Source organism: Miniphocaeibacter halophilus, assembly GCF_016458825.1.
GTDB classification, from domain to species: domain Bacteria; phylum Bacillota; class Clostridia; order Tissierellales; family Peptoniphilaceae; genus Miniphocaeibacter; species Miniphocaeibacter halophilus.
Genome location: NZ_CP066744.1, coordinates 812401 through 927743, shown reverse-complemented (window position 1 = coordinate 927743; position 115343 = coordinate 812401). Strand labels below are relative to the sequence as shown.

At 30.0% G+C, this 115343-nt stretch carries 111 protein-coding genes, 3 rRNA genes, 3 pseudogenes and 1 CRISPR repeat array (2 of these 118 only partly in view); of the genes and pseudogenes, 96 read left to right on the top strand and 21 right to left on the bottom strand.

Going from position 1 to position 115343, the window contains the following annotated elements; all coding sequences use genetic code 11:
• From JFY71_RS04530 to pepD, 12 genes are all read left to right on the top strand, one after another.
• A protein-coding gene (locus tag JFY71_RS04530) for a hypothetical protein (RefSeq protein ID WP_243661854.1) crosses the window boundary here: on the top strand, window positions 1–743 show its 3' portion. It extends 79 nt beyond the left edge of the window; only the last 743 of its 822 coding nucleotides appear in the window; its start codon lies off the left edge, out of view; it ends in the stop codon at window positions 741–743.
• Between the two features lie 12 nt (window positions 744–755).
• The gene (locus JFY71_RS04525) at window positions 756–1424 is read left to right on the top strand and encodes a hypothetical protein (RefSeq protein ID WP_243661853.1); all 669 of its coding nucleotides are present in this window, start codon (window positions 756–758) and stop codon (window positions 1422–1424) included.
• Between the two features lie 32 nt (window positions 1425–1456).
• Window positions 1457–2149 (top strand): DUF1129 family protein, encoded by a 693-nt coding sequence (locus tag JFY71_RS04520; RefSeq protein ID WP_243661852.1) that lies wholly within the window; start codon window positions 1457–1459, stop codon window positions 2147–2149.
• A 28-nt stretch (window positions 2150–2177) separates the two neighbouring features.
• A complete protein-coding gene (locus tag JFY71_RS04515; RefSeq protein WP_243661851.1) occupies window positions 2178–2855 on the top strand; it encodes a DUF1048 domain-containing protein in 678 nt (225 codons plus the stop codon).
• 60 nt (window positions 2856–2915) lie between these two features.
• A complete protein-coding gene (locus tag JFY71_RS04510; RefSeq protein ID WP_243661850.1) occupies window positions 2916–3398 on the top strand; it encodes a GNAT family N-acetyltransferase in 483 nt (160 codons plus the stop codon).
• A 334-nt stretch (window positions 3399–3732) separates the two neighbouring features.
• Complete coding sequence (locus tag JFY71_RS04505) at window positions 3733–4344, top strand: cadherin repeat domain-containing protein (RefSeq protein ID WP_243661849.1); 612 nt, start codon at window positions 3733–3735, stop codon at window positions 4342–4344.
• Window positions 4345–4430: 86 nt separating this feature from the next.
• The gene (locus JFY71_RS04500) at window positions 4431–4850 is read left to right on the top strand and encodes a hypothetical protein (RefSeq protein WP_243661848.1); all 420 of its coding nucleotides are present in this window, start codon (window positions 4431–4433) and stop codon (window positions 4848–4850) included.
• Entirely contained in the window at window positions 4837–5304 is a 468-nt protein-coding gene (locus JFY71_RS04495) for a hypothetical protein (RefSeq protein ID WP_243661847.1), read from the top strand. Before JFY71_RS04500 ends, JFY71_RS04495 begins: the two co-directional genes overlap by 14 nt.
• A 242-nt stretch (window positions 5305–5546) precedes the next feature.
• Window positions 5547–5897, top strand: a complete 351-nt coding sequence (locus tag JFY71_RS04490) for a GIY-YIG nuclease family protein (RefSeq protein WP_243661846.1) — start codon at window positions 5547–5549, stop codon at window positions 5895–5897.
• A gap of 108 nt (window positions 5898–6005) precedes the next feature.
• Window positions 6006–6596: a helix-turn-helix domain-containing protein gene (locus JFY71_RS04485; protein WP_243661845.1), complete on the top strand. Its 591-nt coding sequence runs from the start codon at window positions 6006–6008 to the stop codon at window positions 6594–6596.
• A 240-nt stretch (window positions 6597–6836) separates the two neighbouring features.
• On the top strand, window positions 6837–8060 hold the full coding sequence (pepT, locus tag JFY71_RS04480; RefSeq protein ID WP_243661844.1) for a peptidase T: 1224 nt from the start codon (window positions 6837–6839) through the stop codon (window positions 8058–8060).
• Between the two features lie 31 nt (window positions 8061–8091).
• Complete coding sequence (gene pepD / locus JFY71_RS04475; protein WP_243661843.1) at window positions 8092–9540, top strand: beta-Ala-His dipeptidase; 1449 nt, start codon at window positions 8092–8094, stop codon at window positions 9538–9540.
• A 35-nt stretch (window positions 9541–9575) separates the two neighbouring features.
• Here pepD and JFY71_RS04470 read toward each other — a convergent pair whose 3' ends face one another.
• A complete protein-coding gene (locus JFY71_RS04470; RefSeq protein ID WP_243661842.1) occupies window positions 9576–10316 on the bottom strand; it encodes a TraX family protein in 741 nt (246 codons plus the stop codon).
• A 157-nt stretch (window positions 10317–10473) separates the two neighbouring features.
• On the opposite strand from JFY71_RS04470, the gene JFY71_RS04465 reads away from it, so the two are divergent.
• On the top strand, window positions 10474–12489 hold the full coding sequence (locus JFY71_RS04465; RefSeq protein WP_243661841.1) for a M13 family metallopeptidase: 2016 nt from the start codon (window positions 10474–10476) through the stop codon (window positions 12487–12489).
• A gap of 62 nt (window positions 12490–12551) precedes the next feature.
• On the opposite strand, the gene JFY71_RS04460 is transcribed toward JFY71_RS04465, so the two are convergent.
• The gene (locus tag JFY71_RS04460; RefSeq protein ID WP_243661840.1) at window positions 12552–14207 is read right to left on the bottom strand and encodes a MutS-related protein; all 1656 of its coding nucleotides are present in this window, start codon (window positions 14205–14207) and stop codon (window positions 12552–12554) included.
• A gap of 202 nt (window positions 14208–14409) precedes the next feature.
• On the opposite strand from JFY71_RS04460, the gene JFY71_RS04455 reads away from it, so the two are divergent.
• A complete protein-coding gene (locus JFY71_RS04455) occupies window positions 14410–15957 on the top strand; it encodes an ABC-F family ATP-binding cassette domain-containing protein (RefSeq protein WP_243661839.1) in 1548 nt (515 codons plus the stop codon).
• A 117-nt stretch (window positions 15958–16074) separates the two neighbouring features.
• On the opposite strand, the gene JFY71_RS04450 is transcribed toward JFY71_RS04455, so the two are convergent.
• On the bottom strand, window positions 16075–17235 hold the full coding sequence (locus tag JFY71_RS04450) for an IS110 family RNA-guided transposase (RefSeq protein ID WP_243661160.1): 1161 nt from the start codon (window positions 17233–17235) through the stop codon (window positions 16075–16077).
• Window positions 17236–17479: 244 nt separating this feature from the next.
• On the opposite strand from JFY71_RS04450, the gene JFY71_RS04445 reads away from it, so the two are divergent.
• The 17 genes from JFY71_RS04445 to pta all read left to right on the top strand — a co-directional run bounded on the left by JFY71_RS04445 (window position 17480) and on the right by pta (window position 34838).
• Window positions 17480–18118 (top strand): alpha/beta fold hydrolase, encoded by a 639-nt coding sequence (locus JFY71_RS04445; protein ID WP_243661838.1) that lies wholly within the window; start codon window positions 17480–17482, stop codon window positions 18116–18118.
• A gap of 37 nt (window positions 18119–18155) precedes the next feature.
• A complete protein-coding gene (locus tag JFY71_RS04440; RefSeq protein WP_243661837.1) occupies window positions 18156–18605 on the top strand; it encodes an alpha/beta hydrolase family protein in 450 nt (149 codons plus the stop codon).
• The gene (locus JFY71_RS04435; protein WP_243661836.1) at window positions 18583–19035 is read left to right on the top strand and encodes a GNAT family N-acetyltransferase; all 453 of its coding nucleotides are present in this window, start codon (window positions 18583–18585) and stop codon (window positions 19033–19035) included. The genes JFY71_RS04440 and JFY71_RS04435 overlap by 23 nt, the downstream gene beginning before the upstream one ends.
• Window positions 19036–19161: 126 nt before the next feature.
• On the top strand, window positions 19162–19521 hold the full coding sequence (locus JFY71_RS04430; protein WP_243661835.1) for a BlaI/MecI/CopY family transcriptional regulator: 360 nt from the start codon (window positions 19162–19164) through the stop codon (window positions 19519–19521).
• 2 nt (window positions 19522–19523) lie between these two features.
• Window positions 19524–21584: a M56 family metallopeptidase gene (locus JFY71_RS04425; RefSeq protein ID WP_243661834.1), complete on the top strand. Its 2061-nt coding sequence runs from the start codon at window positions 19524–19526 to the stop codon at window positions 21582–21584.
• Window positions 21585–21591: 7 nt separating this feature from the next.
• On the top strand, window positions 21592–22047 hold the full coding sequence (locus JFY71_RS04420; RefSeq protein ID WP_243661833.1) for a GNAT family N-acetyltransferase: 456 nt from the start codon (window positions 21592–21594) through the stop codon (window positions 22045–22047).
• 128 nt (window positions 22048–22175) lie between these two features.
• The gene (locus JFY71_RS04415; protein WP_243661832.1) at window positions 22176–22538 is read left to right on the top strand and encodes a BlaI/MecI/CopY family transcriptional regulator; all 363 of its coding nucleotides are present in this window, start codon (window positions 22176–22178) and stop codon (window positions 22536–22538) included.
• 1 nt (window position 22539) lies between these two features.
• Window positions 22540–24525 carry a M56 family metallopeptidase gene (locus tag JFY71_RS04410; RefSeq protein ID WP_243661831.1) on the top strand — a complete coding sequence of 662 codons (1986 nt, stop codon included), beginning with the start codon at window positions 22540–22542 and terminating at the stop codon, window positions 24523–24525.
• A gap of 168 nt (window positions 24526–24693) precedes the next feature.
• The gene (locus tag JFY71_RS04405; RefSeq protein ID WP_243661830.1) at window positions 24694–25386 is read left to right on the top strand and encodes a response regulator transcription factor; all 693 of its coding nucleotides are present in this window, start codon (window positions 24694–24696) and stop codon (window positions 25384–25386) included.
• Window positions 25387–25396: 10 nt separating this feature from the next.
• On the top strand, window positions 25397–27622 hold the full coding sequence (locus tag JFY71_RS04400; protein WP_243661829.1) for a HAMP domain-containing sensor histidine kinase: 2226 nt from the start codon (window positions 25397–25399) through the stop codon (window positions 27620–27622).
• Between the two features lie 215 nt (window positions 27623–27837).
• Window positions 27838–29730, top strand: coding sequence for a Cna B-type domain-containing protein (locus JFY71_RS04395; protein WP_243661828.1), 1893 nt, complete (start codon window positions 27838–27840; stop codon window positions 29728–29730).
• A 177-nt stretch (window positions 29731–29907) separates the two neighbouring features.
• Window positions 29908–30669, top strand: a complete 762-nt coding sequence (locus tag JFY71_RS04390) for a ParA family protein (protein ID WP_338041871.1) — start codon at window positions 29908–29910, stop codon at window positions 30667–30669.
• A 5-nt stretch (window positions 30670–30674) separates the two neighbouring features.
• The gene (locus JFY71_RS04385; protein ID WP_243661827.1) at window positions 30675–31496 is read left to right on the top strand and encodes a ParB/RepB/Spo0J family partition protein; all 822 of its coding nucleotides are present in this window, start codon (window positions 30675–30677) and stop codon (window positions 31494–31496) included.
• A gap of 5 nt (window positions 31497–31501) precedes the next feature.
• Window positions 31502–32146, top strand: coding sequence for a cyclodeaminase/cyclohydrolase family protein (locus JFY71_RS04380; protein ID WP_243661826.1), 645 nt, complete (start codon window positions 31502–31504; stop codon window positions 32144–32146).
• Window positions 32147–32162: 16 nt separating this feature from the next.
• Entirely contained in the window at window positions 32163–33320 is a 1158-nt protein-coding gene (locus JFY71_RS04375; RefSeq protein WP_243661825.1) for an aminotransferase class V-fold PLP-dependent enzyme, read from the top strand.
• The gene (locus JFY71_RS04370) at window positions 33307–33807 is read left to right on the top strand and encodes a DUF4446 family protein (protein ID WP_243661824.1); all 501 of its coding nucleotides are present in this window, start codon (window positions 33307–33309) and stop codon (window positions 33805–33807) included. The genes JFY71_RS04375 and JFY71_RS04370 overlap by 14 nt, the downstream gene beginning before the upstream one ends.
• A 53-nt stretch (window positions 33808–33860) precedes the next feature.
• A complete protein-coding gene (pta, locus tag JFY71_RS04365; protein WP_243661823.1) occupies window positions 33861–34838 on the top strand; it encodes a phosphate acetyltransferase in 978 nt (325 codons plus the stop codon).
• Window positions 34839–34959: 121 nt separating this feature from the next.
• Here the strand turns inward: pta and JFY71_RS04360 are convergent, their stop codons facing one another.
• Complete coding sequence (locus tag JFY71_RS04360) at window positions 34960–35697, bottom strand: IclR family transcriptional regulator (protein WP_243661822.1); 738 nt, start codon at window positions 35695–35697, stop codon at window positions 34960–34962.
• Window positions 35698–36284: 587 nt separating this feature from the next.
• On the bottom strand, window positions 36285–36491 hold the full coding sequence (locus JFY71_RS12175) for a transposase (protein ID WP_420846429.1): 207 nt from the start codon (window positions 36489–36491) through the stop codon (window positions 36285–36287).
• A 405-nt stretch (window positions 36492–36896) separates the two neighbouring features.
• On the opposite strand from JFY71_RS12175, the gene JFY71_RS12025 reads away from it, so the two are divergent.
• The 14 genes and pseudogenes from JFY71_RS12025 to rrf all read left to right on the top strand — a co-directional run bounded on the left by JFY71_RS12025 (window position 36897) and on the right by rrf (window position 47880).
• Window positions 36897–37031: a hypothetical protein gene (locus JFY71_RS12025; RefSeq protein ID WP_263457752.1), complete on the top strand. Its 135-nt coding sequence runs from the start codon at window positions 36897–36899 to the stop codon at window positions 37029–37031.
• A gap of 512 nt (window positions 37032–37543) precedes the next feature.
• On the top strand, window positions 37544–37969 hold the full coding sequence (locus JFY71_RS12020) for a dihydroxy-acid dehydratase domain-containing protein (protein WP_263457751.1): 426 nt from the start codon (window positions 37544–37546) through the stop codon (window positions 37967–37969).
• Complete coding sequence (locus JFY71_RS12015) at window positions 37899–38168, top strand: hypothetical protein (RefSeq protein ID WP_338041870.1); 270 nt, start codon at window positions 37899–37901, stop codon at window positions 38166–38168. The genes JFY71_RS12020 and JFY71_RS12015 overlap by 71 nt, the downstream gene beginning before the upstream one ends.
• A pseudogene (locus JFY71_RS04355) lies at window positions 38065–39144 on the top strand (dihydroxy-acid dehydratase domain-containing protein). Before JFY71_RS12015 ends, JFY71_RS04355 begins: the two are co-directional and overlap by 104 nt.
• A gap of 13 nt (window positions 39145–39157) precedes the next feature.
• A pseudogene (locus JFY71_RS12170) lies at window positions 39158–39586 on the top strand (3-methyl-2-oxobutanoate hydroxymethyltransferase).
• Between the two features lie 88 nt (window positions 39587–39674).
• Window positions 39675–39980: pseudogene (locus JFY71_RS12165) on the top strand (3-methyl-2-oxobutanoate hydroxymethyltransferase); the annotation flags it as partial.
• A 12-nt stretch (window positions 39981–39992) separates the two neighbouring features.
• Window positions 39993–40844: a 3-methyl-2-oxobutanoate hydroxymethyltransferase gene (panB, locus tag JFY71_RS04345; protein ID WP_243661821.1), complete on the top strand. Its 852-nt coding sequence runs from the start codon at window positions 39993–39995 to the stop codon at window positions 40842–40844.
• 52 nt (window positions 40845–40896) lie between these two features.
• Window positions 40897–41307, top strand: a complete 411-nt coding sequence (locus JFY71_RS04340) for an iron-containing alcohol dehydrogenase (protein ID WP_243661820.1) — start codon at window positions 40897–40899, stop codon at window positions 41305–41307.
• A 165-nt stretch (window positions 41308–41472) separates the two neighbouring features.
• Window positions 41473–41637 (top strand): hypothetical protein, encoded by a 165-nt coding sequence (locus tag JFY71_RS04335; RefSeq protein ID WP_243661819.1) that lies wholly within the window; start codon window positions 41473–41475, stop codon window positions 41635–41637.
• Between the two features lie 108 nt (window positions 41638–41745).
• Complete coding sequence (locus JFY71_RS04330) at window positions 41746–41949, top strand: hypothetical protein (RefSeq protein WP_420846428.1); 204 nt, start codon at window positions 41746–41748, stop codon at window positions 41947–41949.
• Between the two features lie 78 nt (window positions 41950–42027).
• The gene (locus JFY71_RS04325) at window positions 42028–42783 is read left to right on the top strand and encodes a nitroreductase family protein (protein WP_243661818.1); all 756 of its coding nucleotides are present in this window, start codon (window positions 42028–42030) and stop codon (window positions 42781–42783) included.
• A gap of 274 nt (window positions 42784–43057) precedes the next feature.
• A 16S ribosomal RNA gene (locus JFY71_RS04320) occupies window positions 43058–44587 on the top strand.
• A gap of 152 nt (window positions 44588–44739) precedes the next feature.
• Window positions 44740–47640 (top strand): 23S ribosomal RNA (locus JFY71_RS04315).
• A 123-nt stretch (window positions 47641–47763) separates the two neighbouring features.
• Window positions 47764–47880 (top strand): 5S ribosomal RNA (gene rrf, locus JFY71_RS04310).
• The 16S, 23S and 5S rRNA genes sit together here, the layout of an rRNA operon.
• 79 nt (window positions 47881–47959) lie before the next feature.
• On the opposite strand, the gene JFY71_RS04305 is transcribed toward rrf, so the two are convergent.
• The gene (locus JFY71_RS04305) at window positions 47960–48631 is read right to left on the bottom strand and encodes an MgtC/SapB family protein (protein ID WP_243661817.1); all 672 of its coding nucleotides are present in this window, start codon (window positions 48629–48631) and stop codon (window positions 47960–47962) included.
• A gap of 149 nt (window positions 48632–48780) precedes the next feature.
• On the opposite strand from JFY71_RS04305, the gene JFY71_RS04300 reads away from it, so the two are divergent.
• Window positions 48781–48921 (top strand): hypothetical protein, encoded by a 141-nt coding sequence (locus tag JFY71_RS04300; RefSeq protein ID WP_243661816.1) that lies wholly within the window; start codon window positions 48781–48783, stop codon window positions 48919–48921.
• A gap of 65 nt (window positions 48922–48986) precedes the next feature.
• Window positions 48987–49346: an SH3 domain-containing protein gene (locus JFY71_RS04295; protein WP_243661815.1), complete on the top strand. Its 360-nt coding sequence runs from the start codon at window positions 48987–48989 to the stop codon at window positions 49344–49346.
• Window positions 49347–49602: 256 nt separating this feature from the next.
• Here JFY71_RS04295 and JFY71_RS04290 read toward each other — a convergent pair whose 3' ends face one another.
• The gene (locus JFY71_RS04290) at window positions 49603–50292 is read right to left on the bottom strand and encodes a Crp/Fnr family transcriptional regulator (protein ID WP_243661814.1); all 690 of its coding nucleotides are present in this window, start codon (window positions 50290–50292) and stop codon (window positions 49603–49605) included.
• A 128-nt stretch (window positions 50293–50420) separates the two neighbouring features.
• On the opposite strand from JFY71_RS04290, the gene JFY71_RS04285 reads away from it, so the two are divergent.
• The 14 genes from JFY71_RS04285 (at window position 50421) to JFY71_RS04220 (ending at window position 65372) form a co-directional block, all read left to right on the top strand.
• The gene (locus JFY71_RS04285; protein WP_243661813.1) at window positions 50421–51332 is read left to right on the top strand and encodes a dihydrodipicolinate synthase family protein; all 912 of its coding nucleotides are present in this window, start codon (window positions 50421–50423) and stop codon (window positions 51330–51332) included.
• A 121-nt stretch (window positions 51333–51453) separates the two neighbouring features.
• Window positions 51454–51855, top strand: a complete 402-nt coding sequence (locus JFY71_RS04280; RefSeq protein WP_243661812.1) for a PPC domain-containing DNA-binding protein — start codon at window positions 51454–51456, stop codon at window positions 51853–51855.
• A 24-nt stretch (window positions 51856–51879) separates the two neighbouring features.
• Window positions 51880–52872, top strand: coding sequence for a TAXI family TRAP transporter solute-binding subunit (locus tag JFY71_RS04275; RefSeq protein ID WP_243661811.1), 993 nt, complete (start codon window positions 51880–51882; stop codon window positions 52870–52872).
• An 18-nt stretch (window positions 52873–52890) separates the two neighbouring features.
• Window positions 52891–53520 (top strand): hypothetical protein, encoded by a 630-nt coding sequence (locus tag JFY71_RS04270; RefSeq protein ID WP_243661810.1) that lies wholly within the window; start codon window positions 52891–52893, stop codon window positions 53518–53520.
• 3 nt (window positions 53521–53523) lie between these two features.
• Entirely contained in the window at window positions 53524–54810 is a 1287-nt protein-coding gene (locus JFY71_RS04265) for a TRAP transporter permease (protein ID WP_338041882.1), read from the top strand.
• Between the two features lie 194 nt (window positions 54811–55004).
• Window positions 55005–55730 (top strand): CRISPR-associated endoribonuclease Cas6, encoded by a 726-nt coding sequence (gene cas6 / locus JFY71_RS04260; RefSeq protein WP_243661808.1) that lies wholly within the window; start codon window positions 55005–55007, stop codon window positions 55728–55730.
• Window positions 55731–55741: 11 nt separating this feature from the next.
• A complete protein-coding gene (cas8a1, locus tag JFY71_RS04255) occupies window positions 55742–57409 on the top strand; it encodes a type I-B CRISPR-associated protein Cas8b1/Cst1 (RefSeq protein WP_243661807.1) in 1668 nt (555 codons plus the stop codon).
• Window positions 57399–58265 carry a type I-B CRISPR-associated protein Cas7/Cst2/DevR gene (gene cas7i, locus JFY71_RS04250; protein WP_243661806.1) on the top strand — a complete coding sequence of 289 codons (867 nt, stop codon included), beginning with the start codon at window positions 57399–57401 and terminating at the stop codon, window positions 58263–58265. Before cas8a1 ends, cas7i begins: the two co-directional genes overlap by 11 nt.
• Complete coding sequence (cas5b, locus tag JFY71_RS04245) at window positions 58252–59001, top strand: type I-B CRISPR-associated protein Cas5b (RefSeq protein WP_243661805.1); 750 nt, start codon at window positions 58252–58254, stop codon at window positions 58999–59001. The genes cas7i and cas5b overlap by 14 nt, the downstream gene beginning before the upstream one ends.
• Before the next feature lie 8 nt (window positions 59002–59009).
• Complete coding sequence (cas3, locus tag JFY71_RS04240) at window positions 59010–61181, top strand: CRISPR-associated helicase Cas3' (protein ID WP_243661804.1); 2172 nt, start codon at window positions 59010–59012, stop codon at window positions 61179–61181.
• A gap of 9 nt (window positions 61182–61190) precedes the next feature.
• Window positions 61191–61682, top strand: coding sequence for a CRISPR-associated protein Cas4 (cas4, locus tag JFY71_RS04235; RefSeq protein WP_243661803.1), 492 nt, complete (start codon window positions 61191–61193; stop codon window positions 61680–61682).
• Between the two features lie 9 nt (window positions 61683–61691).
• Window positions 61692–62672: a type I-B CRISPR-associated endonuclease Cas1b gene (cas1b, locus tag JFY71_RS04230; protein WP_243661802.1), complete on the top strand. Its 981-nt coding sequence runs from the start codon at window positions 61692–61694 to the stop codon at window positions 62670–62672.
• A 16-nt stretch (window positions 62673–62688) separates the two neighbouring features.
• Window positions 62689–62967 carry a CRISPR-associated endonuclease Cas2 gene (cas2, locus tag JFY71_RS04225; RefSeq protein WP_243661801.1) on the top strand — a complete coding sequence of 93 codons (279 nt, stop codon included), beginning with the start codon at window positions 62689–62691 and terminating at the stop codon, window positions 62965–62967.
• A 171-nt stretch (window positions 62968–63138) separates the two neighbouring features.
• A CRISPR array of direct repeats spans window positions 63139–64752; the repeat unit is 30 nt; unit sequence CTTTTAATAGAACTACAGTAGAATGTAAAT.
• Window positions 64753–64892: 140 nt separating this feature from the next.
• Window positions 64893–65372: a DUF3139 domain-containing protein gene (locus JFY71_RS04220; RefSeq protein WP_243661800.1), complete on the top strand. Its 480-nt coding sequence runs from the start codon at window positions 64893–64895 to the stop codon at window positions 65370–65372.
• 123 nt (window positions 65373–65495) lie between these two features.
• Here the strand turns inward: JFY71_RS04220 and JFY71_RS04215 are convergent, their stop codons facing one another.
• Entirely contained in the window at window positions 65496–66035 is a 540-nt protein-coding gene (locus JFY71_RS04215; protein ID WP_243661799.1) for a hypothetical protein, read from the bottom strand.
• Window positions 66036–66280: 245 nt separating this feature from the next.
• On the opposite strand from JFY71_RS04215, the gene JFY71_RS04210 reads away from it, so the two are divergent.
• Window positions 66281–66565, top strand: coding sequence for a hypothetical protein (locus JFY71_RS04210; RefSeq protein ID WP_243661798.1), 285 nt, complete (start codon window positions 66281–66283; stop codon window positions 66563–66565).
• A gap of 76 nt (window positions 66566–66641) precedes the next feature.
• On the opposite strand, the gene JFY71_RS04205 is transcribed toward JFY71_RS04210, so the two are convergent.
• Entirely contained in the window at window positions 66642–67925 is a 1284-nt protein-coding gene (locus JFY71_RS04205) for an L-cysteine desulfidase family protein (protein ID WP_243661797.1), read from the bottom strand.
• A gap of 121 nt (window positions 67926–68046) precedes the next feature.
• On the opposite strand from JFY71_RS04205, the gene JFY71_RS04200 reads away from it, so the two are divergent.
• The 10 genes from JFY71_RS04200 (at window position 68047) to JFY71_RS04155 (ending at window position 77595) form a co-directional block, all read left to right on the top strand.
• Window positions 68047–68679, top strand: coding sequence for a GntR family transcriptional regulator (locus JFY71_RS04200; protein WP_243661796.1), 633 nt, complete (start codon window positions 68047–68049; stop codon window positions 68677–68679).
• A 55-nt stretch (window positions 68680–68734) separates the two neighbouring features.
• On the top strand, window positions 68735–70183 hold the full coding sequence (locus JFY71_RS04195; RefSeq protein WP_338041881.1) for a cell wall-binding repeat-containing protein: 1449 nt from the start codon (window positions 68735–68737) through the stop codon (window positions 70181–70183).
• 318 nt (window positions 70184–70501) lie between these two features.
• Complete coding sequence (locus JFY71_RS04190; protein ID WP_243661795.1) at window positions 70502–73180, top strand: PRD domain-containing protein; 2679 nt, start codon at window positions 70502–70504, stop codon at window positions 73178–73180.
• Window positions 73177–74034 carry a sugar phosphate isomerase/epimerase family protein gene (locus JFY71_RS04185; RefSeq protein ID WP_243661794.1) on the top strand — a complete coding sequence of 286 codons (858 nt, stop codon included), beginning with the start codon at window positions 73177–73179 and terminating at the stop codon, window positions 74032–74034. Before JFY71_RS04190 ends, JFY71_RS04185 begins: the two co-directional genes overlap by 4 nt.
• Complete coding sequence (locus JFY71_RS04180) at window positions 74031–74438, top strand: PTS sugar transporter subunit IIA (protein ID WP_243661793.1); 408 nt, start codon at window positions 74031–74033, stop codon at window positions 74436–74438. Before JFY71_RS04185 ends, JFY71_RS04180 begins: the two co-directional genes overlap by 4 nt.
• Window positions 74439–74447: 9 nt before the next feature.
• A complete protein-coding gene (locus JFY71_RS04175) occupies window positions 74448–74918 on the top strand; it encodes a PTS sugar transporter subunit IIB (RefSeq protein WP_243661792.1) in 471 nt (156 codons plus the stop codon).
• A gap of 16 nt (window positions 74919–74934) precedes the next feature.
• The gene (locus JFY71_RS04170; RefSeq protein WP_243661791.1) at window positions 74935–75720 is read left to right on the top strand and encodes a PTS mannose/fructose/sorbose/N-acetylgalactosamine transporter subunit IIC; all 786 of its coding nucleotides are present in this window, start codon (window positions 74935–74937) and stop codon (window positions 75718–75720) included.
• Complete coding sequence (locus JFY71_RS04165; RefSeq protein WP_243661790.1) at window positions 75707–76558, top strand: PTS system mannose/fructose/sorbose family transporter subunit IID; 852 nt, start codon at window positions 75707–75709, stop codon at window positions 76556–76558. The genes JFY71_RS04170 and JFY71_RS04165 overlap by 14 nt, the downstream gene beginning before the upstream one ends.
• A gap of 16 nt (window positions 76559–76574) precedes the next feature.
• Window positions 76575–76970, top strand: coding sequence for an SIS domain-containing protein (locus tag JFY71_RS04160; protein ID WP_243661789.1), 396 nt, complete (start codon window positions 76575–76577; stop codon window positions 76968–76970).
• A gap of 13 nt (window positions 76971–76983) precedes the next feature.
• Complete coding sequence (locus tag JFY71_RS04155; protein WP_243661788.1) at window positions 76984–77595, top strand: SIS domain-containing protein; 612 nt, start codon at window positions 76984–76986, stop codon at window positions 77593–77595.
• Between the two features lie 123 nt (window positions 77596–77718).
• Here the strand turns inward: JFY71_RS04155 and JFY71_RS04150 are convergent, their stop codons facing one another.
• The 4 genes from JFY71_RS04150 to JFY71_RS04135 form a co-directional block, all read right to left on the bottom strand.
• The gene (locus JFY71_RS04150; RefSeq protein WP_243661787.1) at window positions 77719–79149 is read right to left on the bottom strand and encodes a glycoside hydrolase family 1 protein; all 1431 of its coding nucleotides are present in this window, start codon (window positions 79147–79149) and stop codon (window positions 77719–77721) included.
• An 11-nt stretch (window positions 79150–79160) separates the two neighbouring features.
• On the bottom strand, window positions 79161–81077 hold the full coding sequence (locus JFY71_RS04145; protein WP_243661786.1) for a beta-glucoside-specific PTS transporter subunit IIABC: 1917 nt from the start codon (window positions 81075–81077) through the stop codon (window positions 79161–79163).
• A gap of 9 nt (window positions 81078–81086) precedes the next feature.
• Window positions 81087–81920 (bottom strand): BglG family transcription antiterminator LicT, encoded by an 834-nt coding sequence (licT, locus tag JFY71_RS04140; RefSeq protein ID WP_243661785.1) that lies wholly within the window; start codon window positions 81918–81920, stop codon window positions 81087–81089.
• Window positions 81921–82142: 222 nt separating this feature from the next.
• The gene (locus JFY71_RS04135; protein WP_243661784.1) at window positions 82143–83528 is read right to left on the bottom strand and encodes a CCA tRNA nucleotidyltransferase; all 1386 of its coding nucleotides are present in this window, start codon (window positions 83526–83528) and stop codon (window positions 82143–82145) included.
• 355 nt (window positions 83529–83883) lie between these two features.
• Here JFY71_RS04135 and JFY71_RS04130 point away from each other — a divergent pair, with 355 nt between their 5' ends.
• The 6 genes from JFY71_RS04130 to argF all read left to right on the top strand — a co-directional run bounded on the left by JFY71_RS04130 (window position 83884) and on the right by argF (window position 89545).
• The gene (locus tag JFY71_RS04130; protein WP_275955194.1) at window positions 83884–85008 is read left to right on the top strand and encodes a betaine/proline/choline family ABC transporter ATP-binding protein; all 1125 of its coding nucleotides are present in this window, start codon (window positions 83884–83886) and stop codon (window positions 85006–85008) included.
• Window positions 85001–85654 carry an ABC transporter permease gene (locus tag JFY71_RS04125; protein ID WP_243661783.1) on the top strand — a complete coding sequence of 218 codons (654 nt, stop codon included), beginning with the start codon at window positions 85001–85003 and terminating at the stop codon, window positions 85652–85654. Before JFY71_RS04130 ends, JFY71_RS04125 begins: the two co-directional genes overlap by 8 nt.
• The gene (locus JFY71_RS04120) at window positions 85651–86256 is read left to right on the top strand and encodes an ABC transporter permease (protein WP_243661782.1); all 606 of its coding nucleotides are present in this window, start codon (window positions 85651–85653) and stop codon (window positions 86254–86256) included. The genes JFY71_RS04125 and JFY71_RS04120 overlap by 4 nt, the downstream gene beginning before the upstream one ends.
• 40 nt (window positions 86257–86296) lie before the next feature.
• Window positions 86297–87202: an ABC transporter substrate-binding protein gene (locus JFY71_RS04115; protein ID WP_243661781.1), complete on the top strand. Its 906-nt coding sequence runs from the start codon at window positions 86297–86299 to the stop codon at window positions 87200–87202.
• Window positions 87203–87325: 123 nt separating this feature from the next.
• Window positions 87326–88540 carry an arginine deiminase gene (arcA, locus tag JFY71_RS04110; protein ID WP_243661780.1) on the top strand — a complete coding sequence of 405 codons (1215 nt, stop codon included), beginning with the start codon at window positions 87326–87328 and terminating at the stop codon, window positions 88538–88540.
• A gap of 9 nt (window positions 88541–88549) precedes the next feature.
• Complete coding sequence (gene argF / locus JFY71_RS04105) at window positions 88550–89545, top strand: ornithine carbamoyltransferase (protein ID WP_243661779.1); 996 nt, start codon at window positions 88550–88552, stop codon at window positions 89543–89545.
• 35 nt (window positions 89546–89580) lie between these two features.
• On the opposite strand, the gene JFY71_RS04100 is transcribed toward argF, so the two are convergent.
• Genes JFY71_RS04100 through JFY71_RS04085 form a run of 4 tightly spaced genes read right to left on the bottom strand, consistent with a single transcriptional unit; the run spans window position 89581 to window position 91315 of the window.
• The gene (locus JFY71_RS04100; protein ID WP_243661778.1) at window positions 89581–90228 is read right to left on the bottom strand and encodes an HAD family hydrolase; all 648 of its coding nucleotides are present in this window, start codon (window positions 90226–90228) and stop codon (window positions 89581–89583) included.
• Window positions 90229–90286: 58 nt separating this feature from the next.
• Window positions 90287–90832 (bottom strand): hypothetical protein, encoded by a 546-nt coding sequence (locus JFY71_RS04095; RefSeq protein WP_243661777.1) that lies wholly within the window; start codon window positions 90830–90832, stop codon window positions 90287–90289.
• Window positions 90816–90980 carry a hypothetical protein gene (locus JFY71_RS04090; protein WP_243661776.1) on the bottom strand — a complete coding sequence of 55 codons (165 nt, stop codon included), beginning with the start codon at window positions 90978–90980 and terminating at the stop codon, window positions 90816–90818. Before JFY71_RS04090 ends, JFY71_RS04095 begins: the two co-directional genes overlap by 17 nt.
• Window positions 90980–91315: a PadR family transcriptional regulator gene (locus JFY71_RS04085; RefSeq protein WP_243661775.1), complete on the bottom strand. Its 336-nt coding sequence runs from the start codon at window positions 91313–91315 to the stop codon at window positions 90980–90982. Before JFY71_RS04085 ends, JFY71_RS04090 begins: the two co-directional genes overlap by 1 nt.
• Window positions 91316–91474: 159 nt before the next feature.
• Here JFY71_RS04085 and JFY71_RS04080 point away from each other — a divergent pair, with 159 nt between their 5' ends.
• Both JFY71_RS04080 and JFY71_RS04075 read left to right on the top strand, forming a co-directional pair.
• Complete coding sequence (locus JFY71_RS04080; RefSeq protein ID WP_243661774.1) at window positions 91475–92179, top strand: YhfC family glutamic-type intramembrane protease; 705 nt, start codon at window positions 91475–91477, stop codon at window positions 92177–92179.
• Window positions 92160–92582, top strand: coding sequence for a DUF3887 domain-containing protein (locus tag JFY71_RS04075; protein ID WP_243661773.1), 423 nt, complete (start codon window positions 92160–92162; stop codon window positions 92580–92582). Before JFY71_RS04080 ends, JFY71_RS04075 begins: the two co-directional genes overlap by 20 nt.
• Window positions 92583–92924: 342 nt before the next feature.
• Here JFY71_RS04075 and JFY71_RS04070 read toward each other — a convergent pair whose 3' ends face one another.
• The gene (locus tag JFY71_RS04070; protein WP_243661772.1) at window positions 92925–94160 is read right to left on the bottom strand and encodes an aminopeptidase; all 1236 of its coding nucleotides are present in this window, start codon (window positions 94158–94160) and stop codon (window positions 92925–92927) included.
• A gap of 139 nt (window positions 94161–94299) precedes the next feature.
• Here JFY71_RS04070 and pepF point away from each other — a divergent pair, with 139 nt between their 5' ends.
• The 4 genes from pepF (at window position 94300) to proC (ending at window position 98795) form a co-directional block, all read left to right on the top strand.
• Window positions 94300–96081 (top strand): oligoendopeptidase F, encoded by a 1782-nt coding sequence (gene pepF / locus JFY71_RS04065; protein WP_243661771.1) that lies wholly within the window; start codon window positions 94300–94302, stop codon window positions 96079–96081.
• A 114-nt stretch (window positions 96082–96195) separates the two neighbouring features.
• Window positions 96196–96480: an NAD(P)H-dependent oxidoreductase subunit E gene (locus JFY71_RS04060; RefSeq protein WP_243661770.1), complete on the top strand. Its 285-nt coding sequence runs from the start codon at window positions 96196–96198 to the stop codon at window positions 96478–96480.
• 4 nt (window positions 96481–96484) lie between these two features.
• Entirely contained in the window at window positions 96485–97978 is a 1494-nt protein-coding gene (locus tag JFY71_RS04055; protein WP_243661769.1) for a 4Fe-4S dicluster domain-containing protein, read from the top strand.
• Between the two features lie 13 nt (window positions 97979–97991).
• Complete coding sequence (proC, locus tag JFY71_RS04050; protein ID WP_243661768.1) at window positions 97992–98795, top strand: pyrroline-5-carboxylate reductase; 804 nt, start codon at window positions 97992–97994, stop codon at window positions 98793–98795.
• 22 nt (window positions 98796–98817) lie between these two features.
• On the opposite strand, the gene JFY71_RS04045 is transcribed toward proC, so the two are convergent.
• Entirely contained in the window at window positions 98818–99828 is a 1011-nt protein-coding gene (locus JFY71_RS04045) for an aldose epimerase family protein (protein ID WP_243661767.1), read from the bottom strand.
• Between the two features lie 180 nt (window positions 99829–100008).
• Here JFY71_RS04045 and JFY71_RS04040 point away from each other — a divergent pair, with 180 nt between their 5' ends.
• The 5 genes from JFY71_RS04040 to JFY71_RS04020 are packed head-to-tail and all read left to right on the top strand — an operon-like array spanning window position 100009 to window position 104569.
• On the top strand, window positions 100009–100668 hold the full coding sequence (locus tag JFY71_RS04040) for a response regulator transcription factor (protein WP_243661766.1): 660 nt from the start codon (window positions 100009–100011) through the stop codon (window positions 100666–100668).
• A complete protein-coding gene (locus tag JFY71_RS04035) occupies window positions 100656–101765 on the top strand; it encodes a sensor histidine kinase (protein WP_243661765.1) in 1110 nt (369 codons plus the stop codon). The genes JFY71_RS04040 and JFY71_RS04035 overlap by 13 nt, the downstream gene beginning before the upstream one ends.
• A 47-nt stretch (window positions 101766–101812) precedes the next feature.
• The gene (locus tag JFY71_RS04030) at window positions 101813–102691 is read left to right on the top strand and encodes an ABC transporter ATP-binding protein (protein WP_243661764.1); all 879 of its coding nucleotides are present in this window, start codon (window positions 101813–101815) and stop codon (window positions 102689–102691) included.
• The gene (locus JFY71_RS04025) at window positions 102691–103983 is read left to right on the top strand and encodes an ABC transporter permease (RefSeq protein ID WP_243661763.1); all 1293 of its coding nucleotides are present in this window, start codon (window positions 102691–102693) and stop codon (window positions 103981–103983) included. Before JFY71_RS04030 ends, JFY71_RS04025 begins: the two co-directional genes overlap by 1 nt.
• The gene (locus JFY71_RS04020) at window positions 103946–104569 is read left to right on the top strand and encodes a hypothetical protein (protein WP_243661762.1); all 624 of its coding nucleotides are present in this window, start codon (window positions 103946–103948) and stop codon (window positions 104567–104569) included. Before JFY71_RS04025 ends, JFY71_RS04020 begins: the two co-directional genes overlap by 38 nt.
• Before the next feature lie 81 nt (window positions 104570–104650).
• On the opposite strand, the gene JFY71_RS04015 is transcribed toward JFY71_RS04020, so the two are convergent.
• Complete coding sequence (locus JFY71_RS04015) at window positions 104651–105223, bottom strand: ECF transporter S component (RefSeq protein WP_243661761.1); 573 nt, start codon at window positions 105221–105223, stop codon at window positions 104651–104653.
• A 124-nt stretch (window positions 105224–105347) separates the two neighbouring features.
• On the opposite strand from JFY71_RS04015, the gene murA reads away from it, so the two are divergent.
• From murA to JFY71_RS03995, 4 genes are all read left to right on the top strand, one after another.
• Complete coding sequence (gene murA / locus JFY71_RS04010; RefSeq protein ID WP_420846427.1) at window positions 105348–106619, top strand: UDP-N-acetylglucosamine 1-carboxyvinyltransferase; 1272 nt, start codon at window positions 105348–105350, stop codon at window positions 106617–106619.
• A gap of 158 nt (window positions 106620–106777) precedes the next feature.
• Window positions 106778–109006, top strand: coding sequence for an SF1B family DNA helicase RecD2 (gene recD2 / locus JFY71_RS04005; protein ID WP_243661759.1), 2229 nt, complete (start codon window positions 106778–106780; stop codon window positions 109004–109006).
• Window positions 108996–109664: a ComF family protein gene (locus JFY71_RS04000; protein ID WP_243661758.1), complete on the top strand. Its 669-nt coding sequence runs from the start codon at window positions 108996–108998 to the stop codon at window positions 109662–109664. The genes recD2 and JFY71_RS04000 overlap by 11 nt, the downstream gene beginning before the upstream one ends.
• A 59-nt stretch (window positions 109665–109723) precedes the next feature.
• Entirely contained in the window at window positions 109724–111094 is a 1371-nt protein-coding gene (locus tag JFY71_RS03995) for a S1C family serine protease (RefSeq protein ID WP_243661757.1), read from the top strand.
• Window positions 111095–111212: 118 nt separating this feature from the next.
• Here the strand turns inward: JFY71_RS03995 and JFY71_RS03990 are convergent, their stop codons facing one another.
• Entirely contained in the window at window positions 111213–111911 is a 699-nt protein-coding gene (locus tag JFY71_RS03990) for a helix-turn-helix transcriptional regulator (protein ID WP_243661756.1), read from the bottom strand.
• 230 nt (window positions 111912–112141) lie between these two features.
• Here JFY71_RS03990 and JFY71_RS03985 point away from each other — a divergent pair, with 230 nt between their 5' ends.
• The 3 genes from JFY71_RS03985 to JFY71_RS03975 all read left to right on the top strand — a co-directional run.
• Window positions 112142–113524 carry a tryptophanase gene (locus JFY71_RS03985; protein ID WP_243661755.1) on the top strand — a complete coding sequence of 461 codons (1383 nt, stop codon included), beginning with the start codon at window positions 112142–112144 and terminating at the stop codon, window positions 113522–113524.
• Window positions 113525–113613: 89 nt separating this feature from the next.
• Window positions 113614–114957, top strand: coding sequence for a sodium-dependent transporter (locus JFY71_RS03980; RefSeq protein WP_243661754.1), 1344 nt, complete (start codon window positions 113614–113616; stop codon window positions 114955–114957).
• Window positions 114958–115087: 130 nt separating this feature from the next.
• On the top strand, window positions 115088–115343 hold the beginning of the coding sequence (locus JFY71_RS03975) for an FAD:protein FMN transferase (protein WP_243661753.1). The gene runs 830 nt beyond the window's last position; the window shows 256 of its 1086 coding nt (coding positions 1–256); its start codon is at window positions 115088–115090; the stop codon falls past the right edge of the window.

Genomic DNA, 115343 nt, shown 5'->3' with positions numbered 1-115343 from the left:
AGATAGACTATTATATTGGACTTAATGACGGTATAGATAAGAGTAAATTATTAATAAAAAACGACATTGTTAACATGCTTTACGATGGGCAAAATAGGGGAGACAGATGGGAAGAGGTAATTGGAGAGGACTACAAGGCCTTTGCCGATGCAATATATGAATCTAAAAAGAAGATGAGTTTTAAATTGATTTCCTTGTATTATAGCACATATTTAGCAAGTGGTTTTCTAATAGCTATGTTATTAAACATATTTTTCAACTTTATGACCATATCCTATGTAAAACAAAGGCCAGGTGAGATTAGAGTTTTTGACCTTAGTATTTTTACAATATTCGTAGTAATTTTAACAGATATATTTTTTATAAAAATTCAAAATATTAGAAAGGTATTTAGTGGTAAGGTATTTGGAATTGTCTTATCTTTAGGAATTATTTCACCTATATTTTATCCACTAATAGAAAACAAAATAGGATATAGATTTACTATCATATCCTTTATAGTTTTAGCTGTTCTATCTGTAATCTTGTTTTTTATAAAACCAAAGGAGGAAAATGTACAAAAATATTATATTACTATATTTTCAATATTCATAGCAATGATGGTACTTGCACAGTTTTTAAGACTGCCGGAGTTTTGGCTTAGTGAAAAATTATATATGTTTGTACTTGTTCTTACTATAATATTTGTAATTTTACTAAGCAAAAAATACAAAAGGGAAGTAAATAAGTGGATTAATTCCTAAGGGAGAAAGTATATGAAATTAAGAAAGCGTCGGAAATTAAATAAAGGGCTGGAAAAAGAATTGCCCTTAGAATATAGAGAAAAAATAGATGATATTATAAACTATATTAATTTTAATAATATTTCAATATACGAAGCCGAAGCTATAAAAACAGATCTTTTAGAAATGGCTATTAACGGTGCAGAAAGAAATGAGAACTTGGACTTTGTATTTGGAATTAATAAGGAGGAATTTGCTAAAGAAATTTATTCTAATGCTAAACAAATGACTTTTTTAGAAAAAATAATAAATAAAGCCTATTCTATTGGAGATTATGGATTTCCTATAGTTACTTTTATTTTTGCAGATTTTTTCCTTGCATTTGATAGATATTTTAAAGGGATAGATAGGAGTGTAAAAATCAGCACTATAACTCTTATATTCTATGGAACTTTAATGATATATTCAATTGTTTTTCAGGGGAAAATTAAAAAATATTCACTTAATATTAATAAAAATAATTTTTACAATAATGGGGTTTTTAAAGCTATTCTAATTCTTGGTGGAATAATTTTAATTTTAATTACTGATAGTCTTATGCATGGTATTAAAATTAATCCCCTTGTAGGATGGATATTTTTTATTATTTTTTATGGATTATCATTATTCATATTCTTATATGTAAATTTAAAGGAAAGTTAGTATATATTATTGTACTAAAAGGGAGGAAGTATATGAAATATTCTGAGTTAAAGAAATGTAATGGTGATTTAAAATTCCAATTAAATAGAGATTATTATTCGACCTATAAGGATGTTGAACATTACTTAAGGGCTAAAATAAAATCCAGCATAGATGTAGAAATAATTTTGTACGATATTCTAATCATGTTTTTAGATGGACAAAACAGAGGAGAGGATATTAGTAATATTGTAGGAAGTGTTGATGATTTTGGCAGGGAAATATTAAAAAATTATCCTAAACCAAGTTTTTTCAGTAGATTAATATCCCTACTATATGACTTTAGTTATTTTATTCTAATATATTTTCTTATAGTAGTGCTTTCCTTACTGGATTTAGACAAATCTTCAGGAAAAATATTGACCTACAGGGTGAATTTGGATTTAAGCCTACAAGCTTCCTTGTTTGGATTGTTACTAGGAGGTCTTATTATATTTTTCCTTAACAAATACACCAAGCCTAGTTTTAGGAAAAAATATAAAGTTATACAAATAATAATGATTTTTATAGTGCTTATTTTAATTGTTAGATTTAGAAATGTTATTTTTAACACTTGGTTTTTCAAAAATCCAATAATAATAAATACAAGTTTACTTTCCCTTATTGTAGTATCGCTTATTATAATTTTCCTAGTATTCTATATAAGAAAGTTAGCTAATAATAAGGTGGAAAAAATAATACCTTAATATATTACTTAATAAAAGGGAGTTTACTATGAAATACAAGGATTTATTAGAAATAAATGAGGAATTAAAAGGCAAGTTAAATAGGGAGTATTATAATGTATTTAAGGATGTAAATAATTATATAACTATAAAAATAGGAAACAATATCGACTCTAAGGTAATAATGAATGATATTTTAAATATGTTTGTAGAAGCCCAGGAAAGAAAGGAAGAAATTGGAAATATTATAGGAAATGAGAGGGATATAAAAGAGTTTTGTGACAATATGATAGAAAGCTATGGGAAAATTACCTTTAAAGAAAAATATATAGAATTTTTTACGGAATTTTCCCTTATGCTTGCAGGAATGCCTGTTATTTTATATTTGTTAGAAATGCTTATAGGTAAAACAAAACTTTTCCAACCCTTAGTTATAAGTTTAGAAGTAGTCCTGTATTGGATAGTAATATGGTCGCTGTCTGTAATTTATAGGTTAATAGTAAAAAGGAGCAAACCAACAGATAGGGAATTTATTGGTTTTTATTATTACTTAATGGCTTTTGTAATTATAATTATTTTTCTTATGTTAATGGATAGGTTAAAGTTTTCAGAGTTTTTAATTACAGTAGATTTTAAAATACTGGTAGTTACAGTAATTATTGGAACAATTTTATCCGTTATTACTATTAAGGCGATAAATAGAAAAATAGATAAGGTTTTAAAATAGTTCTTTTTCTTAATTAGAAGAATATTGTATAATATTCTATATTAAGATTTTGGAGGAACTATGGATTATAATTTAAGAATAGCAGATAGAAAAGACACTGTATTTTTAGCCAAGGCAAGAATAGAATTTTTAGGTCTACTTGGTTATGAAATTTCTAAGGAAGAATATAAGGGTGTTTTAAATTTATTAATTAAACAAATTGAAGATAAAATCAACAAAACATTAGTATGTGTTTTAGCTGAGTTTAATAATGAGGTAATTGGAACAGCCTACATGACTATTGAAGAGAGATTATACCACCCTGAAACACCAAATGGTATACAGGCTAATATTGTAAATGTTTATACAAAAGAAAAGTTTAGGGGGCAAGGAATAGCTTCTGCAATGGTTAAAAAGTTAATGGAATCGTCTAAAGATTATAATATTGAAAAGTTAACTTTAGATGCTACTAAAATGGGCGAAAGTGTTTACAGAGGATTAGGTTTTTCTTCTGAAAAAGATCCGATTTTACCAACACCAATGTATTTCTATGTAAATAAATAGTAAAAATGGGCAAAAAGAAGGCGTTACTTAAGTAACGCCTTCTTTTTATTGAAAGGGGAAGGATTTAAATACAATTATGTATATAAATTCTTCTATATATATAATATACGCAAATTCAGAATATTTCAAACATATTTATTAAAGTTATTATGTTTTAATAGAAAATTATTTATTAATTGTAAGAATATTGTAAGAAATATGTAATAATTTCTTAAAGTTATTGAAACCTTTGCTTGTTAATATATATATAACAAGATAAATAAATAGTTATTACTTTATATTTAAATAAATTTTTTGTTATATTTTCTATATTTCATTAAGAAAGGAGTTTATTATGAAAAGATTAATGGGATTAGGCTTAACAGTTTTAATAACCTTAGGTGGAATTTGTTATTTTTTTGGCTCTGATTTTGAAAAACCAGAGGATTATAATTATTCTATTATAAATGAAACCAGTAAGAAGTTTAGTAAGTTAGGTATTTCAAATAAAAGATTTACTACGGTTTTAACTGATGTTAGTGATGAGGATTTGGAAAATAATAGGGAATTATTTTTTTCTATTGAAGATTTAAATGAAGATAATATTTTTTCCATTCAAGCTATAGATAAATCCGGAGAAATTTATGATGGCGTAGTAAAAGTTAATGAAAATGAAGAATTAATTATTAGAGATGTAGTAGGTAATAAGTTAGTTACTAATAAGGATGTGGAAGAAACTGTTAGTAATATAGACTTTAATATAAAAAATATTGTAAAAAACTGGGATTATAAGGTAGAAAAAAACAAGGTGAAATCTAAATATATTTCTAACTGCAAAAATGCTACAAAGGTTATGGGAAAGGATTTAAAAGTAAAGAGTTCAGACATAGTTAACCCAAATGAAGTGGCAAATGTTAGTTATGAAAGAGGACCTAGAAATTATTCTTGGATAAATTTATATCATTAACAATAAATTATTTGAGAAATTGTAGTAATTTTTTAGATATTTAAGTAGACTTTCTCTGATATTATATTTATAACAAGGAGTAAATTATGAAGAACACAATTAGTAAGGCAAATATTTATGAAAATTTATTTGTAAAAAGCATTGGAAAATTAAAAGAGAATATTAAGACTATAGATGAAATGATAAAAATTTTAATGGGAAAGTATTATTTGGAAGCCTACGAAAATAGGGACTTCGCTATAAAGGTGTTGGAAAATACAAATGAAAAATATGGTGAAGAAAATTCTTTAAACCTTGAAAATATTGAAACCTATAAATTGAAATTTAAAAATAATTTTTATTTTGTAGGTTTTAATAGAAACAATAATGGTATTTATGTAGAAGGTAATGAATGGTTAAAAAAACAATTAATACTATTAAGAGGTTTAAATAGGGATGAGCTAAGTAATATATTTTTAGTAGGAGAGTATTTGTATTTTAAGGAGGAGGTTTATGGATATAGCTAAATGCTATTTAAATAAGGATGAAATATTTATTAGGAAATATAGATTAATATATGAAAATAGCAAGAAATATCTTAGACCTAATTTAAAAAATATTAAGGACATATTATTGGAACTTAAGGAAAAATATACTATTATAGATTTTAATGATGAAGCTTTTTTAGAAGTAGTAAAAAACAATACAGATGAAAAATACGGAAAAACCAATAATGACAGCAAGATTAAAGGCTATAAGATTATAAATGATGAAAAATCAAAGGATTTATTTTTAAAAAGTGAAGAAGCTTTAAAAGAAATGGGAAATATTCTTATAGGTATTAATCTAAATAATAATGGCTTTTATGTTGAAGGTAGTAACCAATTAAAAAGAAGAATTATTTGTGAAAGAGGACTTTCACAAGAGGAAATAAATAATATTTTTTTAGCAACAGAATATATTATTTGTAGTAATGGATGAAATTCAACTAGCTAGCACTACCGCTTATTAGCGTAAAGGGGGGCTAAAATGATTTTACTCTTAGATGATTTAATAGGAATTTGGAAAATTATTTCAGAAATTTTTATCATAAAAAATAATAGAAAATAAATTTGTGTAGACTTTAAGAGATTCTTTAAAGTCTATTTTTTATTTATTAGTAGTCTACGGTTCGTGGATTGTATTTTATGACCTTTATAAATAGAATATTAATGAGGTGTAAAATGGATAAAGAAAAAAAGAAAAAGCTACTGGAAGAATATAAAAACAGAAAGCCGGACAAGGGGATTATTTCCATTAAAAATAAGACCGAAGGAAAAGAATTCTTAACTATAGCTAAAGACAAGAAAGCGGATATTAACAGTATGAAGATGAAATTAAAGTCAAACTGGCATCCTAATAAAGAATTACAAGAACTATGGAATAAATATGGTGAAGGGGATTTTCAAATAGATTTAATTGAACAATTAAAATATGATGACCTACAAGAAGATTATAGTAATGAATTAGAGGAGTTACTGGAAATAATATTATTGGAAAAAGAAAATGCCAAAAGATTGGAAAAGAAAAAATAAAGGACTTTGAGGAAACTATATCCATTAAATTATATTTAAGGCTTTGATTGTTAATTGAAAAGGGTTAAAATATAGTTAAGGAATATGTAGTTTTGGAGGCATTATACTATGGACTGTGCTAAAATCGGTGAGTTAATTTATAATTTAAGAAAAGAAAAAGGCTTAACTCAAAAAAACATTGCAGACAAATTAAATATTAGTAATAAAACCGTATCTAAATGGGAAAGAGGGTTAGGTTGCCCCGATATTGCTCTTTGGAACGACCTTTCAGAAATGTTAAATATAGATATTTCTCAAATGATGACAGGAGAGCTTAGTTTAAATAAAAAGGATATTGGTAAAATATCTAGAATTCGTTTTTACACATGTCCAAATTGTAAAAATATTTTAACTAGTACTGGAGAAGCTACAATATTTTGTTGTGGAAGAAAACTCGACCCGTTAATCCCAAAGAAAAATGAATTTGTTAATGTAAAAATTAAAATTACAGACGTTGAATACTATATTACAACAGATCATGAAATGAATAGAAAGTCATATATATTATTTGCAGCCTATGTAAAAAATGATAATGTGTTTATTAGAAGGATGTATCCGGAACAAAGTCCTAATTTTCGAATTCCCTATACACCAAATGGAAAGTTATATATTTACAGTACTAAATTTGGATTTTTAAATATAGACAATGGATTTAATTAATTATGAACTAGGCCCTAGTAAATTTTTTACTAGGGTTTATTTTTTTGTAAAAAATTAAAGGTTATTAATAATAATTATCAAAATAATGGGTAGTAAAATAACTAAGCATTAAATGGGAAATAGAAGAAAAATATATATAATTTATGTTAATTTTAGAAGAAACATATATATTAATCAATATAGTGTTATACTAAAAATAGGGGTAAAAAGGATTTTAAATTAAGAAAAGGAGGGATTGTAGTGGACTTAATTGAAAGATTTAAAAATTATGTAAAAATCGAAACCACATCGGACAGTAACAGCACAACAGTACCAAGCACCAAGACTCAACTGGATTTTGCTAAAAAATTAGCTGAGGAATTAAAAGAAATTGGATTGGTGGATATTGTTCAAGACGAAAAAGGCTATGTATATGGAAAATTAGAGGGAAATATTGAAAAATATATTCCTACAGTTGGATTTATAGCCCATATGGATACATCTCCGGACTTTAATGGGAAAAACGTAAATCCTCAACAATTTGTATATAAGGGTGGAGATATTAAGTTAAACGAGAATTGCGTAATGACTGTAGAAGAATTTCCATTTTTAAAGGATTTAGAAGGACAGGAATTAATTACAACAGATGGCACAACTCTTTTAGGAGCAGACAATAAAGCGGGAATTGCAATAATAATAGATGCAATGAAATATTTAAAAGAACATCCGGAAATTAAACATGGTCATATTCAAGTTGCTTTTACACCTGATGAAGAAATAGGTCGAGGAGCAGATAATTTTGACATACATGGTTTTAATGCGGATTTTGCCTATACAGTTGATGGTGGACCAATAGGCGAGCTAGAATTTGAAAACTTTAATGCAGCCTCTGCAAAAATTAATATTAAAGGACAAAATGTTCATCCTGGTACAGCTAAGAATATTATGGTAAATTCCATGTTAATTGCAATGGAATTAGAAAATATGCTACCTAAAAATGAAAAACCGGAATTTACAGAAGGCTATGAAGGATTTTTCCTTTTAACGGAAATAAATGGCGATGTTGAAAATACAAAAATGGAATATATTATTAGAGACCATTCTATGGAAAAATTCGAGAAAAAGAAAAGTTTACTTGAAAATATAGTGGAATTTTTAAATGAAAAATATGATAATAGAATTGAAATGGAATTAGATGACAGTTACTATAATATGAGAGAAAAAATTGAGCCTCATATGGAAATAATAGAATTAGCTGAAATGTCTATGAAGCAGTTAGGAATAGAACCGGAAATTAAGGCGATTCGTGGTGGAACAGATGGTGCTAGACTTTCATATATGGGACTGCCAACACCAAATTTATTTACCGGAGGCTATAATTTCCATGGTAAATTCGAATTAATTCCAACGGAGTCAATGAGAAAGGCTTCAAAGCTATTAGTTAAAATAGCAGAAAACATGGTACCAGAAAATATTAAAGGATAACTGAAAAGTTATCCTTGTTTTAGGAGGATAAATGGGAAAATTAACAGGGTTAAAACCGGAAAGGGTATTTTATTATTTTGAGGAATTAACAAAAATTCCAAGGTGTAGTTATAATGAAAAGGCTGTAAGTGATTATTTAAAATCCCTAGGAGAAAAATTAGGTCTGGAAACTATACAGGATGAAAGTTTAAATATAATAATGAAAAAACCTGCCAGCCAAGGATATGAAAATTCTGAAGGAATAGTAATTCAAAGTCATATGGACATGGTTTGTGAAAAAGAGGAAGGTTCAAACCATAATTTTAAATGCGATCCATTGGAAATATTTGTTGAAGGTGATTTAATAAAGGCAAATAAGACTACCCTAGGTGGAGATGATGGTATAGGTGTAGCAATGGGACTGGCACTAATGGAAGACGATGACTTAAAACATCCTAAAATGGAATTAGTAGTTACAGTAGAAGAAGAAGTTAAAATGACCGGTGCCTTTAATTTGTCGGACAAAATTTTAGAAGGAAGAAAATTAATTAATATCGATTCAGATGAAGAAGGAATACTTACAATGGGCTCTGCCGGTGGTGAAGCAATAGATATAAACCTGCCCTTAAATTTTAAAGAGGTGGAAAATTCCATTAATTATAAAATTGATATTTCCGGCCTACTTGGAGGCCATTCAGGAATGGAAATAGCTAATGGTAAGGGTAATGCCATTAGAATATTAAGTGAAGTTTTAGATGAAATATATAAAAAAGTAGAATTTAAACTAGTAGGTGTTTCCGGTGGTACTAAGGACAATGCAATACCAAGGGAGGCAAATGGAATTATTTCCATAGATGATTTTAATGAAAATATTCTATTGGAAAACTTGGAAAATATAAAAAATATTGTTAAGGAAAACAATAAAAACATTGAAGGGGATTTAAATATTAATATAGAAAAAGTTAATAAATCTACAAAAGCAATGTCTAAAAAGAATACGGAAGATATTTTATATCTTTTAAAAAATATTCATATTGGACCTTTTACTATGATTCCCGGAAATGAAAAAATTGTTGAAAGTTCTGCAAATTTAGCTCTTGTAAAAACAGGTGAAGAAATATTTTCCATTAGGATTTCTGAAAGAAGTTCATCTCCTAAGTCTATGGAAAAATTAAGAAATACTATTATTGAGGTTGCAAATAAAACAGATGCTAAACTAACTACTGGAGATAATTATCCTGCATGGGAGTATAAGCCGGTATCGGAATTAAGGGAAACGGCAGTAAAGGTCTACAAGGAATTATTTAACAAGGATTTAGTAACAACTGTAATACACGCCGGTCTTGAATGTGGAATATTAAATGAGAAATATCCTGACATGGATATAATTTCAGTAGGACCAAATATGAGATTTATTCATACACCTAATGAGGAATTATCTATTTCTTCAACAGAAAGGGTTTATGAATTTGTAAGAAAATTAATAGAGGAATCTAAGTAGGAAGAGGGGAGTTCCCCCTCTTTTATAATGTAAAATTAAGCTATTTTCGAAGCAATAATTCCTATTATCCATAAATGCATTGGATAAAAAACATAGAAAAAATATTTTGTGAACCTTGTATTTTTTCCTCTTTTTCCATTATAGAGATGGAAAAATGGAATACCGGCAGCAAAAAATAATAAATCTGAAAAATTGCCTATACTAATTAAGATTTCTCTCATATTTCCTTGAGATATTATACTTGTATCCACTAAATAAAAAATCATTAAAATTATAAAAACAGCTGTTATTATTAGGCATATAAAATCTCGTTTTAAAGGATTATTTCTATTAATATAAACAATTAACATAAGGATTATAATCATATAACCGCCTTCGGTAAACATTCCTAGAATAATTGTTCCTAATATTAATAAAATTCCTAAAAGAGAATTACCCTTATTAAAAACTCCTTCTAAAATATAAAGGGCTGTTACACCTAAGGCAAGGGATAGGAACATGCTATTATAAACAAAAAATTCCGGCTTTTTAATAATAAGATTATTAATTGCCATATTTCCAACAAACATAATAATTCCTGCTAAATACAGTCTTTTAATATAATCTTCTCGCTTTCTAGTGTGTATAAAACCCTGTACTGACAGAAAAGCAAATACGGCAGCAACCGGCCTACTTATAAAATGAAAAAATGCTTGCCACTCTATAGGAATAAAATAACCTATATGGTCCAAGACCATAAGAAATGCCATTAAAAATTTCAAACTTGTTCCTGTCATTTTAAAAATCCTTTCTAAATATTCATATGATTTAATTATATGTATAATTTTAGCATATATATATTAATTATATTTACAATAGATTGTTATTTATTTTATATATAATAGATATTATGATAGAATTATGTCATAGTAGTAGAGATTTAGGAGGTATGTAATGAAGAAAAAATTGTATAAATTAATATCGTTATTGCTTGTAGTTTCAATGTTTTTTACAGCATGTAACAAAAAGGAAAGTAATGAAGAAACAAAAGGTGAAGAATTAGGAGAAAGACCAAGACTAGAGGACGATTTTTATGAATATGTAAACTACGACTGGTTAAAGAATAACGAAATTCCAGCAGATAAAGCTTCAATAGGCTATATGGAACAAATTCAAGAAAATATAGACGCTAATTTAAAGGAAGAATTAGATAAACTATTAAAAGTGGAAAATATTGAAGATCCTATAAAAAACGAAATGATTAAGCTTTATAAGATGTTGTTGGATTTTGATAATATCGATAAACTAGGAACTAAACCTTTAGAACCTTATTTAAAGGATATTGAAAAAATTCAAACAATAGAGGATTTAAATAATTCTTTAATAGATTGGCAAAATGGTCTAAATATACAAAATACTATTTTAGAATTTTCCATAGATACTAATACAAAAGATGTTACTAAAAAAAGTATCTATTTAGGATTTGCATCTTCTATGTTACCTGACAAAAGCCTTTATGAAAAAGACAATGAACAAGGTGAACAGATTTTAGAATTGTACAAAGAGGCAATGAGTAAGGTCCTAACAAAGTTTGGTTTAAATGAAAAAGATGCAGAAAGAAAAGTTGAAAATATGTTAGCGGTAGATAGAAGAATTGCTGAAAGCGAGCTAACAGCAGAAGAGTATAGTGATGATGAGAAATCCTATAACTTAGTTTCTAAGGAGGATTTAGAGAGTAAATATAAAAGCTCACTGGATTTAGTTAGAATAATGAAAGAAACAATGCCTGTTGAAAGCGACTCCATAGAAGTAACCGATATAAACATGTTAAGTAATTTAGATAAGATTTTTGATCCGGAAAAACTGGAGGAGACTAAGGATTGGCTATATGTTTCTACTATAATTTCTAAAAAACAGTTATTACCTAATGATATTAGGGGAATAATGATAGAGTTTGAAAATACTATATCCGGAACAGTTCCAAAGGAAAACGAAAGAGAGGAAGCTGTCTTTAAAATTATAAATGACACATTCGGCTTTGCCTTGGGAGAAATTTATGTGGAAAATAATTTTAGTCAAAAAGCTAAAGAAGATGTAGAAGAAATGACTAAAAATATTATTGAAAAATACAAGGAAAGATTAAAAAATAACGAATGGCTAAGTGAAGAAACTAAAGCAGGAGCCTTGAAAAAATTAGACTCAATGGCAATAAAAATTGGTTATCCTGAAAAATTACCGGAATATTATTCCTTGTATAAGATAGATGAAAATAAAGATATTATAGAAAATATGGCATTGTTGGGAAAAGTGGACAAAGAGTACTCAATAGCAAAATTCGATGAGCCTGTAGATAGAAGTGAATGGGAAATGAAGCCTCAAGAATTAAACGCATACTATAGTCCTTCATCTAATGACATAAATTTCCCTGCAGGAATATTACAAGCTCCTTTCTATAGCCTAGAACAAACAGTTAGTGAAAACTATGGAGGTATTGGTGTTGTTATAGGTCACGAAATGTCCCATGCATTTGACACAAATGGCTCCCTATATGATGAAATTGGTAATATGAGAAACTGGTGGACTGAAAAGGATTACGAAGAGTTTCAAAAAAAAGCAGATAAAGTTATAGAATCCTTTGATGGATTAGACTATATGGGTGAAAAAATTAATGGTAAATTAACCGTATCTGAAAATATTGCCGACTTAAGTGGTATAGCTGTTTCCTTAGAAGTAGCTAAAACAGAAAAAGATTTTAACGCCAAAGAATATTTTGAAAACTATGCTAATATTTGGGCAGGTAAAACTAGACCTGAATTAATAAAGATACAATTAGCTACAGACGAACATTCCCCAAATAAAGCAAGGGTGAATAATCAAGTAGTAAATTTTGATGAATTTTTCGAAACTTATAATATTAAAAAAGGCGATAAAATGTGGAGAGAAAAAGAAGATAGATTAAGTGTTTGGTAAAAAACTATAAAAAATCCGTTAGATTTTCTAACGGATTTTTTTATGTTGTTAAAATTATTTAATTACCAAGTTTTCGTTTCTAGGTATTTATTTACCCTACTATTGGATTCTTCAATAATATTTTTGTCATAACCTATTTTTTCCAAAAGGTTTATTGCATTTCTAGTTATTACGGCACCTTTCTTTACCTTATAGTCAAAGCTCAAGTCCCCATTGGACTTATTTTCTGCAAAATGATAATTTGTATAATTTTTAGAAAGTATTTCAGAAAGTTCAATATCGTGAGTGGCAATTAATTTAAAGGAATTATAATCTGCAATTTTTTCTAAAATAGTTGAAGATGCAGCAATTCTTTCAATGGTGTTTGTACCTCTTAGAATTTCATCAATTAGGCAAATACAGTATTTGTCTTCAATAGTATCCAATATTCTCTTTAGGGAGATAATCTCCTTCATAAAGTAACTATTGCCTTCAAGAACATCGTCCTTTATAGCCATAGAGGATATAATAAATATCGGCTTGTAGGTAAATTCCCTTGCACAAATAGTTCCTGTTGTTTGTGCTAGTAGTAAATTTACGCCTATTGCCTTTATAAAAGTCGATTTGCCGGATGCATTTGAACCGGTTATTACTATGTTTTTTTCTAAATTTAAGGAGTTAGCAACAGCATTTTCAACAAGTGGATGGTAAATGTCCTTAAATTCTATTTTTTCTTCATTTACAACATTTCCTTTACAAACATAGGGAAGGGTTAATTCGAAATTTGCTGTTGAAATTGCTACTTCAATTTCACAAATGGCTTTAATAATTTCTCTAAACTCATTATTATATTTTTCTATATCTTTGGAAATTGAGCCTGTTACTAAAACGCCGGAAAGAAAAATTAAATTTATAAATTTTAATAAAGTTTCTTCTAAGGTTACAGCATTTGATTCTAAGGTATTATAATAATTCCTGTATTTTTTAAATCTCTTAAAAGAATTAGCATATTTATTTAAATATTCGTTTAAACTCCTGTTATTTAACTTTTTTAAATTATTATAAAGGGATAGGATTTTAATAAAATACTTACAATACTCAGAAATATCCTGTATCATTTGGCTATTTTTAATATAAATACTAATATTGGTTATTATGGAAACAAGTAAAAGTATTAAAAATATTGGATTTTGTAAAAAAAGAAAGAGTACTATAAACACCAAGGGTAAAATTGAAAATAGGTAGTAAATTTTATTTTCTACAAAATCACTTTTAAAATCCTTGTAGTAAAAATCGGCAAAAGTTGGAAGGTAGAGTCTACCTAGACGGTTAAATTCGTACATTGTTTTAGAAGATAAGTCCTTGTTGTTCTTAAATATCTCCTTAAGTTTTTGCCTATTTTCAAATATTTCTTTACTTGGCTTAGTATTATGTAATTCCATGTAAAAATATTCTTTTCCTATAGAAGAACGACAAACATTCATTTTTTTAAAGATTTCATCTAAATCTAAATCATTCCAGGTAATATTATCAATAAAATCTTCATTAGGCTCAAATTTTTGGGATGTTTTCAAAAATTCAGCTATATCATCAAGGGAATAGTCTGTGTTAGTAGGATTTTTCCCCCAGCTATTTAAATAAAATTTAATTAATCTTCTTTTATTTACTTGCATACTGACATAAACCAGTATGGATACAGTAACTAAGCCTATTACAACATATAATAAAGTTTTGTTCATAAGAACCTCCCTTTTAAGATTAAGTATAGAATAGCATATAAATTAATTAAATTTTAGTGAAAAATGGTTAATATAATATTTTTAGTATTTAAATTGGAAAAACAATTTTTAACATTATAAAAAAACTGTAGATTATTTCTTTCTAATTTTATTGTTGAAAGCCCTAAGCTATGATAAAATTTCATAACTAGGGGGTTTTTTAGTGAGTATTTTAACTGTTAGGAATTTAAGCCACAGCTACGGTGGTAGAGATATATTAAAAAATGTAAATTTTATTTTAAACAAGGGAGAACATGTTGGTCTTGTTGGGCCAAATGGAGAAGGGAAAAGCTCCTTTATGAATATTGTTACAGGCAAACTTATACCTGATGATGGTGAAATAGAATGGGCCAAAAGGGTGAGGATTGGATACTTGGATCAACATGCTTCGCTGGATATGGATAAAACCGTTAGGTATGTTTTACAAGATGCTTTTTCATATCTTTATGATATTGAAAAGGAAATAAATGAATCCTATGAAAAAATGGCTACAGCTTCTGAAGATGAAATGAATAAATTATTAGAGGAAGTTGGAGAATTACAAGAAATTTTAGAACAGCAGGATTTTTACTTAATAGATTCTAAGGTAGAAGAAATAGCCAATGGAATGGGCATAGATAAAATAGGTTTAGATAAAACTATTTCTGAACTTTCAGGAGGACAAAGGTCCAAGGTCTTACTGGCGAAACTATTGTTGGAAAAGCCCGATATTTTAATGTTAGATGAGCCGACAAACTATTTAGATGAAGAGCATATTGAATGGCTTAGACGTTATTTACAAAATTATGAAAATGCCTTTTTATTAATTTCCCACGATATTGCCTTTTTAAACTCTGTAATTAATTTAATCTACCATGTGGAAAATATGGAGTTAAATAGATATGTTGGTGACTATGATGAATTTGAAAGATTAAGGGATATTAAGAAGAAGCAATTAGAAGCTGCCTATAAAAAACAGCAACAGGAAATTGCCGACTTAGAGGATTTTGTTGCAAGGAATAAGGCAAGGGTAGCAACAAGAAATATGGCCATGTCCAGACAGAAAAAACTGGATAAAATGGAAAAAATAGAACTTGTAAGGGATAAGGTAAAGCCGGTCTTTAATTTTTTAGAATATTCAGCAACAGGCAAGGTTATTTTTGAAACGAATAATTTAGTAATTGGCTACAACAAACCCTTGACCAAGCCTTTAAGTTTAAGAATGGAAAGGGGAAATAGAATAGCCATTGTTGGAGAAAATGGACTTGGAAAGACAACCTTAATAAAAACTATTTTAGGAATGGTGGAACCTTTAGCGGGAACAGTAGAATTAGGACAAAATTTGAAAATTGGGTATTTTAAACAGGAAGAGGATTTTGGCAATGAAAATACCTGTATAGAGGAAATGTGGGAAGAATTTCCTTCATGGGAGCAATTTGCTGTAAGGGCAGCTTTAGCCAAGTCCGGCTTAATGACAAAACATATAGAGTCTAAGATTCATGTTCTAAGCGGTGGAGAGCAGGCGAAAGTTAGGCTTACTAAAATATTAAACAAGGAAACGAATATTTTAGTTCTTGATGAACCGACAAATCATTTAGACGTAGATGCAAAAGAAGAATTAAAAAGAGCCTTAAAAGAATACAAGGGCGGAATATTTTTAGTTTCCCATGAAAAAGAATTCTATGAGGAAATAGCAACGGAAATATGGAATATGGAAGATTTTAGGGCATGATTTAAATAAAGACTAACTATATGAAGTCAAGTAAAAAAGATAAATTACGCAGACAATTAAATATCTAAAAATAGGCACACAAAAAATAAGTTATCAACAATAGAAATTATAAAAACACTATTGTGGAACAAACTCTAAATCGTTAATTAACAAATAGTGAAGAACTCTAATAAGTTTTTTAGCAACATGAGTAATAGCAACATTATGACACTTACCTTCACTGCGTTTCTTTTGGTAATAGTTTTTAAAGTTGTTATCTCTCATAGAAATTAGCCTAGCGGCTTGTAATAAAGCCCATCTTAAGTAAGGTGAACCTCGCTTTACCATAGAAACATTACTGGCTCTAAAATTACCGGATTGGTAGGTAGAAGGATCGAGCCCTGCAAAAGCTACAAGCTTTGAAGAAGAAGAAAATCTATGGATATCACCTATCTCCGATAAGATAATAGAACCTAGATTATATGAGATACCAGGTATAGTCAAAATAGGACTTTGAACATTCTCCATAATTGATTTTATCTCATTATCAAGTAATATAAGCTCCTCTTCGATATCATTGATTAGACGGATAGTTTGCTTAAGTTCAAAACTTAAAGCTCTACTATCAGAACCAATAGAGTTTTTAGCAGAGTTTTTGATATCAATTGCTTTAGCCTTGGAATACTTGCCCTTAGAATTTTTCTTAAGGATATTAGTAAACTTAGTAAGGTGAGCATCAGCTATTAATTTAAGAGATGGAAACTCATAAAGAATAGCCATAGTAGATTTTTGATTAATAGAATACAGACAATCAGTAATCTCAGGAAACATAATTTCAACAAGGCGGTTTAAAGAAACCTTTAGCTTAGAAGATTGTTCCCTAAGACGTTTTCTATGTCTAGTTAATGACTTTAACTCCAAAATCTGATAATCTAGATTAGAGTGGGGTTTTAAGTCAGGATTACTTAGCATAGAAGCAATACACTTAGCATCAACCTTATCGGTTTTAGTCTTTCTAAGCGTTAGAGCTTTTCTGAAAAGACTAGTTTGAAGCGGATTGAGGATAATGGGTGGGTAACCATTGCTGTTAAGAAAATTAGCGATATTAATGCTATAATGTCCAGTGGCTTCAAGCCCCACTTTTACAATTTCATCAGTAGAAGGAATAGAATCAATTAGATACTTAAAACCTTCAATAGAATTAGGAATAGTAAAAACATCCTTGATAACAGTACCATCAGAATGAACAATAAAACAATCATGCTTATTTTTAGAAACATCGATACCAACATATATCATAAAAAATCACCTCAATTAAATTTGTTGTGTTTTCCACATAGGCTATGTTGTGTATCCTTGTTCTAGATAAAACGTCTAGCGTTATCTAACTAATAAACAATAAAACATAGATATGTGGTTGGAGACTTAATTAAATAGTCGAACTATAGGAGTAAAAACCAATCCACAACATTATGTTTATTATATATAAAACATAAAAAACAATGAACTATAGTTGACTTAGTTCATTATACAAGGAGTAAATATGAAATTATTATTTATAATTATACTTATTTTAATATTAGTAATATCTTTTATTTTACTCCTTAAGGGCAAGGGAAAGCCTGTTAAATTATTAGATGAAAATAATAAACCCTATGAAAATGGAATTTCTACTAGGGAGAAAATTTTACTAAATGGAGTAGAGCAATATATTTTTATAGTTGGTAAAAACAAAAACAATCCTATACTTTTGTTTTTACATGGAGGACCTGGTTTTCCGGAATTACCCTTGGCCTATAATAATGGAACGGATAAACAGCTGGAAGATAAATTTACAGTTTGTTATTGGGAACAAAGAGGAGCTGGTCTTAGCTATAGCTCTAAAGAAGACATAAAGAAATTAACAGTAGAAGATATAGTAGATGATGGAATAGAGTTAAGCAATTATTTAAGGAAAAGATTTAATCAAGAAAAAATATATCTTATGGGTCATTCATGGGGAACTTTTTTAGGAATAAAAATATTGTGGGAAAAGCCGGAATATTTTAAAGGCTATTTTGGAATAGGACAAATATCGGATCAAACCCTGTCTGAAAGTATGGGATATGTGAGACTTTTACAAAGTGCAGAAAAAAAGAAAAATAATATTGTTTTTAAAAAGGCTAGGAAAAATAAATATTAATGCTTTAAATTTTTTAGATATTGGATACTTGGAGCTTATGTATAAAAGATGGTTAAATAAGGGGAATATTGGTATTCAAAACAATCAATTTAGATATATTTTCAAAGTAGTAAAGGACAGAATACTCTTTAGCGGCTATTCTTTTTCAGACACCTTTAAATATATTAAGGGAATGTATTATTCTTCCAAATATATATTGCCGCTTATTTATGAGGAGAATTTAATGCAGAAGTATTATGAGTTTGAACTACCAATGTATTTTTTTCATGGAATATATGATAATTTAGTTTCCTATGAACTAGCCTATGAATACTATGAGAAAATAAAAGCACCTAAGAAGGAGTTTTTCACCTTCTATTTGTCAGAACATTCGCCACAAGTTGAAGAGGCTGAAAAATTTACGAAGGAAGTTTTTTATCTTTTAGATAAATTAGAAAATAATGCAGAAAATATTAGGGATAAGAATGCAGGAAAATATTGTAATTAGAAATTTTAAAGAAGAAGATTTAAATATTATTATGGAGATTTGGTTAAGTTCCAATTTAGAAGCCCACAGTTTTATAGATGAAAAGTATTGGAAGGAAAACTTTCAATATGTTAAAAAAATACTTCCAAAGGCAAATATAAAAGTTGCTATGTTGGATAATAAAATAGTTGGTTTTATTGGAATAGTAAATTCTTATATAGCAGGGATTTTTATTAGTAAAAAGTTCAGAAACTTAGGAATTGGAAAATTATTATTACAAGAGGCCAAGGAAAACTATAAGAGGCTTTCCCTAGATGTATATAGGAAAAACGAAAGGGCCTATAAATTCTATTTAGATAATGGATTTATTGTCAAAGAAGAAAAAATCGACAAAGTAAATAATGAAATTGAATATTTTATGGTATATGAGAAAAATCATAGAAGGCATTAAAACATTTTGTTTTAGTGCTTTTTTTATGAAAAATTGTAAGGATTTTGTAATTTGACAATGCGGTCTAATAGTGTTAGACTAAAACCAACAAATAAGTCTAACGCCTGTAGACTAAAGGAGGAAGTTATGGCAGATTACAAATTAGGTTTAATGGAAATGAAATTTGCTGAATTAATTTGGCAACATGAGCCAATTGCTTCAGGAGAATTAGTTAAATTATGTAAAAAGGAATTTGAATGGAAAAAATCCACAACCTACACAATGTTAAAACGTTTAATAGAAAAGGAAATCTTTCAAAATAATAATAGTCAGGTAACATCCCTAATAAGCTTAGAGGAATTTAAGGCAAAACAAAGTGAAGAATTTATAGAAGAAGAATTTGAAGGGTCCCTACCTAAATTTCTAACAGCCTTTACTTCAAAAAACAAATTAACAGAAAAAGAAATTGCAGAACTACAAAAATTAATTGATGAAAATAGGAGTTAATTATGAATATACAAGAAATATTCTTAGAAATATTAAACATGTCCTTTGTAGCATCTTTCATAATAGGAATCGTAATTATAGCAAGATTTTTATTAAAGAGATTTCCCAAAATATTTTCCTATATTTTATGGCTTCCGGTATTAATAAGACTGTTAATTCCATTTTCAATAGAAGGGCTGTTTTCCTTAATACCAGTAAATAATAAGCCTATTCCAAGTAATATAGTTTATAACAGTTCTGCAAGAATAAACACAGGAATAAATATAGTAGACAAGACTGTAAATAGGCCGGTAGAAAATCAAATAAAGGAAGTTCCTATAGCTCTTGTAGAAAATCCAATAGACTATAGGGAAATAATAACCTATGTCCTTATAGGAATTTGGCTTATAGGTGTGGCTTTTATGATAATAAAGGCAATAATATCAGCTATAAAACTAAGGAAAAAACTAGTTGGCTCAATAAAATTAAGGGAAAATATTTATTTATCCGATTATATTAATACAGCCTTTGTAGTTGGAATAAGAAGACCGAAAATTTACCTACCATCCTATATGGAAAATAAAGAATATATTATTTTACATGAACAGGTACATATTAAAAGATGGGATAATATTATAAAAATTTTAGCCTACATTGCCCTTTCAATTCACTGGTTTAATCCTTTGGTTTGGCTGGCCTTTGTTTTATCAACAAACGATATGGAGCTATCCTGTGACGAAAAGGTTATGAAAAACATGAATAAGGAAATAAAAGCGGATTATGCTCAAACACTTTTAAATATATCTACAGGCATAAGAAAAATTAGTGGAGTATCCATTAACTTTGGTGAAGAAGATGTTAAAGAAAGGGTGGAGAATATTATGAAACACAAGAAGGCTAGGAAATGGAAAATAATATTGGCAACAATACTTTCTTTAATAGTATTAGTTGGATGTTTTGGAAATAATGAGAAAAGTTATATTTCAAATATTAAAGATAAAGAAATTCAAGAATTTGGCTCCTTACCATATGTTATATATGGAGATGATAATCAAGTAATATTTTATGATATTGTAACTGGTATTGTATTTTATGATTTAAAAGACTCTAAAGTTACCAATAGAATAGAGTATGATGAATTGGTTAAGACATATAAGGATAAGGAAACAGTAGGAATAGAAGGGGTTTCCAAAGATTTTAAAAAAATATATAGCTTTGCTTATAACGATATATTAGAAACTTCATATTATGAATATGAAATTTCTACAGGTACTACTAAAGAGCGTAGAGAAGGAGAACTTGATTTACCGGATTTTAATAGCCATGATGATTATGTATTTAGATTTTCAGAAGATGGTAAAAGAAGAAAATATAAGGATATAGAATTATTGGTTTACAATGGTGATGAAAAAACAAAGTATAAAGTATTTGGAGAACCTTCAGATACAAAAACATATGAAGATATTGAAAATGAAATATTAGGTAAAAAAATTTCAAAGGATATAAATAATATAGATATAGAAAAAGATATGATATGGTTATTTGGTTCTCCTAATTTATTATATGGAGATAAGGAAAAAGCTATCATAACAGGTTATTTTGGGTTAGTGATTTACGATTTAAATAATTCAAAAGAAAGTAAAATTATACCTCTTGAAATATTAGAGGACATTGTTCCTCAGAAACCTAATTTTACAATTGTAAAAGTGTCAAAGGATGGAAATAGAGTTTATTTTGGAAAGGAAATGAACTTAGAAGAAGGACAAAGATATCTTTTGGCAGAAGATGAGATGAGCAAGTATGGAGAATTTACCCATGTATATAATGTAGAAAAAGATAAATTAGAAAAAGTTTCAACTCAACCAAAGAGTTTTTTTGAAAGTAGAACATCTTATACAGAAGAACAAATAAAAATAATGGAAGAAATTGCTATGAATACGTCTGGAGGAATGGTTGAACTAGATAATTCGTTTATGTTTTTAGGTGGAAAATATATAAATCCAGGAAATGAAGATGCAACGCTGGAAATAGTAATTCATAACTATAAAACTGAAGAAAATAAAGTATATAAGATTTTTGAATAGGTGATGTATGAGAATAATAAATATTAGAAAAGAACCAAACTATAAGGATCTTGCCATAAAATATTTTCAGGATAAATGGGCAAGTAAAGAAAGTTTAATGGTTTATGATGATTGTATAAATAGGAGTGTAAAGACAAAAAATCCCCTACCAATTTGGTATTTACTAGAGGATAAGGGTGAGATTATAGGCTCTTGTGGACTAGTAACAAATGATTTTATTTCCTGTATGGATTTATACCCTTGGTTTGTTGCTCTTTACATTGAAGAAAGTAAAAGAGGCAAAGCTTTAGGTAGGTTATTAATAGAAGAGTGTATAAAGGAAACAAAAGAAATAGGCTTTACTTCCATCTATCTTTCAACTAACCATGTAGGATATTATGAAAAATATGGTTTTAAATACATTGGAGATGGTTATCATCCCTGGGGAGAAAGTTCAAGGGTATATGAATATAAAATTAAATAAGACAAAAGACGTTTACTGCATATGTAGTAGACGTTTTTTATTTTGCAAATAATATATACAAACTTGGTCTACTATGATAAACTAAAGATAAGAAATTGGTTTATTCTTATAGACCGAGGAGGTGTATTATGAAAAAATATAGTTTGAGTTTTAGTGAATTTAGCCTTGCAAGTATTATTTGGGACAAGGAACCAATTAAATCGGGAGAGCTTGTAAAATTAGCAAGGGAAAGGTTAGACTGGAAAAAATCAACAACCTACACTGTTCTAAGAAAGTTGGAAGAAAAGAAGATAATGGTAAATAATAAGTCCATAGTTACTTCCCTTGTAAAAAAGGAAGAAGTTCAAGGCCATGAATCAAAGGAGTTTATAAATAAAAGATTTGAAAATTCCCTACCTAGTTTTTTAACAGCTTTTATTGGAAATAATAAAATATCTGAAGAAGAAGCGGAGGAGTTAAAAAACTTAATTGACTCTTATAAGGAGGACTAAAATGAAAAACTTATTTTTAGAAGTCCTAGAATTAAGTATTAAATCTAGCTATATAATATTAATTTTCTTTGGAATAAGATTTTTAATAAGGAAATTACCTAAAATTTACTCCTATATTTTAATGGTACTAGCTTTTGTAAGACTTGTATTATTTAGGTCTATACCATCGGTTTTTAGTTTATTTAACTATGTGGAACAAAGGGATATTGTTGTAAATTATAGGAATAATATTCTTGGAGCAGTAGAGGTTGGAAGTGGACAGCAAACTTTAGAAAATATTTCTAATACTGTAAAAACTATGGAAAATACAGTTAGTTCAGTTAGTAATTTCAATATATGGAATTTACTTGGCATAATTTGGATTATGGGAATTGCTGTTTTACTTGCCTATAGTTTGTATAGCTATATTAAATTAAAAAACAAACTTACTACTGCTGTTAAAATAAAAGACAATATTTATTTAAGTGAAAATATTTCCATTCCCTTTGTATTTGGTTTTATTAAACCTAAAATATATTTTCCTCTAGAGCTAAACTTTGAAGAAAATGAATATATTTTAGAACATGAAAAAATACATATTAGAAGGAAGGATTATATAATAAAGCCAATTTGCTTTGCTATTTTAGTAGTCCATTGGTTTAACCCCTTAGTTTGGCTTTCCTACTATTTTCTTGTTCAAGATATGGAAATGTCCTGTGATGAAAAAGTAGTTGGAAAGTTTGAAGGAAAAATAAAAGTGGAATACTCTAAAAATATTTTGGATTTTGCTACAAAAAGAAATAAATACTTTATGGTCCCAATTGCTTTTTCAGAAAGTAATATAAGAAGTAGAATAAAGAATATTTTAAAGTATAGGAAATATCCTAGGTTAGTTGGAATTGTACTAGTTTTAATGTTAACTATTATAGGTTGTACAACCTTACCAAACTCTAGGGAAAGTGATCTAGTTACAAATGTAGTAGCTGAAAATAATGAACCAGATTATGAGCCTGACCATAGATATCATGAACATGAAGAGCTGGAGCAAATAAGAGATAAGGAAAAGGAAGGGTTGTATAATAATAGAACGGATTTTGAAACTGTAAACACCAGATATGGTTACGGTGATTTAAGGATGACAGATTCAATTGGAGAACATTTCTATTTACCTAGTCATGTTACCTTAGAAAGTATTATTCCAAGTGTAGATGAAAATTCAGGTGAAAATATTATTAATATTGAAGTAAAATTAGATAAATTAGCTAAGTATTTACTACCTTCCCGTAAAGATGTTGCCGATGAATATTATTTTTCAGATAATGTAGATATTGCAGAAATGAATGCTAATTTAATTTTTGTAACTATAAATGATGTGGATAAAGTTGTATTTAAATATAAGTATAACTCAGAAATAGAAGAACGGGTATTTGAACCGAAAAATAGAAATATTTTTAAAGATAATCAAAATGAAAATTCCTTTAAATATTATATTGATGAGATAGAATTTTTAAATGGTCGTGGCTATTTTAGAATTGAACAGCTTAGAATGGAAAATAATAGAATTAGAGATAATAGTTTTGGAGACATAATAGGGTACGGAGTATTCGGCTATTTGAATTTTAATTATAGAGATTATGAGGAGGATTATAGAGGTTATATTGAAGCTAGAAGTGGTGAATATAGTCAAATACCTGTAGGTATAAAAGTAGATGATAACAATATAGTTAACTATAATTATGTAGTCCATTATTCACTTTCGAAAAATGATAATGAAAAACCTAAATGGTATAGGACAGATACTATTCTAATAAAGGTAATTTTTCAAAAGGGTAGAGAAAATAGTGCCGGTGGAGACTTAGAGTATGTTAAGACTAAAAGAATGAAGGTTGATGAAGTAACTAAAAATAATTTTGACACTTTCTTTGGTAAGGGAGAGTACGAGAAATATAAGGATAAAATCAAAACCAAAAACGAGGTAGTAAAAGAAATTTTAGAAAGGGAAAACTAATAAATTAAAAAGAGGTGAAGGCCTCTTTTTTTTATGAAATTTTAGAAATTGGAAGATATTTGAAAATAATATTATATAATTATTGTATTGTCTTAATAATTTCTTAATAATTAAGTAATAAGTTTGTAAAATTTAATTGTTATTATAAAAGTACAAAGGAGAGTTAATATGAAAAGTTACAATATTTTAGTTTGTGAAGATGATGTGGCAATAGCAAATTCTATTGAAATATTTTTAAAAAATCAAAATTATAATATTTTTAAGGCTTACGATGGTTTGGAAGGACTAAAGATTTTTAAGGAAAATAAGATTGACCTAGTTATTATGGATTTAATGATGCCAAACCTTTCAGGTGAAGAGGCTATTATAAAACTAAGGGAAATTTCCTATGTTCCAATAATAATATTATCTGCAAAATCAGAGGATATGGATAAAATCACAGGTCTTAATATTGGTGCAGATGATTATATTACTAAACCATTTAATAATTTAGAATTAATTGCTAGGGTTAATTCAGCTATTAGAAGATTTTATAGTTATCAGGTGAAAAAAGTTAACGACGATATTATAGAAATTGGAGGAGTAAAGCTTAATACTCTGGAAAAGACTGCAAATGTTGATGGTAAAACAGTCCACCTTACTTCTATTGAATATGATATTTTAGAACTTTTAATGAAAAATCCCAATAGGGTTTTTTCCATTGATGAGATTTATGAAAGAATTTGGAACGAGCCTGCACTGGATTCAAAAACTGTAACAGTTCATATTAGACGAATTAGGGAAAAAATAGAAATAGACCCAAAAAATCCAATGTATATTAAGGTTGCATGGGGCTTAGGCTATAAATTTGAAGGGGATTAAGGTGACTTTTATGAACAATGAAAATAAAGGGTTTTTTAATAAATTAAGGTACACAGGTTGGGGAAGGATTTTAACCTTCATAATTATTATATTAATATCTGCTGCTGTAGGGTTTGCCATACTTGAAAGTAATACAAGTCTATCGGAAAAAGATATAACCAAAAAATATATAGAGAATGATTTTTTAATAGATTTAAATAGAAAATTAAACAGTCATGATGTTAGTATTGAAAATTTAGTAAACTATAAAATTGATTTCAAATATGAAAATGAAGAAGAGGAAGTTTTAGCAAGAGCCTTTCATGATAAAAATTTAGAAGATATTGAAGAAGACAAGGGGAACTTAATTTTTCTAAGGGGAAAATTTATCAAAGATGCCGGCTTAGAACTTGAAAATAACAATATAGAAGATGAAAATATAAAAAATCAGACAGAAGAGATGTTAAATGTATATTTTTCTGAAGCAAAACAGAACAAGGAAGTTGCTGAAACCATAAATTCATCAGATGAAGATTATTTAGATAAAGTCAGTAAGGCAAGTTCCTTTACTCCGGCAGATGAAGAAGATGCAAGGTATGTTAAGGGAGATTATGGTAGCTTTGAACCATCCACTATGGAAAGTGGGGAAATTTATGATGAAGATGGGGAGAAGTTAATAGCGAATATTGAAGATGGGGCAGGTTATTATTATCCTACAGGGGATGTAATAATCTATAATTATGATAAGTCTCCTGTCCAAGAGGCTGAATTTATTGTATCTGTTAAAGAAGCAGATGTAATAAGCAATCCTTTTATAATATACAATATAGAACGACTTGTACTACTGGGTTTTTTACCGGCAATAGCCCTAGCTGCCTTATTGGTATTAATATTTAACGCCTTAAGTGACTATGAAAAGATGAAAAATATAAAATATATTAGGTTTATGGATAGATGGTATTTGGATATTTCAATTATTTCTTGTTTTGCAATATTTACTATGATTATATTAATATTACAGGGAGTTTTTAATGAATTTTATATAAGTGGAATATTAATGACGAATTTTATTGCAAAAATAGTAGCTTTATCCCTTGCTTCAATTATGGGACTTATGCTTTTCTCCTATGGATTATTTGTTATTAAGGTTCTCTATAATAATGGAATAATTTATTCTATTAAAAACAAGACCCTTGTTGCTTGGGCAATAAGAAAAATAGTAGGACTGGCTAAAAGAATTGAAATGTTTATTAAATCCCAAATAAAGGATGTAGGAACTATAGGACTACTTGGGACTGCCTTAGTTACTCTAATCTTGGCAATGATTGTAATATTCTTTAGTGCTTTAAGAGGGAATATGAATGCATGGTTCTTTTTTGGACTAATAGCCTTAGTAGGAACCTTCCTACTAATTAAAAGCTTTGTAAAGAATATAAAAAATATTAACGACAAGTCCTCTGAAATAGCTAAGGGAAACTACGATGTTAAAGTAGATGAAACTATGCCATATTTCAAAAATATAGCCCATAATTTTAACACAATAGGAGATAATTTAACTACAGCTGTTGAGGAACAGGTTAAGGCTGAAAGAATGAGAACGGAACTTATTACAAATGTTAGCCACGACTTAAAAACTCCTTTAACATCAATTATAAACTATTCTAAAATTTTAATAGATGAAGAGGCCTCCCCTGAAGAAAAACAGGAATATGCAAAGGTAGTTTATGAAAAGTCCTTAAAATTAAAAACCTTAATTGAGGATTTATTTCAAATAAGTAAGGCGACTACTAATAATATAGAATTTGAAAAGGAAAAATTGGATTTTTCTGCCCTTACTTTACAGGGAATTGGAGAATGGAAGGATTATTTTGAAGAAAAGAACTTAACTATAGTATTTAATAAGCCGGACTATCCTATAGTTCTAGAGTTAGATGGTAACAAAACCTATAGGGTTTTAGATAATATTATGAGTAACATTTATAAATATGCCCAAGAAAACACCAGGGTGTATATGGATTTAAGGGAAAGTTTAGAAAGTGTTGAACTTACCATTAAAAATATCTCTGCCTATGAATTAAATATTTCGGCAGATGAATTAATGGAACGCTTTACAAGAGGAGACAAGTCCAGAACAACCGATGGTTCAGGTTTAGGTCTTTCAATAGCTTCTTCTTTAGTAGAAGGACAAGGTGGAAGATTCAATATAGAAATTGATGGAGATCTGTTCAAAGTAATTGTAGAGTTTCCTAAGGAATAATATAGTAAAACAAGTAACTTTTTATTAAAGTAAGTTACTTGTTTTTTTATTTACTTTAATAGTTTCAAAGACTATATTGTAATGATATTGTTAGTTTAGTATTAGACAATAATAGGTATAATAAAAGTAGAAAGAAGTTTCTTTAGTTTAATTTTTTCAAATGATAGATATGGAAGTTTAATTTCGTATCTATATATAAAGAGAGGGGGGTTATTATGAAAAAGTTTAAGAAAGGATTGTCATTCTTGGTACTTTCCTTTATGTTGTTAAATATTATATTACCAATACAAACGCTGGCATCAACAACAGGAGAGGTAAATGTTAAAGTAAATTGGTCTGATAATGAAAATAAAAATGGCAAAAGACCGGAATCTGTAGAGGTTGAATTATTTGCAAATGAAAAGTCTGTAGGTACAGCCACTTTAAATGAGAGGGGTAAATGGTCTTATAAATGGGCTGGTTTAGCTAAGGAAGAAAAAGGCAAGGCTATAAACTACACTGTAAAGGAAAAGACTTTTCCTAGTGAATACATAATAAGCAAAAATACAAAGGGTGGATTAATTACAATTACTGCTACTTATAAGGTTGAGGAAAATAAAGTAGTAGAAACCAGCTCTACAAAGGCTCCTAAAGTAGAGGAAAAAATTACCTTAGCAAAGGCTGAAACACCAAAAGCGACAGAAGCTCCTAAGGTAGAAGAAGATAAACAAACTACAGTAGCAACAGAAGAAACTAAACAAGCTAAAGAAACTAAGGCACCGGAAGTAACTACTGTAGTAGAAACGAAGGAAGAAAAAATAAGTGTTAAGGTAAGAAATGTTTGGGAGGATAATAATAACTCCAAAAACCTTCGTCCTGCAAGTATAAAAGTGCAGTTAAACAAGGGTGGAACAGCTGTAAATGAACCTGTAGAATTAAATGAAGGTAATAATTGGACATATACATGGTCAGATTTAGACAAGGCAGACGATTATACAGTTACTGTAGTAGAGCCGGCTAAAGACTATGATTTTGTTTATAATAAAGAGAAGGAAACAATAACAGCAACCTTAAAAGAAGAACCTACAGCACCAGCTGAAACAACATCAATAACAGCGGAAAAAGTATGGAAGGACAATGGCAATAAAACAAAAGCACGTCCAAGCTATGTGGAAGTTCAACTATATAAGGACAATAAGGCAACTGGAGAAGCAGTAAAGCTTGATGCCAATAATAAATGGACTCATACTTGGGATAATTTACCAAAAACAGAAAATGATAAAAATATAGAATATACTGTTAAAGAGGTAAATGTTCCAAAAGGGTACGAAGTAAGCTATGATGCAAAAAGCAAGGTCGGAAGGGTTTATGTAATAAATACTATAAAACCGGTTGAAGTTGAAACGACATCAATAACAGCGGAAAAAGTCTGGAAGGACAATGACAATAAAACAAAAGCGCGTCCAAGCTATGTAGAAGTTCAACTATATAAGGACAATAAGGCGACTGGAGAAGCAGTAAAGCTTGATGCCAATAATAAATGGACCTACACTTGGGATAATTTACCAAAAACAGAAAATGGTAAAAATATAGAATATACTGTTAAAGAGGTAAATGTTCCAAAGGGATACGAAGTAAGCTACGATACAAAAAGTAAGGTTGGAAGGGTTTATGTAATAAATACTATAAAAACAACTCCTACAGACAATAATAAAACATCAGTTACTGTAGAAAAGAAATGGGATGACAAAAATTCTAAATCTAGACCTACAAGTGTAGAGGTTAGACTATATAAAAATGGCAAGGCAATAGGACAAACTGTTAAACTTGATGAAAAAAACAAATGGAAATATACATGGACCAATTTAGATAAAACAGAAAATAGTAAAACAGTTAAATATACTGTTAAAGAAGTAAATGTTCCAAGGGGATACGAGGCTAAATACAGTACGGACAGAAAAACAGGTAATTTAATAGTTACTAATACTTTAAAAACAACAAGTGTAGGAAGAAGTACAACTAGAAGACAATTACCAAAAACCGGTATAGCTAGTACATTAGGAACATCTATTGCAGGACTAGGATTAGTACTGGGAGGAATAAGTCAATTTAAGAAAAAAGATGACTAAGGTTCATGTTATAAAAAGGCGGATTTACTTTTAGTAAATCCGTTTTTTTATATTGCATAATTTTAGAGTATTTATTTTTCTACATAATATAGTAGAAAGCTGATATAATAGACAAATAGGGCAATTGTAAATCTGCTGTAATAAAATATGCTATAATTATTTGAAGAAGGAGGTATTATGAAAGCAATTTGCGTATTTAACCAAAAAGGTGGAGTAGGAAAAACCACGACAGTCGTAAATTTATCGGCAGCTTTAGGGCTTAAAAAGAAAAAAGTCTTAGTAGTTGATCTTGACCCTCAAGGGAATAGTTCATCCGGTTTTGGTATAGATAAAAACACATTAGAGCATAATGTTTATGATTTATTTATTAATGATACTTTACCGATTTCTGAATTAATATATAAAACTGAATCTAAAAACGTTGATATAATACCTTCAAATACAGCTTTGTCAGGAGTAGAAGTAGAACTTATTAATATAGCTGACAGGGAATCGATTTTAAAAAAAGCTTTAAGGGATTGTAAGGATTACGATTATATTATAATGGACTGCCCGCCTTCTTTAGGAATTCTTAGTATTAATGCACTAACAGCATCGGATTCTGTTTTAATTCCAATCCAAAGTGAATATTACGCACTGGAAGGTGTAAGTCAATTAGTAGAAACTATAAATTTAGTAAAAAAATCTTTAAATAAGAAGTTAGAGGTTGAAGGTGTTTTAATTAGTATGTTTGATGGAAGAAATAATCTTTCATTAGAGGTAGTTGAGGAAGTTAAAAAATATTTTAAAAACAAGGTTTTTAAAACTATTATTCCAAGAAATGTTCGTCTTGCAGAAGCTCCTAGTTATGGGGAAAGCATTTTTGATTATGATGAAAAATCCAAAGGGGCTATTGCGTATGAAAAGTTGGCTAAAGAAATAATCAAGAATAATAAATAGGTGATATGATGGCAAGAAAAAAAGGGTTAGGTAAGGGGTTAGAAGCATTAATCCCACAAGATATAGAAGAGACTATTGAAGATGGAGAAGTTCAAGAACTGGAATTAAATAAAATTTTTCCTAGAAAAGATCAGCCAAGAAAGGAATTTGACGAAGAATCCCTAATGGAGTTAAGGGATTCAATTTTAGAATTTGGAATAATTCAACCGATTATTGTTAGACAAAAAGATGATATTTATGAAATTGTTGCAGGGGAAAGAAGATACAGGGCGGCTTCTTTAGCGAAATTAGACAAAATTCCTGTTAGAATTATGGATATTGACGATGAAGACATTAAGGAAATATCCATAATTGAAAATATTCAAAGGGAAGATCTTAACCCTTTTGAAGAAGCTATGGCTTACGATGAGTTAATGAAGGAATTTAATTATACTCAACAGGAGTTAAGTGAAAGAATTGGTAAAAGTAGATCCTATATAGCCAATACTATTAGACTTTTAAAACTCGATCCGGAAATATTGGACCATTTAAAAGAGGGAAATATTACATCAACACAGGCTAGGTCCTTGCTATCTATTAAGGATAGGAAAAACAGATTTAAGATGTTAGATAAATTATTGTTAAAACAATCTAATGTTAGAGATGTAGAGAAACTTACTACTAAAAAAAGAACTAAGGATATTTATCAACAGGAATTGGAAGAAAAACTTGTTGAAAGGTTAGGAACAAAAGTAAATTTGAAACCTAAAAGAAAAGGTGGGAAAATTGAAATAACATATATGAACAATGATGACTTAGAAAGAATATTAGAAATAATAGGAGGTTAATTATTATGTTTATTGACATGGGACTTGTTGAATACTTGGAAAAAACAAAGAGTAAGGATATGCCGGGTGGAGGTTCGGTAGTAGGCTATACGGGAGCCTTAGGTGCAGCTTTGACTATGATGGTTGCTAATTTAACATATGGAAAAAAATCCTTTGAATCCTTAGATGAATCCATTAAAGATGAAGTAAAAAAAGACTACGATAAAATGGACGCTTTAATAGAAGAGCTAAAGAAAATGGTAGATGAAGATGCTAAATCCTTTGATGGAGTTTTAGATGCTTATAAATTACCAAAGGAAACAGATGAGGAAAAAGCTTTTAGAAAGCAAAAAATTCAAGAGGGATACAAGGTTGCAATGGATGTTCCATTAAGGACTTGCGAATTGATTTTAGAATGTATGAGAAATCAAAGATCCTTTGCAAAATATGGAAATATTTATGCAATTACAGACCAGGGAGCCGGAACCTTGTTATTGGCAGCAAGTGGCGAGGCTGTTTTATTAAATGTAATAATTAACTTAAATAGTATTGATGAAGGTCCTTATAAGGAAGAAGTAAAGGAAAAACTAGCTAAATATACTAAGGAAATAAAAGAATTAAAAGAAGAGTTAATGGATAGCTGTTATGGTAGATTAGAAATTATGAAATAGAATTTGAGGGGTAACTTTGATATATTTTGATAACGCTGCAACTACATTTCCAAAACCGGAAATAGTTTATGAAAAAACATTAGACGCAATGAAAAACTTTGGTGCAAATCCTGGCAGGTCAGGGCACAGACTTTCTTTAAAAATGGACAGGGAAATTTTTGATGTGAGGCAAAAACTAACGGATTTTATTGGAGGGGACAACCCTTTAAATCTTATTTTCACTAAAAATTGCACAGAGAGTTTAAACATTGCAATAAAAGGTATTGTAGAAGAGAAAAGTCATGTAATTACTACAGCTATGGAGCACAATTCTGTTCTTAGGCCTTTAAAACAACTGGAAAATATTGGCTATATCGATTTAACAATAATTCCTGCTAATGAATTAGGATTAATAGATATAGATGATATAAAAAACGCTATTAGAGAAAATACGAAATTATGTGTAATTACAATTATGAGTAATCTAGTTGGAACTATAACGGAAATAGATAAAATTTCGGAAATATTAAAAGAAAATAATATAAAACTAATAGTAGACGCAGCTCAGGGAATAGGTTATTTAAATATAGATGTTATTAAGTCAAATATAGATATTCTTTGTTTTCCGGGACATAAATCATTATTTGGTCCAATGGGAACAGGTGCCCTGTATATTAATGGGGACTTAGAATTAAAAACCATAATGGAAGGTGGAACAGGAAGTTTTTCCCTAGACTTAAACCAACCAAAAGTTTATCCTGACAGATTAGAAGCAGGTACCTTAAATGGGACTTCCATAGTAGGCCTAGGCGCAGGAATAGACTTTATAAATGAAGTAGGACTAGAAGTTATAAGGAATCATGAAAACCAATTAAAAAATAAGTTTATAGATGGATTAAAAAATATAAAGGAAATAACTGTATACGGTCCAAAAGATAGTAGACAAGGTCATGTTGTACCTATAAATATAAAGGGTTTGGATTCATCAGAATTGGCTTTTAAACTAGATGATGAATATGGAATTTGTGTAAGAGCAGGTTACCATTGTGCTCCTTTAGCACATAGGAGTATAGGAACAGAAAAATTAGGAGCAGCGCGTTTTAGCTTCTCGTATTTTAATACTTTAGAAGAAGTACAAAAAGCGTTGGAGATTTTAGAAAAAATTGCGAAAGAGGTAACTAATGGAAACATTTAAAACTATTGTACAAACAGGAAGTTTTTTCTTGTTTATTCTTTTAGCATTTTTTATGTTTGTAGCTTTTTCTAATATATTTAAATTAAATAAAAAAATTAATAGATTAAAAAAAAGATACGATAATATTCTAAAGGGCAAAGGGGAGCTGAATTTAGAAGAAGTTCTAGTTGCACATTCTGAAGATATTGACAAGATTAAGGCAGAAATGGGAAACATAATATCTGTACAGGAAGTAATAAAGTCAGATGTTTCTAGGTCCATTCAGAAAGTTGGATTTCATAAATATGATGCCTTTCCGGAACTTAGAAATAGATTATCATATACTCTAGTCTTGCTAGATAGTTATAATAACGGCGTTATGATAACCAGCATATATGGTAGAGAGAGCTCGGTGTCTTTTTCAAAGGAAATAGAAAAGGGAAAAGCCAAGGCCAATATTTCAGATGATGAAAAAATCGCCTTAGATAAGGCACTGAACACATATTGAAAATGAAATTCATGATACTATACTTATATATACTTAAATAGGAGTGAGTAATATTGAATATTATAGAATCTATTAAAGAAAAAGTAGCTGGAAAAAATATGAAAATTGTATTTCCAGAAGGTGAGGACAAAAGGGTTTTAGGTGCAGCAATAAAACTTAAGAATGAAGGTTTAATTGAACCTATAATGCTTGGAGATATTGAAGAAATAAAAAAGACTGCAAAGGAAAATTCTTTTGATATTTCTAAACTACAAATTATTGAAATTGAAAAATATGATGAGTTTGATGCATTAGTAGATGCTTTTGTTGAAAGAAGAAAAGGAAAAGCAACAAGAGAACAAGCAGTAGAAATGCTAAAGACAGTTAACTATTTTGGAACTATGTTAGTTTACACAGGAAAAGCCGATGGCTTAGTAAGTGGAGCAGTATTTTCAACAGGAGATACTGTAAGACCGGCATTACAAATAATAAAAACTAGACCGGGAGTTTCAAGAACTAGTGGAGCAATGTTAATGTTAGGACAAAATGGCGAAAAATATATGTTTGCCGATATTGCTATTAATATTACATTAGAACCACAAGAATTAGCAGAAGTAGCTGTAGAAACAGCAAAAACAGCTAGAATTTTTGATATAGATCCAAAAGTTGCAATGCTAAGTTTCTCAACAATGGGTTCAGCAAAACACGAACTTGCTGAAAGAGTTGCAGAAGCTACAAAAATAGCTAAAGAATTAGCACCGGATTTAGCTTTAGATGGCGAAATGCAATTTGATGCAGCTGTAGCACCGGAAGTAGGAGCTAAAAAAGCACCAAATTCACCGGTAGCCGGAAAAGCTAATGTATTTGTGTTCCCAGACCTACAAGCTGGAAACATAGGTTATAAGATAGCACAAAGACTTGGAGGATATGAGGCAATAGGACCAATTTTACAAGGATTAAATATGCCAATATCAGACCTTTCAAGAGGAAGTAACGAAGAGGATATTTACAAACTATCATTAATAACAGCAGCACAAGCATTAGAAAAATAAAATTATGTACTAAGATTAGCACTGGAGAAATCCGGTGCTTTTTTTATTTAGTTTCTTTGGTAAATAGTGTTGGAGAAGATTTTGATTTTCCTTAACCAACACTATAAATTTTAGAACCTTTTTATAAAATGTTTTTCAAATCTTTTGATACCTGTAAAAGTTTTTCTATCATGTCGGATTTTATTTCATTACTTACTCTTATACTTGGAGTAGATATACTTATTGCAGCAATTGCTTCTTCGCCTCTTAACACTGGAACTGCTATACAAAAAAGTCCCTCGACACTTTCCTCATTATCAATAGCGTATCCACATTTTCGTATGTTTAATAGTTCATTTTTAAATATATCAGGATCTGTTATGGTCGTATTGGTCAATTTAATTAAAGGTTTTCTAAGAATATATTCTAAATTTTCTTCAGAATTGAAGGCCAGTATAGCTTTTCCCACAGCTGTTGCATGTATGTAGTTCTTCTTGCCTATACCCGTGCGGAAAAAAAGTTTTTTTTCAGATTCTTCTACTGCTATATATATTATACTGTCATCTTCTTGTACTGAACAATGGACGGTTTCTCCAAAATAATCTCTTAATTTAACCACATGTGGTTTGACAGTTTTTATAATTAAGTTGTTCTCTTTTATGTGATCGGAAAAAGAAAGCATTTTCCAACTTAAATAATATTTTGAATTCTCAGGGTTTTGATTCAAATATCCAAGTTCATATAATGTTTTTACTATTCTAAAACAAGTGCTTTTAGGTAGATCAATGTTGCTGACAATATCTTTAATGCTTAATTCATTTTTATTTAGAATTAAAAATAATTCAAGAATGTTCATAGCTCGTTCAATTGATTGGATCATAAAAATAGCCCTCCCTTATAAGTTAAGTAATAAGAATTTTGTATATATTATAACATAAGTTAAATAGTGAGAAATATAATGTCAATTCAAATTGACAAAAGTCTAAACTTATGGTTTAATAAAGGCAAGAAATACGAAACATAATGCCGTATAACGAGACGAAAATCGAAGTGATTATATTAATTATTAATTTATAACACTATAAATTAATCAAGAAAGGAGAGGGAATATTGTAATTGTATAAACAATGATGAAAGATTGGTAAAAATGTTTAGAGATTTTTAAAAATGAAAAGACTAACTATATGAAGTCAATAAAAAAATAAAAAATAACATAAACAACGAAATAATTAAAAATAAGCATACAAAAAACAAACTCAACATTAAAAATTGAAGAGGAAAGATATTATTTAGGCATAAACTCCAAATTATTTGTTAACGAATGATAAAGAACCCTAACAACCTTTTTAGCAACATGAGTAATAGCAACATTATGACACTTACCTTTATTACGTTTCTTTTGGTAATAACCTTTAAAACTGTTATCTCTCATGCTTATTAGCCTAGCAGCATGAATTAAAGCCCATATTAAATAAGAGAAATCTCTTTTAATCGTAGACACATTGTTAGCTCTAAAATTACCGATTGATGAGTAGAGGGATCAAGTCCTGTAAAAGCTACAAGCTTTGAAGTAGAAGAAAATCCATGAATATCACCTAACTCAGATAGAATAATAGAACCAAGAATATATGAGATACTAGATATTGTCAAAATAGGACTTTGAATATTATTCATAATAGATTTTATCTCATTATCAAGCAATAAAATCACTTCTTCAATATCATTAATTAAACGAATGATTTGTTTAAGTTAAAAACCTAAAGCTCTACTCTCCGAACCTATGGAATTATTAGTTGAGTTCCTAATTTGAATAGCATTATCCTTAGAATACTTACCTTGGAGTTTTTCTTAAGAATATTGGTAAATTTAGTAAGGTAAGCCTTATATCAAATTAAGAAAAGGAAACTTGCAAAGTGTAGCTATAGTAAATTTTTGATTAACAGAATAAAGACAATAAGTAAGTTCAGGAAACATAATATCGACAATATGATCAAGAGATACCTAGATAGGCTACACTAAATAGGACAGTTTTATACCAAACATGATAGAATCTAGATAATAAAAACAAGGAGTTAAATCATGAGTGGTATAGATGAGAGATACGATAATAAATTTAAAGAACAAATGGAGAAAATCTATAATCAAGGAAACCATATCTATCGAAGTCTAAGTAAAAAATATGAAATTTCAACAGCTGCATTAAGAAGTTGGTAACGAGATATAATAATTCCAAGTCATTTAAAATTGATGATAATAAAACAGAGGAAGAAAAAGAATTAATAAGACTTCTCAGCAATTAAAGATGGAAAATGATATTTTAAAGCGAACCAAACTACTACCGGGTAAAAATAGATTTAATAATATCGAATCGTGATAAATATAGCATTAGTGCTATGTGTAGTTTGTTTAAAATTCATAGATTTATTCTTTATTATTATCTAAATAAATCTAATTTTAAACTAGTAGAGCAGGTAAAAGAAATATTGGGAAGAGTAAAAATAACTATGGAATTATAAAAAAAAGATAAACTAAGAATATTAGAATATCCGATTTCTAGACGCAAAATATCTAAGATCATGTAAAAAAATAGTTTGATTTCTGATTATACAGTAGCACAATATAAAGTACACAATTTAAAATGGAATGAAGCAAAAACAAAAAAATATATTAGATAGAGAATTAAAAAAGGAATAGATAGGGCTGCTCATAGAGGATTATATTACGCAATGGGCTATTTAGAAGAAGAGTTGAATAAACCTTTAATTGCAGTAGTAAATACTCAAAGTGAAGCGTTACCGGGGCATGTTCATCTAGATACAATATGCAATGCGGTAAAGGAAGGAATTCTAGTTGCAGGAGGAAGGCCGATAGAAGTTTCTACTTTAGCTTTATGCGATGGACTAGGGCAGGGGAATTACGGTATGCATTATCCTTTAGCTAGTAGAGAATTAATAGCGGATTCTATTGAATGTATAGTAAATGGACATCAATATGATGCTATGGTGTTGATTACAGGTTGTGATAAGATTACCCCCGGAATGCTTATGGCTTGCTTGTGCAAGGTTGGATATACCTGCTGTTATGATAAGTGGTGGCCCTATGGCGACAGGATGCTTCGAGGGAGAAAAAGTAGGATATACAGATTTGATTGAAGCACAAGGGGAAGTAAAACGGGAGTTAATGACAAGGGAAAAATTAACTGAATTTGAAAAAAAGTGCTTTGCCTGGCTGTGGAGCATGCAATATTATGGGAACAGCAAATTCCATGGGTTTTTTAACAGAGGCATTGGGTTTGTGTTTACCCGGCAGCACATATCCGGCTACATTAGGAAAAAGAATTGCTTTAGCTAAAAATACTGGGAAAAAAATAATGGAATTATTGAATAAAAATATTATACCAAAGGATATATTGACGAATGAAGCTTTTGTAAATGCTTTAACGGTAGATATGGCAATAGGGGGATCTTCTAATACTTTATTGCATTTAACTGCTATTGCAAATGAGGCTGATATAGAATTCAATATGGATGTTGTGGAAAAAATAAATGAAAGAACGCCTCAGTTAGTTAAAATAAAACCCTCAGGCGCACATTTTACGGCAGATTTGGATAGGGCTGGAGGGATAGCCGCTCTCATGAATGTGCTAAGGAAGTTAAGTATATTAGAGGATCATTTAACAGTAACTGGAAAAAATGTTTTTGCCGAGATTGAAAACACGGTTGTTTTGGATAAGGATGTAATAAGGGATGTCGACAACGCCTATTCAAAAACAGGTGGGCTTAAAGTTTTATATGGTAACTTGGCTCCTGATGGATCGGTTTGTAAAAAAGCAGGTGTTTTACCAGAAATGATGAAACATAGAGGCCCAGCTATAGTATTTGAGAAGGAAGAGGAAGCAACGGAAGCTATATTCAATGGGGAGGTAAAGGCTGGAGATGTAGTTGTTATAAGGAATGAAGGACCTAAGGGTGGACCTGGAATGAGGGAGATGCTTACCCCAACTTCTTCAATAATAGGAATGGGATTGGGAAGCTCTGTGGCTTTAATAACCGATGGAAGATTTTCTTGAGCAACAAGAGGTGCAGCAATAGGGCATGTATCACCTGAAGCGGCAGAAGGAGGACCGATAGCTCTAATCAGAGATGGGGATATAATTTCAATTGATATAGAGGAAGGAAAAATAGAGATAGAAGTTTCTCAAGAGGAGTTGGAAAAAAGAAGAAGATTTTGGGCTCCTGTTCAACCTCCGGTAAAAAAGGGCGGTTACTTAGATAGATATTCGAAATTGGTTACTTCAGCTATGAGCGGAGCTGAATTTAAAAGATAGGGAGGATAATAGTGTGAAAAAACCAACGATTAATGATTTAAAACAGCATAAGATAGATGGAACTAAATTTAAGATGATCACGGTGTATGATCATCAAATAGCCTCAATTGTAAATAGAACCAACATAGATATGATATTAGTTGGAGATTCCTTGGGAATGATAATTAAAGGAGAAGAAGGGACCAATGGAGTTACAATAGATGAAATACAATATCATTTAAAATGTGTATGAAAGGGTGCACCGGATAAATTCATAGTTGGAGATATGCCGTTTATGTCATATCAGGCTTCTAGAGAAGATGCGATTAAAAATGCGGGGAGTCTTATATCCCTTGGAGCTGATTGCGTAAAAATGGAAGGCGGATTAGCTATTATGGATAAGATTAAAGCCGTTACTGAAATAGGTATCCCGGTAATAGCACATATTGGATTAACGCCATAAACAGCTGGCAGTATTGGAGGATTTAAGGTACAAGGGAAAGGAAAGGAAAATGCAAAAAAACTTTTAGAAGAGGCTAAAAAAGGCAGAAAAATCAGGTGCATTTGCTATAGTGTTGGAATGTATTCCGACTTTACTGGCAAATAAGATAGAAGAAAGTATTGACATTCCCACAATAAGCGTAGGAGCTGGCCATAATACTACCGGTCATAATATAAATGCATATGATTTATTAGGAATGTTTGATAGCTTTGTACCTAAATTTGTAAAACAATATGCTAATTTAGGTGAAGATATGGTAAATGCTTATAATCAATGGTGTGAAGAAATAGATAATGGAATATTTCCAGGGCCTGAGCATGGATATAAAATGAATTCTGATGATATTCCGGACTAGAAGGAGATAATAATGAAGAAAAAAACGATTTTAGATCTATATGATATGAAGAAAAAGGGCGAAATTGCTACATGGATGACAGCGTATGACTATCCAATGGCATCTTTTGCAGAACAAGCAGGGATAGATATGATTTTAGTAGGTGATTCTCTGGGGATGATAGTCTTAGGCTATGATGGGACAGTTCCTGTAACGATGGAGGATGAAATATCTCATTGTAAGGCTGTAAGAAGAGGGGCACCAAGTACTTTTATAATTGGCGATATGCCATTTGGAAGTTATCAAGAATCTACAGAGCAAGCAGTTCGTAATGCTGTAAGGTTTTTAAAAGAGGCAGATGTAGATGCTATAAAATTAGAAGGTGGAATACGTGTAGCAGATAAGATTAAAGCCATTGTAGATGCCGGCATAGTTGTTTTTGGGCATATTGGATTGACTCCTCAAAGTTCAGGAGCTCAAGGTGGGTTTAAGGCTCAAGGACGTAATGCGGAAAGTGCAAGATATGTTATTGAAGATGCTATAGCTGTTGAAAAAGCTGGTGCACAAGCTTTGCTAATTGAAGGGGTGCCAGATGAAATTACAGCTTTTATTAAAGAATTATTATCTATTCCGGTATATTCAATAGGCGCGGGAATATCAGCAGATGGACAATTGTTGATATGTGGTGATTTCTTAGGAATGTTTCAAGAGTTTACTCCTAAATTTGTAAAGAAATATGCTAGTATAGCTGAAGTTGCAATAGGTGGCATAAAGGATTATATAAATGAAGTAAAGAATAAGGAATTCCCAAAAGATGAACATTGTTATCATATTATAAAAGGGGAAGAAGATAAGGTAAAGAAATTATTTGAAGAATATAAATAAAATTATAATATCAACAAGAAAAATATTTACGATAAAGAAATAGGAGGAGCTAATGAGCTATACTATGTATCTACCAAGTTATTCTATAGGTGAAGATGTTTTTAAATTAATTCCTCAAATTTGTAGTAAATATGGTAATACTTGCGTTTTTATAGGAGGAAAAACTGTATTAGAAAAGATTAAACCACATATAGAGAATTCGATAGGAGATTCGGTTTTGAGTATATTAGATTATATCTGGTATGGAGGAAATGCAACATATGAAAATGCAGAAAGACTTGCTAAGAATGAATATGTAAAAAGAGTCGATATAATTTTTGGAGTAGGTGGAGGAAGAGCCATAGATACTGTAAAATATGTACGTGAAATAACAAAAAAACCTTTCTTCACAATTCCTACAATAGCTGCTACTTGTGCAGCCGTTACGAAGAATTTTGTAATGTATTATCCGAGTGGTGAATAGAGAAATTTATATTTTTATGATGAAACTCCAATACATTCATTTATAAACACTAAGATTATAGCAGAGGCTCCAGAGGAATATCTATGGGCAGGTATAGGGGACACAATTGCAAAATTTTTTGAAAGTGATTTTTCCGCTAGAGGTGATCTTTTAGACCATCCTAATATGATGGGAATTAATTTAGGACAATTATGTTGGTCGGAAATAAGGAAATATGGTGAGAAGGCATATTTAGATTGTAGTAGAGATCTAGTTAGTAAAGAATTGGAAGCTGTTATTTTAGCTAATATAATTACAACAGGAATAGTTTCGGGTACTATAACACATTAGTATTATAATGCTGGTTTAGCGCATGCGTTATATTATGGATTTACTTTATTATCTCAGATAGAGAGGAAACATCTGCATGGCGAGGTTGTAGCTTATGGCGTATTAGTCTTGGCTTTTCTGGATGAAGAATATAGAGAAAATTATCTAGATGACTTACTTAGTTTTTATAAAAAAATTGGATTACCAATAAGGTTGAAGGATTTGGATGTAGAAATGGAAGAAATGGATGCTGTTATAGATAAGGGAATAGAAACAGGAGAAATAGAACATTCACCATATGATATTAACCATAATATGATAAAAAAGCTATAGTAGGATTAGAAAAACACAATAGAATTTAATAATAAGGTCTTGACTTTAAGTCAAGACCTTTAAGATGGAGAATTAAATATGAATAATACAATTAAGCACCAATTAGAACATAGAACTATTAGGGAATTTAAGGATAAAGAAATACCTATGGAGTGGATGAAAGAATTTGTAGAGGTTATAAGAAGAACAGCGAGTAGTACAGGAATGCAAACATATTCGATAATTAGGGTTACAAGTACGGATCTAAAAGAAAAAATTGCAAAAGTATGCGGACAAGAATATGTAAAAAGAGCACCAGAGTTGCTTATCTTTATTGCAGATGCCTTTAGAAATAACCAAATAGCAGAGGAATTAACAGGGAAGGAGTATTCAGAGAGCCATGATATGGATAGGTTTTTTCAAGGATGGACAGATTCCTGTTTAGCTGCTCAAAATCTAACTAATGCAGTTGAGTCTAAAGGATTGGGAGCTGTTTATCTCGGATCGATTTTAAATGATGCCGAAAAAATCATTGATCTATTAAAGTTGCCTAAATTAACATTTCCCGTTTTAGGTGTAGGATTTAGATATCCAAATCAAGAACCGCAAATAAAGCCTAGAATGGAAATGAAATTAAGACTATTTGAAAATGAATATGTGACATTTGAAAATTATTTAAGGGAATTAGAGGATTATAACGAAGAAATGCAAACATATTATGATTTAAGAGAAGCTAATCGAAGAGTAGATAGCTTCAGTCAACAAGTTGTTACAAGACTAAAAAATACATTGGAAAATAGAACTAAAATATTAAAGGTAATAATGAAACAAAGTTTTGAATTAAAAATTAATTAATATTTAAATAATTACTTGACTAAAAAATAAATACTTGCTATTATGATTAAGCGCTTAAAAAACGAGGAACAAAATATTTAATAAAATATAAAAGTTTTTCGAAATAATAGTTGACAAAAAGAAATACCCTATGGTATACTTAAAAAGTTGTCACGAGAGTGCAGCAAGAACCTAGACAAAAGAAAAGTGTAAAAAACTTTGAGAAAAAGTACAACCAAAACAATAATTTTCGGTGTAAAATTAAGAAGAAGTCAGCAAGAGCTGAATCAAACATTTAATTGAGAGTTTGATCCTGGCTCAGGACGAACGCTGGCGGCGTGCTTAACACATGCAAGTCGAACGAGAATCTTATCAGTGGAAACTTCGGTAGAAACAGATAAGAGGAAAGTGGCGAACGGGTGAGTAACGCGTGAGCAACCTGCCTTACACAAAGGGATAGCCTCGGGAAACCGGGATTAATACCATATGAGACCCCGTTGGCGAATGCCAAAGAGGTTAAAGATTTATCGGTGTAAGATGGGCTCGCGTCTGATTAGCTAGTTGGTAGGATAAAAGCCTACCAAGGCAACGATCAGTAACCGGCTTGAGAGAGTGAACGGTCACATTGGAACTGAGACACGGTCCAAACTCCTACGGGAGGCAGCAGTGGGGAATATTGCACAATGGGGGAAACCCTGATGCAGCGACGCCGCGTGAGCGACGAAGGTTTTCGAATCGTAAAGCTCTGTCCTTGGAGAAGATAATGACGGTAACCAAGGAGGAAGCACCGGCTAAATACGTGCCAGCAGCCGCGGTAATACGTATGGTGCGAGCGTTGTCCGGAATTATTGGGCGTAAAGGGTACGTAGGCGGTATAGCAAGTCAGATGTTAAAGCGTGGGGCTCAACCCCATAAAGCATTTGAAACTGTTAAACTTGAGTAGTGGAGAGGAAAGTGGAATTCCTAGTGTAGCGGTGAAATGCGTAGATATTAGGAGGAATACCAGTTGCGAAGGCGACTTTCTGGACACAAACTGACGCTGAGGTACGAAAGCGTGGGGAGCAAACAGGATTAGATACCCTGGTAGTCCACGCCGTAAACGATGAATGCTAGGTGTTGGGGGTCAAACCTCGGTGCCGAAGTTAACACATTAAGCATTCCGCCTGGGGAGTACGGTGGCAACACTGAAACTCAAAGGAATTGACGGGGACCCGCACAAGCAGCGGAGCATGTGGTTTAATTCGATGCAACGCGAAGAACCTTACCAGGGCTTGACATATATGCGCTAGCACTAGAGATAGTGGGTTCTCTTCGGAGACGCATATACAGGTGGTGCATGGTTGTCGTCAGCTCGTGTCGTGAGATGTTGGGTTAAGTCCCGCAACGAGCGCAACCCCTATATCTAGTTACCAGCAAGTAAAGTTGGGGACTCTAGATAGACTGCCGGTGACAAACCGGAGGAAGGTGGGGATGACGTCAAATCATCATGCCCTTTATGTCCTGGGCTACACACGTGCTACAATGGCCGGTACAGAGGGAAGCGAAGTCGTGAGGCGAAGCGAATCTCAGAAAGCCGGCCCCAGTTCGGATTGTAGGCTGCAACTCGCCTACATGAAGCCGGAGTTGCTAGTAATCGCAAATCAGCATGTTGCGGTGAATGCGTTCCCGGGTCTTGTACACACCGCCCGTCACACCACGGAAGTTAGTAATACCCGAAGCCGTCAAGCTAACCGCAAGGAGGCAGACGTCGAAGGTAGGATTAATGACTGGGGTGAAGTCGTAACAAGGTAGCCGTATCGGAAGGTGCGGCTGGATCACCTCCTTTCTAAGGAGTACAGTGCAGTAATTAGAGTACAATAAGGAAATAAAGTACTGCATTAAGCCTTAACAAATCATAGATTTGAATAGGACTAACGGTTTTTTACACTTTTGTTTATGTTCATGAACATTGAAAATAAAATAGTAATAAATATTTCTGGTCAAGCGACTAAGGGCATAAGGTGAATGCCTTGGCACTAGGAGCCGAAGAAGGACGCGACAAGCAGCGAAAGCGACGGTTAGGAGCAAATATCCAACGATCCGTCGGTATCCGAATGGGGAAACCCACTTAGACAAACTCTAAGTATCCATATCCCAACCAATTAAGATATGGAAGGAAACCAGGTGAACTGAAACATCTAAGTAACCTGAGGAAAAGAAAGAAAACTCGATTCCCGTAGTAGCGGCGAGCGAAGAGGGAAGAGCCCGACATAAGAGAATACAACAACAAGAATTAGAAGAATTGCCTGGGAAGGTAAGCCGTAGAGAGTGAAAGCCTCGTATTCAAAAATTCAAGAAGTTGCTCTTAGAAAGAGTACCACGAAACACGAGAAATTTTGTGGGAATATGGGAGGACCACCTCCCAAGGCTAAATACTACCTAGTGACCGATAGCGAATAGTACCGTGAGGGAAAGGTGAAAAGAACCCCGGGAGGGGAGTGAAAAAGAACCTGAAACCTTATGCCTACAAGCAGATAGAGCATCAATAAGATGTAATATCGTACTTTTTGTAGAACGGGCCAGCGAGTTATGATATGTAGCAAGATTAATCGTTTAAGACGAGAAGTCGTAGGGAAACCGAGTCTGAATAGGGCCAAAGTTGCATATTGTAGACCCGAAACCAGGTGATCTATCCATGTGCAGAGTGAAGTTCAAGTAAAATTGAATGGAGGCTCGAACCGGGTATGGTTTAAAACATATCGGATGACGTGTGGATAGGGGTGAAAAGCCAATCGAACCTGGAGATAGCTGGTTCTCCTCGAAATAGCTTTCGGGCTAGCCTTAACGTAGTAATTGGAGGGGGTAGAGCACTGATTAGTCTAGGGGCATATAATGTTACCGAAACTTATCAAACTCCGAATACCTCTAAATTAGCGTTAGGAGTCAGACTATGTGGGATAAGCTTCATAGTCGAAAGGGAAAGAGCCCAGACCACCAGCTAAGGTCCCAAAATATAGATTAAGTGGAAAAGGATGTAACACTACTTAGACAACCAGGATGTTGGCTTAGAAGCAGCCACACATTTAAAGAGTGCGTAATAGCTCACTGGTCAAGTGGTGATGCGCCGAAGATTACCGGGGCTAAAATCTAATACCGAAGCTGTGGAACGAGTAATCGTTGGTAGAGGAGCGTTGTGTAAAGGAAGAAGCAAAACTGTAAGGTTTTGTGGACATTACACAAGTGAGAATGCTGGCATGAGTAGCGAAAAGGTGAGTGAGAATCTCACCCGTCGAAAGCCTAAGGGTTCCTGGGGAAGGCTCGTCCACCCAGGGTAAGTCGGGGCCTAAGCCCAGGCCGAAAGGCGTAAGCGATGGATAACAGGTAGAAATTCCTGTACTATCTCAAGCGATTGAGAGAAGTGTTGACGCAGAAGGATATACTTAGCGCACGGAAGGAAGAGTGCGTCCAAGTAAGTAGGTGGTAGGAGTAGGAAAATCCGCTCTTGCATAACACTGAGATACGATGGGGAGCGAAAAACAAGTAGTGAAGAAGTAGATTCCACGCTGCCAAGAAAAGGCACTATCGAGCGAAGAGATACCCGTACCGCAAACCAACACAGGTAGGCGAGGAGAGAATCCTAAGACGCGCGGAAGAACCTTTGTTAAGGAACTCGGCAAAATGACCCCGTAACTTCGGGAGAAGGGGTACCATGAGACGTATATGTTAAACACAAAAAGCGAAGCATGGTCGCAGAGAATAGGCCCAAGCGACTGTTTACCAAAAACACAAGTATCTGCTAAATCGAAAGATGAAGTATAGGTGCTGACACCTGCCCGGTGCTGGAAGGTTAAGGGGAAATGTTAGGGGTAACCCAAAGCATAGAACTTAAGCCCCAGTAAACGGCGGCCGTAACTATAACGGTCCTAAGGTAGCGAAATTCCTTGTCGGGTAAGTTCCGACCCGCACGAAAGGTGTAACGATTTGGGCACTGTCTCAACAAAGGATCCGGTGAAATTGTAGTACTCGTGAAGATGCGAGTTACCCACGGCAGGACGGAAAGACCCCGTGGAGCTTTACTGCAGGCTGACATTGGATTTTGGTATTAAATGTACAGAATAGGTGGGAGACTAAGAAACTAGGGCGCCAGTCTTAGTGGAGTCCCAAGTGGGATACCACCCTTTTAATGCTAAAGTTCTAACCTGGTACCTTGAAACAGGTACAGGGACACTGTCAGTTGGGCAGTTTGACTGGGGCGGTCGCCTCCTAAAGAGTAACGGAGGCGTTCAAAGGTTCCCTCAGAATGGTTGGAAATCATTCACAGAGTGCAAAGGCAAAAGGGAGCTTAACTGTGACACCAACAAGTGGAGCAGATAGGAAACTAGGACTTAGTGATCCGGTGGTACCGAGTGGAAGGGCCATCGCTCAACGGATAAAAGCTACCCCGGGGATAACAGGCTTATCTCCCCCAAGAGTTCACATCGACGGGGAGGTTTGGCACCTCGATGTCGGCTCGTCTCATCCTGGGGCTGGAGAAGGTCCCAAGGGTTGGGCTGTTCGCCCATTAAAGAGGCACGCGAGCTGGGTTCAGAACGTCGTGAGACAGTTCGGTCCCTATCCGCCGTGGGCGTAAGAAATTTGAGAGGAGCTGTCCCTAGTACGAGAGGACCGGGATGGACAGACCGCTGGTGTATCAGTTGTTCCGCCAGGAGCACAGCTGAGTAGCTAAGTCTGGTCGGGATAAGTGCTGAAGGCATCTAAGCACGAAGCCCCCCTCAAGATGAGATTTCTTTTTCAGAGATGAAGAGAGATACCATGAAGAAAATGTGGTTGATAGGTCAGAGGTGTAAGAGCAGTAATGTTTTTAGCTAACTGATACTAATATATCGAAAGCTTGACCAGGAATATTTATTACTATTTTTTGAAGCCGTAACCCAGTTTGTGAAACAATTGAGGTAGGGCTAATGACTAACAGAAGTCTATAGACAGTTAGGAAAAACAATGTTACAATAGAAAAAGTTAATATAGGGTGAAGATAGCGGAAGGGATACACCTGTACCCATCTCGAACACAGAAGTTAAGCCTTTTAGCGCCGATGGTACTATGATGGAAACGTCATGGGAGAGTAGGTATTTGCCCAACAATATTCCCTGTACGATTTAATCGTATGGGGAATTTTTTGATATAAAGGCGTACTAAAGTAGTGGAGTATATTATTGGATTATATTTTTGTGCTTTTAACTCCAGTAAAATCCATAAGCAATTTATTTAAATCCCATTTTGAAAAAGCATATGGTAAATTGACTATTAATTGCATATATGTTTCATTAATATTTAATTTGTCAGTTTCTAAATGCAGTATTTCAATATTATTATCTTCCAATAAGTTAACAAATCCTTCAAAATCGAAATCTTTATTTAGGGTGTTAATATATACTATTTCTTCACTATGCTCGAAGAATTTAAATTTTAATTTAGATAAAAACCATTGTAATGATATAACAAGAAGTGTACAAAGAATTCCCAATAAAATCATACCAGCTCCAATTGCCATAGATATTATTGCAGTTGTCCAAATTCCAGCAGCTGTAGTAAGTCCACTTATATTTTTATCCCTTCTTACGAAAATAATACCCGCACCAAGAAAACCAATGCCTGAAACTACTTGAGCAGCCATTCTATTTGGATCTCCTTGGTAATTAGGAAAACCATAAGCAGATAGAATCATACATAGACAAGCACCTAAAGCTACAATTCCGTGAGTTTTTGTACCGGCATTTTTGTTTTTATAATCTCGTTCAAAACCAATAGCAAAACCACAAATAATAGCAATAATAATTCTAATTATATAAAGTAAATTACTATTATAGATTAAATCTAATAATTTATTCATAATTCATTCCTTTCTATTATAATTTAAGTATACTAAATGAAAATGTAATAAACAAACAGATATAAAAAACCAAAAGTTAATTAATGATTTTATTAAATTTACTTTATACAGTATAATAGGAAAGAGAACATTTTTTATGAGGTATGATAATGAAAAGAGAAAATAATAATTTTAATGAAGAAAGTACAGATAAATTAGATATATCTGAAATTAATAGAAAATTTTATGAACAACAATATCAGGAACAGGAAGAAGAAAAAAAAGAAAAACAGAAAAAAGAAAGACTATAAATAAAAAAACTAGGACTAAGAAAAAAAGGAATTTTACTCCGATTTTAGTTTTTTTAGTTACCTTATTGTTGTTTTCAACCATAGCATTGGCAATATATACAATTTCTATTAATAAAAAAATTAACGATAAAATTGATGAATCAAAATTATCTAAAGAAACGGAAGTTACCGATGAATTAAAGCCAACTACAGATATGTCTACTGAAGAACCAGAAGAAGATGATGAAGATTTTGGTGAATTTGAAGAAATCACAGGTAGTTTAACACAAGATTTGAACTTTAGATCAGGTCCGGGCTATGAATATGAAACAATAGGAACAATTCCTAGAGGTACAGAGGTTTCAGGTTATATTGATAAAAGTGGATGGTTAAAAATTGAATATAATGGACAAACAGGTTACATAGGTCCTCAATATGTTGAATAAAACTTTTTAATCATAGGATAAGAAGGTTTAAAGATATATTTAAGAGTAGAAGTTAGAAGTTTCTACTCTTTTTTTATTATTTTTTAAATTGCTAGATATTTAACTTAATTCTATAAAAGCTATTTATAGACATTTTTATTTTTCTAAAAATATATTGTTTTTTTACTATTGTAAGTTTAATTTAGTCTTTTATGTATTAAGATATTTTGACTTTAAATTTAGAGAATTTAAGAATATTATTTTGAGATAATTTATTTTATTGAATTTTTTTATTGTCAGATAAAAATTTATTAGCCATTTCTTTGTTTAATTGATAGTTTCTGTTTACTATACGTAAAAAATTTTTATTACATAACTCATTTATTTGCCTACTAATTGTTACTCTTGTAGAGTCTATAATCTCTCCGAGCTCTTGGTGAGTAAAATATTTTTCTAAATTGTACCATTGAGAACCTTTTTCGGAATTATCATAATCAATTAGTGAACAAAAAATTTGTTTAAGTCTATCCTTACTATTATTAAATGATAAATTTGCTATTTCATATCTTAAGATTAAACATTTTTCAGAATATCCTTTAATAATATTATCTTGAAAATTTTTACTTGTTGCCATTAGTTTCTTTATAGATTCATCAGGGATTTTATAGAGTATACAATCATCAACTGTTTCAGAATAAAGTCCAGTAGGTATATTAAGAAAATATGGAGATTCAGCAAAAAATCTACCACGACTTAATACATATAGTAATTTTACTACACCATCTTCAGAAATCATATAATGTTTTGTGCTACCTTTAAAAATATAATATATACCGTCTATTTTTTCACCAGGTTGTGAAAAAATATAATGTTTTGGGAATTTGCATTCTGTAGAAATTGGTAAAATTAAATCCTCTAATTCAGAATCGTAAATATCTTCAGTTCTTTTTAATAATCCTAAGTCCATTATTTAATCTCCTTATTAATGTAACTTCTGCTATATTGTAACATATTATACATTGTAAACAATGATACGGAAAATTTCAACAAGATGAAATATACTGTAGTTACAAAATATTAGAGAGGTGTATTTATATGAGAATGTCAGGTTCATGGGTAGCAATGCCAACTCCATTTGATAGTAAAGGTGAAATCGATTTTGGTGCTTTTAAATTATTAATAGACCGCCAAATTCATTATGGAACATCAGCCTTATTTATATTGGGGTCAGCAGGTGAAACAACTTTACTTAGTTTGGATGAGAAAAAAACGATTATCAAAGAAGTAATAAAACTAACAAAGGGTAAAATTATAACTTTCTTTGGGTGTTCAGCATTATCTACAAATGATAGTATACATATTGCCCAATATTGTGAGGCAGAAGGTGCTGATGGAGTTATTTTTACAATCCCACCATATTTATTAATACCCCAAACATCAGTATTAACTCATTTTGACAAATGTATGTCATCTGTGAAAATTCCTTGTGGAGTTTATAACAACCCAAGCAGACTAGGAGTTAACATAGAGCCAAAAACAATTGCAGAACTTTCTTCAAAACATCCTAATTTTATTGTAGACAAGGAAGCTATGGCAAATGTAAGTCAACTTGTGGAAGTAAAAAGGTTAGTGGGAGATTCTTTAGATATTTTATGCTGTGATTATCCTAAATACTCTATTATTTTACCTACGTTGGCTGTAGGAGGTACAGGAACAGCTAATATTGGAGGTAATATTATACCGGAAGAAGTAGCTAAATACTCAAGACCATGGGATAGCTATGAAAAGGTTGTGGAAGCTAGAGAAGGTGTTTTTAAATGGCAACCTCTATTAACAGAATTATATAAGCTAACTAATCCTATAGTTATAAAGGCTGCTTTTAAAGTATTAGGATTACCTGGCTATACATTAAGATCTCCTCATGAGGATTATGTAGGACCACATTTTGATAAGTTAAAAGATTTGATGACAGAAATGGGAGTAGTTGAAAAGTATTCAATTAAGTAAGTAGACTATGAAAAATAGATTCTAAAAATCAAGGAATTATGTTTTAAATTGAAAGGGGTTATATTTTAACAATATTGTCTTTGATTTTTAGAATCTAGATAAAAAATTTAGAGGGTTTTAAATGGATAAGAAAATATATGTAATAAAATATGAAGAAAACGAAGATATTAAAGAAAAAATAGAAAAATTTATGCAGGAAAAACAATGGGATGAGGCATATATAAGTGGTGGAATTGGATCTGTTAAAAATCTTTTATTTACAGCTCCTAAGGACAATACATTACCTCCGGTTGTTGAAAAGACTTCAATGGAAGGTCCGGGTGAATTGGTATCTATTGTAGGTGAAATTATGCCGATAGATAAGATAGATGAGTCCTTGAAAGCTATTTATAAAGATGAGGAAAGCGATTTTTTCATACATCTTCATGCATCGGTAGGATTAAAAGATGGTAAGGTGTATGGTGGTGGGTTACATAAAGGAAGAACCTTTAGAGGATTAAAACTCTATATACAAGAAATATAAAATCAATATATAGGAGGGCTATATATGAAAAGAAAATGTTCGTTATTTTTACTTGTAGTTTTACTTTTATTCTCTGTAACATCTTGTGGAAAATCTAGTAATACTAAAAAGTATTCAGTGGGAGGAGGTTCAGTAGGAGGAAACTTTTATTTAATGGGCGGAGGAGTTGCAAATACATTAAATAATTATATTAACGATAAATATATATATTCCGCTGAAACTACTGGAGGAAGTAGTGCGAATTTAGTTATGCTTCAAGATGGAAATGCAGAATTTGGAATTTCAATGACAGCATCTATTGCAGAAGCTATTGAGGGAAAAGCGAAATGGACAGATGGAAAATCCTTTGACAAACTTAGAGGAGGACTTGCATTATATCCATCTTGGTTGACTATATATACATTGAAAAGCTCAGGAATAGAAACCTTAGACGATTTAAACGGAAAGGTTGTAGGTTTAGGTTCAAAGGGAATGGCTATGGATTCGGTATTTCGTGAATTTTTTGAAAGTAGGGGCATTAAGCCTTCACAAATACATAATGATGGGCATAGTGCTACAGCAACGGCTATTGATAATGGGATAGTTGATGCAGCGGTTCTATTTTCATACCCACCTTTTGCATCTATTAGTGAATTGGAAAGTACCAAAGATTTAAATTTTGTTGAGTTATCAGAGGAAGAACAAAAGGAATTAGTGGATACTTACAGTTTTTATACTGCAAGTGATATGCCGGGAGGTTCTTATAAAGCGGCAAAAGATGATATAAGAAGTGTTTCGGAATGGAATATGTTAGTTACCAGTGTAGATGTTCCAGAAGAAGATGTTTATATTGCTGTTAAAACTTTACTGGAGCATCAAGATGATATGTTGGCAGTACATGGTAGTGCAAAATATATGACACCGGAAAATATATTAAATTATAATATACCATTGCATTTAGGAGTTATTAAATATTTAGAAGAATTGGGAATAGAGATTCCAGAAGAATTATTACCTGAAGAATATAACAAAAAATAAAGGAAAAAGGAGGTAATTATGAATAAGCAAGTTGAACAAAAAGGTTTCTTTTATTCTGAAAACTATAAAAAATTCAAGCAATATTTTATCATAATACTAGCCGCATTTACATGTCTTCTACATATTTTTCAATTTACGCCATGGTTTACCATGGAAAGTATTAAGTTTTATTCTTGGCATTTAATGTTAGGATTTATATTTGTATTTCTATATACTCCTATAAACAAGAAAAATCCTGAGAAATATGCATGGGCAGATTGGATTTTAATTTTATTAACAGCTGTAGTAATAGGTTATATAATATTTAGATATGATTATATAATTGATATAATACAAAATAATAAACAGGATCCAACATTTATAGTATTAGGTATGTTTAGTACATTATTGGTTTTGGAAGCAGCTAGAAGAGTTTTAGGCTGGGCATTGCCTATAATTGCAATCTTAGCAATTTTATATGCTTATTTTGGAACAAAAATGCCGGGATTATTAGGTCATAGAGGTTATGACATAAACCGTATAGCAACAACAGTACTAAGTGATCAGGGTATACTGGGAATGCCTATAGGCGTATCTGCTTCAAATGTATTCCTCTTCTTAATGTTTGGAGCATTTCTAGAGGTTTCAGGAGCTGACATAATATTTTAAAATATTTCTATAGCCTTAACAAGAAAAAGTAGAGGTGGGCCTGCAAAAATGGCGGTAGTTACTTCCGGATTTTTTGGGATGATATCGGGAAGTGCCGTTGCAAACGTAGCGAGTACAGGATCTTTTACAATACCTTTAATGAAACGACAAGGCTATTCTAAACGATTTGCTGGAGCAGTAACAGCAGTAGGATCAACAGGTGGTCAAATAATGCCACCTATAATGGGAGCAGCAGCCTTTGTACTTGCAGATGTGGCCGGAGTAGGCTATAAAACAGTTGCAGTTGCAGCTTTTATTCCAGCAGTAATGTATTATTTAACGCTTTTTAAAATGGTTGATTTAGAATCGGTAAAACTTGGAATAAAGGCAATTCCACCAGAGGAAGTTCCTGAATTAAAGGGAACATTCACACAGAGTATAAAACTAATAGTTCCATTAGGCGTATTGTTAGTACTTCTTTTAGGATTTAATTCAACTCCAATGATGGCAGCGATTTGGTCAATATTATCCATAATAGTTTTAGGATTTTTCGACAGTAAAGATAGAATGAATTTAGAAAAAATAATTAACGGATTTGTTGCAACTACAAGAAGTATGCCACAAGTAGTAGCAGCTTGCGCTTGCTCAGGTATAGTTACAGGTGTATTTGCACTAACAGGATTAGGATTAAAACTAAGTCATTTTATAGTTAACTTAGGCGGAAATAACATACTACTTAGTTTAATACTTGCAATGTTAATTTGTATAGTTTTAGGAATGGGATTACCAACGACAGCTTCCTATATAATTTGTGCTACTGCAATAGCACCGGCACTAATTCAAATAGGAGTACCATCATTAGCGGCTCATTTATTCTTATTGTATTTTGCTAGTATTTCTGCAATAACTCCACCGGTTGCAGTTGCATCATATGCAGCAGCCAGTATAGCAGATGAAAATGCCATGAAGGTAGGATGGACAGCTGTAAAATTAGGAATAGCAGGGTTTATATTACCATTTACCTTTGCTATAAATCCGGATTACTTACATATAGGTTTGGATATAACTACCTTTATAACTATGATATCAGCAATAGTAGTTTCAATGGCGGCAGCAATACTAATACAGGGATATATAGAAAAGAAAGCAACAATTATTGAAAGAATAATTTGTGCAGTAGTAATAGTGTTGGCAATTCAATCTGGACTTATACAGTCATTAGCAGGTTGGGTATTATTTGGAGTAATGTACTTCTTTAGAAGATACCAAGCTAAAAAAGAAGAAAGATCAGAAAAAGAAGTAGTCAATTAAAAAATAAAAACCATTATACTGTTTAAATAAAAACCTATTTAGTAAATAATAATTAATTACTAAATAGGTTTTTATATTTCTAATTTAATAAAAATAAAAAGATATAAATATATGTTAAAATAAATTTATGAGATATTTATCTTAAATATAGTTTTATTTATTCAATTTATTTGAATAGATTCAGGAGGTGGAAAATGCGGTTTTCAGTAGAACTTGAATTGGAAAATGAATTATTTCCAAAGGATAAAAATCGAGTTATCCTATCATTTTTAAAGAGAAATTTTAGTAATTATGACATGGATTTTTATAAAAGAATGTACGAGGATGAGGTAAACAAGCCAAAGGATTATTGTTTTGCCCTCTATATGGGAAGATGTGAATTTTTAAGGGATGAAATAAAAATTCCAGACAAAAAAGTCATACTAAACTTCTCTTCCTATAACTTAGAAGATGGTGTTTATTTTTATAATTCTATTTTAGAAAACAAGAAGGATCCTTTTAAAATAAAAAACAACACTATGAAAATTTCCGGTATTAGAATGATTAAGGAGCAGGTTATTAAAGAGGAGTCAATTATTGTAAAAACTCTTTCTCCTATAGTAGCAAGAAAGCATACGGGAGATAATAAGGAGACTTGGTATTATTCTCTTGAGGAAAAAAATGGCAAGGAACAGCTAAATTACAACATAAAGGAAAACCTTTTAAGAGTATTTGGCAAGGAAGTTGAATATGATTTTAAGGATTTAGAAATAAATATACTTAAAAATAAAATTGTAAAGGTAAAAAACTATAATATTGTAATTCCTAGTAATATTGCTATTTTGGAAATAAAGGCAAAGCCATATATTTTAGATTATTTATATAAGGCAGGACTAGGCTCAAAGAAAAGCCAGGGATTTGGAATGCTAGATATAATTTAGGAGGTGATAATTTGACAACTATAAAGTTGGAACTTGGAGAATGGATTTACAATGCAGGTATAGTTGGTTTATGTAATATTTTAGAACACTCCCATGATGAAATCATAATAGAAAATGATTATGTGGAATTTGATGATTCTATTTTAGAAAATTTTGAAAATAAATATTTCAAATATTTAATAGATACATACGAGCCGGTTTTGTCCTATAGTAAAATTTTAAATATTGAAGATTTTATTATTAAACATAAAAATGAGGATTTTGAGAATTTTTCTAATGAAAATTTAGAGTATTTAAATAAATATATAGCTGATGTTTTAAAGTATTATTTAAAAAGTAACAGCTATAAGGCTGCCTACCCATTAATAGATTCAAATGTTGATATTTTAGCATTGGAAAAATCTATTTCTAAAGTTTCTAAGAAAAAAACTGAAAATATTGAAGATATTAAGGAAAACTTAGTAGATGTTTTTAATAAAATTGAAGAAGTTTTAAATTTTATTAAATTAGAGGATTCTAAGAAATATTTAGCCGGAAAAAATATTGTATATAATATTATTAGAAATGGCTGGGATGGAGTTTCATTTTTAAATAGGGCTACTAAGGAAAAGGACTTTTATATTGATTATGGAAACTATTTTGTGGAGCCTGTTGTTGATTATTTAGAAGCCGATAAGAGTAAGTATAAATATACTTGTTTTACTTGTAACCGGGAAATGAAAAACTTTAATAATGATATAAGTTTTGTAAATAATCTTGGATTTGATGTTGCTAGAAAATCTGCCCATGTTTGGAATTTTGATAATGATATAGCAGTATGTCCTGTATGTAAATTGGTTTTGTCCTGTATACCGGCAGGCTTTACCTACATATTCGACAAGGGAATTTTTATTAACGACAATATAAATATAGAAAGTTTAATTAGAACTAATAATAAGTTAATGACTATGCTGGATTATGAAGTTGATAATAAGTCCTATGGTACTAATAAGGCCTTAGTAAAGGCGCTTTTTAATGCTAATGTTAGAGCCGTTAGAAATGAATTACAGGATATTCAGGTTATTAGGTTAATAGATGGAGATTACAAGTTTAATATATTAACAAAATCCGTTTTAAATATTATTAACGATTCAAAAGAGGATTTAGAAAAAATTGAATCTACAGGTTATAAGGAAATAAATTCCTATTTTTATATTTATAATATTGTATTGGATAATATTTTAAACAATAGGAATATGTATTTACTTATAGAAAAATTACTACATTATAAAATAAGTAAAAATTCAAATTTATTTTATAATACTAGTCATATAATAAGGGTTTTAAAAATAAATAATCGATATTTAAGGGAGGTTGAAGTGTTGAGTAAAGAACAAGAAGGTCTAATTCAAGAAGCAAATAAGCAAGGGTATTTTTTAAGACAAGCCTACAAGGAAAAAGGTTCAGTAGATAAACTAAATGGAATAGCCTACAGATTGTTAAATGCGTTAAAAATAAGCAATATATCTATGTTTATGGATACTATATTAAATTCCTACTTATATACTAAAAAACAGGTACCGAAAATAATTGTAGAATCTCAAAAGGATATAGATATTTTTAAGACAATGGGTTATTCATTTATAGCTGGCTTAATAGAAGGTGTTGAATATAATACGGAGGGAAATTATGACAAATAAAGGGTTAACTATATCAATAATATTCGAAGCGGAATCCGCAAATTATGGCGAGTCTGTAGGAAATGTTGCATCTTTAAAGAAACTTTCAAGAAATAAAGGTGAGCAATATACATATATTTCAAGACAGGCTATTAGATACAATATTGTAGAACAATTAAATTATCCTTTAGCTAAGGTTAAGGCTGAAGGTAGTGGCGATAAAAAGGTTGTTCAATTTACACAGGATTCAACAATAGCTGATTATCCGGAATTGGATTTTTTTGGATACTTAAAAACAGAAAAAGGAACCGGTGGAAAGAAACGCTCGGCTAAAGTTAGACTTTCAAATGCAATTTCCCTAGAAACTTTTAAAGGAGATTTGGATTTTCTTACTAACAAGGGACTGGCTGATAGATTAGAAGAAAATATGAATATAGCTCAATCTGAAATTCATCATTCTCTATACAGATATACTATTACAGCTGATTTAGACCAAATAGGAATAGATGGAGAAATAGAAATAGATAATGCTGAAAAAGCGGAGAGAGTTAATAGGCTATTGGACACTATCCAATATCTATATAGGGATATTAGAGGTAGAAGGGAAAATCTAAGTCCTTTATTTGCAGTTGGTGGTGTTTATAATATTAAAAATCCGGTATTCCAAAACGCTTTAAATATTGAAGACGGAAAATTAAAAGTTGATGAATTAACAGGAGTTATTTCTTCCAATATTAAAGACGATACAAAATGTGGTTTAGTTAAGGGGATTTTTGAAAATGATAATGAAATAATAGAAAAATTAAATCCTTTAACAATTAGCGAGTTTTTCGATGATTTAAAAATAAAGGTAAGGGATTATTATGAAAGCAATTAGGCTTTCTTTATACCAGGACTTAGTAAACTACAAGAAGCCAATGAGTTTTCAATTAAAAGAGACCTATCCTCTACCACCTTATTCTACAATTATAGGTATGGTTCATAATGCCTGTAAATTTGAAGAATATAAGGAAATGGATATTAGTGTTCAGGGAAAATACTTTTCTAAAGTAAATGATTTATATACAAGATATGAATTTAAAAATGGAATGAAATATGATAAGACTAGACATCAAATAAAGGCAGGAGATTATGGTGTAACTAGAGGTATTTCCACTCAAGAGCTTTTAGTAGATGTAGAATTAATTATTCATATTGTACCTAAAGATGAAAATTTAATAGATATTATTTACAATTCTTTAAAGGAGCCTTGGGAATATCTTTCCTTAGGAAGAAGGGAAGATATTGTAACAATAGAAGAAGTGAAAATAGTAGACTTTGAAGAAGTAGAGTATCAAAAAAGCCAAAGATATGATTTTGGATATTTTGCATATGTTCCTTATGAAAAAAAAGATGACTTTAAATATATTAAAAATATACAAAATATAGAGGTAGAAGGAACTATTTTCACAATAAATAAAAATTATCAACTAGTTAATTATGGAACAAAGGCAAAACCTAAAATCTTTAGGAAATGGAAGAAAATTAAGGTTAAATATGCAGAAATAAGAAATGCTAGTAGAAGAAAAGAGATTCTAGTGGATAATGATGGATATATACTATTTTTAGTATAGGAGTAATTATGAATGAATATTTAGCAAAGAGCAAACCAAGAGAAACCATTCAAGAACATACCGATAATCTAGTAAAAAATTTTAAAATATTAAAGGAAATATATCCCAATTTAAATATTAATTGGGATATATTATACTGGGCTGTAATTTACCATGATTTAGGTAAAATGAATTTAAAATTCCAATCAAAATTAAAGGGAAAAAGAATCTCTGGAGAAATACCTCATGGAATTTTAAGCCTTGCCTTTATAGATTATGAAAAGCTAGAAGATGAGGAATATTCTGAAGAAGATATTCGTGTTCTTTTTCATGCAGTTGCATACCACCATGATAGAAAATTTGATTTTTCTGAAGATGAACTTATAGACGAAATATCATTAATGGAAAAAGAAGTGGATAATTTCTATTATGATAAAATACCTGATTTAATAATTAATGAAGAAATAGAAGCAGATTATTTTTACAAAAACGATAGAATTTTTTTAAATGAAAATAAAGAAGGATTATTTTTTAAATATACTTTAATTAAAGGTCTTTTAAATCGCTTAGACTATGCTGCCTCTGCTTATATACCCGTAGAAAGAAAAAATGATTTTCTTGTAGAAGGCATGGAGAAACTAGGTTTTATTTGGAATGATTTACAAAAGTTTATGTTAAAAAATCAAAGTGAAAACTTGATAGTTGTGGCTCAAACAGGAATGGGAAAGACAGAAGGGGGACTTTTGTGGATTGGAGATAATAAGGGTTTTTTTATTCTGCCATTAAAAACAGCTATAAATGCTATTTATGATAGGGTGGTACAAATAATAGGTAATGGAGTAGAAGAAAAGGTAGGTTTACTTCATTCTGATACATATAAAGAGTATTTAGCTCGAGAAAAAGATGAAAAAATAGGAATAGATGATTATTTTAAAAGAACAAAACAGCTTTCTTTACCTTTAACAATTTGTACATTGGACCAATTATTTGACTTAGTTTATAGATATCCTGGATTTGAACAAAAATTAGCAACATTATCTTACTCTAAAATTGTAATAGATGAAATTCAAATGTACTCCCCTGACTTACTGGCATATTTAATAATAGGGTTAGAGTATATTAATAAAGTTGGAGGTAAATTTGCAATATTAACTGCGACACTACCGGGAATAATTGTAGATCTTTTAAAAGAAAGCAAAATTGAATTTAAAATGCCGGAAAAACCCTTTATTGACAATGAATTAAAACGACATAGTGTAAAAATCTTAGATAATGAAATTGATAAAGGTATAATTTTAGAAAAATATAAGAAGAACAAAGTATTAATTATTTGCAATACTGTGAAGAAAGCACAGGAAATTTATGGGGAATTAAAAGAATATATTGAAAAAGAAAGACTTAATTTATTTCACAGTAAATATATTAGAAAGGACAGAGGAGAAAAAGAGCAGGCTATATTAGAAATAGGTAGTAAGAATAGTAAGGAGTATGGTATATGGATTGCAACTCAAATAGTTGAAGCATCTTTAGATATAGATTTCGATATTTTATTAACAGAACTATCGGATTTAAATGGATTATTTCAACGAATGGGACGTTGTTATAGAAAGAGGAATTTTGAAGGCACAGGATACAACTGCTATGTATTCTGTGGTAAAGGAATATCCGGTGTAAATAAAGTCGTAGATAAGGATATACATAAGTTTTCAAAAGAAGCATTAAAAAATATCGACGGATTTATAACTGAAGAAAATAAAATTAACATGATAGATAAAGTTTATAGTACGAAAAGTTTAGAAAATACAGAATACTATAAAAAACTTAAAAAATCTATTAAATATGTTAAAAGTTTTGAAGATTATGAATTAACAAAAAGTGAAACAAGGGATAGATTTAGAAATATTTCCAGTTGGAATATTATACCAAAAACAGTATACGATAAAAATATAGATAAGATAGAAGAACTCATGAAAATCATTAAAGAAAAACATATCAGTAGAGAAGAACGTTTCAAAGCTAAGTTAGCTGTCTTAGAATATACTGTGGCAATATATGAATACGACTATTATAAATATAATGTGGAAGGGATTATAGAATTAAGTAAATATGAGAGAATTTATATTTATAATTGTGAATATTCAAAAGAATTAGGTTTCAAAAACGTGGAAAAACAAGAAGATAGTATAAATAATATAATATAGGGTTAAAATATGAAAATAACAGGAATAATGGTTTACTATTACTTTGTATGTAAAAGAAAACTATGGTATTTTTCAAAGGATATTACTATGGAACATAACAGTGAATTAGTTGAAATTGGTAAGATTTTAGATGAGTATTCATATAATAGAAAGAAAAAATCAATCTTAGTCGACGATATAATCAATATTGATTTTATTGAAGATTGGAAAATAATTCATGAAATAAAAAAGTCTAAATCTATAGAAGAAGCTTCTATATGGCAAGTGAAATATTACATTTATATGTTAAATAAACTTGGAGTGGAAATTGAAAAAGCTATTATTGATTATCCATTAATTAAAGAAAGAGAAGTTATTGATTTAAAAGAAAAAGATATTGTAGAAATGGAAAAAGTATTAGATGAGATAAAAAACATAATTAATTCTAAAAATATACCAAAGGATATGGTAAGAAAAAGCATATGTAATAAATGTGCATATTATGAATTATGCTATGTATAAGAGGAAAATATGAAAGAGACATTTTATATAACAAAAAGTGGAACACTAAGAAGAAAAGATAATAATATTGTATTTGAAAATTCAGATGGAACAGAAGTGTTTTTGAAATCAGAAAAAATGGATGAACTTTATTTGTTTGGAGAAATAGATTTAAATACTAGACTATTAAATTTTCTATCACAAATGGGAATTACTCTAAATGTTTTTAATTACTATGGATATTATAGTGGAAGTTACTATCCAAGGGAAAGTAAGGTAAGTGGTTATTTATTAGTAGAACAAGTTAAAACACAAATAGACTTACCTAGACGAATGAAAATAGCTAAAGAAATAGTCTGCTCAGCAGCAAGAAATATTTATCGAAATCTTAGGTATTATAATAAAAGAGAAGTGGACTTAAGTGTAGCTATGTCTGAGATAGAGTACTTCATTTCAAAAATAGATGAAATGGAAAATATTAATTCATTAATGGGAATTGAGGGAAATATTAGAAAAATTTATTACGACCAATGGACTAAAATAATAAAACAGGATGTAGAGTTTGAAAAAAGAGTGAAGAGACCACCGGATAATATGGTTAATACTTTAATTTCCTTTCTAAATAGTATGATGTATACTACAGTATTAAGTGAAATTTATAAAACTCAATTAAATCCAACAGTTAGCTTTCTTCATGAACCTGGAAATAAAAGATTTTCCTTAGCCTTGGATATTGCAGAAATTTTCAAACCATTAATAGTGGACAGAATGATTTTTTCTATGCTTAATAAAAAACAAATAACTAAATCTCATTTTATAGATAAGTCTAGAGGATTGGAATTAACAGATGTAGGTTTAAAAATACTATTAGGAGAGTATGAAAATAGATTAAAGAAAGTGTTGAAACACAAAGGTTTAAAAAGAGAAGTATCATATAGATATTTGATAAGGCTGGAATGTTATAAATTAATGAAAAGTGTAATAGGAGAAAAAAGATTACGAAGGTTTTAAAATTTGGTGGTAGCTTATGTATGTAATATTAATATACGATATAAAAACAGATGAAAAAAGTCCAAGAATTCATAGAAATATTTTTAAAATCTGTAAAAAATATTTAACAAATGTACAAAAATCGGTATTTGAAGGTGAGCTAAGCAGAGCAGAAGAATTAAAATTGAAAATGGAATTAAAGCCATTTATTCGTAAAGATAAAGATTCAATAGTAATTTTTAAAAGTAGGAGCAATAAATGGTTAGACAAGGAATTTTGGGCGATGGAAGATGATAAAACATCCAATATAATTTAGTCGATAAGGAATAGTGTAAGGAAATCGATTGTACGACAGGAGCTATAAATACCGGAAAATAGCCATTTAATAAAAATATGATTTTAATTAATGTAAATTTTAGTATAATATAAGTATATCGACAAATTAGATAGTTTTAATGTTGAGAAATTCATAGCTAAAAAGAAACGTCTTTTAATAGAACTACAGTAGAATGTAAATATTTTGAAATGAATGAAAGCAACGCGCAAATAATCACTTTTAATAGAACTACAGTAGAATGTAAATATTGGCTATGCTGCTCGACCCATAAAAGATGCTTTTCTTTTAATAGAACTACAGTAGAATGTAAATATAAATTCCCAGCCATAGCGGGAGAGGCTAAAAACGCCTTTTAATAGAACTACAGTAGAATGTAAATAAAAGAATATAGGTGGATATAAAGCTATTACATCACTTTTAATAGAACTACAGTAGAATGTAAATTAATATTAATCTTAACCCATTTCTATAACGGGTCTCTTTTAATAGAACTACAGTAGAATGTAAATTTACTTATTAACTATATTTTACTATATATAGTAACTAAACTTTTAATAGAACTACAGTAGAATGTAAATTTTTTCCGCATTGGTTTAGAAAATATAATTACTGACTTTTAATAGAACTACAGTAGAATGTAAATATCTTCAACACTAAACACGAGGGAAACGTAAAATCCTTTTAATAGAACTACAGTAGAATGTAAATGGAACAGGCAAAAAGCCAACTTTATTAAAACCAGGTGCCTTTTAATAGAACTACAGTAGAATGTAAATTATATTTATATTTAAGGTTTACATACTTTGCAAGCTTGCTTTTAATAGAACTACAGTAGAATGTAAATCAATTTCAAAGTCGTTTTTTTCAATAGATACTTTTTCCCTTTTAATAGAACTACAGTAGAATGTAAATGTTGCCCGACTCTGCCGAAGTTATGGTTGAATATACTTTTAATAGAACTACAGTAGAATGTAAATTAAAGAATCATTTAAATATTTTAATGACTGAAAGAACTTTTAATAGAACTACAGTAGAATGTAAATAAGGGAATGTTTGAAGAAATGAAAATTCCTAACGACTTTTAATAGAACTACAGTAGAATGTAAATTAGAGAAAGAGCAACAAGGTAGTGCTAAACAAATGCTTTTAATAGAACTACAGTAGAATGTAAATGTTGAAGTTTCGGACATGTGGGAGCAAGGTAATTTACTTTTAATAGAACTACAGTAGAATGTAAATTACAAATAAGGCTTGCTAGTTCTTCACAAATAAACTTCTTTTAATAGAACTACAGTAGAATGTAAATATAGAAAACCGAGATATGACGGAAACAGGCTCCAACTTTTAATAGAACTACAGTAGAATGTAAATTTGCATAACCCACTAATACTTCTAAAGGTATTAAAGAACCTTTAATAGAACTACAATAGAATGTAAATTTCTCTTTCAATAGTTCTTACAAATTTATCTTCCCTCCTTTAATGGAACTACAATAGAATGTAAATATTTTACAAAATAATATAAACAGGTTTAACTTATCCTTTAATAGAACTACAATAGAATGTAAATGGGTGACATGACTATTTATAGAGTCGGTATCTATCCTTTAATAGAACTACAATAGAATGTAAATGCATTTTTGGGGGATTTTGAATTAACGACTTAATAACTTTAATAGAACTACAATAGAATGTAAATAGTGTAAGCTCATACTTTTTCATGAACTTACCTCCTTCTTTAATAGAACTACAGTAGAATAAAATCTGTAAAAAACTGTAAATATTTAATAATTTCTTATTAATTGTTAGAGTTTTGTAATATAAGGATATCTTTGAAATGTTATACTGGTATTGTTTGAACAGGCTACAATTAATGCTAATAGTAAAGATTCTATAGGAAGTGATATGTTAATGAAATTCATGTCTAAACATAAAGTATTAGCTTTTATTGTGTCCTTTGTTTTAGTATATTTTCTCTCCTTTATGATAACTGAGCAGTTGATTGAAAAAAAAGCTGCAGAACGCATAGAAGATTATATTAAGGCACAGGGTTTAACACATGCAGAAAAAATTGAAGATACGGGCGTAATCTATGGACGTTATATACCAATAATAGAAAGAAAGATAATTTTTAAGGATAATCCAACTATGACCTATGTTTATTTTACTGGGAATAAAGAATATACATCAATCGATGATTATATAAATCCCTTTCATAATTTAAAGGAAAATTTAACTGGGGGTACTGATTATTATAAAGGAGTTCTTTTTTATTCTTATAATCATGATACACAAGAAGATTTTTATTCAATTGAAAAAGCAAAAGATGATACAATGGAAGGGTTTGTTGACAAAGAAGGAAATTTAGTAGGAAAAACAAATTAGAAAAATATGGTTAAGGATGAAGAATATAAAAAAATATTTTTAAAAAAATCAGTCCTTATATTATTAATATGGTTTTAAGACAGAAGGGCATTTCATTTAGAAACGCCCCTTTAAAACTACTATTTATTCTACAAGTTCAAAATAATCAAAATCAATAAGTTGTGCTATTATTGTTGTATTAAATCCGTCCCAATATGTATCTTTTGACATATATTCTATACTTGGAATTGTAAATTTATAGTCGTAGTATTTTTCGTCGATATCTTCAAATTTTAACAATTCAAATCTTTGTAAAGGTTTAAAAAATACCAAGTAAAGATTTTTATCCTTTAATTTAAGGCAATATTCTTTAGTTTCATAATCTTTAAAATACTTTGCATGGCTATCTAATATTTCTTCTCCAAATTTAAAAAGTTTTGTTTTTATATTTTCCATATCGGTAGTGATTTTATCAACTTGAGCTATATTATATTGACTATCTATTTTGTTTTCATTAAAATCAACAATAACTTTTATAGGATTTAATTGTAATATTACTTGATTTTTATTTTCGTCATACTGTATATTTGTATATTTATTTTCATATTCAAATTCATTTTCCATTTTAGATAATTTATTATAATATTTATTTTCTAAATCTGTTAATATTACATCAGTTTTCATTTTTATCTCCTTTTTTATAATATTTTAAGTTAAAATTTTTAACTTTAGTCATATATGGACAGATAGTATTTTATTTACCTTATTATATCTATACCCTAATGTATATTGAAACAAATTATATTTATATTTAATATGTATTTTATTTTCCTTTAATAAATTATTATTAAATTTTTGAAAAATGTAACAAATATTACATCTTTTCTTTGTTATTTTGTGTATTCTATATTAAATAGGAGGGATAAAAAATGCTAGGAATTGTAAAAAATGAAATTGGACCTATATTTGAAGGGGAAAATTATAAGGTAGTAAAAAAATCAGCAAGTAAGGGAGATAATATTCCGGTTCATAACCATCCTGGAGAAGATATAATTTTTTCCTTAATAAAGGGAAATGTTATGGTTCATTTAAATGAAAGGGAAGATTATAATTTGAGACAAGGGGACGTTTTGAATTTTAATGGAGAAAATACTATTTCCATAGATTTTATTGAAGATTCAGAAATTGTTATAGTTTTAGTCAAGAACAAATAGAATAGATTATATATTAAAAAGAAAAGACTATTAGTTTTAGATTTTTATCTAATAAATAATAGTCTTTTTTATAACGTTATTTTCCTATCATAATATTTAAAATTTCATCGTCTGTATTTTTCATTCCAACTGATGCCATTCTACCAATGTTTTCAATGGTTTTTTCTACATTTTCACCAACTATACCATCACCGGAATCAAAAACTATATCTCTTTTTGCCATATCAATAGCTAAGAAGGCATTTTCCAAGGCCACTGCTATTTTAAGGGCGCAGGAAGGTTTGGCACCGTCACATACTATACCACCAGATGTAGCCAGTGTATTTACAAGGACTTTTTCAATTTGTTCCTCGTTTAATCCCATTAAATAACCAATTCCACAACCGGCAGCTGCACCTGCACTTACTACTCCGCAGAAGGCAGATAATTTTCCAATGAATTGTTTTTGGTGAATTGTAGTTAAGTTTGCAACTATTAGGGCTCTGTATAATTTATCTTTAGAAGCATTAATAGATTTTGCATAGGTAATTACCGGTAAAGATGTAGTTATTCCTTGATTTCCTGAACCGGAGTTTATTACTACAGGTAAGCCACATCCACCCATTCTTGCATCTGATGCGGCAGTAGTACAAGCCTTTACTTCTGATTTTATATCGGTTTCAAAAGATGTTTCAGATATTATATGACCAATGCCTGCACCATATTTTCCAGATAATCCTTCTTTTGAAATGTTTGTATTACATTCAATTTGTAGGTCTAATCTATTAGTTAGTTCTTTTCTTTTTGACAGATCAACAGAATCGGCAAATTCTATAATGCTGTGTATATTTAATAAAGATTTATCGCATTCTTGATTGTCGCCACTACTATCATCTTCAGATGAGTATATTACTTCCTTGTTTTTTGTTATTTTTGATATATTACTATGTCTATCTTTAATTTCTACTGACACTACATCGTTTTCAAATATTAGTTCAGTTCTTATATAAAGTAAGTTTGGTACATCTGCTATTTCAATAGTAAATATTTTAGATGCTATTAATTTTTTTGCTTCCTCAATATTACTTTCTGTAATATCTTCTAAAACCTTTAAGTTTTTGTCAGAATTTCCTCCAACAATGCCTAGTGCAGCTGCAACTTCAATTCCCTTAAGTCCATTGGAATTAGGTACTGTTACTGATTTTGCATTTTTAATAATATTTTTACTGCAATGAAGTATTACTTTTGTAGGTACCTTATTTAATATACTTTTGGCTTTTGCTGCACATAATGCAATGGCAATAGGTTCTGTACAACCTAATGCTTGTTGTAAATCCTCTAATAAAATTTCTTCAAATTTATCGTAATATTGTTCTTCCATAATAAGCTCCTTATGATTTATAAACGGTATTTGTTATAATATAGTATATACTATAAATATTCGTCTGATATTATTACTAATCATATCAGACGAACGTGTAACTGTCAATAATGAGGTGGATATGAAAAAGAAATTAAATTTAAGAGAACAAGTGTATAAAAGTTTGAAATTAGATATTATTTCCGGGAAATATAGCTTAGAAGATACTATTAATGAAAAGGCGTTAATGAATCAATATAATATTAGTAAAGCTCCTGTTAGAGATGCCTTAATAGAGTTATGTAATGATGGAATTTTAAAAAGCATACCAAGGTTAGGCTATAAAATAATTAATTATTCAAATGAGTACCTAGAAGGGATTTTAAAGTTTAGATTAATTATTGAACCAAAATATTTAAATGAATATTGGAACAGATTAAGTGATGAAAATATAAAAGAACTGGAAAATTTACACAGAGAACAAATGGACAGCTCTGATAGAAACGACCCTGTAATATATTGGAAGACAAATCAAGACTTTCATTTGAAGCTTGCTTCTTTTTATCATGATGAATTTTTTTACGAAACTCTAGAAAATGCTTTAAATAAGCAGATGTTGGTCTTTTCACAATTCTATTGGACAAGTTGGGACAAACAGGTTTTTAATAGATACACACATCAACATGATGAATTGATTGAATTTTTAAAAAACGGTAACAAAGAAAAGGCAATTAAGGATTTACAAAAGGATATCGCTTCATTTATGAAAAAATAGGAGGATGTATGATAAAAAGTAAAAATAGAATTACAGGAGGTTTTTTCTATTAGTAATACTTGTAACAGTACTTTGTTTTAACAATTATTCAAGTGCCAATAATATTTCTACTATAAAAATATCGGGTAATAGCAGGTATACAACAGCTGTAGAAATAAGCAAAAATAGTTTTAATAAAAGCGAATATGCAGTTATAGCCAGTGGAGATGATTTTCCGGACGCACTTTCTGCAACATCTTTGGCAACTGTGTTAGATGCCCCTGTTCTTTTAATTAGTAAAGATAGTATACAGGATGAAGTCCTAGAAGAATTAACAAGACTGGAAGTAAAAAAAATATATATTATAGGGGGAGAGTCTACTATATCAAATAAGGCAATAGATAAAATAGATTATGAAAAAGAAGTATTAGCCGGAATAGATAGATATGATACAAATAATATAGTTATTTCGGAAATTGAAGAAATAAAGGGAAATAGCAATGGCTATACTATTGTTACTGGAGAAAAATATGCCGATTCTGTTGTAGCAGTAGGAATATCCATAAAGGAAGATTCACCAATTAAACTGGTAAATAAAGTTATTGAGAAACAATATAATTTAGATTCTAATTATATTGTAGGAGGAAAAGCTTCTGTTAATATTTCTAATTTAAAAGGGAAAAGAGTTTCTGGAAGTAATAGAATACTAACTTCTTTAGAACTTGCTAAAATATCACATCCAAATTCTAATAGTGCAATAATAGCTTCCAGTGAAAATTATGCTGATGCTTTATCGGCAGTAAGTTTATGTAAAAAATATGACGCTCCGATTCTATTAACTGAAAACAATAATCTAGATAAGAATATTTTAAATTATATTAAAGAAAAAAATATTTCAAATTTCATAATAGCCGGTGGTTCTGTTAGTAATATAGTTATTGAAGGTTTATTAACAGGAGAAAGTGTTAACTTTTTTAAACCTGTGGAAATTCCTAACAATATTAAAGAAAAAATGACAGGAGTATCAATGCCTAATAATGCAAAGATAGGTTTTAATGACTTAGTTTATCTTCCTCTATTACATTATGATTTTAATGGTGAAATTAAAAAGGGAGAAATAATTGTTAATAAAAAAGTTGGAAGGGAAGTAGGTAATATTTTTAAAGAATTATTTGATATAAAATATCCTATTGAGAAAATCAAATTAATTGATGAATACAAAGCAGATGATAATATGTCTATGGCAGATAATAATAGTTCAGGATTTAACTATAGATTAATATCGGGAACTAATAGATTATCAAAGCATGCAGAAGGGCTGGCTATAGATATAAATCCCCTTTATAATCCCTATATAAAAAATGGTCTTGCTATTCCAAAGGAAAGCCAGCCGTATGTAAATAGAGGGATGAAGTTAGAGTGGATGATTTTTAAAAACGATAAAATATATAATATTTTCCAAAAATATGGTTGGAAATGGGGTGGTAGTTGGACAAATCCGGACTACCAACATTTTGAAAAATAAATAACTTGCTAGGATATCAAATTGAGGACAAAAGCATTTTAGATAAGAAGCAAAATCTAAGATGCTTTTTTTATTTTCATATTTTAAAAAGCTATAGCAATGCTTATATACCAAGAAGGAAATTTTATATAAAAATATATTGCCACAAAAGTATAAGATAATGGATATTCAACATAAAATTTTAGTTTTATAATATATAGTGACGGGGAATATATAAATACTGTCGAAAAAAATAAAAAACATGTCTTTTAGTCGCATTGTCTTTATAGAAGAGTATTATAAATAGATAGATGCTAATATTTAGGAAAGGAGTTCAATATGTCAACAAAAAAAGAATTAGAGGAGTTAATTGATGAAATAACTTTTATGTTTGATTCAGATAATGCCAATCAATTTACAACGAAGTTTTTTAGTTCTTCTTTAAATTTAAGCAGAACTGCAACAAGTGAATATTTAAATGAGTTGTTCAAAGATGGAAAACTAATAAAGGTTTTATCTAGACCGGTTTATTATTATTCTAAAAAGACTTTGGAAAGCTTGTATGGTATTAAATTTGATACAAATGAATTTCTTAGTTTGGAAGGTTTATTTAATATTTTAGATGAATCAACAGATGATTTCCATAATGTAATAGGTAAAAATGGATCTTTAAAGGAAGCTTTGTCCAGGATTAAAACAGCTCTTTTATATCCGGGAGGGTTGCCAATGTTATTGGAAGGAGTGGTTGGATCGGGAAAACGTTTCTTAGTCTCTTCATCTTTTGATTTTTTAAAGAAGCGAAAGCTAATAGAAAAGGATATGAATTTAGTACATTTTCATCCTTCTTATTATGATAATGAAAATAACATGGATACTGCCTTGTTTAATCCTGACTTTGGATTTTGGAATAAGGCAAAAGGTTCTATGTTGTATATTAGCCACGTTGAGAAATTAAGTGTTTCTTTACAGAACAAACTAGCAGATAAAATAGATTATAAAAACACAAATAATTCAGATGAACCGTTTTTAATAATGAGTACAACAAAGGATATATCCGTATTAAATGAAAAATTACAGTTAGTAATTCCCATAGATATAAAAATACCATCAATAAAGGAAAGACCTTTTACTGAAAGAAAAAATATACTTTTAAAATTTCTTCTTAAGGAGGAGAAAAGCCTTGGTAAGAAGATTATTCTATCTAAAGTTGCCCTTGATGAACTATTAGATGCCTATATGGAAAGTGGAGTTACTAAATTAAGGGTTGATTTAAGAAAACTACTGTCGGAAGTTATTCAAGATAGTGACGATGAAACTATTATAATCCAAAGATATCATATTCCTAAAACTGGTAAAAGAGTATCCTTTGAAACAGATGATTCAAAAGAACTTGAACTTATGGAAATATCGGAGCATTTTAGCGAGGAAAGGTTAGAAAAAACCGAAAACATAGAATATTATAGCAAATTATTAAAAATATTTGAAAATTATGAAAAGAATAAAGATTTTTCAAGATTCATAGATGAGAGTAGGGCTTTGACTAGAAAATACTATGATAATATAGCTTTTTCTAAAAAGATCAATAATTTCAATGAATCAGATAGCATTGAAAAAAATTTAATCAATATTTTAGATGAGATAGTGGAAAATACTCGAGTAGTCTTACCTTTTAACTGTGTTTCCCTATTATCTAAGGAAATATCACAGTATTTGGATGAAAGGTCATATTATGAAAAATGGCTTTTTGAAAAATATTTTCAAATTGAGGAGCTGTTAAATTTTTTTAAGATACAAATGGAGACTGCTTACTTAATCGCCGATCATATAGCTTCAATTCTTCAAGAACGCTTTTCAATAATAATGCCAAGTATGAGCAAGGTATTTTTAACTTTAAATATATATTTTTATAACAGGGAGCTGGAAGATCGTCTAACATCAGGAATAATTATATGCCATGGATATTCAACAGCAACTAGCATGGCAGATACTGCCAATACTATGTTAGGCCATCAGGTGTTTAGAGGAATCGATATGCCTCTACATGCCAATGTTAAAGAAATAGCATTAGAGATGGATAACTTTTTATTAAATCATAAGTATTTAAAAAATGTAATACTCTTGGTGGATATGGGGTCATTATCTGAAATAGAAAAATATTTAAAGATCTATACAAATATAAATTTAGCTGTTGTAACAAATGCTTCAACAGCAGTGGCTTTATATATAGGAGAAGGGTTATTGGAACATGAGGAGTTTTCAAAGATAGTATCCGATGTAGAGGTGAAAATTAAAACCACCAGTAGAATCATATCTCTTAATAAGAAAAAGACGGCAGTATTATTTATAAGCGATATGGGCTTAGAGGTATCTAAAAGCATTTCAGAACTGGTACAGCAAAGTCTTCCTAGAACAATAAATATAGAATGGATTTGTATTGATATAGATAAGATGAATAATTTTTTTAACAATCCTATTTTTGCAGATTATGATATAAAGTTAATTGTTGGAGCTGAAGGACTGTCAAAGGACATTAAGACAGTTTCCCTAGAGGAGTTAGTACAACCTACAGATTTAAGTATTTTAGATGATATATTGAAACAGGATTTAACTTATGATGAGATAGAGCTTTTCCATAAAAACCTATTAAAAAATCTATCCCTTAGAAGTGTAATGGAACATATAACTATTTTAAATGTGGATAGGCTTATGGATTTAACAGTAGATGCTGTTAGTAAGCTACAGAAGAATTTAAATAGGAAATTTTTACCAAAGACCTTAGTGGGAATTTATATCCATATTAGTAATTTAATTGAAAGATTAGTAACTAAAAACGAGCTACAAGTACGGGAGGAAAACACTAAACTATTTGAAAAAAATAATAGGGAATTTATTTTAGCCGTTAGGAATAGTTTTTCAAATCTTTTAGAGGACTATAATGTTGAAATTCCAATAAGTGAAATAATTTATATATATGATTATATATCCCATGATGAAAAGGTTGTAGAGGAGGAGCTATGAAGAAAAAACAGCTTTGTATAATGAACCATCATTATCAGTTTTATTCAATAGAAGAGGTTTTTAAAACGGCTAATGGTCTTGGCATAGAGAACATAGAAATGTGGACTGCTCCCCAACATCTCTATGTTGATTATTTGAATTATGATAGTTTGGAAAAAATAATAGGGTATTCCAAGAAGTACAATGTTAAAATAGCCTGTATTTGTCCGGAACAAACCAATCCAAAACCAAATAATATGGCAGCTATAGATGAAAATCAAAGAAGGAGAACACAAGATTACTTTAGAAATATAGTGGATATTGCCAGTATTACAGGAGCCGGAAAGGTAGTGGTAACATCAGGATGGGGCTTTTTAGACATCTCCAGGGAAAAAAGTTGGAATTATAGTATAGATATGATGAAAAGGATATGTTCCTATGCTGAAAAAAGGAATGTTCAGTTGTGCATAGAGGCATTACAGCTAACAGAATCTAACTTAGTTAATAACATAAAGGATCTGTATAGATATTTAAATGAGGTAAATTCAGATTACTTGAATATTTGTATAGATTTAGGAGCTGCATCTATTGCAGGGGATTCAATAGATGAATATTTTAATATTTTTGGTGAAAAAATAAAACATTGCCATTTTGTAGATGTTGGAGAAGATACCCATTTAGCTTGGGGAGATGGAAGCAGGGATATGTTAGAGGATTTAATGGTATTTAAAAAGTATGGATATGAAGGGTATTTAAGTATGGAAATTGCAAGTAGTAGATATCATAAAAAACCATTTCTCGCAGATAAGCAATCATATAGTAAATTTATAGAAAATATAGAAAAAGTAAACAGCATAGTGAGGAAGAAAATATGAGGAAATTCGTCATTGCAGGTCATGGTAGATTTTCAAGTGGTTTAATGAGTGCTATAGAATTAATTATAGGGAAACAGGATGATGTTTTAGTTCTAGATTGCTATATTGACCCTAAGCAGAATGTGGAAGAAGATGTAGAAAAAATATTTGACAATGTAGCAGAAGGCACGGAATTAATATGCTTTACGGATATGTTAGGAGGAAGTGTTAACAATATATTTATGAAATATATTAATCGTTCCAATATCTATATATTTACAGGAAGTTCTTTGCCTGTATTACTTGAGGCTTTTAGTAATAAAGAAGAACCTTGGGAATCACTAAGGGCTTATATATTGGATATTGGAAACAAGGACTTCTGTCTATGTAATGATATTTCAAAACAAGAGGAAGAGGATTTTTAGGAGGCAATTATGATTAAGTTATTAAGGGTAGACCACCGCTTACTTCATGGACAGGTGGCTTTTTCATGGACTAACTCTATAGGAGCAGATTGTATATTAGTAGCCAGTGACAAGGTAGTAAAAGATGAAATATGGAAAACTACCTTAAGATTAGGAAAGCCGGCAGGAGTTAAACTTGTTATTAAGGGAATACAAGATTCTATAGATTCAATAAATCAAGGGAAAACCGATAAATATAAATTACTAATAGTGGTTCAAACTATTGAAGATGCAGAGAAAATTGCTAGAAATTGTCCTGTAATTAAAAGTATAAATTTAGGAGGGGTGAAGCATGTAGAGGGTTCTGAACAAATAGGAAAAAGTGTTTATTTAACTGAGGAGGACAAGAGAATAATAAGAAAACTTATTAAAGATGGTTATGAAGTTGAAATGAGACAGTTAGCCGATGACAGTAAAAAAAATGTAGCAAATTTAATATAAAAGAAAGAGGTGAAATATGTTAAAAGCAATTCTTGTTGGTTTAGTAGCGGCTTTAGGCGCATTCGATTATCAATTAGGAACATCATATTTATTTAGACCTATTACTTTAGGACCTTTGGTAGGATTAATTTTAGGGGATTTTAAAACGGAAATTATAATTGGTGCAAATTTGGAAATGCTTTTCATGGGGGCGATTTCGGTTGGAGCATATATTCCACCAGATGTAATAGTAGGTGGAGTATTAGCAACAGCTTTCGCCATTCAATTAGGAGAAGGTGTGGAAGTGGCTTTAGCCCTTGCTATGCCTATAGCTTTATTATCATTAAGTATAGGTAATTTATTGGACATAGTTAATGTATTATCATTGAGGATAGCTGATAGAGGTGCAGAGAAAGGGAATAGCAAAGCTATATTTTGGGATCACAGATTAATAGGAATAATAAAAATTTGTAGAAGATTTTTATTAACATTTTTAGCTTTTTGGCTTGGAGTAGATATTATGCAAGGTGTTCTTGATGGTATACCGGAATTTATTATTACAGGTTTAGGAGCTGCAGCAGGAATACTTCCTGCAATGGGTTTTGCAATGCTTATGACAATGGTTTTGAAAAAGGAAATTATTCCATTTTATTTTATAGGCTTTGTGTTGGCAGCATATCTAGAAATGCCAATCTTTGGAGTGGCAATTATAGGAGTAAGCTATATTTTAGTAAATTATGGATTTTTAAAGAAACAACCGGAGTCTACTGTTGCAACTGAAGGTGTAGATGACTTTGATGGAGGTGATGATGATGACTTCTAATAACTATATAGATAAGAACGGGAAAAAGGCTTTGTTTACTAAAAAAGATATGACTAAAATGGCCTTAAATGAAGGGGCTTTAGGCATGGAGTTTTCATGGAATTATGAAAGACAGATGCATTTAGCTTTCTGCATGATGATAGATCCCTATTTAGAAAAGATATATAAGAATGATCCGGTAGGGTATAGACTAGCTTTAACAAGACATGTAGAATTCTTTAATATTACACCTCAACTAGCTCCTTTTGTTGGAGGTATAGCAGTTTCTATGGAAGAGGCAATAGCAAAAAAAGAAATGGAACCGGAATCTGTTTCTAATATTAAAACAGCTTTAATGGGACCTTTATCAGGAATTGGAGACTCAATATTCCTAGGATGTATAAGAATAATTGCTTTAGGAATAGGCTTATCCTTTGCCTTAGATGGAAATATCCTAGGACCAATTCTGTATTGGTTAATTTATAATATACCTGCTTTTGGACTAAGAATATTTGGTGCTCAAAAGGGATATGAACTGGGTTTTTCATACTTGGATAAAATTCAGAAATCCGGTTTAATGAATAAATTAATGGAAGCTGCCGGAGTACTTTCAATGATAGTTATTGGTGCCATGTCTTCAGGAATGGTATATACAACATTAGGACTTGAAATAGGATCAGGGGAAAGTGTTCAAACATTACAGGAACTATTAGATGGAATAATGCCGGGAATAGTTGCCTTGGGAGTAACTTGGTTATACTATTGGCTACTTAAAAAGAGAGTTAGTCCGATGGTGTTAATAGTTTGTACAGTAATAATAGGAATAGTTGGGGCATATTTTGGAATTTTTGTTAGTTAATATTAAGGAGATAACAATGAAAGAATTACTTAAATTTAATAAGGAAGAGTATTTAGATGGAGCAAAATTAATTATTGATTCTCAATCAATTGCAGAAAAAAAAGCGGAAGAAATATATAAAGAAGGGTTTGAGAATATATTTTTTGTAGCAGTAGGAGGAAGTTTGGCTCCTATGATGGCTATAGCAGACATGGCAAAACAATTTACTACAATGCCAATTTTTATAGAACAAGCTAATGAATTATTATATAGGGGAAATAAAAATTTGACGAAAGAATCATTAGTTATTACCATGTCAAAATCAGGGGATACAAAGGAAACTGTGGAAATATCTAAATATTGCTCAAAAAAGAACATTAGAGTAGTTAGCTTTACAAGAGATGAAAAAACACTTCTAGCACAAAAATTCTAAATACTATATTCCCATGAGACACAAAAAGGGAGTAGAATTTGAATATATTTTACTGTATTGGTTTTTCTTTAAACTTTTATATTTGAATGGTGACTTTGAAGACTATGAAGAATTTGCTAATCAGCTAAAAATATTGCCGGATAATTTTATTAAATTAAAAGAAGCCTTTGAAGAAAAAGCTGATAAAATAGCGAAGAATACTTACGATAGTGATTACATGATTTGGATAGGTGGAAATGAAATGTGGGGTGAAACCTATTTATTTTCAATGTGTATCCTAGAGGAGATGCAATGGTTTAAAACTAAAAGCGTAAGATCCAGTGAATTCTTCCATGGAACTCTTGAGCTAGTAGATGAAACCAGTACCGTATTTCTTATAAAGGGAAGTGGCAAGACTAGGGTATTAGATGAAAGAGTTGAAAATTTCTGTAAGGAAAGAGCTGGAAAGTTTGTAGTAATCGACCCTGATGAATACGCTTTAACCGGAATTGATGAAAAATACAGATGGATGATTTCACCACTTATGGTTTCCACTATGTTAGTGGACCGTTTAGCAGTTTATTATGAAAAATATTCCCATCATAATTTAGACTATAGAAGATATTATCGTCAATTTGATTATTAATAGACTAAAGGATATAAATTAAGAGATCAAATAATAGTAAAATAGCTGTTGGAAAACCAAACTTGTGGCTTCCAACAGCTATTTTATCTATCTTATTTATTATTGAAGGGCAGGTTAATTGGATTATAAATCCTTTCCATTACTAGCTATTACTTTTTTATACCAGTAAAAAGAATCTTTTCTATATCTTTCTAAATCCCCGCTACCATCATCTTGTTTGTTTACATATATAAATCCATATCGTTTTGCCATTTCTCCAGTTGAGGCAGATATTAAGTCTATACAGCCCCAAGGTGTGTAAGCTCGTAAGTCAACACCTTCATCAACAGCTTCAGACATAGCTTGTATATGTTTTTTCAAATAATCTATTCTATAGTCATCATGAATAGTTTTATCATCTTCAAGTTTATCAATGGCACCAAGTCCATTTTCAACAACCATAATAGGTACTTCATATCTATTATAAATTTCTATTAAAAGATATTTTAATCCAGTAGGATCTATTTGCCATCCCCATTCACTAGCTTCTAAATATGGATTTTTAACTCCAAAAAGGAAATTTCCGGAAGCTTTTTCTGCAGTTGGATCACTGGAAATACAAGAGCTCATATAATAACTTAAGGTATAGAAGTCAACTTTTCCTTCTTTTAGAATTTCAAGATCTCCGTCTTCCATTTTAATTTCAATATCATTATCTTCCCAATATTTCTTTGCATATGAAGGATATTCTCCCCGAACTTGAACATCTGAACAATAATAATTATTTATATTGTTATAGTATTGTGCCAAAATCACATCTTCAGGTTTACAAGTTAAAGGATATAAAGGTGCAAATATATTCATACATCCAATTTGGAAATTTGGATTTATTTCATGGGCTATTTTTGTCACTTTTGCACTAGCTATAAATTGATGATGTAAAGCTTGTAGCCTGTCTTTTAATTCTGTTTCTTGCTCAACTAAAACAGTATCTTCATCAGGTACTATTGCAAGGCTTAAGTAGGAACCAATGCCGGCCATAGTCATGTTTATTTCATTAAATGTTAGCCAATATTTAACTTTATTTTTATATCTTTTAAAAATTACTTCACAATACTTTACAAAATAATCTATGAATTTTCTTGAAGTCCAACCCTTATGTTCTTTAGCTATATGAAAAGGAGTTTCATAGTGGGATATTGTCACTATAGGTTCAATATTATATTTTTTTAATTCATCAAATACATTGTCATAAAATTGTAGCCCTTCTTCATTTGGCTTATCTTCATCTCCGTTAGGGAAAATTCTTGACCAAGCTATTGAAAGTCTAAAGGTTTTAAATCCCATTTCAGCAAATAATTTAATATCTTCCTTATATCTATGATAGAAATCTATTCCATCATGATTTGGATAATCTCCATCTTCTCTTAAGATAGGAGTTATAATTCTGGGAGTTTCTTTGCTACCTCTTGTTAAGTGGTCGGAAATATTTGGGCCTTTTCCACCAATATTCCAAGCACCTTCAAATTGGTTTGCAGCAGTAGCTCCGCCCCATAAAAAATCATCTCTAAACATAAGTCCTCCTATTATCTAATAATTTTTATAATTTCTTCGCCATGTTCAACATAACGGTCTTTCATTTGTACAACATCTAAATAGTCTGCAGAATTTGTCACAACTATTGGAGTTGTAATATCAAAACCGGCTTCCTTTATTTTTTCTATATCAAATTCAATTAGTAATTCACCTTTTTTTACATATTTTTCATTTTTAGTTCTTATAGTAAAGTATTTTCCCTCAAGTTGAACTGTATCCATTCCAATATGAATTAGAACTTCAGCACCATCATCAGATAAAATACCTAAAGCGTGGCCAGTTGGGAATAAGGTTGCTATTGTACCATCACAAGGTGCATATAATTTTCCTTCAGTAGGAATTACAGCAACTCCATTACCTAAGGCTTTACTGGAAAAAGCTTCATCTGCAACATTTTCAATAGCAATAACTTCACCATTTAAAGGAGAATATAATTTTATATCTTCTACTAAGTTATTGTCTTTTTTTATTACACCGTCTTTACCTTCTATTTCTTCTTCATCATCCTTATAAGTTATAAATGTTAATACAAAGGAAACTACCATTGCTACTACAACACCTATAGCTGCGTGAAGAACAGAAATCATATCTCCGGTATTAGTGTTTATATAGGTTGTAAAACCAAATATACCAATTGCTCCAAAGGTATAGGAAGTAACTCTGAAAAATCCAATTATTCCTCCACCGACTGCAGCACCTATACAGGATATAATGAAAGGTTTTTTCTTAGGTAGAGTTATCCCGTAAATAGCTGGTTCTGTTATTCCGAAAATTCCTGTTACAAAGGCAGGAACTCCAAGTTGTTTAAGTTTTTTGTCCTTAGTTTTTAATACTATTGCTAAAACTACTGCAATTTGTGCAAAAGTACCAGCGAAATAAGGTGACATAAATTGGTCAAAACCTTGAGCTGTTAAATTGTATAAGGCTATAGGTACAATACTCCAATGTAAACCGAAGATTACAAGAACTTGCCATAAACCACCAATTAATATTCCAGCTATTACAGGGCTTAAATTATAAACAAATCCTATTGCAGCTCCTATTAATTGTGCTAACCATGTAGTTATAGGACCAATTAGTAAAAATGCTAATGGAACTATTATTATTAAAGTTAATAGTGGAACTAAAAACATTTTAAGTACGGCAGGTATTGTTTTCTGGAAGAAATTTTCAAGCTTTGCTCCAAAATATGAGGTTACTATAATAGGAACAACACTTGAGGTGTAGCCCATCATTATTACCGGTATACCTAAAAATCTATGGTAGACATTTGATTCAAAAAAAGTACCTTTAAAAAGTGTTAGTAATGGAGATGACTCTGCCAAATTTGAAGGGTCCATTCCAACTATGTTAGGATAACAGAATATAAGTCCTATAGTAAGTCCAATTAAAGGGTTTCCACCAAATTTTTTAAAGGATAAATATCCTAAAAATGCTGGTAGGAAATAAAATACTGAATCCGCAATAGAATATAATATTAAGTAGGTTCCGGATTTATCAGAAAGAAGTTCGAAAAACAATGCTAAAGTCAATAAACCCTTTAAAAGACCAGTAGCTGCTAAAACCCCTAAAGTTGGAGCTATTACTCCGGATATTATATCAATTAATTTTGCAAATGGTCCTTTGGAGTTGTCATCCTGTCCTTGATCATCATCTGAAAAACCGCCAATTTTGTTTACTTCTTTGTAAACATCTGCTACTTCGTTGCCAATAACAACCTGATACTGGCCTCCACTTTGCATTACCTTTACTATGCCTTCCTTGTTGGATAGAGCATCAGTATTTGCTTTACTTTCGTCTTTTAGCTTAAATCTAAGTCTTGTTATACAATGACTTACAGTTGAAATATTGTCTTTGCCACCGACATTTTCAATTATAAACTTAGCTAATTCTGAATAATCTTTCATATCTTCCTCCTATTTTTTATTTACTACTTTTTCAATATGAATAGTTAAATACAACTCTTCTTCATTATTGAGAGTATATTTATATTTACTCTTAATAAATTCCCTAATTTTTTCAACAGCGCTGTAAGATTCCGGATAATTGTTTTTTATAATAAGATATAAATCGTCGACCTTATCATCCTCATAAGCATTTTTATTTAAAATTCTCTGAGCAAAAAATTTTAAATGAGTTATAAACCTATAATAATTTATAGAATCTTCATCAAAATCTATTCCAAAATGAAGCCTTACTATCTTTAGAATTTCCTGCATAATATTAGTTATTTCATATACAGCATTTTCATTTTGCTCAAGTTGTGAATTTACAATATGTAATGCAATAAAACCGGCTTCATCTTCAGGAAGTTCTATGTTTATTTTTTCATTAATTATATTTAAAGCTTCTAAAGCTACTTCATATTCATTTATATAAAATCTTTTTATATCCCAAAGAAGGGGGTTTGTAAAAGAAATTCCTTCTTCAAAGCGGGAAACAGCACTATAAATATGATCTGTTAAAGAAATATATAAATTTTTACTTAAGTTTTTATTTAAAGTTGTTTCTGCTAAACTTATGATATTTGATGTTATTTCAATATAAACATCGGGTATACTGGAAAATAGTTTTATAATTTCCTTTGTATTTTCCGGTGAAAAAATATAAGTTTTTTCTATTTGATTGTCATCAAGAAAATCATCTACTCTTTTTTTAAAGGCTAACCCTTTTCCCATAACAACTATTTCATTGTTGTTTTTATCTTTTGAAATAACGGCGTTATTGTTTAAAATTTTACTTATTCTCATGGTGTGCACTCCTAAAAACAAAAAAACCTATCCACAGGACTACGAAATACTCCTGTAAATAGGTTTAGCTTGCTACGCAATAACTATCCTTAATATTAACTTAATTAAACAATAGCACAGAAAAAAATAATTGTCAATAAAACCTATTATAAATTAAAACAAAAATATTTTAATTTTACTCTTTAAATTCAAGTATATTAAGGATTGTTAAAATATATTTTTTTAAACAGGATTACTTTCTTGTTTTTTTCTTTCTTGTATATTTTCTTGTTTTTGAAATTGTTTATATGATTTTGATGCAATAATCATTAATTTTTCTTCATTATTTAATTCATTGTTTGCAATAACCTGCTTTAATAGATAAGATAGTACTTTTTTTATACTTTCTCCTTCATAACCTAGCATTTTCATATGATTTCCGTTAACGGCTAAATCTTTAATTTTATGAGGACCATTAAAAACTTCTTTATATTTTTCTAATATTTCATCAAATATATAGAAAGAGCCTAATCTCATAGGGTTTTGTGCTAAATTATCAGCTAGTTGGACTTTTATTAAATCTTCCATGTCCTCATAGGAGAATTCTTTATCGACTATAAACTTATTCATACTTCTAAATCTAGTAGAGAGAATAGTGTCATGACATTCTATTAATTTTAAAATTCGATTAATACTTTTTGTTGGAAATTTTAATTTTTTTAAAATTTTATTTGCAATAGCAACAGAATATTGGGCATGGTCATAGAAATGGTCATGTCCATTAACGGTAGTCTTAGTAACAATCTTACCAATATCGTGTAATAACATAGTATATTTTAAATCTATATCTCCAGAGATATTTAAGACGGACATAAGAGCGTGGTCACCAACATTGTAGACATGATAGGTGCTGTTTTGTGTAGTTTTAAACATTTTGTCTATAGGAGGAAACAGGACTTTAAATATTCCGGTATTATATAAATTTCGTAAAGCCGGATAATTATCTGCCATTAAAATTTTATCAAGTTCTACCTTAATTCTTTCAGTAGCTACGTTTTTTAAAAGATAGGAATATTTTGCTATATTATATAAGGTTTTGTAATCTATTCTAAAATCAAGTTGTGCTGAAAAGCGAATTGCCCTTAAAATTCTTAAAGCATCTTCACTAAATCGAACTTCAGGTTCGCCAACAGTTCTAATTATTTTTTTCTTTAAGTCTAATTGTCCGCGAAAAGGATCAATTAAAGTTTTGGAATAAATATCGTAGGCCATTGCATTAATAGTTAAATCCCTACGATTTAAATCCTCATAAATATCGTCAAAAAATATGACAGAACTTGGATGACGACCATCGGCATAGTCCGATTCTTTTCTCATAGTTGTAACTTCTACAAAATGGTCGTCTACTTCAACAGAAATAGTTCCAAATTTTCTACCAATATCTAAAGTTTTATAATTTTTAAAAACTTCAAGTATCTCATCCGGCCTAGCGTTGGTTGTAATATCCCAGTCATGAGGTATTTTACCAAGAAGGGAATCCCTTATGCATCCGCCAACAGGATAAGCCTTAAAGCCGTTTTCAGTTAATTCATTAACTACAATTTTAGCTAAACGAGATATTCTAATCATTGTAAACTCCTTGTACCCTTATATATTTTATATACCCAATTATACAAGGGGACAAAATATAAACATTTAAAAACTGTTAGCGTTTGAAAAATTGAATTTTACCTAAAGAAATATTTTCTTTGATTGAGTAAGTATTAGATGTAATAGTTAAAAATAATAATATTAAATTTGATTTTATTAGAGGAATAAATATATATATTTTTTTATATTTTCATATTAAAAACATGTAAATTTAAAGATTTAGTTGAGTGTAAAAACAGTTATTTGTTATACTTAATACAAGTGTTAGACTAGTATATTATAAAATTACAAATATATTAGTCCTATAAATTAATTAAAAGTAGAGGTGAAATAATTGATAAAATTTGAAAACGTTACTATGGCCTATGGTGATAATGTAGTAATTAAAAATTTGAATTTTGAAGTGGAGGAAGGCCAATTAGTTACTTTAGTAGGCCCATCCGGTTGTGGGAAAACTACTATATTACAATTGATTAACAGATTAATTAACCCGATTTCAGGTAAAATTTACCTGGAAGGCGTGGATATACAAACGATGAATCCAGTAGAACTACGAAAAAAAATAGGGTATGTTATTCAAGAAATCGGATTGTTTCCACATATGACAATAGAACAAAACATTGAAATAGTACCTAAACTATTAGGATGGCCTTCAGAAAAAAGGAAAAATCGAACTATAGAATTATTAGAAATGGTAGGTATGGATCCAGATACCTATTTAAATCGATATCCGGCAGATTTGTCAGGAGGACAACAACAAAGAGTAGGGGTTTTACGGGCATTAGCAGCAGAACCACCATTGATTTTAATGGACGAACCCTTTGGAGCATTGGATCCTATTATAAGAGAAAACCTACAAGATGAAATTAAAAAACTTCAAAAGAATTTAAAAAAGACTATAATTTTTGTCACTCATGATATGGATGAGGCTATAAAAATTGCAGATATTATAGTAATTATTAAGGATGGAGAAATAGTTCAATCTGCATCACCGGATGAACTGTTATCTAATCCTAGAAATAAATTTGTTGAACAATTTATAGGAAAGCATCGAATATATGAAAGTCAAATAGACAAAGTAAAAGACATTATGCGTAAAAATGTTTTTAAAGTATCGGTAAATATGGGATTGGAACGTAGTATTTCCCTTATGGAAAAAAGAGGAGTATCTACATTAATAGTCGTAGATGATAAAAATAGACTGCTAGGTTTTTTAGGAATTGAAGATATTATGAAACAAGTTCAACCAGGGTTAAAAGTTAGTGATTTGAAACTCGATAAAATGCCGACTATTGGTCCGGAAGAACCGGCTAAAAAAGCTTTTGATTTATTTGATGAACAAAACCTTGATATATTAACAGTTGTTGACGAAGGAAGTCATATTTTAGGAATAGTAACAAAAACCAGTATGGTTAAGTCATTAGCCCATGTGGTTTGGAAGGAGGATAGTAATGAGTAGCTTTCTATCTTTTATAATAGCTAATAAAAATATGATTGGAAAGGCCATAGGACAGCATTTGCTAATAAGCATTGTAGCATTAAGCCTTGGAATAGCCGTAGCTTTACCGGTAGGAATACTGCTTACAAGAAATAAAAAAATTGCTAATATCGTTCTTAATATTTTTAATGTAATCAATACGATTCCAAGTTTAGTTTTATTAGGATTTGCCATGATTATATTAGGCTTAGGTTTTGTACCGGCAGTTGCAGTATTGTTTTTATATTCTTTACTGCCAATAATGAGAAATACATATACAGGAATAAACACAATAGAACCTAAGTACATTAAGGCTGCTAGAGGAATGGGGATGAATCGCCATGAAATGTTAATTAATATTCAAATTCCTTTGGCTTTACCATCAATTATTACAGGAATACGTATATCAATTATATATATAATAAGCTGGGCAACTTTATCAGCTTTTATAGGGGCCGGTGGACTAGGAGATCTAATTTGGTCAGGTTTACAAGCCTATAATTATAATATGATTTTTGCAGGTGCTTTACCGGCAACTATATTAGCATTAATTGCCAATCTACTTCTTACTTTAGCTGAAAAACGTGCAAGAGAGTTCAGCCATGGAAAAAGGAGGAATAGAAAATGAATTTTTCAGACATTGGTAATGCACTTTTAGTACATTTGCGAATAGTTTTTACAGGTATTTTTTTTGGATGTTTAATAGGTATTCCAATAGGATCTCTTTTACGAGAACATAAAACCATATCCCAAATAATTTTTACAATTGTTGACATAATTCAAACGGTTCCAACATTAGCTATGTTCACTTTCCTAATGTTAATATTTGGTCTTAATAATTCAACGGTTATATTTTCAATTTTTCTATACTCTTTATTTCCAATTGTTAGAAATACTTACACGGGAATAAAAGAGGTAGATAAGGGAGTAATCCGTGCTGGTAGAGGGATAGGTATGACGGAAATGCAAATTTATTTTAAATTAGAGCTGCCCTTAGCTATGCCTGTGATTTTATCGGGAGTTAGATTGGCCTTAATATCAGCATTAAGTATAGCTACAACAGGTGTACTTATAGGAGCAGGAGGCTTAGGAATGTTAATTTGGCGAGGAATTCAAACTAGAAATATGAAAATGATGTTGTCGGGAGCTATTCCAGTGTCCTTACTGGCCATAATGTTCGATATTTTACTTTCAATATTAGAAAAGCGTATTAGTAGAAGAAGTAAGTAGGTAATTAATTTATATAAATAATATTAGAGAGGAGAAGGAAATGAGAAAATTTAAAAAACAGATTCTACTAGTAATTTGTTTATTGTTTATTACTGTTACAATAAGTAGCTGTAATGGAGGCAAGAAAGAAATAACAGTAGCATCTAAGCAATTTACTGAAAATATATTACTAAGTGAAATCTATTCCCAATTAATTGAAGAACATACCGATTTAAAAGTAATACGAAAACAAAATTTAGGAGGAACTTCTATATGCTTTCCTGCTTTAGAAAAAAAAGAAATAGATATTTATGTTGAATATTCGGGAACAGCCTACAATGAAATATTAAAACTTCCTGATAGCACAGGAATGAGTGGAGAGGAAATTTATAATATTTCTAAAGAAAAATTATACGAAGAACATGATATTACTATGTTTAAACCTATAGGAATCAATAATACTTTTGCCCTAGGTATGTTACGTACCAAAGCTGAAGAAAATAATATAACTAAAACAAGTGAATTAAAGGATATATCTTCAAGTTTAAGGTTTGGAGCAAATCATATATTCTATACAAGATTAGCAGATGGCTACGATGCAATGGCTGACTTGTATGAGCTGGATTTTAAAGAAGCATTAAAAATGGACACTTCTTTACTATATGATGCAATAGAACAAAACAAACTAGATGTTATTGTAGTCTATGCTACAGATTCACTATTAAAAAAATATGATATGGTCGTATTGGAAGATGACAAAGAATTATTCCCACCATATTATGGAGCTCCAATATGTAGAAATGATCTATTAGAAGAAAATGAGGAATTAGTCGAAGTTTTAGATTTATTAGAAAATCGTATTACCGATACTAGAATGCAAGAGCTTGATTATGAAATAGATGTAGAGGGAAGAACACCTGAAGAAGTAGCAAGGGAGTTTATAAAAGAAGAAGGTCTTAACAAATAATCAGTACATAAATAAAAAATAAACTAATTATGACAGAGCAGAATATTTGATTTTCTGCTCTATATTTTTTATAGACATAATATAGCTATTTCATTATAATTATAATAGTGAAAAGAGGTTAATATGAATAATATAAATATTTTTTCGGAAATAGGTAAATTGAAAAAAGTTATGCTCCATAGACCAGGTAGGGAATTGAATAATTTAATTCCGGAACTAATGGATGAATTATTATTTGATGAAATACCTTATTTGAAGGAAGCACAGAAAGAACATGATTATTTTTCTAAAGTGCTAAGAGATAATCATATAGAAGTTGTGTATTTAGAGGACTTAGTTGCTGAAATTATTAAAGACAGGAATATAAAAGAAGAGTTAATAGAGGAATATATTCTTGAAAATAGTATAGACATAGAAAAGGAAAAAAGTTTATTAAGGCAGTATCTTGCTTCCTTTGAAGATGAAAAAGAACTTGTATTAAAATTAATGGAGGGAACAAGAAGAGAAGAAATAAAGAATACAAGTAAGAACAGTCTTTGTGAACTGGTTTCCAGTAATTTGAAATTTATAACTAAACCTATGCCTAACCTATACTTTATTAGAGATCCCTTTACATTTGTAGGTAACCATGTAAGTTTAAATAAAATGTGGAGTAAGACCAGAAATAGAGAAACATTATTTGGAAAATATATCCTTAAATATCATAGGGATTTTAAAGATGTAAATTTACTTTATAATAGGAATTACAGGCATTCAATAGAAGGTGGAGATATATTAGTATTGTCTAAAGATTTAATTTGTATTGGAATATCACAAAGAACCAATCCAAAAGCCATTGAAGAATTTTGTAAAAACCTATTTAATATAAACTCATCCTTTAAAACGGTTTTAGCGTTTGTTTTGCCTAAAAAAAGAGAATTTATGCACCTAGATACTGTTTTTACGATGATTGACAAAGATCTTTTTACTATTCATTCAACAATAGAGAAAAATATTACAGTTTATTCAATTTCTAGTAATAATGGAGAACTAAAAGTAAATACAGAAAAAGGGTTTTTAGAAAATATACTGGGGCAATATTTAAAAAAGGATAATGTGAAATTAATTCCTTGTGGAGGAAGTAGTAAAGTTGACGCAGCAAGAGAACAATGGAGTGATGGTTCAAATACATTGGCAATTGCACCAAGGGAAGTTATTGTTTATGATAGAAATACTGCAACTAATAGAGAATTAGAAGAAAATGGAGTAAAATTACATATAATTAAATCAGGTGAATTATCAAGAGGACGTGGAGGACCAAGATGTATGTCCATGCCGATAATTAGAGAAGAAATATAGGAGGAAATTATGCCAATAAATTTAAAAGGAAGAGATTTTTTAACGTTAAAAGATTTTACATCAGAAGAAATTGAATACTTATTAAATCTTTCAAAAGATTTAAAAAATAAGAAAAGAGCAGGAATAAAAGGTGACTTACTAGAAGGAAAAAATATAGTCTTATTATTTGAAAAAACATCTACCAGAACTAGATGTGCATTTGAAGTTGCTTGTGCAGACGAAGGAGGCTATTCTACCTTTCTAGGTATGGCAGATAGCCAATTTGGTAAAAAAGAATCTGTGGAAGATACTGCAAAAGTTCTTTCTCGCTTCTATGACGGTATTGAATTTAGAGGTTTTAATCATAAAACAGTAGAAGAATTAGCAAAAAACTCACCTGTGCCTGTTTGGAATGGACTAACTGACCTTTACCATCCAACACAAATATTAGCTGACTTTTTAACCATTAAGGAATATGTAAATAAACCATTAAACAAAGTTAAATTCGTTTATGTTGGTGATGCAAGAAATAATATGGGAAATTCATTACTAGTAGGAGCATCTAAAATGGGAATGGACTTTGTTGCACTAGCTCCGAAAGAATTATGGCCATCTGAAAAATTAGTAAAAGAAATGGAAGAAGTAAATAAAACAACAGGTGGTAAAATTACTTTAACTGAAAACTTAGACAATGTTGAAAACGCAGATGTAATATATACAGACGTTTGGGTTTCTATGGGAGAGGAAGATAAATTTAAGGAAAGAATAGACCAGCTGAAACCATATCAAGTTAATATGGATATGATTAAAAGAACTAAAAATGAAGACGTAATATTTTTACACTGTCTACCTAGTTTTCACGACTTAAATACTACTGTGGCACAAGATGTTTACGATAATTTTGAATTAGAGGAAATGGAAGTAACGGATGAAGTATTTAGAAGTAAATATTCAAAAGTATTTGATGAAGCAGAAAATAGAATGCATACAATAAAAGCTATAATGGTGGCGACAATTGGAAAATAAAAAAAGGGACTTTCAATTGAAAGTCCCTTTAAATGTTAAAAAATATCATAATTTAACTCATCATAATGCTCTATATAATGGTCTGAAAGAGCTATTATTTTTTCCTTATCAGAATTAGCTGACTCATCTGCAATTGCAACTATTCCACCGTTCATTTTTTTAACGGTTTCTATACAGTATAGTGCATCTTCAAAAACAATAGAATTTTCTATTGAAGAGTCTAGGTTTTTTGCAGCTATATTCCAATATTCCGGTTGAAACTTCATTAAATTTACATTATCACAGGTTTGAATAAATTCGAAATATTTTTCTAAACCCTGCTTATTAATAGCATCTATAGCAACTCGTTCAGGAGTAGCTGTAGCAACTGCCATTTTAATATTTTTATCCATTAATTCATCTAGGGCATCTTTTACGCCAGGTTTTAAAGAAAATGTATTTAAATAGTTATATCTCATAATTTCCATAATATTATTAAAGGAATCTGTAGGAGTCCCTTGTATATTAAAATCATTATGAACTTTATCTAAAATTTCTTTCATAGGTTTGCTGTTTAATGATTTTCTATAATCAGGATCTAGTTTTAAGCCAATGTCAGTTAAATAGTCATCTAAAACCGTTGACCATTTTTTCATAGAGTCTATAATTGTTCCGTCCATATCAAAAATTGCTACTTTTCTCATAAATCCCTCCTAATGTAATATTATATACTATTTATATTTTATTTGCATTTATTGGGAATTATATGTCGTTATTAGCAGAATGTTCAATTGCAATTTTAATTATAATTGACATTATAGTACCTATTAGAAATACTATCCACCCCGGATGCCAAAGTCCCTTAAAAAAGCCAAGATATAGGTATATTATTACTATTACAATCCACATTATATCTTCAAATAAGCCTAAGGATTTTTTTCTTCTATAATATTTTTTATTTTTAGAATCAACAGGTGGACCATATTCTTCAACATCATAGTATTGAGTTAAACCTTTAGATTTAAAATAATCTATAAAATAATTTTTCTTTATACCAGCGAAAGCGAGAAGACCTGTGCCAGCAGCTACAAAAGAAAAGAAGATAAAAGGCAGAAAGGACTTAGGCAACATAAAGGACAAGCCACCTGTTACTCCAACTCCTAGTATATAAAAAATAATACCTGCTGCAATAACTATAGGGAAAATAGTAGAAAATTTCTTATATTCTTCTACTGTTTCTAAATCTTCCTTAGATAAGGTTATATTTTCATCGCTGTTTTTTAATTCTAATTCAGATAATAATTCCAACAGCTTCTTCCGACGATTTACCATTTAAAATTAAATCTTCATATTCATCTTCCATATGAGTTAAAATGTCATTTTTAATTCTTATAGATTTTTCATCTTCCTTATATGAAGAAAAAATATTTTCAATATAAGTTTTTAGTACTTCCATTATACTTCCTCCAAATAATTAATAAACAATTCCATTACTTCTTTAATCTCTTCCCATTCCTTGATTTTAAAATCCAAATATTTTTTCCCCTCATTTGTTAAGGTGTAGTAAGTTCTTTTTCTTCCAAAGGTTTTATCTGATTCATATCCTGCAATGTAGCCGTTTTTCTCCAGTCTGGAAAAGGCGGAGTACAAAGTTGTTTCCTTTAGAGAATAGCTATTCTTAGCTATATGAGAAATTTTTTTTGATATTTCATAACCATAGGAATCATTTTTTTTGAGAATAGAAAGAATTAATAAATCGTTAAAACCACGCATAACATCACTTGATATCATTTCTACCTCCAAACTACTATGTCTGTCGTAGTAATTCTAATATAGCATTTTTACTACGACAGGTCAAGTAAAATAAAATTAATTTGCTCTTTATTGTACTATTAGATATAATACAATAAAGAGTTTGCATTACTCAACATAATACAAAGGAGGATTGTTATGATTGGGCTGGTTTTATCGTTGTTGGTGATATTTATAATTCCGATAATTGTAGTAATTACTTTAAATCGTAAAAAGAAAGTAAGGTTGAGAAATTTTATTGTAGGAATTTTTGCCTTTCTAATATCTCAAACATTTACAAGGCTACCTATTTTAAATTTATTACAGACTAAAACAACTATTTTTAGAACAGGTTTGTTTTCAAATTTAATGCCTTATATTATATTTCTTTCTTTTACAGCCGGGATTTTTGAGGAAACAGCAAGGTTTATTGCATATAAAACAATATTAAAGAAAGAAAAAAATATTTATTCACCTATTTCATTTGGTTTAGGACATGGAGGGATTGAAGCTGTAATTTATACTTTGCTACCGATTTTAAGTTACAGATATAATCTATTATTCTTAGATAACTTACAAGTCTATTTGGGAATTTTAGAAAGGGTCTCAGCTATTATATTCCACATTTCAGCTACAATTTTAGTGTTTTATGGAATTAGAAAAAACAAAAAGGTTTGGTGGTTAATCTCCATAATAATTCATGGAATGTATAATTTTATATTCACTTATTTGGCAAATGTTCTAAATAGGATTGTTCTTTCAGAAATAGTAGCTTTAATTTTGGCAATAATATTGTTAATATTTGCAAGGTATTTATTAAGAAAGTTAGAAAGGGAGGAAAGTTATGAAAAATACGAAAGTTAAATTTATTTTATTAGTAGGTCTGGTGTTACTTGTTTTAGTAGGATGTGAAAAAAAGTTTGAATTGAAGAAATTTAAGGAAGATGAGGTAAAAAGCAAGGCACAGAATATTATTGAACTAGTTAACAATAGGGACTATGAAAAAATATATAATGATAATATTTCCGATTTAATAAAAACTACAGTTACGTATGAAGAATATTATAAACCCATGGAAGAAATAAGTAAGATTTTAGATAAATTAGGTAAATTTAAAGAGTATGAAAAATATGATATTATAGAGCAAGAAGAAAATGGGAATACATATGCTACTATTCAGTATGTAGTTAAGTATGAAAATGAAAAGGCTGTTTATACTTTAGGATTCGATGAAGAATATAAGCTTATAAATATCTTTATAAAATAAATATTAGTCTAAGAGAATATTTAAATATATGGTAGATTAATATGAATTACATTCCAATAATAATAGGTTAATCTTACTTACATAGGTTCAATTTTAAATAATGGAATTTTAGTGGATATAGTTATGAGCTTCAACGAAAATGTAGATAATAGGGAAAAATTAATATAATTAGTTAAATTATTACAATATCTACAAAATATCAAAGATAGATTTTATAGGTGTTTTTTTAAGAATACTTTAAGCAAATACAAGTATTATATATTTAAAGTTAATAAACTTTTTCATATACAACTTCCTTTTAAAAAAGACGAGATTTTTCATCTCGTCTTTTGTGTTACTAGCTTATATTGCCCAGTTACCGTCTTTGAATATTTCTATTTCTTCACCATTTTCTCTTGTTCCAATAATAGATAAATCACTGGAGCCAACCATGAAATCCTCATGGATTAAAGCGTCGTTTACTCCATGGGCCTTTAATTCTTCATCGGTCATTTCTGTTCCACCTTCAAGACAAGTTGGATATGCTTTTCCAAAAGCAAAATGACAAGATGCGTTTTCATCAAATAATGTATTTATAAATAATATATTTGAATTTGAAATAGGACTGTCATAAGGCACTAAAGCTACTTCTCCTAAATATTTTCCGTTTTCATCTACTGCAAACATATCATCTAAATATTTTTTTCCAATTTTTGCATCATATTCTACAACCTTACCATCTTTAAAGGTAAATTCCATTTCATCTATAATATTTCCGCCGTAGTTTAATGGTTTGGTAGAAAATAATTTTCCGTTCACTCCGTCTTTTTTAGGTAGGGTAAATACCTCTTCTGTTGGCATGTTTGCAATAAAGACAGTGCCTTTAGAGTTTGTGCTACCTGCAGAAAGCCAAATATGCCCCTTTGGTAATTCAACTTCTAAATCTGTTCCCTTAGAATTTTTATAATGTAATTTTACAAATTTCTTTTCATTTAAAAAACTTGCATTTTTATCCATCTCGGCTACATGTTTGTTCCATTCTTCTATTGGGTTTTCCTTGTCTACCCTTGTAGTGTAAAAAATTGCCTCCCATAATTTTTCTACTGCCTTATCTTCTTCAAGATTAGGGAATACCCTTTTTGCCCAACCTTTTGTAGGAACTGAGACAACACACCATGAGTTTATGTCATTCATTGTATATTTCATATTTTCCTTATTAGCAAGAGAAGCAACCTTGTTATAAGTAGCTATTTTAGTAGGGTCAACATTCTTTAGTAGCTCTGGATCAGTTGCTGAAACGGAAATAATAGCAGCACCTTTTTCATAATAATATTTGCTTTTATCTACTGCCCATTGTGGATATTCTTCAAAGACATCCATAGGAGCATTTTCATATTTTAATAATGTTAATTCATCATCTAACCAATTTACAATTACTTCAGAAGCTCCCTTTTCATAGGATTTTCTTGCTAATGCTCTAGCAAAGTCAGCTCTTTCAATTGGACAGCTAATTACTACTGGCTGATTTTTTTGTATATTTATGCCTTTACTTACAACTAAGTCAGCATATTTTAATAAATTTGTTTCTAAATTATTCATATTTCACCTCAAAAAGATTATAACATTAAAATAGATAAATATTTCAAAAAAACCCAATAATAGATAAAAAATATACAATCATCTTAAAACATTATATAATTTAAGAGAAAAAGTATAACTATTAAGTTAGGAGGAAATTATGGACATATTAAATTTAGTAAATAGAGAGGAAGTTAATAAAAAATATACATGGGACCTTTCCTTAATATACAAAAATGAAGCTGAATATGAAAAAGATATTAGAGCTTTGAAGGAATTAGTAGAAGAATTTGTTAAAAATTATCAGGGGAAATTAAGTAGTGTAGAAGTAATTATAAATTCTTTAAAAGATTATTCAGTTATACTAGAAAAATTAGACTTAATTACATCTTATGCAAGTCTTTCTCTTTCTGTAGATTATGGAAATATGAAAAATTATAAGGAAAGTATTAAAGCCACTGAGATTTATGATGATATTATGACTGAAATTGGTTTTTTAGAAGTTGAAATTTTAAGTAATGATGTAGAAATTTTAGAAGAAGCAGCCAAAAACAAGGAATATTCATCGTATATAAAAAGATTAATTGAAGAAAAGCCATATCTAAAATCAGTGGAAACAGAGAAAACACTAAAAAAATTAAACGGAAGCTTAAATTCATTTTCTGGAATTTATAATTCTATAAAATTACAGGATATTGAATTTCCTAACTTTTATGTTAATGGAAAAGGGTACGAACTAAGCTATAACCTCTTTGAAGGTATGTATGAAAATCATAATAATATTGAAATAAGAAGACAAGCTTTTAAAGTTTTTTCTGAAACTTTAGAAAAATACAAAAATTCTACAGCTGCAACTTATTTAGCCCATTGTCAAAAAGATAAGGCAATAGCTGAAATTAGAGGATTTAACTCTACAACAGAGTATCTTTTACATAAACAAAGAGTTTCAGAGGAATTATATAATAGGCAAATAGACATAATAATGAAAGAGTTAGCTCCGGTAATGAGAAAATATGCGAAAATCATTGGAGAAAGAAACAAGTTAGATAAGGTCACCTATATGGATCTAAAAATTGACACTAATAAAGCTTTTGATAAGGTTATTTCTGTTGAAGATGCTAGGAAGCTAGTTGAAGATGGCCTATCTGTTTTAGGAAATGAATATAAAAACATTTTAAAAGATGCTTTTAATAATAGATGGATTGACTATGTTAATAACTATGGAAAATCTACAGGAGCATTTTGTGCTAGTCCCTATGGTAAAAATTCTTTTATATTGATTTCATGGACTGGTAAAATGACAGAAGCAATGGTACTTGCCCATGAATTAGGTCATGCAGGTCATTTTAATTTAACAAATAAGTATCAAAATATCTTAAATACAGATGTATCCATGTATTTTATTGAAGCTCCATCTACGACAAATGAGTTAATAATGGGGCGATATTTAGTAAATAATGCTAGAGATGAAGAGGAGAAGAAATATTTAAGGTCTCAAATAATTTCCAGAACCTATTATCATAACTTTGTTACACATTTACTGGAAGCAGCCTATCAAAGAGAGGTATACAGGCTAATAGATGAGGGAAAATCCTTTAGTGCAGATGATTTATCAGCAATTTATAGAAAGGTCTTAGAGGAATTTTGGGGACCTGATGTTGAAATTACAAAAGGTGCAGAACTAACTTGGATGAGGCAACCTCACTATTATAGTGGACTTTATTCCTATACCTATTCTGCAGGTCTTACTATAGGAACGGAAGTAAGTAGATTAATTGAAGAAAAGGGAGAAGAAATAGCTGAAAAATGGATTGAAGTATTAAAATCCGGAGGCACATTAAATAGTATAGAATTGGCAAAAAAAGCAGGAGTGGATATTACTACAGAGAAACCTTTAAGAAATGCAATTAAGTACATTGAAAGTTTAGTAGATAGTATATAGGTTAAGACAAAATACAAAATATAAATCCTGTATTTTGTGTTTTGTAAATTATATATTGGCTATGATATACTTAAATACAATAATATATTAAAAAATTAACTATTAGGGGGAGTTATGAAAATAGAAATATGTGTAGGCTCATCTTGTACAATGATGAGTGCAATGAATATCTTAGATTATTTTGAAGATTGGGCAGAAAATATGAGAGAAAGAGCAGAAGAAGCAGAAGTAGAAATAGAAGAAATAGAAGTTATCCCAATAAAATGCAGAAGAAATTGTAAAGGTGCTTACGATGCATCACCTGTTGTTTACATAAATGGAGAAATTATTGAAAATGCCAATAATGATAAAATTTTAGAAGAAATATTTAAAGTATATGATTTTAAAGGATTAATGTAAGAAGATGAAAGAAACCTATTTTGATATTAATAATATAAGACTTAAGGTCTTTTCTGAAATAGCTAAAATGGCTTATAGTGACACTCCTTTAGAAGAACTTGGAAAAGCAGTATATAGAATATTGCCGGGAGAAGTTGCAAACTACAGAGATAGTATTTTTTTAGAAAGAGCCATTGTAAGTGAGCGTTTAAGACTGGGATTAGGATTAAAATTAAGGCAAGCTTCAGATCTAGGGGCAATAACAGATGGAATAGAAAGTGTAGATGTAGACCATAGAATTTTTGAAGAACCCTTAATCAATGTTATACCTTTTGCTTGTGAATCCTGTCCAACTAAAACATACTATGTAACAAATAACTGCAGAAGATGTTTAGCCCATCCATGTTCTCATGTTTGTCCTAAAAATGCTATTACAATAGAGAAAAATCAAGCTGTAATAGATGAAGAAAAATGTATAAAATGTGGGAAATGTAAAGAAGCCTGTCCTTATAATGCAATAATTATGTACGATAGACCATGTGCATCTGTATGTGGTGTAAAGGCAATAGAAACGGATTATTTAGGAAGGGCATCTATAAATCAGGATAAATGTGTAGCATGTGGTAGATGTATTACAGAGTGTCCATTTGGTGCAATATCGGACAAATCTCAGATTTACCAAATAATTAAAGCAATAAAATCCGGTAAAAATGTCTACGCAGAAGTAGCTCCTTCATTTATTGGACAATTTGGTGCTTTAGCTTCACCAATTCAAATAAAAGAAGGAATAAAAAGATTAGGCTTTAAAGATGTAATGGAAGTAGGTCTTGGAGCTGACTTTACAACAATGGAAGAGGCTTTAGAATATATAGAAAGAGTTCCGGAAGAAATAGAATTTATGGGAACAAGCTGCTGCCATTCATGGTATTTAATGGTAAAAAATGAGTTTCCGGAATTAATTGGTCAAATATCTGACTCATCGACACCAATGACATATACAGGCAGGTATATAAAGGAAAAAGATCCGGAAGCCTTAGTGGTTTTTATAGGGCCATGTATTTCTAAAAAGCTGGAAGGACTAACAGAAAAAGTAAAAAAACATATAGATTTTGTAATAACCTTTGAAGAATTAATGGGTATGTTTGTAGGAAAGGGTATAGAATTATCAGAAATAGAAGTTGATGGTATAATAGATGATGCATCTTCTTCAGGAAGGGGCTATGCTCAAGCCGGAGGAGTAGCACAAGCAGTAAAAGATACAATACATGAACTAAACCCTAGTAAAAATGTGGAAATAGTAAATGCTGAAACCTTAGAAGATTGTATAAAGATGTTAAAAATTGCAAAAGCCGGAAAATATAAAGGCTGTTTACTAGAGGGGATGGCTTGTCCTAATGGATGTATAGGAGGAGCAGGAACAATAGCTTCACCACAAAGGGTTAGACGTGAATTGGCGAAATTTATGAAAGAATCAAAATCTAAATTACCATTGGACAATATGAACTTGGATTTTGAATAAATAAGGTGGTAAAATGTTTAAATTAGGTTTTATTGGATTAGGCAATATGGGAAAAGCCATGCTTTTTGGAGCCTTAAAAAATAAATATGTAAAAAACACAGAAGTTATTTTTAGAAAAAACAAAAATCCGGAAGAAATAGTTGAAAAATATAAAGTGACCAGTGCAAAAGATAACATAGAAGTAGCAGAAAAATCTAAAGTAATAGTATTAGCAGTAAAACCAAATATCTACGCTGAAATAATAGGGGAAATTAAAGACAGCGTTTCAGAAAATACTATAATTATGAATATAACTCCAAGTTTTTCAATAAAAGAAATTCAGAATTTATTTGGCAAAAATATTAAAGTTGCAAGAGCTATGCCAAACACACCGGCAATGGTTAATGCAGGAATAACAGGACTATGTTTTTCAGATAATATGACCGATTCCGACAAAGAGGATATTATAAACTTTACAAATAGTTTTGGTGAAACTGTAATAATAAAAGAAGAATTAATGGGTGGACTTTCAGCAATTAGCGGTTCAGGACCTGCCTATATCTATATGCTAATAGAAGCTATGGCAGATGCTGGAGTAAAAGAGGGAATATCCAGAAAGGACTCCTATAAATTAGCTGCAAAAACCGTAGAGGGAGCAGCGAAAATGGTTCTTGAAACAAGCAGGCATCCGGGAGAACTTAAAGACAATGTCTGTTCACCAGGAGGAACAACTATTGCAGGAGTTATAGAACTGGAAAATAATGGATTTAGAAGTAGCATAATAAAAGGCATAGGAAAAACAGTAGATAGATTTAAGGAAATGAATGAAGAAAAATAGAAAGCAAGCCGTTGGCTTGCTTTTAAAATGAGAATTTATATTTTATAAACTCGTAATACTCTTCCTCTTTTCTTAAAATAGGTTGTTTAAATTTTGGTATATTTATAGAATTAGGTGCAAATTGTGGTTCCATACAAATAGAGGAAAAGTTATTATAATTTCTTGTTTTTCCTTTAAAGTTGTTTAGGAAAGAGCCTGTGTAAAACTGCATACATGGATAACTAGTAGATAATTCAAGTTTTATATTTGTTGATGGGGAATAAATACTTGCCTTAACTTCCTTATTATCTAATAGGACGTAATTATGATCATAATCTTTGGAAATAATAGTTTCTGACAAATTTAAAGCGTCCTCAATACTTCTTTCTTCCTTAAAATCAAAGTTGGTATTAAGTATATTGGTTAAATTTCCTGTAGGTATATTTTTTTCATCTATTTCAGTAATAAAATCAGAGTTTATTTTTACAAGATGATTTTTAACACTATTATTATTTTCTCCATTTAAATTAAAGTATGAATGATTTGTAAGGTTAACAATAGTATCTGCATCGGATTTTGCATAAAATTCAACTAGAAGTTCATTAGAATCATTTAAGGTATATTTAACCTTAGTATCTAAATTTCCGGGGTATCCTTCTTCCATATTTTCACTTAAATAATTAAATATAACTGAATCATCAATTATTTCATAATTCCATGCCTTTTTGTCAAATCCATTAGTTCCCCCATGTAAATGGTTAGGTGATTCATTTGGACTAATATTATATATTTTATTGTTCAGTTCAAAGGTTGCATTTTCTATACGGTTGGCATATCTTCCAATAGTTGCCCCAAAATATTTATCCTGATTTATGTATTCGTCAATTGTGTTGCATCCTAGAAGAATATCTATATTTTTTGCTTTAACTATTATACTTGTAATCATAGCACCATAATTAGATAAAGTTACAAATAAGTTTTCATTTTCTAAAGTGATTAAAGCAAGTTCTTTTTCCAATACTTTAGAAAAAATGGATTTTTCTATTATATTCATGTATTTCTCCTTTTTATGTATTACATATATATTATCAAATTATTTTATGAAAAACTAATATAATATTTTTGTATTAAATATTAAAAGAATACTATAGTTTAATGAAATATTTATATTGAACTTTTCTATTTTCTTGGAAAATTCTTGAAATTTATAGTATATACTTATTATGGTGATTATATGAATAAGAAAATTTTAATTATAGATGATGAAATTGAAATGGTGGAAATGTTAGACAGGTTTTTTACTTTAAAGAATTTTGACACTATTACTTCCACTTCCGGAGAAAATATTTTAGACTTAATCAGCAAGGAGCCTGATATTATTTTATTGGATATAAATATGCCGGAAATTGACGGTTTTGAGGTTTGTAAATCCATAAGGAATAAAACAAATGCCCCAATATTGTTTTTAACAGCGAGAAATTCGGAATCCGATAAGGTTAAAGGGCTTATGCTGGGAGCAGAGGACTATATTGTTAAGCCATTTTCCCTTAATGAACTCTATGCAAGGGTCTACACCAATTTGCAAAGAGAGGAAAGGAAGTTAGAGGGAAGTGATAGTTTAGAAATTGACTATGGCGCAAGGACTGTTAAATATAATGGGGAAGAAATAGTTATGACTAAGACCGAGTTTGATATTCTTGAGTTACTTTCTTTAAATCCCAATATGGTTTTCGATAAGGATAGGATTTATGACAGTCTTTGGTCCTATGATTCTTTTGGGGATTCTGCAGTTATAGCAGAACATATTAGAAAAATAAGAATGAAAATAAAAAAATTCACCGAAGAGGAATATATTTCCACGGTTTGGGGCATAGGATATAAATGGATTGGCTAGACGAAATAACTAAAAAATACAAGTTAAAAACGAGTTTCTTTATTTATAATTTAGTGTATATCTTTATTGGACTTACATTAATTATTTTTATTTTTTCCATATTAAGCGTGGTGCTTGGGAAAATAGAAAAGGCGGTTTTGCTAGGGTATGATTCAAGTGAATTCTATGTATTAGTAGAAAATAGTAGGTTATTAGTAGTAATGAATAAAATATTAAAAAACCACAGAAGTATAGTGGTTTCAATAGCTATAATTATTTCTTCATTATTGGGTTTTAGAAGGTTTTATAAGGATAAAATAGATAATGTTATATTGGATTTACATGAATTAACAGGGGAAGTTTACAAGGAAGAAAACTATAATGAACTGGATATTTTATATGATAGATTAAGTGATTTTATTGGTGATTTAAATGATAATAAAATCAGCTTAATTAAGGAAAAAGATGCTTTTGATAAAAAAATTACAGATTTCGGTCATGATATTAAAAATCCTTTAGCAGTTGTTAAAGGAAATGTAGAAATGATGGAATTAATAGATAAAAATGATAAGGAAAGCTTTGAAAGTTTGCTTCTTTCTACAAATAAAAATATAAAAAGAATAGAAAATTATATAAAAAGACTTGAAAGTTTAAGAAAACTTGAAACTATAGAAGTAAATAATAGAAATGTATTATTACGGGAATTTGTAGAAATTTTAATTATGGATTATTCTGCCTTGGAATCCAGAAAGAAGTTAGTATGGAACTATCCTAAAGAGAAAATTACTTGTTATTTTGACGATATTTTAATTTCTGAAGTGATGCACAATCTTATTAATAATGCTATTAGATTTGCAAGGGAAAATATAGAAATTAATTTTAAGGTAGAAAACAAGATGATCTATGTAGAGATTTTAGATGATGGTAATGGCTTTAGTAATGAAGCTTTATTAAATGGAAAGACACAATTTTTTACAGAAAATCCAAACAAGGGCAATATGGGATTAGGGCTTAACATTTCAAATAATATTTTAAGCTACTACGATAGTGATTTAAAATTAGAGAACACAAAAAATGGCGGGAAAGTTTCTTTTAAAATAAAATTGGAAAATAATTGAAAATTCTTTAGTACACTCTTCTTAAGATATAAGGAGGGTGTTTTTTTATGCATGAGAACATAGTAATAAATAATTTATATGCAGGCTATGGTAGGAAGAAAGTTCTACATGGCATAGATTTAAATATAAATAAAGGAATGTTTGGGCTTTTAGGAAGAAATGGTGCCGGTAAGTCTACTTTAATGAAGACCTTAGTCGGCTTACTAGAGAAAAAATCCGGCGAAATATCAGTATGTGGTATAGATATTTCCAATAGAAAACAAATTAGGGAGATTATTGGTTATCTTCCACAGGATTTTAACATGTATCCAAATATGAAAGTAGATGAAGCTTTAAAATATTTAGGTACTTTGTCCGGTATGAAATCAAAGTTATTAAATAAAAGAGTTGAAGATGTTTTAGATTTAATAAATTTACAAAATGATAGAAAGAAAAAAGTAAAATCCCTTTCAGGTGGAATGAAACGTCGACTTGGTATAGGACAGGCTATTATACATAATCCAAAGGTTTTAATTGTAGATGAGCCTACAGCAGGACTTGACCCTGAAGAAAGAATTAGATTTAGAAACATATTGGCTGATTTAGCAGAGGACAAGGTTGTAATATTGTCTACTCACATTGCAGGAGATATTGAAAGTACATCTAAAAATCTTGCGATTATGAATGAGGGAAAAATTGTTTTTAATGGGAAGGTCGATGATTTAAAAGGCATGGCTAGAGGTTTTGTTTATAAGACCAACATTGCTTTTGAGGATATTAAGGACTTTAAAAACAGATATATTATTACATCTCAAAGGGATAATGGGGAGTTTGTAGAGATGAAATTCCTATATAAGGGTAGTCCTGTAAGTTCTTTTACACCGGTAGAACCAAGTATTGAAGACGGTTATTTAAATGTACTTTATGATGTGTCAGGGGTGAAATAATGAAACTCTTATTTTTTGAAATAAAAAGAATTTTTAAAAGCCCAATATTCTATATTTCCCTTGCTATAATTTTTGGCTTTACTTTTATTCAAATGGACATAAATGATGATATATATGATGAAGATCCTGCCTTAGCAAAGAAAAGACATGAAGAAATGGTAAGGAAGGCTAAAAAGGAAGTAATGGATGGAGAAGAGATTTTAGTATATGAAAATTCTATAATATATGAAGAAGCGGGATATGGAAGTAAAAAAACAGATGATATAAGCGTAGTTCAAGAAAATTCAGTAGAAAGATTAATATATGAATTTAATGAAAACAGTTATGCTACCTATCCTTTTGGCTTTCTTAAAGAGATACAACTTTCAAATGGTGAGCAGGAACAAATGGCGAAGTATTTGTCGAAATTAACGGGTAAATCTCTAGAAGAAGTAAAAAATTCATCAACAGAATCAGAATTTTATAAAAGTTTAAACTATTCTACTACCGGAAAAAAGGAATTTCTAAAAATAATGAGTTCAGTTGATGACTTGTTAGGGGGAGGAAGCTATTACAGTGAAAAGAAAATTATTTCGAAATATGGTGATGCTCCAATGGATTATGAAGATGCAGTTGAAGACTATAATATAATCAAGAATAAAGACAAATTTACAGGAGCCTACGCTAGACTTTTTTGTGATTATCTAGGAATAATCATATCCTTTGCTCCAATACTTTTAGCAGTTTATATGTGGTACCAAGACAAGACATCAGGCGCATTGGAAATAGTAAATTCAAAGTCTGTAGGAAGTAGTAAGTTAGTATTAACTAGGATTTTAGCCATGTTTATTGTTTTTACCCTTGCAATTTTTATATTAGCGACTATATATAATGTTAAGGTAATTTCTGTTTATGGAGTGGACAATGTAGATATATTTACCTTTTATAAATATATTTTACTTTGGATTTTACCAAATCTATTATTTGTTTTAGCCTTTGGAACATTAATTACAATATTGACTAATTACCCTGTGGGAATAGTTGGAATGTTGGTATTATGGATAGTATTTATATTCGGAAATAGTAATAATCTTTATGGTGGATATGGTTGGCCATTAATATTACGCCATAGTACTATTGGAAATACGGAGTTTTATTTTAACAATATAGGATCGGTTTATACAAATAGAGTTATTTACACAGTTATATCTGTAGCATTTATTTTACTAGCAATAAAAATATTTGATTTAAAAAGAAATGGAGGAATGGTTAAAATTGAAAGAATCGGCAATAATCGTAAGAAAAGAGCTTAAATACAATACTTTAAAACCTATTTTCATTTCATTATCAGTGTTTTTTATAATCTTTATACTTTTTGGCTTTAGTAATTTAAGTCAAGATAATACCTTAAATGTAATGGAGATATTTTTACCCTTAATAGGAATTATTTTAATTACTCCGGTATTTGAGCAGGAACAGGATTATGGAATTGAACAAACAATAAGAACAAGAAGAACAAATTTTACAGTAACCTTAGTAGCCAGAGTTATTGTTAGAATATTGGTGTATGTATTAATAACCTTAGTATTTGCAATATTTTTAAAAAATAATGGTTCCTATATGGATTATAAAACAATCATTCCTCAATCAATGGGGATTGGATTTTTATATGGTAGCCTTGGAGTGTTTTTCTTTGGGCTTACATTTAATTTAATAGTTGGATATTTAGTTCCAATACTATATTTTATGGCAAATAGCTTTTTAGGCTATGAAAAACTTAAGGAAATATTTCTTTTTAGATTAAAGTATGGACTGGAATTAAAGTATGAATACTACTTTATTGTTGGAGTTGTGCTTGTAATTTTAGGAGTATTAGTAAGAATAAGAAAAAGCAGATAGTTTAAAATGTTAAAAAAGTAATTTCATTAGGAATTAAGCAATGAAATTACTTTTTTTATTGGAATATGTAATAATACATAATTATATTTTTCTTCTTGATTTTAAAAGAGCCATGCCAATTAGTCCTACTAGTATTGTGTTAGCTATAATTTCAAAGGGAGCATTTGCTGCTGCAATTCCAATTAAAACTGTAGAGGCATTTAATCCGCTACTAACACTACTAATTTTATCGGCAAAAAAGATATAAGCCATTCCCAATACTCCAACTGTATTAACAATAGATCCAACAGCACCGGTAATTCCACAAGCTATTAAGTCATTTAATTTTAATTTATTTAAAAGTTTATATAAATAACCTGATACAACACCAATTAAAACCCTTGGTAGTACAGAAACCAATGGATTGTAAAACATAAAAGACAATATTGTTGGAGAAGTTATACTTTGGAATATTGATAAAAAACCAAAGACAAGACCAACAAATCCTCCAACTAATGGACCGCCAATTATTGCTCCAATGATTGTTGGGATAGCCATTGTTGTTATTTTAGTAACTCCAAGGGGAATAAATCCTAAGGGAGTTAAACCAAGTATAATTGTTAATGCAGTCAATAAACCTATAATGGTTAGTTTTTTTGTAGTTAAGTTTTTCATATTACCTCCTTTAAAATGGCTAATTGTTGATTTTTTGTAGCATTTTCATTATATCAATAAATAATGATTTATGGTATAATTATCAGAGATTATAGATAAGATAATGATAAAAAATGGAGGAATTGTGGAAAAGATAGTTGTAACAAATAGTGGACCACTTACTGGATCTGTTAATATTGACGGAGCTAAAAATGCGGCTTTGCCTATTATAGCTGCTTCTTTATTGGGAACAGAACCAATAATTTTAGAAAACGTACCAAATTTAAGTGACATAGAAGTAATTTTAGAAGTGTTAGAATCATTAGGTGCTAAAGTAGAATTTTTAGAAAAGAATACAGTACGAATAGATTCATCAAATTTGACAGGGTATGAAGCTCCAATGGAACTTATGAATAGAATGAGAGCTTCTTTTTTAGTTATGGGACCCTTATTAGCAAGATTTGGTAAAACTATGACATATTTACCAGGTGGATGTGCCATAGGAAAAAGACCTATTGATTTACATTTAAAGGGATTTAAAGCTCTAGGAGCTGTAGTAAAAGAAGGTATAGATAAAATTGAAGCAACAGCTGAGGATGGATTAAGGGGAGATGTTATATATTTAGATTTTCCTTCAGTCGGAGCTACACAAAATATTATAATGGCAGCAACTTTAGCCGAAGGTGAAACGGTTATAGAAAATGCAGCTAAAGAACCGGAAATAGTAGATTTAGTAAATTTTTTAAATAAAATGGGAGCCAATATTAAGGGCGCTGGAACTTCTGCAATTAGGATTAAGGGTGTTAATAAATTAACAGGTGTTCAACATGCAGTTATTCCCGACAGAATAGAAGCTGCAACTTTTATGGTTGCTGCAGCTATAACTAAGGGCGATATTACAATAGAAAACTGTATAGCTAGTCATGTTATGCCAATAATAGCAAAGTTAAAAGAAGTTGGTTGTAAAGTGTATGTTAATGAAGATCAAGATGTGCTTAGAGTAGTAGGTGCTAAAGATCCTATTGGAACAGATATTAAGACTTTACCATATCCTGGCTTTCCTACAGATGTTCAAGCACAATTTATGGCACTTTTAACAATAGCAAAAGGACAATCTAAAGTTACAGAGACCGTGTTTGAAAATAGGTTTATGCACGTTGATGAACTATTAAGAATGGGAGCTATTATTGCAACAGATGCAAGGGAAGCTAGAATAGCAGGAGTACCTGTATTAAAGGGAGCAGAAGTTAAAGCTACAGATTTACGTGCTGGTGCAGCTCTTATTTTAGCAGGACTTGCAGCAGAAGGAAAAACTTATATATCGGATATTTATCATATAGATAGAGGATATGATGATATTGTAGGAAAATTAAATTCTTTAGGGGCTAAAATCAGTAGAATAGATGTAGATTTATAAGGAAATTAATTTTAAACAAGTAAATATTCTTAATATAAAATTTTAAAAGTAGACATGGAAAAATCTGTCTGCTTTTTATTTTGGTAAATTCTAGATTAGTTATATAATTAAAGGTAATTAATTGATTATTGCAACTTTTTAAATTATGTGAGGAAATTATGGAAATAGAAGGAATAATAGAAAATATTATATACAGTAATGATGACAATGGTTATAAGGTTATGAAACTAGATACATCAGATGGGGAAATAACAGCAGTAGGAATAGTTCCTAATGTTGTAGTTGGTGATAGTTTAAAAATCAATGGAGATTTTGTATACCATAATAAATATGGAGAACAAATTAGTATAGAATCTTATGAAATAATTACTGGTACATCAATTTTATCAATTGAAAGATATTTATCCTCCAGAGTTCTTCCTCATATTGGGAAAAAAATGGCAAAGCGAATAGTAGATAGATTTGGAATTGATACCTTGGATATATTAAGACATAATCCAGCAAGGTTAATGGAAGTTGAAGGAATAGGAAAAAAGAAATATCAGGATATTTATGATGCATTAGAGGAAGAATTAAAAGTTCAGGATACTATTATATTTTTGCAAGGGTTAGGAATTCCCATGGGGCAATCACAAAAGATTATAAAAGAGTATGGAGATGAGACTATTTCTAGAATTGAAACTAATCCCTATCAATTAATTAATGATATTTGGGGAATTGGTTTTAAAACAGCTGATGATATTGCTTTAAAAAACAACATAGATGAAAAGTCTCCTTTTAGGATTAAGGCAGCCTTTAAATATTATTTATCTTCTGAAGCAAATCAAAATGGAAATTGCTATATGCCTTATGAAGAAACAATATATAGGGTGTCGAGATTAATAAATATTGAGCAGGAATATATTGAAGATTTAATAATGGAAATGGTACTAGAAAACACTATAATCAGCGATGAAGTTGAAGGAAAAAAAATCTTATATGATCCGTATTATTATAATAGCGAGTTAAAAGTTGCCGGATTATTTTCTAAAATATTAACAAATGAAGAAATTAAGACAAATATTAACTGTGAAAAAGAAATTGAAAGGTTAAAAAATAGTGAAAAAATAAAATTTGCCGATGAGCAAATAGAAGCAATTAAAAGTTCTATTTTAGAGAATATTTTAGTTATTACCGGAGGACCGGGAACTGGAAAAACAACTATAATTAATGAAATTGTAAATATATATACATTAAATGGTCATAAGGTTATTTTAACAGCACCTACAGGAAGAGCTGCTAAGAGAATGGAAGAAAGTACTAACCATGAAGCTAAAACAATTCACAGACTTCTAGGCTATATGCCGGTGGATAGTGGAAGAGGTATGATATTTGACCATAATGAAGAAAATCCCTTAGATGCAGATATTATTATTATAGATGAATCTTCCATGATAGATTTGGTTTTACTTGAAAATTTATTAAAGGGAATACAAAGTGAAACTAAAATTATTTTTGTTGGCGATATTGACCAACTTCCATCAGTTGGTGCAGGAAACACTTTAAAGGATATTATTAATTCTAAATTAGTAAAAACCATAAGACTTCATAAAATATTTAGACAAAGTGAAAATAGTAATATAGTAGTTAACGCCCATAGAATTAATAGTGGAGAGTATCCTATTTTAAATGAAAAGGGTAAGGATTTTTTCTTTATACCGGCAAATAATAATACTTTAACACAAAAGACTTTATTAAGTCTTGTAGCAAAAAGACTTCCGGAATATTACAATATAAAGAACATTGAGGATATTCAAGTTTTAACGCCTATGAAAAAATCTGAAATAGGAACAACAGAACTCAACAAAAAACTACAGGAAGTTTTAAATCCTAAACGACCATCAACAGAAGAAATTGTTTATGGTGATAAGGTTTTTAGGGAATATGACAAGGTTATGCAAATTAGAAATAATTATACTAAGGAATTTAAGACTAAAACAGGCCAAGAAGGATTAGGGGTATTTAACGGAGATTTTGGAATTATTACAGAAATAGACAATTATGACAATATAATAAAAGTATTGTTTGACAATGACAGGTTTGTTGAATATACAGTAAAGGAATTAGATGAATTGTCGTTATCATATGCAATAACTATTCATAAATCTCAGGGAAGCGAATTTCCTGCAGTTGTAATACCGCTAGGACCTGGACCCTATATGTTAATGACAAGAAATTTAATTTATACAGCAATTACTCGAGCGAGAAAACTAGTAGTTCTTGTAGGAAGTTTAAAATATTTACAGAATATGATTAATAATACCCATATAGCAAAAAGAAACTCTACTTTATCCTATAGAATTAATGAATATTATAATTTATATAAAGGAATAATAGATGTCAATTAGTATAAACGATTTAATTTTTTTATCAGAAGGGTATTGTTATTCTTGTAAAAACGAAATATATACTAAAAAATATTTCTGTAATAATTGTTTAAATTTATTCGAATATGTAAATGGCATTAAATATTTTGGAGAACATAGATGTTATTATCCGTATTTATATACCGGTAAGATAAAAGAATTGATTGGGAGCTTTAAATTCTATAATCATTCTTATTTGTATAGGGCCTTTGGAGAAATTCTTGTAGCTTATATTAAAGAAATAGACTTGGATTTTGATTGTATTATTCCTACGCCAATTAGTAAAAGAAAGCTTTCCAAAAGAGGATATAATCAAACGGAGTTATTAGCGGATTATATTGGTGAAAAACTAAAAGTGGAAATATTAAAAGATGCTGTTGTAAAGAAGAAAAATACCAAGGATCAGCATTTATTAAGTATAGAAAAAAGAGCAACAAATTTAAAAGATTCTTTTAAACTAATAGATAAGAATCTAGGTGATAAAAAGATCTTAATATTAGATGATATAGTTACATCGGGGTATACTTTAAAGGAAATAGCAAAAGTATTTGAAGAAAATGGAAATAGAAATATTGAAGCTTTAGTTATAGCTTCATCTAAAATAGAAAGTAAGTTCAAAGTTGGTTTTAAGAATGTTTAAAGGTTTTTTATCTAAAATTATTAGTATAAAGATTAGACCTAGTTAAGGAGGAATATATTATGAGTGATGACAAAAGAGATTTTGATGAAAATAGAACAGATGAAGATACAGAAAGAAATGATTTTTCAAATAATAGTAAGGGAAGTTACTATGATCCTTTAGGAACAGAAGATGAAGGACCAGCTTTTAGTAGGTCTTATTCCTATAATAATAGCGATGAAGTTAGAAAAATTGTAAAGGAAGAGTTAAAAAGAAACAAACCAAAAACGCCTTGGATTAGAATAGTAGTAATAGCCTTAATATTCTCATTTTTAAGTTCAGGTGTAACAGCCCTGGTTATGTCGTCTAAAAACAATACAACAGCAGGAAACTCCGGTACAAACTCAAGTATTACAATTAATACTAAAGATGAAGTAAATATTGAAACAGCCGTTGCAGAAAAAGTAATACCATCTGTTGTTGGAATTACTACAAAAACATTATCTAATTCCATATTTAATCAGCAAGCATATGTTGAAGGAGTAGGAAGTGGCGTTATAGTTAGTGAGGATGGCTATATACTTACTAATTCCCATGTTATAAGTGATGGTTCCGCAGAGTCCATTACAGTTGTGTTTTCAGATAAATCAACAATTGAAGGAAAATTGATTTGGAATAATTCCACCCTTGACTTAGCTGTAGTAAAGGTAGAAAAGACAGGACTTCCAGTAGTTGAATTTGGAGATTCTGACAAAGTATCAGTAGGAGATAAGGCAATAGCAATTGGAAATCCATTAGGATTGGATTTACAATCTACTTTAACATCAGGTTATATTTCAGGGCTAAACAGAATGATAACTTTAGAAAATGGGGCTTCAATGGATGGATTAATTCAAACAGATGCAGCTATTAATGGTGGTAACAGTGGAGGAGCACTATTAAACTCAAAGGGAGAATTAATAGGAATAAATACTGCTAAAGCAAGTACAGGAGAAGGGATTGGATTTGCAATTCCAATAAATACAGCAAAATCCATAGTAGATGAAATAATAGAAACAGGAAACTATGAAGAACTTCTTTTAGGAATTAGTGGAGTAGAACTTGAAACCTATAAAAAATATTTCCAAATGGAAACTCCAGTAGAAAAAGGCGTTGCTGTAATGCAAGTACAGGAAAATTCTCCGGCAGATAAAGCGGGTATTCAAGTTAATGATATTATAACTCAAGTTGGCGACTCAGAAGTAGGTAATACCAACGATATTAAAAAGGCCCTATTAAAATATAAATTTGGTGATAGTAGTGAAATAACTATTTACAGAAATGGAAAAGAAGAAAAATTAGAAATTACATTTGAAAAATTTGAAGTACAAGAAAATCCTATTAATGAACAAGAACAAAACGATGGTCAACAAGAAAATGAAAGAGAATTTATATTTCCTTGGGGAAATTAATGTTATATAATATCGAGTTTTTATAAAATTGTATTATAGGAAAATAAAAATGGTTCAAGTAACTCGCTTTGAACCATTTTTTTATATTTCACCATGATGTCTTGAAATTCAGTTAAATTTAAATATCATTATTATTTTTATTTACTTTATCTAAATTAGTAATATATCTATATAAAGTAGCTTCAGAGATGCTCAATTTTTTTGCTACAAGCGGAATTGAGCTCTTTAATTGGAATATCTTTTTAGAGTTTAAAAGTGATACAATCTCAACTTTTTCTTTTTTAGAAAGCATAGACACCGGTTTGTTAATAGTAGATATAATATCATCAATAAGTCGGACAGCCACATCTGTGATTTTAATATCTAAATTTTCTGCTGTTTCAGCAATTAAACTATCATCAGCTTTTTCAAAAATAACATTTTCAACAAGATCATCAGGATGACATAATTTCAAAATATCACTGGATATTTTTTCATATCTTGAATCATCAAAATTAATACATAGTAAACCTATTATTTCATTAGATTCGTCTTTTATATATTTTGTAGAACAGCGAATAAATTTATTACCACGAACAATACCTCTATAGTTAGCTCTGTAGTCTGTGAATTTATAATCTTTATCTTTTAAATTTTCTTGCATATAATCAGTAATAGAATCCCCTATAGATCTATTACTGATTAATCCATTAGAAATTGCAATAATTTCATTTTTATTATTACGTAAATCAAATAATACTACTTCATAATCGGGTCCTAGGGTTTCTCCAAGAAATTGAACTAATTCTGTATAATGAAGCATTATATTTTTTGACATAAAAACACCTCCTTGTAAGTAGATATATATCAATATTATAACTTATATGTAGATAAAATCAGATATTAATAAAAAATTATTAAAAATACAAGCAAAATTGATAAAAATTAAAAAAATGCGTAATAATATTACATGAAATATAATATTATTACTTTGATTAATAAAAAAATAGACAAACAGACTTAGAGATGATAATATATTATTAAACAAAGAAAGAGGAGGAATAATTTATGGCTATTAAGTACATACCAGAACCATTTAGAATTAAAATGGTAGAAAGAATTAAAATGTTAACAAGGGAAGAAAGAATTGAAAGAATTAAAGAGGCTAAATATAATACTTTTAATTTAAAAGGCGAAGATGTTTACATTGATCTTTTAACAGATAGTGGAACAAATGCAATGAGTGATGAACAATGGGCCGGAATCATGAGAGGCGATGAAGCTTATGCTGGTGGAAAAAGCTATTATAAATTAGTAGATACAGTTAAAGACATATTTGGATATGAATATGTTCAACCAGTACATCAAGGTAGAGCTGCGGAAAAGGTTTTATTCCCATTATTACTTGAAAAAGGTAAAGTTGGAATTTCCAATATGTTTTTTGATACAACTAGAGCTCATGTTGAATTAACAGGAGCAAAAGCAATAGACTGTGTTGTAGAAGAAGCAAAAGATCCTACTCATAGAGCACCTTTTAAAGGGAATATGGATGTTGAAAAATTAGAAAAACTAATAAATGAATATGGTAAGGAAAAAATTGGTTTAGTTGTAATGACAATAACCAATAATTCCGCAGGTGGACAACCAGTATCTGTACAAAACATGAGAGATGTATCAGTTGTATGTAAAAAATATAATATACCATTAGTTATAGATGCAGCTAGATTTGCAGAAAATGCACATTTTGTTAAACAAAGAGAAGAAGAATTTAAAAATAGTACTTTAAAAGAAATAACTAGAGAAATTTTTAGTTATGGTGATATGTTTATTATGAGTGCTAAAAAAGATGCTCTTACTAATATGGGTGGACTTCTAGCTATAAAAGAAGATGCGGAACTTTTCCAATTAGTAAAGGGTAATACTATTTCATTTGAAGGATTTATAACATATGGTGGATTATCAGGTAGAGATATTGAAGCATTAGCAATAGGCCTACAAGAATGTCTAGATGAGGGTTATTTAAACTATAGAGTTGGACAAATAGAATACTTAGGTTCTATATTAGATGATAATGGAATAGCTTATCAATCACCAGCCGGTGGTCATGGACTTTTTGTAGATGCAAAAGCAATGTTCCCACATATACCATATTATGAATTTCCAGGACAAGCACTAGCAATTGAACTTTATATAGAAGCAGGAATAAGAACTTGTGATATTGGATCATATATGCTAGGAAACGATCCGGAAACGGGAAAACAAAGACAAGCTGATTTTGAATTTACTAGATTAGCAATAGCAAGAAGAGTTTATACACAAGCACATTTTGATATAATGGCAGAAGCTTTAATTGCAATTAAAAATAGAGCAAAGGATGTTAAAGGATATAGAATAACTTGGGAACCTCCAGTGTTACGACATTTCCAAGCACATTTAGAGCCGGTTAAATAGATAAAAATAAAATAGCTAGAAGAATTCATTCTCCTAGCTATTTTTATAAGAATACATATTTTTATAAAAATACATAAGGAAGGTTACAAATGTCAAAAGAAGATAAAAATGTTACAAGTATAGATAACAGGGAAACCTTTTCATCGAGATGGGCCTTTGTACTTGCATGCGTTGGCTCAGCAGTTGGTATGGGAAATATTTGGTTATTTCCCTATAGAGTTGGACAATTTGGCGGATTTGCTTTTTTAGTACCTTATTTCATTTGTATATTTTTACTGGGCTTCACAGGTGTTATTGGAGAAATGTCCTTTGGTAGAGCCATGAAAACAGGACCAATGGGAGCTTTTAAAAAAGCGATGGCGAGTAGAGGAAAGAAAAATGGAGACTTAATAGGTCTTATTCCAATAATTGGTTCTTTAGCAATAGCTATTGGCTATTCAGTAGTAGTTGGTTGGATAATAAAATTCACCGTAGGAGCATTTGCAGGTGATTTGGTAAAAGCAGCAGATAGTGCGGAATATTTTGGAACAATAGCAGGAACTTTTGGCTCTATTCCTTGGCATTTAATAGCTTTAGCTTTAACATTTATAATAATGAATGCAGGTATATCTGCAGGAATAGAAAAAGCGAATAAATATTTAATGCCAGCATTTTTTGTGCTATTTATAGTTTTAGCAATTAGAGTTGCTTTTTTAGATGGCGCTAATGAAGGATATAAATTCTTGTTAAATCCGGATTGGTCAGCCTTAGCTAATCCAAAAACTTGGGTTTATGCATTAGGACAGTCATTCTTTTCATTATCATTAGCAGGTTCAGGAACATTAGTCTATGGTAGTTATTTAAAAGATGATGAAAATGTTGTTAAAGCAGGTGTTAGTATTGCAATTTTTGATACAATAGCAGCATCTCTAGCAGCACTTGTTATTATTCCTTCAGTTTTTGCTTTTGGAATGGAACCGACATCAGGTCCACCAATGTTATTTATAACAATGCCAGAGGTATTTAAACAAATGCCATTTGGTCAATTATTTTCAATAATATTTTTCATAGCAGTGCTTTTTGCAGGAATTACTTCTTTGGTAAATCTATTTGAGGCACCAATTGAAGCACTTCAAGATAGATTTAAGTTTTCTAGAACAAAAGCTGTTATAACAATAGCTATTGTAGGGGTTATAGTAGGAGTATTTATTGAGAATGCTGATGTTTTATCTACATGGATGGATGTTGTAAGTATATATGTAATTCCAGTAGGAGCTTTATTGGCAGCGATAATGTTCTTCTGGGTTTGTGGAGATAAATTTGTAAAACAGGAAATAGGTAAAGGATTAGATGGTGAAGTTCCGAAGTTTATTATTCCTATGGGCAAGTACGTATTTTGTGGATTAACTATAATTGTAGTAGTATTAGGAATTCTTTGGGGAGGAATAGGTTAAGATTTAGTAGATATAAAAGAATAAGAAAAGTAAAAAACCTTCAAATCTGTAAAGGGATTTGGAGGTTTTAATATTTTTAAATTATCTACATTAGAATTAAAATTAAGGTATAATTTAATAGAGGTGAAAAATGAAGAAAAAATTTATTTTACTTTCTCTATTATCTATAATTTTATTATTTACAGCTTGTAATAAAAATAAATATATAAAAAATCAGGATACAATATTTGGAACATTTGATACAATTATCGACTTTACAGCTTACACAGAAACGGAAGAAGAATATAAAAAGTATTACTCTCTAGTAAAAGAAGAATTTAATAGACTTCATAAACTATATGATATTTATAATGACTATGAAGGAATTAATAATATTAAAGCTATTA

What these genes read in the sequence shown, in the direction of transcription:
- JFY71_RS04525 (WP_243661853.1), top strand. Translation starts at nt 756, where the DNA reads ATGAAATTAAGAAAGCGTCGGAAATTAAATAAAGGGCTGGAAAAAGAA.
- JFY71_RS04520 (WP_243661852.1), top strand. Translation starts at nt 1,457, where the DNA reads ATGAAATATTCTGAGTTAAAGAAATGTAATGGTGATTTAAAATTCCAA.
- JFY71_RS04515 (WP_243661851.1), top strand. Translation starts at nt 2,178, where the DNA reads ATGAAATACAAGGATTTATTAGAAATAAATGAGGAATTAAAAGGCAAG.
- JFY71_RS04510 (WP_243661850.1), top strand. Translation starts at nt 2,916, where the DNA reads ATGGATTATAATTTAAGAATAGCAGATAGAAAAGACACTGTATTTTTA.
- JFY71_RS04505 (WP_243661849.1), top strand. Translation starts at nt 3,733, where the DNA reads ATGAAAAGATTAATGGGATTAGGCTTAACAGTTTTAATAACCTTAGGT.
- JFY71_RS04500 (WP_243661848.1), top strand. Translation starts at nt 4,431, where the DNA reads ATGAAGAACACAATTAGTAAGGCAAATATTTATGAAAATTTATTTGTA.
- JFY71_RS04495 (WP_243661847.1), top strand. Translation starts at nt 4,837, where the DNA reads ATGGATATAGCTAAATGCTATTTAAATAAGGATGAAATATTTATTAGG.
- JFY71_RS04490 (WP_243661846.1), top strand. Translation starts at nt 5,547, where the DNA reads ATGGATAAAGAAAAAAAGAAAAAGCTACTGGAAGAATATAAAAACAGA.
- JFY71_RS04485 (WP_243661845.1), top strand. Translation starts at nt 6,006, where the DNA reads ATGGACTGTGCTAAAATCGGTGAGTTAATTTATAATTTAAGAAAAGAA.
- pepD (WP_243661843.1), top strand. Translation starts at nt 8,092, where the DNA reads ATGGGAAAATTAACAGGGTTAAAACCGGAAAGGGTATTTTATTATTTT.
- JFY71_RS04470 (WP_243661842.1), bottom strand. Translation starts at nt 10,316, where the DNA reads ATGACAGGAACAAGTTTGAAATTTTTAATGGCATTTCTTATGGTCTTG.
- JFY71_RS04465 (WP_243661841.1), top strand. Translation starts at nt 10,474, where the DNA reads ATGAAGAAAAAATTGTATAAATTAATATCGTTATTGCTTGTAGTTTCA.
- JFY71_RS04460 (WP_243661840.1), bottom strand. Translation starts at nt 14,207, where the DNA reads ATGAACAAAACTTTATTATATGTTGTAATAGGCTTAGTTACTGTATCC.
- JFY71_RS04450 (WP_243661160.1), bottom strand. Translation starts at nt 17,235, where the DNA reads ATGATATATGTTGGTATCGATGTTTCTAAAAATAAGCATGATTGTTTT.
- JFY71_RS04445 (WP_243661838.1), top strand. Translation starts at nt 17,480, where the DNA reads ATGAAATTATTATTTATAATTATACTTATTTTAATATTAGTAATATCT.
- JFY71_RS04440 (WP_243661837.1), top strand. Translation starts at nt 18,156, where the DNA reads ATGTATAAAAGATGGTTAAATAAGGGGAATATTGGTATTCAAAACAAT.
- JFY71_RS04435 (WP_243661836.1), top strand. Translation starts at nt 18,583, where the DNA reads ATGCAGGAAAATATTGTAATTAGAAATTTTAAAGAAGAAGATTTAAAT.
- JFY71_RS04430 (WP_243661835.1), top strand. Translation starts at nt 19,162, where the DNA reads ATGGCAGATTACAAATTAGGTTTAATGGAAATGAAATTTGCTGAATTA.
- JFY71_RS04425 (WP_243661834.1), top strand. Translation starts at nt 19,524, where the DNA reads ATGAATATACAAGAAATATTCTTAGAAATATTAAACATGTCCTTTGTA.
- JFY71_RS04420 (WP_243661833.1), top strand. Translation starts at nt 21,592, where the DNA reads ATGAGAATAATAAATATTAGAAAAGAACCAAACTATAAGGATCTTGCC.
- JFY71_RS04415 (WP_243661832.1), top strand. Translation starts at nt 22,176, where the DNA reads ATGAAAAAATATAGTTTGAGTTTTAGTGAATTTAGCCTTGCAAGTATT.
- JFY71_RS04410 (WP_243661831.1), top strand. Translation starts at nt 22,540, where the DNA reads ATGAAAAACTTATTTTTAGAAGTCCTAGAATTAAGTATTAAATCTAGC.
- JFY71_RS04405 (WP_243661830.1), top strand. Translation starts at nt 24,694, where the DNA reads ATGAAAAGTTACAATATTTTAGTTTGTGAAGATGATGTGGCAATAGCA.
- JFY71_RS04400 (WP_243661829.1), top strand. Translation starts at nt 25,397, where the DNA reads ATGAACAATGAAAATAAAGGGTTTTTTAATAAATTAAGGTACACAGGT.
- JFY71_RS04395 (WP_243661828.1), top strand. Translation starts at nt 27,838, where the DNA reads ATGAAAAAGTTTAAGAAAGGATTGTCATTCTTGGTACTTTCCTTTATG.
- JFY71_RS04390 (WP_338041871.1), top strand. Translation starts at nt 29,908, where the DNA reads ATGAAAGCAATTTGCGTATTTAACCAAAAAGGTGGAGTAGGAAAAACC.
- JFY71_RS04385 (WP_243661827.1), top strand. Translation starts at nt 30,675, where the DNA reads ATGATGGCAAGAAAAAAAGGGTTAGGTAAGGGGTTAGAAGCATTAATC.
- JFY71_RS04380 (WP_243661826.1), top strand. Translation starts at nt 31,502, where the DNA reads ATGTTTATTGACATGGGACTTGTTGAATACTTGGAAAAAACAAAGAGT.
- JFY71_RS04370 (WP_243661824.1), top strand. Translation starts at nt 33,307, where the DNA reads ATGGAAACATTTAAAACTATTGTACAAACAGGAAGTTTTTTCTTGTTT.
- JFY71_RS04360 (WP_243661822.1), bottom strand. Translation starts at nt 35,697, where the DNA reads ATGATCCAATCAATTGAACGAGCTATGAACATTCTTGAATTATTTTTA.
- JFY71_RS12175 (WP_420846429.1), bottom strand. Translation starts at nt 36,491, where the DNA reads ATGAATAATATTCAAAGTCCTATTTTGACAATATCTAGTATCTCATAT.
- JFY71_RS12025 (WP_263457752.1), top strand. Translation starts at nt 36,897, where the DNA reads ATGAGTGGTATAGATGAGAGATACGATAATAAATTTAAAGAACAAATG.
- JFY71_RS12020 (WP_263457751.1), top strand. Translation starts at nt 37,544, where the DNA reads ATGGGCTATTTAGAAGAAGAGTTGAATAAACCTTTAATTGCAGTAGTA.
- JFY71_RS12015 (WP_338041870.1), top strand. Translation starts at nt 37,899, where the DNA reads ATGATAAGTGGTGGCCCTATGGCGACAGGATGCTTCGAGGGAGAAAAA.
- panB (WP_243661821.1), top strand. Translation starts at nt 39,993, where the DNA reads ATGAAGAAAAAAACGATTTTAGATCTATATGATATGAAGAAAAAGGGC.
- JFY71_RS04340 (WP_243661820.1), top strand. Translation starts at nt 40,897, where the DNA reads ATGAGCTATACTATGTATCTACCAAGTTATTCTATAGGTGAAGATGTT.
- JFY71_RS04335 (WP_243661819.1), top strand. Translation starts at nt 41,473, where the DNA reads ATGATGGGAATTAATTTAGGACAATTATGTTGGTCGGAAATAAGGAAA.
- JFY71_RS04325 (WP_243661818.1), top strand. Translation starts at nt 42,028, where the DNA reads ATGAATAATACAATTAAGCACCAATTAGAACATAGAACTATTAGGGAA.
- JFY71_RS04305 (WP_243661817.1), bottom strand. Translation starts at nt 48,631, where the DNA reads ATGAATAAATTATTAGATTTAATCTATAATAGTAATTTACTTTATATA.
- JFY71_RS04300 (WP_243661816.1), top strand. Translation starts at nt 48,781, where the DNA reads ATGAAAAGAGAAAATAATAATTTTAATGAAGAAAGTACAGATAAATTA.
- JFY71_RS04290 (WP_243661814.1), bottom strand. Translation starts at nt 50,292, where the DNA reads ATGGACTTAGGATTATTAAAAAGAACTGAAGATATTTACGATTCTGAA.
- JFY71_RS04285 (WP_243661813.1), top strand. Translation starts at nt 50,421, where the DNA reads ATGAGAATGTCAGGTTCATGGGTAGCAATGCCAACTCCATTTGATAGT.
- JFY71_RS04280 (WP_243661812.1), top strand. Translation starts at nt 51,454, where the DNA reads ATGGATAAGAAAATATATGTAATAAAATATGAAGAAAACGAAGATATT.
- JFY71_RS04275 (WP_243661811.1), top strand. Translation starts at nt 51,880, where the DNA reads ATGAAAAGAAAATGTTCGTTATTTTTACTTGTAGTTTTACTTTTATTC.
- JFY71_RS04270 (WP_243661810.1), top strand. Translation starts at nt 52,891, where the DNA reads ATGAATAAGCAAGTTGAACAAAAAGGTTTCTTTTATTCTGAAAACTAT.
- cas6 (WP_243661808.1), top strand. Translation starts at nt 55,005, where the DNA reads ATGCGGTTTTCAGTAGAACTTGAATTGGAAAATGAATTATTTCCAAAG.
- cas7i (WP_243661806.1), top strand. Translation starts at nt 57,399, where the DNA reads ATGACAAATAAAGGGTTAACTATATCAATAATATTCGAAGCGGAATCC.
- cas5b (WP_243661805.1), top strand. Translation starts at nt 58,252, where the DNA reads ATGAAAGCAATTAGGCTTTCTTTATACCAGGACTTAGTAAACTACAAG.
- cas3 (WP_243661804.1), top strand. Translation starts at nt 59,010, where the DNA reads ATGAATGAATATTTAGCAAAGAGCAAACCAAGAGAAACCATTCAAGAA.
- cas4 (WP_243661803.1), top strand. Translation starts at nt 61,191, where the DNA reads ATGAAAATAACAGGAATAATGGTTTACTATTACTTTGTATGTAAAAGA.
- cas1b (WP_243661802.1), top strand. Translation starts at nt 61,692, where the DNA reads ATGAAAGAGACATTTTATATAACAAAAAGTGGAACACTAAGAAGAAAA.
- cas2 (WP_243661801.1), top strand. Translation starts at nt 62,689, where the DNA reads ATGTATGTAATATTAATATACGATATAAAAACAGATGAAAAAAGTCCA.
- JFY71_RS04220 (WP_243661800.1), top strand. Translation starts at nt 64,893, where the DNA reads ATGTTAATGAAATTCATGTCTAAACATAAAGTATTAGCTTTTATTGTG.
- JFY71_RS04215 (WP_243661799.1), bottom strand. Translation starts at nt 66,035, where the DNA reads ATGAAAACTGATGTAATATTAACAGATTTAGAAAATAAATATTATAAT.
- JFY71_RS04210 (WP_243661798.1), top strand. Translation starts at nt 66,281, where the DNA reads ATGCTAGGAATTGTAAAAAATGAAATTGGACCTATATTTGAAGGGGAA.
- JFY71_RS04205 (WP_243661797.1), bottom strand. Translation starts at nt 67,925, where the DNA reads ATGGAAGAACAATATTACGATAAATTTGAAGAAATTTTATTAGAGGAT.
- JFY71_RS04200 (WP_243661796.1), top strand. Translation starts at nt 68,047, where the DNA reads ATGAAAAAGAAATTAAATTTAAGAGAACAAGTGTATAAAAGTTTGAAA.
- JFY71_RS04190 (WP_243661795.1), top strand. Translation starts at nt 70,502, where the DNA reads ATGTCAACAAAAAAAGAATTAGAGGAGTTAATTGATGAAATAACTTTT.
- JFY71_RS04185 (WP_243661794.1), top strand. Translation starts at nt 73,177, where the DNA reads ATGAAGAAAAAACAGCTTTGTATAATGAACCATCATTATCAGTTTTAT.
- JFY71_RS04180 (WP_243661793.1), top strand. Translation starts at nt 74,031, where the DNA reads ATGAGGAAATTCGTCATTGCAGGTCATGGTAGATTTTCAAGTGGTTTA.
- JFY71_RS04175 (WP_243661792.1), top strand. Translation starts at nt 74,448, where the DNA reads ATGATTAAGTTATTAAGGGTAGACCACCGCTTACTTCATGGACAGGTG.
- JFY71_RS04170 (WP_243661791.1), top strand. Translation starts at nt 74,935, where the DNA reads ATGTTAAAAGCAATTCTTGTTGGTTTAGTAGCGGCTTTAGGCGCATTC.
- JFY71_RS04165 (WP_243661790.1), top strand. Translation starts at nt 75,707, where the DNA reads ATGATGACTTCTAATAACTATATAGATAAGAACGGGAAAAAGGCTTTG.
- JFY71_RS04160 (WP_243661789.1), top strand. Translation starts at nt 76,575, where the DNA reads ATGAAAGAATTACTTAAATTTAATAAGGAAGAGTATTTAGATGGAGCA.
- JFY71_RS04155 (WP_243661788.1), top strand. Translation starts at nt 76,984, where the DNA reads ATGAGACACAAAAAGGGAGTAGAATTTGAATATATTTTACTGTATTGG.
- JFY71_RS04150 (WP_243661787.1), bottom strand. Translation starts at nt 79,149, where the DNA reads ATGTTTAGAGATGATTTTTTATGGGGCGGAGCTACTGCTGCAAACCAA.
- JFY71_RS04145 (WP_243661786.1), bottom strand. Translation starts at nt 81,077, where the DNA reads ATGAAAGATTATTCAGAATTAGCTAAGTTTATAATTGAAAATGTCGGT.
- licT (WP_243661785.1), bottom strand. Translation starts at nt 81,920, where the DNA reads ATGAGAATAAGTAAAATTTTAAACAATAACGCCGTTATTTCAAAAGAT.
- JFY71_RS04135 (WP_243661784.1), bottom strand. Translation starts at nt 83,528, where the DNA reads ATGATTAGAATATCTCGTTTAGCTAAAATTGTAGTTAATGAATTAACT.
- JFY71_RS04125 (WP_243661783.1), top strand. Translation starts at nt 85,001, where the DNA reads ATGAGTAGCTTTCTATCTTTTATAATAGCTAATAAAAATATGATTGGA.
- JFY71_RS04120 (WP_243661782.1), top strand. Translation starts at nt 85,651, where the DNA reads ATGAATTTTTCAGACATTGGTAATGCACTTTTAGTACATTTGCGAATA.
- JFY71_RS04115 (WP_243661781.1), top strand. Translation starts at nt 86,297, where the DNA reads ATGAGAAAATTTAAAAAACAGATTCTACTAGTAATTTGTTTATTGTTT.
- arcA (WP_243661780.1), top strand. Translation starts at nt 87,326, where the DNA reads ATGAATAATATAAATATTTTTTCGGAAATAGGTAAATTGAAAAAAGTT.
- argF (WP_243661779.1), top strand. Translation starts at nt 88,550, where the DNA reads ATGCCAATAAATTTAAAAGGAAGAGATTTTTTAACGTTAAAAGATTTT.
- JFY71_RS04100 (WP_243661778.1), bottom strand. Translation starts at nt 90,228, where the DNA reads ATGAGAAAAGTAGCAATTTTTGATATGGACGGAACAATTATAGACTCT.
- JFY71_RS04090 (WP_243661776.1), bottom strand. Translation starts at nt 90,980, where the DNA reads ATGGAAGTACTAAAAACTTATATTGAAAATATTTTTTCTTCATATAAG.
- JFY71_RS04085 (WP_243661775.1), bottom strand. Translation starts at nt 91,315, where the DNA reads ATGATATCAAGTGATGTTATGCGTGGTTTTAACGATTTATTAATTCTT.
- JFY71_RS04080 (WP_243661774.1), top strand. Translation starts at nt 91,475, where the DNA reads ATGATTGGGCTGGTTTTATCGTTGTTGGTGATATTTATAATTCCGATA.
- JFY71_RS04075 (WP_243661773.1), top strand. Translation starts at nt 92,160, where the DNA reads ATGAAAAATACGAAAGTTAAATTTATTTTATTAGTAGGTCTGGTGTTA.
- JFY71_RS04070 (WP_243661772.1), bottom strand. Translation starts at nt 94,160, where the DNA reads ATGAATAATTTAGAAACAAATTTATTAAAATATGCTGACTTAGTTGTA.
- pepF (WP_243661771.1), top strand. Translation starts at nt 94,300, where the DNA reads ATGGACATATTAAATTTAGTAAATAGAGAGGAAGTTAATAAAAAATAT.
- JFY71_RS04060 (WP_243661770.1), top strand. Translation starts at nt 96,196, where the DNA reads ATGAAAATAGAAATATGTGTAGGCTCATCTTGTACAATGATGAGTGCA.
- JFY71_RS04055 (WP_243661769.1), top strand. Translation starts at nt 96,485, where the DNA reads ATGAAAGAAACCTATTTTGATATTAATAATATAAGACTTAAGGTCTTT.
- proC (WP_243661768.1), top strand. Translation starts at nt 97,992, where the DNA reads ATGTTTAAATTAGGTTTTATTGGATTAGGCAATATGGGAAAAGCCATG.
- JFY71_RS04045 (WP_243661767.1), bottom strand. Translation starts at nt 99,828, where the DNA reads ATGAATATAATAGAAAAATCCATTTTTTCTAAAGTATTGGAAAAAGAA.
- JFY71_RS04040 (WP_243661766.1), top strand. Translation starts at nt 100,009, where the DNA reads ATGAATAAGAAAATTTTAATTATAGATGATGAAATTGAAATGGTGGAA.
- JFY71_RS04035 (WP_243661765.1), top strand. Translation starts at nt 100,656, where the DNA reads ATGGATTGGCTAGACGAAATAACTAAAAAATACAAGTTAAAAACGAGT.
- JFY71_RS04030 (WP_243661764.1), top strand. Translation starts at nt 101,813, where the DNA reads ATGCATGAGAACATAGTAATAAATAATTTATATGCAGGCTATGGTAGG.
- JFY71_RS04025 (WP_243661763.1), top strand. Translation starts at nt 102,691, where the DNA reads ATGAAACTCTTATTTTTTGAAATAAAAAGAATTTTTAAAAGCCCAATA.
- JFY71_RS04015 (WP_243661761.1), bottom strand. Translation starts at nt 105,223, where the DNA reads ATGAAAAACTTAACTACAAAAAAACTAACCATTATAGGTTTATTGACT.
- recD2 (WP_243661759.1), top strand. Translation starts at nt 106,778, where the DNA reads ATGGAAATAGAAGGAATAATAGAAAATATTATATACAGTAATGATGAC.
- JFY71_RS04000 (WP_243661758.1), top strand. Translation starts at nt 108,996, where the DNA reads ATGTCAATTAGTATAAACGATTTAATTTTTTTATCAGAAGGGTATTGT.
- JFY71_RS03995 (WP_243661757.1), top strand. Translation starts at nt 109,724, where the DNA reads ATGAGTGATGACAAAAGAGATTTTGATGAAAATAGAACAGATGAAGAT.
- JFY71_RS03990 (WP_243661756.1), bottom strand. Translation starts at nt 111,911, where the DNA reads ATGTCAAAAAATATAATGCTTCATTATACAGAATTAGTTCAATTTCTT.
- JFY71_RS03985 (WP_243661755.1), top strand. Translation starts at nt 112,142, where the DNA reads ATGGCTATTAAGTACATACCAGAACCATTTAGAATTAAAATGGTAGAA.
- JFY71_RS03980 (WP_243661754.1), top strand. Translation starts at nt 113,614, where the DNA reads ATGTCAAAAGAAGATAAAAATGTTACAAGTATAGATAACAGGGAAACC.